This is a genomic window from Moraxella haemolytica, assembly GCF_030177935.1.
Classification (GTDB): Bacteria; Pseudomonadota; Gammaproteobacteria; order Pseudomonadales; family Moraxellaceae; genus Moraxella; species Moraxella haemolytica.
Window position 1 is genome coordinate 1,326,442 of record NZ_CP089974.1, and the last position, 115,343, is coordinate 1,441,784.

The following is a 115,343-nucleotide window of genomic DNA, read 5'->3' on the forward strand; positions in this document are numbered from 1 at the left end:
CCGCTGACAACACTCGCATGAACCCTGCAAGCAACACCAAATCAGGAGACCATTCACCTAGTAGCTCCAAAGCGTGCTTCTCAAAGGTTTTAATGCCCATTTTTTTGCCATTAGCTGTGTGTGATAACACAGCGGTACGAATGTTGGCATTTTTGGCACGAGTAATCGCATAAGCATCTGCCACATTACTAATCACACCAACAATCTCAATCGGCAAACAACCTGCTTGCATGGCATCAATCACAACTTGTAGATTAGAGCCATTACCTGATACCAAGACGGCGATTTTTAAGGTTTTCATCTGTTGTACCCTGTTTTTATACGACCCTATACAGTCTCTTTGAATATTTTTAGCAAATATAAAATAAAACCGCCAAATAATTGACGGTTTTAATTATTAGGCATACACCACCGCATCACGCTCACGAGAGACAATATCACCAATAACCCAAGCATCTTCTCCTTGAGCTTGTAGAAATTTTAATGCTTCATTCGCTTTCTTTTGTGGAACAACCAAAATAAAGCCAACACCGCAGTTAAAGGTACGATACATCTCAAGCATATCAATATTACCGCCCTTTTGTAGCCATGCAAATACTGCTGGTAACTGCCAGCTATTCGTATCTATTCTAGCCGACAAACTCTCTGGCAAAACACGGGGTAGGTTCTCTGTCAGGCCACCACCTGTGATATGTGCCATGGCGTGAATATTGGTGTTGCCTAATGACTTTTGCAAAGCATTCACTGACTTGACATAAATACGAGTCGGCTCCATCAAGGCACTTGCTAACGACACATCGCCAACCCGCTCATTTTCAACATCAACGCCCGTTACCTCAATGACTTTACGCACAAGAGAATAACCATTAGAATGTACACCACTAGATGCTAAAGCAATCAGCACATCGCCTGACTGCACATACTCACCTGTAATGACCTCAGACTCCTCAACCACACCCACACAAAAACCCGCCAAGTCATAATCTTCATCTTGATACATACCAGGCATCTCGGCAGTCTCACCGCCAATTAGGGCACAATTTGACAACTTACAGCCATCGCCAATGCCCTTAATGACCGCTTCTGCTGTATCAACATTTAGCTTGCCTGTGGCATAATAATCCAAGAAAAACAATGGCTCTGCACCGCACACCAGTAGGTCATTGACACACATCGCCACCAAATCTTGACCAATAGTATTATGACGATTTAGGTCAAGTGCTAACTTTAATTTTGTGCCTACACCGTCCGTCCCTGACACCAAAAGTGGTGATTTGTAACCCTGTGGAATACGGCACAACGCACCAAAACCACCCAAACCACCAACAACCTCAGAGCGTGAAGTCGCTTTAGCTACAGATTTGATGCGTTGTACCAACATCTCGCCTGCATCAATATCTACGCCTGCATCTTTATAGCTAAGTGAAATTTGTTCGGTCATGTCTCTTTCCTTTGAAGTTGAGAAGTTGTTAAATATACCCCATTATACCAAAAATTTCCACCAAAAACCTTGCAAAAAACACCACCCCTAAAAAATATAAACTTTTTCAAAATAATTTCAAAAACCGTATGTATTTATCTATTATTTTTGTTTATCATATATCCACTGTTAAATAAACCAAAATATTCTTATGATGCACCGTACCATCGATCCATTTTTTCGCCGCTTATTCATTACAGCTGCTCTATGCCTACTTCTTTATGCTTTATATTTGATGAGAATTGTCATTGCACCATTTTTGGCAGCATTTATCTTGGCGTATTTTTTAAACCCTTTAGTCAATATCTTCAATCGGTTTTTGCCCAGAATCCCATCCATCATGGCAGTGTACTTATCCATTATTGTCTTACTCACTGCTTTAATGATTTGGCTTGCTCCTTTGTTATGGGCACAGCTTCAGTTGATATGGGAGTCTCTACCCGCTTCATTGAAATGGTATAATGAAGTTGTTAGACCTTGGTTGGGTCAATTTACTTCCAATAAGCTCTTAAAAATAGACCTTGAGGTAATCTCTAGTGAACTAAGTAACTTTGTTCAAACAAATTATCAATTCTCTGATGCACAAGTAGTCATTAAACGAGTATTAAGCTCAGGCATGAATGTCGCCAACAATCTAGGACTCATCATCATGATTCCGATTTTGACTTTTTACTTTTTAGCCAATTGGCACGAGCGACTACAAACTTGGCAAACCGCCATTCCCCGTGATTATGAACACAAAATCACCGCCATCGTCAAAGACTGTGATGAAGCACTCATGAATTTTGCCAAAGGACAATTTAGCGTCATGATTCTACTTGGGGCAATTTATGCCATACAGCTTGAGCTGATTGGTCTAGAGCTAGGACTTATCATTGGTATTGGTGCAGGTATTGCCAGTTTTGTACCCTATTTAGGCTTTGGTGTTGGTATTATTGCTACACTGATTGCAGGATTTTTTCAGTTTGGTCTTGACTGGAAATACCTATTATTGATTGTTGGTGCTTTTGGCATTGGACAAATTTTGGAAGGTTATGTCTTACAACCACTGTTACTGGGGAATAAAATCGGATTATCGGCACTGTGGGTGATTTTCTCAGTGCTGGCAGGAGCATCTCTCTTTGGCTTTATCGGTATGCTCATTGCCCTGCCTGTATCCGCACTTATCAATGTATTATTCCGCCATGCTTATGCTGCATACCTACAAAGCAACTGGTATTTAGGATATAAGCAATCTAAACTATGGTAAAACAACAATTACCATAGTTTAAAATAAAAAGTAGTAAATCCGCTTGGCATTTTTTCTAAAAATGTGCTATATATAGACACATCAAAAAGCTGTTCGATAGCAAACAGCCACATAGGGTATAAACAATAACAACGCACATTGATGGGTATTTTTAATTGATGAATGATTTGACGCAACCTTCACTGAACCTAGATGTCAAACAGGACGCTAGCCTATCTGATTTTAGTAGTCAGGGATTCACCCCTGTGCTCAATGCCATACGAAAATTAGGACTTGGCAACCTAAGAGAAATTTTTATCATCGGTGATTATGGCTTTGGCAAAACACATCTTGCTGCCGCCATTTATCGCAACTACACTCAGACCTACAAAAAAACCGCCATCACACTTGCCTTAGGTGATATCATTGATGCCGATGAGAATGCCAGTGCGTTGGTTGGGCTTGAGATGTTTGATTTGGTCATCATTGATGATTTACACTTTATTCATCGCAGTCGTGAATGGCAAGAAGGACTCTTTCATCTCATCAATCGCATCCGTGAACAAAACAAACAGATGGTCTTTTTGGCAACCGCTCCTGCCAGAGAGCTTGAGATTGGACTATTAGATTTGGTTACTCGCCTATCTTTAGCACCAACCTTTCGACTGCCAACCAACGAGAATATTGAAGACAGGCAAGCACTATTAAGCTCGGTACTGAAACGAAAGCATTGGAAACTTCCTGAGCAAATATTTGACTATATGCTCACCAATGGTCCACGCAATGCCGGCGACATGATCCAAGTTTTAGATGAGATTTCACCCTTATTAACACATTTATCTCGCATTCAAGTGCCAAAAAAGACCATTGATGAGGCAAAGACAATCATCAACAAAGAGACCTTCTTGCTTGAAATCTCAGAACACAAACAAACCACTTCATAACCCTTTTATTTAAGATATTTCATAAAAGAGGTTAATTTTTTAAGGATGTTTTATGAAAATTTTGACCGCAGGCATCATCACTGCCTTATTAGCAAGCTCTGCTTATGCTGAGGTGCATCTATTGGTTGATGACAACATTAAAGTTACTGCCATCAATGGGCAAGAAATTCACCACAGCGTCCTACAGCCCTTAAAGCGTGAATTCACCTTACAAGCGGGTCGTCATGTCATCACTGCTCGCTATGATCGTCTATTTGACCTAACTCGTGGCGACCATGACTATCTAAAATCTGGCAATATCAGTGTCGTTGGCAACTTACAAGATAAGCAAAGCTATCAGTTAATCATGCCAAATCAGCCAAACAACTATACCGCCGCCAAAGAATTCATCAAATCCCCAACGCTTGCCATCGTACAAAATGGTCAAGTACTCTCTCAAGAAAGCATCGCAGAAGAACGCACAGGCATATTAAGCTCCATCACCCAAAGCATCGGTGGTATATTTGGTCGTGGCAACAGTGCAATAATATCCAATCAAAAAGCCATCTCTGCATTAGAGACCCCTACCACACAACACTCTAGCAACAAGGAAAATCTAGATAGCTTTATGCAACTTTGGCTAAACTCTAGTGAAGAAGAGCGTGAAAAAATCCGTCAATGGATTGGTAAGTAACTTCGTAATTTCATCGTTTTTAAGCAAGCCTATCATTAGGTTTGCTTTTTTATAGGTATTGATTACCAGTAAATACAGGCTTAATAACAAGATGGCATAGAAACAAAAACTCACAAAATAAAAAACCATCACAAAATTTGTGATGGTTTTTGGTTATGGTTGGTATTAGATTATTTTGCTAATACTGATACATAACGGCGGTTAAATTGACCTTTGGTCTCAAACTTTACAACGCCTTCAGTTAGAGCGAATAAAGTGTGATCACGACCCATACCTACACCTTCACCTGCGTGAAATTCGGTGCCACGCTGGCGAACGATGATGTTGCCTGCAACAACATCTTGACCACCAAATACTTTTACACCAAGCATTTTTGGGTTAGAATCACGACCGTTACGAGTAGAACCTGCGGCTTTTTTGTGTGCCATGAGAATATCTCCTATGTGGATGCTTTAGAATCTAAAGTCATCAATGATGGTAATTAAGCGTTGATTGCTTTGATTTTTAGCTCGGTAAACCACTGACGATGACCTTGCTCTTTGTGGTAGTGCTTACGGCGACGGTGCTTAACGATACGCACCTTTTTGCCACGACCATGCTCAACCACTTCTGCTTCAACGCTGGCACCAGCAACAACTGGCTGACCAATTTTAATGTCAGCACCATTCACAACCATTAGTACATCTTCAATCTTTAGCGTTTCGCCTTTTTCAGCTTTTAATAGCTCAACTTTCAGAGTCTCGCCAACGCTAACACGGTGTTGTTTACCACCACTTTTGATTACTGCGTACATCTACATTCTCCATAAAAACCTGTGTGTCGTGACCACCCCTTGGTGGCACTTGATAACGAACACGACTAGGACATAAAAATGAAACGGTATTTTATCAAAAATTCATTTAAAATACAATAAAATTAACACATAAATATAAAAATTTTTGAGTAAATCCATCTTAAAACATATTAACCATGCCGGTTTTATTATTTCTCCATCTTTATAATAATGATTTATTTTAAAAACACCACTTCATTATCAAGCTCATTACCACTGATATCATCGCCAGGATAATACCGGCGTAACAGTTCGCCAATTTGAGCGATCAAAGTCATTAAAGCAGTGGCGAAGTCGCCTGATTGACAAGATTGCAAGGCGGTCTGAGTAAGGTTTGTCCATACTGTTTCACCCACACAATCATCAATCCCCCTATCGGCGATGATCTCAAGATTATGTTCACAGATATTAACATAAATCATCACACCTGTGTTCTCAGCGGTATCCCATACTCGGTGTGTACCAAATAACCCCAATGCACGCTCACGACAATCCACCCGATAAGCCTGACTAATAGGTAGGTGGTTTTCAATCACCAAATAAATCTCACCACGATGCCCAGATTCGGCATGAGTAATGGCTTGGGCAAGCCTGACTTTCAGCTCATCAGTTAACCATCGATTATGCAAAATTGGAACAAAACTTAGCTGTCGCCAAAGCCGAGATAAACTTTTGATTGAATGAATATACTGCATCTAACTTACCATCTTTTTTAATCTCTACCAAATACAAATCATTTAATGCAATGATGACGCCAACAAGTAGAATTGTCAATCAGTCTTAAGTCTAGCACCAAAGGTCAAACAACATCAACCTACCAAGAGCCACCAGCACCACCGCCGCCAAAACCACCGCCTGAGCCGCCAAAACCACCTGAACCAAATCCGCCACCGCCAAAACCGCCACCAGTCGGTAAAATAATAGAACCGCCGCCTGAGCCACCACGACCAGAACCAGATCTAAATAGCAACAAACACAACCAAACAACAAAGGCAATGGGAATTGACATGAATCCTGCACCCAGCATAAAGCCAAAAAAACCGATGCCCCCTGCAGTTAAAGTTGCTCCCAAAAACCTTCCCAAAATAGAAGTTAAAAATAGCCCAAACCAAATTCCAAATATGAGCAACGCCATCAATGAGATACTTTCATCTCCATAGGAATCAGAAGCACTCCCTAACGCTTCATCAGCTCGCTTGATTGTCTCTGGATCGGCACGCAGCCTCTCACTAATACCATCAATGACGACTGACAAACCTTGAGCATACTGACCCATTTTAAAATATGGCGTAACATCATCACGAATCATGCGTTTAATGACAGCATCAGGCAATACACCCTCAAGACCATAACCTGTTAAAATATACAAATTGCGGTCATTGATGGCAACCACGATAAGCAGTCCCTCATCAGTGTCTTTTTTGCCAAGTTGCCAACGGTCAGCCACTGCCATCGCATAATCAAAAATAGGCATGCCTTGCGTACTAGGCACAATAACCAATGCCGCCTGTGCCAAATTGTCATTGTATAATGTGCGTAACTGCTTACTTAGGTGTGCTTTTTCATCAGGCGATAAAATATGAGCAACATCAACCACAGGCTCATTTAAGATAAGTTTATCATGCGTTACATTGGGTGCATTTGAGATGGTGGGCATCTCATTAGTAGCTGATTGTGCTTGGGTGATTTGGTTGTCATTTTGACCTGTTTGATTTTGACGAACAAGGTCTTTGACAGAATCACTCAAAGGCGACAACGCTGCACCTGTCGTATCTTTTAGCACGCCTGCTACTGCTTGATTGCGATTGGAAACAATGGCGGTTGCTACCAACTCATCTTCTGTACTAACAGTTGGTGTTGTCGCTACAGATGAAGCGAATACCTGTGATGACATAGCCATACTAAGCACCAAAGGCATAAGCCAAGTGTTTGTATGAATCAGAGCCATCAGCCCACCTTTTTTTGGCATAACAACCACCTTATTGACCCATGGTAGCAGTGCCTGCATCAGATTCTGCTGTCGCCACACCATTTGTTGGGGTTGACGCACCATTATTAAAGCTTGCTGTCGGTGCTGTTGAGATGGCTTTTTCGTTCTCAACGCTGAAGTTTGGCTTAGCCTGCATACCAAAAATCATCGCTGTTAGATTGGTTGGAAATTGACGCACAGTAGTGTTATAATCTTGAATATCTTGGATATAACGCTGGCGAGCCACCGTAATACGATTTTCAGTACCTTCTAGCTGAGCTTGTAGGTCTTGAAAAATCGCATCCGCTTTTAACTGCGGATAATTCTCCGAAATCGCCATCAAACGAGACAAAGCACCCGTCATCTGAGCTTGAGCTTCTTGATATTTTTGCATGGCGATAGGGTCTTTTAGCGTCTCTGGAGTAATCTGTACACTGCCTGCCGCCGCACGCGCTGCCGCCACTTCACTAAAAACGCCTTGTTCATGCTCAGCATAACGCTCCACCACTGACACAAGGTTTGGTACTAGGTCAGCACGGCGTTGATATTGGTTTACCACCTCAGACCATGAAGCGGCAACTTGTTCGTCTTGGGCTTGTAGCGAGTTATAGCCACAACCTGATAAGACAACACAGCTTGCTAATAACGCAGCGGTAGTTACTTTTTTTAAAGATTTCATCTTATTTTCCTTATAAATTAGACAACCAGACATCACGATGATAAAGATGGGTTAGCCATGCTTAATCAAGATGGTGCGTTGAGAGTTAATCATCAGGGAAATAACATCTTAGCTCACTCACTAAAATACCCCCATCATTCTCAAAATCCACCAATCTAACACTATAATGGCAATCTTTATCTCAAAAAACAAGTCAAAACACCAAATCGTACACAAGCATAACATGATTATTAAACTTTAAAAAGGCTTTGACACATTCATTCATCAATGCCAATCAAGCAATATGGGGATTTATAGAAAAATTGGATCACAGCACCACCGACCACTTTTTACCTAAAAATCAAATTTTTTTGTAAAAAAATACCCCAAAAGTGCAAATTCTGCTAGCATTTATTGCAAAAATATGGCAAATTCAAACACAAGATTTATGCTTGATGAAAAAGCGATAAAAAGTGTCTATTTGATACAGTCAGACCTATTTTTATATTTATTTGTCAAACATAAATCCCGTTTTTTTAGTGAAACATTTGAAACTATTATCAACTTTCGTTTTATCTCTATGACCAAGGAAAAGTTATGGAAAATTTTATTAACTGGTTAAATGGCATCATTTGGAGTCCTGCATTAATTTATTTATGCTTGGGTGCCGGTCTATTTTACTCCATCATGACCCGCTTTGTACAAGTGCGTATGTTTAAAGAGATGATTGCCCTCATGTTTAATGGCACCAAAAGTGCTGAAGGCATCTCATCATTTCAAGCCTTCGTGGTGGCACTTGCCAACCGTGTGGGTGTGGGTAACATCGCAGGTGTGGCCGCAGCGATTGGCTTTGGTGGTCCATCGGCAGTATTTTGGATGTGGGTGGTGGCATTCCTAGGGGCATCAACTGCCTATGTTGAATCAACCATGGCACAGATTTATAAAGAAAAAGACCCAGTTACTGGTCAGTATCGTGGTGGTCCTGCCTATTATTTTGAAAAAGGCTTGGGTCAAAAATGGTATGCCATCATCTTTGCCATCTCAATGGTGATCGCTTGTGGTCTATTCCTGCCTGGCGTACAAGCCAACGGTATCATCAGTGCTGTAACTCGTATTACAGGCGACGGCAGTCCGATGAACTTTTTTGGCATAGAAACAGGCTCACTGCGTGTGGTTGTCATGTCAATTGTGGTACTTGGATTGGCAGCGATTATCTTTGGTGGCATTAAGCGTATCGCTCGAGTAGCGGAGTTTATCGTACCATTCATGGCGTTAGGCTACATCATTTTAGCCATTCTTATCATGATTATGAACCTAGATAAAGTCCCTGCGGTCTTTAGTCTTATCATGAGCGACATTCTAAATCCAATGGCAGGCTTAGGTGCGGCAATCGGTTGGGGTGTAAAGCGTGGCGTGTATTCAAACGAAGCAGGTCAAGGTACAGGTCCTCACCATGCAGGTGCTGCTGAAGTGCAACACCCTGCACAACAAGGCTTGGTGCAAGCGTTTTCTGTTTATGTAGATACGCTAATCGTTTGCTCATCAACAGCATTCATGATTTTGACCATGGGAACATACAACATCCAAAATGAAAAAACCAAAGAATTCATTTTGGTTAACATAGATAAGTCAACAGAAATCGGCACTCCTGCTTTCACACAGATGGCACTAGAATCTACCTTTGGTACATTTGGGAACTACTTTATCGCTATTGCCGTATTCTTCTTTGCTTTTACTACCGTCATGGCATACTACTATATCGCTGAAGTTAACATCGCCTACTTAACTCGTCATAAAGACAAGGCTGTACAAAAACTTGCCATGTGGCTACCAAAAATCACGGTGGTTTTAATGGTTGCTTACGGCAGTTTAAACAGTGCAGGTTACATCTGGAACTTAGGTGATATTGGCGTGGGCATGACCGCATGGCTAAACATCGTTGGTATCTTGGCAATGTTCTTTATGGCAAAACCAACTTTGCGTGCTTTGGCAGACTACGAAACCCAGAAAAAATCTGGTGTAACCAACTACACCTTTGACCCTGTAAAACTAGGCATTAAAAATGCCACTTTCTGGGAAGAAAGACTTAAGAATAAATAACAATTAAGCCTAACAACCCCAATTAAGCCCTTGCATTTGCAGGGCTTAATTTTTTTATCTTTTAGATAAGCTCCCATTCTTATGCTTATCCATAAGTAAGTGTATTTTAACCAAATATCTTAACCTACCAAAAATAAGCCAATAAATGCAGATGATAAATCCAAGCCCCAATCAATCCCATATTTTTACCCAACCATCATGATTGATAGAATGATTTAGGCAGTTTCCAAGAAAAACCGCCACCCAACAATGGTGGCGGTTTTTTATCAACCTAAGAACACTGATTAATCAAACTGTCTTAGTGCTGACTCAAAGTCTTGACGAGAAGTCTGTCCAAGCATTACATTGGTTAGCTTACCTTCTTGATATATTAAAAGTGCAGGTGGTCCCATCAGCTGATAACGAGAAAGTAAAGCACGGCTATCATCACTCACTTCAGTGATGTCAAATTTTACCAACTGAACCTGTGCCATGCCATCGGGTCGATTCATGAATAGCTCTCGATCCATGATACGGCATTCTATGCACCAATCTGCCGTAACATCAACAACCACTTTATCTCGAGTAGATAAAATCCCATCAAGCTCATCTAAGGTTGTAATGTGGGCATCAGAGTAGTTTTCCTGCACTGATGATTCCATAGATAATTTAGCAAGCGGTCTCCAAGCATCAACCGACCCCATGCCGGCACCCACCATTAGACAGCCTGCCCACAACATCGCTAGCAACGCCAAAGCATGACCAACCCACGCTGTCAATCTCCATAGCCATACGCCGACCATCGCAAACCACACCGCCCACAGTGGCAGTACCCACACCGATATAAAGACACGCTCCACCATCGATACCGCCACCGCCAAAAGCAGCAGACCGCATAATTCCTTTACTCGAATCATCCAGCCACCTGCTTTTGGCATCAAGCGACCTTGTGCCATGCCAATTAGTGCAAGTGGTACCGACAAACCAACCCCTAATGCAAACAACGCCAAAAATCCAAATAGCACACTACCACTGACCGATACCGCTGCCAAAACCCCTGCCATTGGTGCAGACACGCAAGGCGATACCACCAAAGCAGACAGCATACCTGATAAAAAACTACCCCCAACTCGGCCTAAACGGTCATCTGCCATTTGCGAGATACCTTGTAGTTTTTCACGAATAGCGGTAGGAAGTCCCACACTAATGGCATCAAACATATACAAAGCAAGTATGACAAATAATAGTGCAAAACCAATGAGTACTGCGGGGTTTTGAAGGTAACCCATCACATTGATTGCCCTACCAAACCACGCAATAATCGCTCCAAGTATTCCATAGGAAGTTGCCACCCCCAAGCCATAGGCTGATGATAGCAATAGACCTTTTTTGGTATTTAGCGTGTTTTGTCTAGCGACAATATTCGCCACAATAGGAATCATTGGATAGACGCAGGGCGTCAAAGAAAGTAATAGCCCTGCCAAAAATAACAACCCGATGGCAAGTACAGGGTTATCATGAATACCAAATGGATCATACACCTGCTCAAGGTCATGATTGAGCTGATAGCGTTGAGCAGTCTTAGCCACTGGCGTCATTTCATCCACCAGCTGACCATCAGAAACATTTACCTCAGATTCATCGCTCACCTTGTCCATCTGTGATGACAGTGCAGGCTGTACGATGTTAGGCAAAGCAGTATCAGCACTCTGTTTTGTTGTTGTCTTGGTATTATCTATATCGGTAGGCTTTTTCGCTTGCTCTGTTGTAGATGCCAACTCTTTTTTTGATGGCTGGCTTGATGATGCCTGACTGATAGCTTGAGCTTGTTTTTGGGTGGAAGCTGACTTTGTTGAGCCATCTGCCAAGCTGTCTGATGAACCTTGCGGTAAATTTAGCTCAAATTTGCTTAGCTCTGGCGGATAACACAGACCTGCTTTTGCACAGCCCTGCCAACGCAACGATGCTGTGGTCTCGCTACTTGCACCAGTCAGCATTGCTCTTGCCACCACATCCTCTTCAAATACCGCCACACGCCCAAAGGTTGGATCATCCATCATGGTTGCCGTTTTGTCAAACTGCCATTTAGATGCCTGCACCCCATTTGGCAATCTTAAAGAAAGTTTATCACGATAGAGATAATGCTCTGGCGTTACCCTAAAGACCGCCACAATCTCCGTACCCTCAGTATGTACTTTAACCTTGAATGCTTCATGTACCGGCAAAAATCTCTGAGATTTTTGCCCAAATAGTGCCGACAAACCTTCACCCTGAGCAGTAGCTGGTGCCGATGTGCCAAGCGTAACAACCATCAAAGCACAGATGGCAGACTTGAACAATGCGGAATGAGACATAAAAAACCATAAAAATCAGTTAAAGGAACACCTATTATATCATCATCATGTACTCATTTCCACTTAAAGTGGTCAGATGGTTCATTTAACACAGCCTCACTCATCAATCGCTCATTCTAATGAATACAGAAAAGCTCACCTTTTGGGTGAGCTTTTTATTGATGCAAGATTCTAAATTAAATTAGAACTTGTATTCAATACCACCGCCGATACCGTATAAATCAACATTTTTACTGTCAGTTTTATCTTTTAGCAATGCACCATAGATGTGACCAGTGGTTGCTTTGTTGAATGCATATTTACCACCAACAGCGATACGCTGTTTTTCAGCATTTTTTGCACCTGCAACATTATCAACCAAGTCAATTTGACCATAGGTAGTCCAAGGAGTTTGAGCTACTTTGTAGTTCGCAGATACAGTAATGACATTTTCATTGTCGTTGGTAGCATGATCAGTGTTCTGATATAATGCACCTGCAGTTAGTACTGGACTTAAAGCAAAAGAACCGCTGATACGGATTGTTTTAAGAGCATCACCAGCTTGGATGTAGGTAGCACCTACTTTATAAGGTGCGTTAGTTGGTTCGTATTTTGCACCAATACCAAATACGTCACGACCTAGAGAATCATTGCCAACAGTAACAGTCGATGTAGTCTCTACATAATTTCCTGTCTCGGCACCACTCATATCCCGTACAGGTTTGCGAACTGTCTTAGTTTTAGTATTTGGATTTACATTTTCATCTAGTGCATACATAGCCATCAACTGCACGCCGTTACGCACTGGTGAGAAGTAAGCAAATGTATTGTTTACACGCTCTCCATCAAAAGATGCCAGTACATTGTCGCCACCAACAACGCCACCTTGGGCTTCGTTAGCATAGTTTACATAGTCATCAATTGCAGTTAGGCGACCAGCTACTAGTGTACCATATTGCTTATTAGCAAGACCTAGATAAGTATCACGAGATTTGAATTGAGTTGAGTCATCGTCAACCTTTACACCATACTCTAGTTGATAAACCAAGCTAGTGTTTTGAGTTAGGGCTTCACTACCCTTTAGACCGATGCGTGAGCTATTAGAGTTGAGCTGGGTGCGTGGGTTGTGATTTCTGCTTGCTTTGTCGCCATCTTGAGCATCAAGAGTAAGGAATGCTTTACCATATACAGTTGGGGCAGCTTGTGCAGCTGTAATAGATAGAGCAACGGCGGCTGATGCTAAAAGTAGTTTTTTCATGGGTTTCTCCACATTTATACATTTTTAGTTGGGTCGCTAAAGCTACGCCCAATGTAGAATAAAAAAATAACAATCTCATTCTACGAGGTTACTTCACGAAACATTTTTTTGGTATATTCACTGCCGTTAAATTAGCACAAGAACATTGCTAAATTTATGCTTCGGTTAATAGGATACCAATTTTGACATATTTTGCAATACCTTTTATTAAAAAAATTGCTAAATTTTTTGTATATTTAATAATTTATGATTTAAAATCAATAAGTTATAAATATTTTTCATCACTGACTTTTTTGTTAATAATAAGGTAAATTCTTATTATTAAAGTGGGTATATGTCATCATAGATAACGCACCGTCTCATTGTTAAGCAAAATATCAGCCTATTTTTGCCAAAAAATATGTTAAAATAATCTCTGTGCAGCAACATTGTTAATCCAGTTTAAGCTCATTTTTACATGAGTAAAACAAATGTTTACAATTATCCCAATTGGCAAATTTGGCGATTTTTAGTACGCTTTTAATGTCTTGGTTATTATGAGTAATTGCGATGGGCGATTGCCATTCTACCAGTTTTTTTAGTTCTGGGTCATTTTTAATCAATCATTACCCAGTTTTTCACCAACCGACAACAAGAAGAGAGTCATGCACCATCTAGAGTCCCAGACCAGTATTCCCCCAGAAGACGATCTAAAAAACATCACCACTCGTGCTAAAGCAACGACTGATATCGGTCATATTCATCAGTTTTTGGGTACTCGCACTTCTGAAAAATGGCTTAGCGTTGCCAAAAATAATCTGCCATTACTCATGCAAGACCACGCCAACTGCGAAAAAAAGGCAGCAGGTACAGCCATGAACCTTATTTTTCGTTACGAATTTCATCGTGAATTGCAAGAGCGTTTAGCTCAACTGGTGCGTGAAGAAATGCTACATTATGAGCAAGTCATCACACTCATGAAAGAGCGAGGTATTGCGTGGTCGCACCTACCAGCCGGTCGCTATGCCAAGGGGCTACTAAAACACAAACGCACCTATGAACCTGCAGCGATGGTAGATGTGTTAATTATTGGAGCGTTTATTGAGGCTCGTTCGTGTGAACGATTCTCAGCATTGGCTGATGTCATTGATGATGAAAAGTTGGCTCGCTATTATAAATATCTATTAAAATCAGAAAGCCGTCATTATGAGGATTATATTAGACTTGCTCAATCAATTACTGATGAAGACATCAGCACAAGAGTGGCTTTCTTTCGTCAAGTGGAGTCCGAGCTGATCGACAGTCCTGATGGCGAACTGCGTTTTCATAGTGGCGTGCCTAACTGGGTGTAAGATTATGGAAGGACTGATGACGGTTAGTTTTTATGATTAATCAGATTTTATTGGATTAGTCATCAATAAAAAAGCACTTAAATAAAAGTGCTTTTTTATTGATTGAATCACCCAAGTAACCACACAATCGCCACAGGCAACCAAACCGCTGTAACCAACCCATTGATTGCCAGTCCAAAAGCGGCATATCGCCCTGCGGTCGGACTGATTGTCCATGCCTCTACCGTACCAATGGCATGGGCAACCAAACCAAGTGCCAAGCCTTTTGCCCTATCGTCATCAATGCCAGAAAATAGCATACGGCACACACCTGCCCCTAAAATGCCCGATACAATGATAATCAAGTTCGCCATTACCAAAGGTGCATCAATAATTTGGGCGACCGACAAACCCACTGGTGTGGTAACAGAGCGACTGGCGAACGCCAAAATTGTTTCCATATTTAGACCAAACAGATAAGCAAGCGACATCGGCACAATCGCCCCCACCAAACTTGCCATGATGACGATGATGAAGAGTTTTTTAATTGGCAACCCCCTAAAATCCATACCAGCAAGCGGTACAGCAAGTAAAACAGTGCTATAACCAAGCAGACGGTCAAACACAGGTTTTGCATTGGCATAATAAGTGGCATAAGGAAGCTGAATGACAAATAAAATCAATAAGGTTAAGATGATGGCAACGATAATCATCGGCACACCACGCACATACTTATTTAAATAACGAAGGACATACTTCGCCCCCACATGAGCAATCATTGTTACCACAAAGGCGATGACAACAGTACTGCCATCAATAGCAATGTTAGACATGACTCTCTCCTTGCTTGCTAGCACTGCCTTCATCTTTTGCTAGCCACTTGGCAGATAACTTGGCAAATGCCCAAAGCGGAATCACGGTACTGATGATAATCACTGCCGACACAGCAACCAGATCCGACCCAAGTCCAAACATCAAAATCCCAGCTCCCGCTGACACTGGCAAAAATGCAAATCCACTATCCACAAGCAGTACGCTTGCCGATGACGACAACCAAGCAGGCAGACCACCTTTGATAAGCCTTAAGATAAGCAACATCACAAACAGCGATATCAATCCTACAATATTGGTCGCACTTGGCATACCCAAGGCACTGCATACCACCAATGCAAGCTCACGCACCCCAATGATGATGATAATGGTGGCAAGCATACTGCCCCAAAAAGTAGGCGATTTGGTCAAATAAGGAGATTTCATAAGCATCCTTTGTGGTGGTAGATGATTTTTATTAAATCATTAACTGACCGTGCGGTCAAGGCAAACACCACACTGATAAAAAATGTTTGTTATTTTTTATCAAAATAATGCACATGTGCCACAGATAAACCCATCATCACCAACAAAACGGATCTAACTCATCATCACCCTTACTTGCATCATCGATCTTACCATCTTCACAAGCCTGAATTTACACCCTTTCAAATGCCTCCAACTCTGGCAAAAACTCGCTCGCCTGATGTGGGGGCAGTACATCAAAAGGATTTAGGTGGTATTTACCTAACAGTTCTTTTAGCCTGTCTTTAGCTAGGCAAATCGTTACAATTTCATGCCCTGTATCATCAAACTCACTATGACTCACCACGCCAAGCTCATGCAAAGTGTTTTTCAATTGCCCTGCATGGTACGGCAAAGTCAGATTAAATTCAAAAAGACCACCCACTAACAGCTCTTGCACCGCTTGCACAAGTTTATCTACACCTAAGTTTTTATGAGCCGAAACATAAACACGGTTTGGCACGCCTTGTTCTTTATAATGAATCATGGGCAATTCATCGGTTTTATCAATCTTGTTATGCACCAAAAGCACAGGAGCTGTCGCCCCAATTTCATCAAGCACCGCATTTACCGCATCAATTTGCTCGTGCATATCAGGACTGCTACTGTCAATAATATGCAACAAGAGATCGGCTTGTAAAGTCTCCTCTAGCGTAGCGTGAAAACTTTCAACAAGCTCATGTGGCAAATGACGCACAAACCCCACTGTATCAGCAAGCACGACATTTCCCACGCCTGCCCATTTAACACGGCGTAATGTGGGGTCTAGTGTAGCAAACAGCTGGTCGGCAGCATAAATGTTATCATCGGCTAGACGGTTAAACAGTGTGGATTTTCCGGCGTTAGTATAACCAACCAAAGACACGGTCGGAATATCAGATTTGGTGCGTTTGGCTCGACCTTGGTTGCGAGTCCGCTTAACCTTATCAAGTTTGGTTTTTAGCTGATTGACACGGATTTGTAACAGTCGGCGGTCTGTTTCAAGTTGGGTTTCGCCAGGACCTCGCAGACCAATACCGCCCTTTTGACGCTCCAAATGCGTCCAACCACGCACAAGGCGAGTAGCCAGATGAGAAAGCTGTGCAAGCTCCACTTGTAATTTACCCTCATAAGTTCTGGCTCGCTGAGCAAAAATATCAAGGATAAGTCCTGTACGATCAAGCACTCGGCATTTAATCATCGCTTCTAAATTTCGCTCTTGACTAGGCGACAAATCATGATTAAAAATAACAATATCCGCCCCATGTGCATCAACCGCTTGTGCAATCTCTTCTGCCTTACCTGTGCCAACAAAGTATTTGGCATGTGGTCTATTTCTAGCACCTGTGATGATGGCAAGCTCATTTGCCCCTGCTGAATGTACAAGCAGACGAAATTCTTCTAAATCATCAGGGTCAATCATCTCACGAATGTCTAGATGTACCAAGATAGCCTTTTCACCACCTTCGTGTCTGTCAAAATATTGCAAAAACTATCCTTTTTAAAAAATCATCAAAATAAATAATTAAAACCACCTTGTTTTAAATTGTGGTATTATGCTAAATTTCAAGATTTTAGTGGCTTATTTGTTATGAAATACAAAATACACTTCCGCCAAAAATCCCTAGACTTATCCACCCCAAAAATCATGGGCGTACTCAATGTTACACCAGACTCATTTTCAGATGGTGGATGTTTTAATAATGTAGATAACGCCCTACGCCATGCTGATGAGATGATGGCTTGGGGCGTGGATATTATTGATATTGGCGGTGAATCTACTCGCCCTAATGCCCCTGCAATAGATACCGATACCGAGCTAGATAGAGTCATTCCCATCATTGATGCACTGCGTCAGCATCTTGGCAATGATATTTGGCTATCTATTGATACCAGTAACCCCATCGTCATGTATGAAGGCATCAAATCAGGTGCAGACATGATTAATGATGTGCGAGGACTAAGACAAGATGGAGCAAGCAAAATGGCAGCACAGCTTGATTGCCCTGTTGTCATCATGCACTCACGAGGTGAACCTGACACCATGAATGACCTTGCTGATTATGATGATGTGGTAAACGAGGTGATGAGCGAACTTGACCAAAGCATCAAAAACGCCCTGCACATTGGGGTCAGAAAGGAGAATATCATCATTGATGTCGGCATGGGTTTTGCTAAAAATTATAAACACCATGTTGCTTTGATGAAACAGCTGGACAAATTCATGGCACATTTTCATCTACCCATGCTCTTTGGGGTATCTCGAAAGCGGTTTTTGGGTGAGATTTTAAATCAATTTGACCAGTTACATGGTCATCACCCCACCAAAAGGGATATGATTGGAGCGGTTGCCCACCTACTCGCCATTCAACAAGGCGTATCCATCGTGCGTGTGCATGATGTCGCCAAGATGAGGCAAGCTCTGGCAATGTGGCAAGCATTGCAATAAGCATGTAGAACAATTATCTTAAATTAAAAATATAATGAAAATCAAAAAGTTATATTTTTATTTTAAAAAATTATAAAAAATGCTTGCAAATACTAAAAAAATGCGTATAATATGCCCCATCAAGACAACTTGGGGTCGTGGCGAAATTGGTAGACGCACCAGATTTAGGTTCTGGCGCCGCGAGGTGTGAGAGTTCGAGTCTCTCCGACCCCACCATATTAAAAAAAGCTGATGATAAATTCATCGGCTTTTTATTTGGCAAAAACCTAAGTGAAGTTTTTTTAATAATTATATGATAGATTATTATTGTATTTTTGCTTGGTTTGTTGTAGAATACGCCAATCCAGAAGATGTGATTTGGATTGATTAATTTGGGCCTATAGCTCAGTTGGTTAGAGCAGAGGACTCATAATCCTTTGGTCCACAGTTCGAGTCTGTGTGGGCCCACCAAATTTAATTAAAAAAACCAAGATCTTACAATATGTAGATCTTGGTTTTTTATGGCGATTTACCGGCTTTTATTTTATGAATAATTATAAGACGCATCGGCAATCATAGCAGGTGGCAACGATTTACCCAACAAAGCCAAAGTTTCTCTCTCCATCAACCTAACCATCGTATCAAGCGGTAAATCATTGGCTGAAGTACCAAACGGCTCTTCTAACTGATGACTTAACTCATCAAGTCCAAGCAAAAGATATGACAAAAACCCCACCAAAAATGGCGTCCAAATACCCATCACCGACTCTAGCCCAAAAGGCAACATCCAACAAAAACAAAACACCGCTCGATGCAACAAAACTGAATATGGAAAAGGTAGGGGCGTACTGACAATTCTGTCACAGCCCGCCTGAATACCACCCATTTCTACCACATGACGCTGAATGCTAGTGTAGATAATATCGGTTATTTGCCCTGTTTGTACCGCTGTTATAAGCTGTTTTTGCATTCTTTCAAGTACATATTGCGGTGCGTTTATGTGAGCATTGATGACATCAAGCTCCTTTTTATCCATCTGATAATAGTGATAAAACTGCTCTGACTGAGACATCTGCCCCCGCAAACGATTGCGAAGTAACCCCACAAATAGCAACATATCCATGAGCAGTTTTTCACGCTCTTGCACGCCCAAAAAATGACTATCTCTGGTTAAATGGCGAGTATTGGCAATCATCGCACCCCATAGCTTTCTCCCTTCCCACCATCTATCATAGCAGGCAGTATTACGAAAGCCTAAGAATATTGATAAGACCACACCAAACACTGTAAAGCCTACCGCAGGCACGCCTGTAACAGCATAGACTTTATAATGCGTTAAAGACCATGCCACCATTGAGATTGCCATAAGTAGCAACACCATCGGCAAAACTTTAGGCAATACCGTACCACGCCAAACAAATAGTAACTTTAAGCCATTGCTTTTATCACGGACAATCATGCGTTATTTTAGGACTGACAAAGGGTCGATGTAATTAGAATTGCGAGAAATACGAAATTCTAACAACCCAGAACCATTGGACTGATGACGCATACTGGCGATTCGTTGACCTGCTTGTACGGTCTGCCCTGATTTGACCTGTGCATCTTGTATATGAAAATAACTGCTCACAAAACCATCGGTATGTGCAATAGCAATCATTGCCCCATCAATATTACCATCAGCATGAAGTACCGTACCTGCACGACTTGCTAAGACCGCATCACCACCACGACCAGAAAACCACATCCCTTGACTGGTAACTGACTGACCACCAACATCTATTGTACCAAAACGACGAGCTACAGGGTTACTGCTACTTACAGGATAACGAAACTGCATCACGCCCACACTACCCACCGACAAAGGTGTATTATTTGTTGTTGGTAGCGGTGTATGAGCTGGCACAGGGCTAGGTGATACAACCACCGTCTGCTTAACTGGTGCTACAGGCTTGATTGTCGTAGTTACTGGGTTTGGTGCGGGCTTGGGTGTGGGTTTTTTTATTGTTGTTGTACTTGTTTTGACATTACTGCCATCTTGCCACAAGCTAATCCACTGCCCCACATAGATGGTATAAGACGAATCAAGATTATTTATGCGTCCAATGGCACGCCAGTCTAGACCATAACGCTCGGCAATCCTACTGACCGTATCACCCTGTTTGACCATATAGCGATTTGGCACACCACGACTGTTTGTTATAACAGATTGGCTGTTTTTTATGATGGGTTGCTTATTTGTACTACCCTGCACAGTTGGTTTACTAGCACAGCCTGCCAATACAAAAGCTCCTGCCACACCACACACCGCCAACATATTTACTCGTTTGGTCGCCGGTCTTTTTTCTTGAAATTTCGCCATCTTTGTCCAAACCCTCTTATTACCTCAAAAATATCAACAAGCCCATCGTGCCTAATTGCACAAACAAGCCAACAAAAATATCGCCACCCATGTATTGTAGGCAGGGCTTTTATTGTAACACAACCACAAAAAACACAAAACCCATCTTATAGACAGGCTTTGTGTTTTTTGATAATAAAAACCAAATTAAACTAATAGACAACCATACCGCAATATTACAAACAACGCTTTAGCTCAAACTAGCAAAGAATGTCAAATCAAATGCCAGTCAAGACCATTAAGCCGACCAAGTATCATCAGCTTGTGTTTTTTGCTGAGCATGTAAGTTTTTAGTATCCAAGAGCGTCTCATCAGCTTGCTTTTGGTTTTTTAACATACTAGATAATATTTTATTATTTTTATCAAATGTCCGACAATGCCTACACATGGCAAAGTGCAAGATTAGATATGCCTTTTGTTGCAACGAAAGAGATTTTTCTAGAGAAAGACTAGCTAGCTGGCTTATTTTTTGACAACTTTTCATAACACTCCTTTATTCATCAAACCAATGACGAGTCAAGCAAGTTTGCAAATTAAGTCTGGCTCGGTGCATAAGTACATAATAATTTTGTTTGCTAATTTGTACGGTTTGGCAGATTTCATCACTATCTAATGCCAAATACTCTTTCATCAAGAATACTCGTGCTTGCTCACCTACTAAATTATTCAAACAATAACTCAAAACCTGCCAAAAATGATGATTGTGTATTTGTAATTCTGGGTCGCACCACGAATCATCAAATGCTGTAGGCATATAATCTTTATGCCACCGCCCTGCCTCAGAAAACACCAAATCCGCCATTTGCGTCTGATTCTCACCATCACCCAAATCACTCAATGTGGTATAAGGCATATTTTTGCGAAGGCAATCGGTGATTTTATGCTTTAAGATTGCAAAGACCCAGCTTTTAAACGCCGAATTCCCCTTAAAATTTTTGGCATATTGCATAGCAGATAATAAACATTCTTGCACTGCGTCCTCTGCCAAGCCACTGTCATTGAGTTGATTTTGTGCAAATTTTAATAATTCTTTATACAAACCACCCAAATATTGCTCATTTAATGAATAATGTAGAATATGTGCTGTTTTATTATCTTTTAATAATAACTTAATAAATGTTTGATACTCATCATTCATTATTTATTCCTTATTTTAAGAAGCGTTTGCCCAAAAAATAATCCACGCTCACATACTTGCCTGCCCCATAAAATAATAAAGGCAGTAGCATAATCAAATAAGTTGCCGCAAACTCTATGCCATTATTTAAAATAACAAAGTTACCCATTTCAGTCAGCCAATCATAATTGCCGTGTTCTTGTAGAATCTCACGAGCCTTCTGTAGCCTTAACGCAACTTCTTCTGCATGATTAAGGCTATCATTAGCATTGCCAAAGCCTAATTTTGACCAGAATAAAGCGATACTAGTACTAGCATCACTTGATGCAATGGCAGACCAACCGTTTTTTAGATGCACCGTTAGCCCTGCCACCGCCATAGTGATAATCAAGCTAAGGCTAAAAAAGCGTGTCATCACCCCAAACAATAACGCAAATCCACCAATAAGTTCTGCAAAAATGCCCAAGACTGCCATCAAAACAGGAAAAGGCAATCCAAGACCCCAATCACTATTGCCAAACCATTCGGCGATTGATTCAAAACTGTTCAACTTAGTCAACCCTGCAACAATAAAAATGGGTGCTAGGTAAATACGGAGCAATAATAAACCAACAAAATCCAACGCTTGTAGTTTGGTAATGGCAGTTGTATATAGACGAGACATTTTCATTTTTTTACTCTTAGATAGTTATATGATGATATTTTGGGCAAGTAATTCAGCAAATAAATCATCAGCATAAGCCAATAATTCATCAATATTATGGTAATCAATATGCTTGGCAAAATCAGTCACCAACTCACCTACTGATGAATATACCCGCTCATTATTTTGTATAAAATCAATAAATAGATGTGTCAAAGCATTGGTGTGTACAAATTTAACTTCATTATCAGATGCTCTTAATACCACCAAAAATACTTCATTGGGGGCTATATCATTGCAATTATCCACACTGATGGCATGCACGGGATAGGTATAATGGCTGTTTTGTACGCTTGGATTTAGACCATAAGATTGGTTATCTGGCGTTTTTAAAATAGGCTTTGCTGTTAAGTTAGCAAGAGTATCTACATGCAACTCCAACCACTCATAATGAGCCAACTCGCTTAAATAATCAGGCACAAAATCAATATCATTGTTTGTGATGGTGATTTCATCGTGCCAGTCTGGACTGTCCGTCATCAGTTGTGATAAAAAATTCACAAACTGCATGGGAATTTCATTAAAATAAGGTGAATGAGATGGATATCTTTGGAAAAAATACAGCGACAGCACATGAAAATTATCATCACCCAATATCTCACGACAAATCGGAAAACATTGATTTAAAAAATTACGCACATTATTAAAAATCAAGGTTTGATAAATCCCACCCACACGGCTAGGTATGCCATCATCTTTAGCATGATACTGCGAACGCAAATAATCACCAAATTGATTTTGAAATTGTTGCAATGAATAAGGGGCAAGTAAAGTTACGGTCATATTCTTAAAAAATTTAGGCAATCAGTGTATAAGATTGTTCAGCTTTACGCTGAGCGGTATGGATTAAATTGACCTCTTGGCGTAATACATCCAACTCAGGAAAATTAAAATCTCTTTCTAGGCAGGTAGGAATATCCACCGCCTTTTTTCCTGTTCGCCGATAAATCTCATGGTAGGCTTCATCTAGCAATCGCCAGACAGGTTCAATCACCGCATTACCATGCGTATCTATGATAAAGCCATCTTCTTCTACATAATGCCCTGCAACATGCATATAACACACCTTATCTAGTGGCAACTCATGTAAATATTGAATAGGGTCAAAACCAAAATTTTGGCTATTGACATAAATGTTGTTGATATCCAGATGCAACAAACAGTTAGCTTCTTTGACCACAGCGGTGATAAACTCACTATCGCTCATGTCGCTGTCTGGTGGTGCATAATAATAACTGGCGTTTTCAAAGCCAATTTGCATACCCATAATATCTTGAGCTTGTTTAATGCGATTTGCTGTCCACATCACAGCATCGTTTGTACAAGGAATGGGTAACAAATCATACAAATGCCCCTTATTGTCAGATGTCCAAGCCAAATGTTCGGTGTACAACTGCATTCCATGCTCTTGCATAAACCGCTTGATATTTTTTAATAAATGAATATCCAATTCAGCACTGCTGCCAATTGACAGTGATAAGCCATGACAAATAAAGGCAAATTGCTCAGTGTAGGACTTGAGTAACTTGTGATATTGTCCGCCCATTCTCCCTGATGAGTTCAACCAATTTTCAGGAGACACTTCAAAAAAATCAATGTCTGACAGATTTTCTGCCTTCATTTGTGTGCAAAGTTCACGACGAAAACCTAGTCCTGCACCTTTAGGATAGCCATTCATATCAACCTCTCCCAATCAATGACAATCTGTATAAAACCAAAAAGCAATCAAATGGGCAATACACCCATTTGATGCGAAAATTTCAGAGCGTTATTTACTACCGCCACACTTACCTTCACCACACTTACCTTCACCGCATTTGGCTTCAGCTTTTTTGCTTTTTGTGCTTACACCGCCACACTTACCTTCACCGCATTTGGCTTCAGCTTTTTTAGTTTCGGCTTTTTTGGCTTTCTTTTCAGCACATTTTTTATCAGTTTTGTCGCATTTGACAGTTTTGTTTTGATAGCCTTGTGCCATTGCAGTCATCGCAAATGGGCTAGCACCTGCGATAACCAGTGAGCCAACTAGGGCAGTTTTTGCTAATTTTCTCATAAAATAACTCCAATTGATGCTTTATCATAACTTGTCATCACCTTAAGACCATGTACAGTTACCATAAAGCATGATGCATTTAAAAAACCAAACAAAAACTGCTTGGTAATCATTAGTCGTGAATTTTTGTTAAATCTTACATTTTTATAAAAAATTTTTAAAAAATAAAATACAGCCCAAACTAAATGACGCCATGAATTTGAAAGTAAACCATAGCATTGTTTTTGCTTTTTATGTTGTCATCAAGACAATGAAAAAAGCAGACTTTGATAGCCTACTTTTTGTTTTGGTATTTAAGACTACATTAAATTTGGCTTAGTTAGTGCTAAGGCGATAATAGCAACATAAGCAATCAATGCGATTATTATGCCCGCTCTGCTCTGGATGGCTTGATTGGTGGGGCGAAGTGCTTTTATGGTTGATGAGATTGCCACTATCAACAAGCCAAGCTTAATGATTGCCCAATACTGAACACCCGCCACCTGTAATAACTGCCAAAATAAATACAGCCCACTCATCACCAGTAGCAGATAGACCAAATGACTTAAGCCCTTAAAGGCACGAGATAGCACAAGTTGCCTACCGCTTAACACAAATACCGCCTGATAGCCAAATAACACAAGAGTGATGAGTGCTGTCAGCATATGTAGATGTTTCACAACGCCCCCTTACTTAATTAACTTACGCATAAATGACTTCTAAGATTTCAAACTCAACCAGTCCACTTGGTGTTTGAATCTTAGCTTCATCGCCTTCAGACTTACCAATCAAACCACGAGCAATCGGTGAATTAACCGATATCTTACCTGTTTTAAAGTCCGCCTCATCATCACCAACAATCTTATAACGACGCTCTTCGCCATCATCAATATTCTCAAGAACAACCGTTACCCCAAAGACTACTCGCCCATCTTGTGGTAATTTGGCAGGGTCAATCACTTGAGCACCACCCAATTTCGCCTCAATATCACGAATGCGTGCTTCACACAGCCCTTGTTGTTCTCTGGCAGCGTGATATTCCGCATTTTCTTTTAAATCGCCATGTTCACGAGCCTCAGCAATGGCGTTGGTGATGCGAGGACGATCAACGGTTTTTAGTTGTTTTAGTTCTGCTTCTAATGCCTGATGACCTTCTGGCGTCATTGGGTATCGTTGCATGATAACTCCTTTATATAATCGTTTTTTAATGATGCAAGTACAAAAAATCCTGCTAAAAGTGTATTTAGCAAGACCCTTTTATATCAAGATTTCCAAATTATTCTATCAAGTTTTGACACAAAATACAACAGCCATCAGATAAACAAGAAAATAAACCTAAGAGCTATTTATCAACCATTAAACTCTTAAGAAAAAAACTCAAGCAAAAAACAAAAACGCCACTTAAGGCGTTTTTGTTTTTTGCTTGGTAGATTAGATTAAGCATGCAAGTCTTGCAACTTATACACATCAAAAGGCAGGCTAATCTCATACGCCTTGCAAGATGCCAAAGCAGCGGACATGGTGGTTACATGATAAACTTTACCCTGCAACGCACTACGGCGAATAGAGAATGAATCCTCTTGGGCTTGCTTGCCTTCAGTGGTGTTAATAACAATATCAATCTCGCCATTTTTAATGGCATCAACAATGTGTGGACGACCCTCTGTTACCTTATTGACACGCTCGCACGCAATGCCAACCTCTTCCAAGACCTTTTGAGTGCCGGCTGTCGCCACCAATCTAAAACCATAGCTATGAAGTGATCTGGCTACTTCTGGTGCATATTTCTTATCACTATCTCGCACCGACAAGAAAGCGGTTTTTACCTCTCCTTGAGTTGGCAAGCCAGGCAAGCGTTCATTTGAACCGATGATTGATTTATAGAACGCCTCGGCAAAAGTTTTGCCCACACCCATCACCTCGCCTGTTGATTTCATCTCTGGACTTAAAATTGGATCAACACCTGGGAACTTAGCAAACGGGAATACTGCTTCTTTGACCGAATAATGTGCCGGGATAATCTCTTTGGTAAATCCTTGCTCTTGCAGAGTCTTGCCTGCCATACAACGAGCGGCAATTTTAGCAAGCGATGCACCGATACACTTCGAAACGAACGGTACGGTACGGCTAGCACGCGGATTTACCTCCAAAATATAAACAATATTATCCTTAATGGCATATTGCACATTCATCAAGCCCACCACACCCAACTCTTTTGCCATTGCAATGGTCTGCTCACGGATTTGATCTTGAATGTCATTGCTTAGTGAGTACGGTGGCAACGAACACGCTGAATCACCAGAGTGTACCCCTGCTTGCTCGATATGTTGCATGATACCACCAATCACAACATCTTGACCATCAGACACACAGTCCACATCCACTTCAATGGCATCATCTAAGAATCTATCAAGTAGTACAGGTGCTTCGTTTGATGCTTGTACAGCTGTTTTTAGATAATGGCGTAACTCATCTTCATTATAAACAATTTCCATCGCACGACCGCCCAATACATAAGACGGACGCACTACCAATGGATAACCAACTTCTTGGGCACGAATGATGCCTTCATCAGTGCTGGTTGCTAAGGCATTTGGTGGTTGATTTAGGTTTAGCTGATGCAACATTCTTTGGAAACGCTCACGGTCTTCAGCACGGTCGATGGCATCAGGACTTGTGCCAATGATGGGTACACCTGCTTCTTCTAAGGCACGAGCCAGCTTGAGCGGTGTTTGACCACCATATTGTACAATCACACCTTTTGGCTTCTCGGTACGCACGATTTCTAAGACATCTTCTAGCGTTACTGGTTCAAAATACAAACGATCAGAAGTATCGTAATCAGTGGACACGGTCTCAGGATTACAGTTCACCATAATGGTTTCATAGCCGTCTTCACGCATGGCAAGAGCGGCATGCACACAGCAATAATCAAACTCAATGCCCTGACCGATACGGTTAGGACCACCACCGATAACCATAATCTTATCTTTATCAGTTGGGTGTGCCTCACACGCTTCATCATAGCTTGAATACATATAAGCCGTTGAGGTCTCAAATTCTGCCGCACAGGTATCCACTCGCTTATACACAGGATAAACACCCAAATTCCAACGCTTCTTGCGGAATTGTTTTTGACTGATACCCATCAGATTGCCAATGCGTAAATCACTCATGCCTTTGCGTTTGAACTGACGCACATTCTCTGCGGTCAAATCACCAAACCCAAGTGTTTTAATATGATTTTCAGTGTTGACAATATCTTCAATTTGCACCAAGAACCAACGGTCAATCTTAGTATAATCAAACACTTCATCAAGACTAAATCCATGTCGGAACGCCTCTGCGATATAAAAAATGCGTTCTGGCGTTGGGATACTTAGACGGTTTTTAATCTCTGATACGATGGCATTGGCTGACTTACCTGCCAAATCCATTATCTCATCAAAACCAGTTGCACCTGTCTCTAGACTGCGAAGTGCTTTTTGCATTGACTCTTGAAAATTGCGACCAATCGCCATGACCTCACCCACCGATTTCATCTGTGTGGTTAAGGTATTTTCTGCCTGCGGGAACTTTTCAAAGTTAAATCTAGGCACTTTAGTAACCACATAGTCAATCGATGGCTCAAAAGATGCCGGTGTCTTACCACCTGTAATGTCATTTTTTAACTCATCAAGCGTGTAACCCACCGCCAACTTGGCAGCGATTTTGGCAATCGGAAAGCCTGTCGCCTTAGATGCCAATGCTGATGAACGGCTAACACGAGGATTCATCTCAATAACCACCATGCGACCGTTATCAGGATTGATGCCAAACTGCACATTTGAACCGCCGGTTTCCACACCGATCTCACGCAAAACAGCAATCGATGCATTACGCATGAGTTGATATTCTTTATCAGTCAAGGTCTGGGCTGGAGCAACCGTAATTGAATCGCCTGTATGCACACCCATTGGGTCAAAGTTTTCAATTGAGCAGACAATGATGCAGTTATCATTCTTATCACGCACCACTTCCATCTCATATTCTTTCCAACCAATCAGACTTTCATCAATCAAAAGCTGATGCGTAGGCGATAAATCAAAACCCCGCTCACAGATTTCTACAAATTCATCACGGTTATAAGCAATACCACCGCCAGAACCACCCATTGTAAAACTTGGACGGATAATCACAGGAAATCCAAAGCGAGACTGAATCTGTAATGCTTCTTCCATTGTGTTAGCAATATCAGCACGAGGGCATTCTAGACCGATTTTTTTCATTGCTTGATCAAACAATTCACGGTCTTCAGCTTTTTCAATGGCTTCTTTGGTCGCACCGATTAATTCACAGCCATATTTGGCAAGTACGCCGTGCTTATCCAAGTCTAATGCACAGTTCAAAGCTGTCTGACCACCCATGGTTGGCAAAATCGCATCTGGTCGTTCTTTTTCGATGATGCGTTCCACCGTCTGCCAAGTAATCGGCTCAATGTAGGTAGCGTCTGCCATAGATGGGTCAGTCATGATGGTGGCAGGGTTAGAATTGACCAAAATCACACGATAGCCCTCTTCACGCAAGGCTTTGCAGGCTTGAGCACCAGAGTAGTCAAATTCGCAGGCTTGTCCAATCACAATCGGACCTGCCCCAATGATTAAAATGGATTTTATGTCGTTGCGTTTTGGCATGTCAGTTCTCTCTTTGGTTTATTTAATTTAAATCAATAAGTTATGCTACTTTTGGTAGCCATAAATCATTTAACATCACTCTAAATTGCATCAATTTATTATCCAAGCCATCTTTAAATTGAGACAATAAATTTTCTTGTTCACTCATCATTTGGCGATTGTTAAAATACCGCCAAACCAAAAACTCATACAATTCATTTCGACTGTCTTTATTTAATAACAGCTCGGAATTCATTGTGTGAGCGGTAGCAACATATTTTTTCTACTCTTTCTTAAAAGTACTTTCTAGCTGAGGTGTAATTTTATCACGCAGTTTTGATAATTGCAGTCGCTCAAATAGCTGTATCACACTCATCAATAAAATTGGCGTATGTGGTGCCACGCCCAAATGAGACTTGGAGCAATTTAAGCGATCAAAACAATTCCGATAATACATTAAACTCTCAACTTGATTTTTTTCTTTAAGAAAATCCATCCATAATCGCTCTGTCATTTCATTGACAGAAATGTTGTTTTGCTCGGCATAACGAATGATTTGACCTTTTAATTGATTATCAATGTTTAAAATCAATTCCGCCATCTATACTATTGCTCCACATAAACAATCGTCCCAAGTCCATGTAATAAGTTTCTTATCATCACCTATTTTATAAAACTCGGGTGATAAAACACTCCACATTCAAGCTGGCTTTTATTGATATTTAATATACCAAAGCCCACCATAATCAACTAATGACTAGCACAAACACAAGACCAGTATTTGCATTTTAGGATAATTGGTCATTCACCCCATTTTAATCAAACACCGCATCGGTGGATAAAGGCAATATCACGCCTTTGTCTTTGCCAATTCATCAGCAAATCTATCAAAAAGCACGCTACAATCATGTGGACCTGGGCTTGCCTCTGGATGCCCCTGAAAGCTAAATGCCACACGGTCAGTGCGTTCTATGCCTTGGTTAGTGCCGTCAAATAGTGAGCGATGTGTGGCTCTTAGCGTACTTGGCAGGTTATTCTCATCCACACAAAAACCATGGTTTTGCGAAGTAATCATTACCGTGCCATCATCTAGATTTTGTACAGGATGATTAGCACCGTGATGACCAAATTTCATTTTGATGGTTTTAGCACCACTTGCCAATGCCAACAGCTGATGCCCCAAACAAATGCCAAATACAGGGATTTTGGTGGTATCGCAAATGGTTCTTATGGCATCAATCGCATAATCACACGCCGATGGGTCGCCAGGTCCATTGGATAAGAAAATCCCATCAGGATTCATCGCCAACACTTCGCTTGCAGGCGTCTGAGCAGGAACAACAGTCAAACGACAGCCTCTATCAGCCAACATTCTTAGGATATTTGTCTTAACACCATAATCATAAGCAACCACATGATATTTTGCTTCAATGTCCTTGCCAATCTCAGCAAAGCGACCGCCTGTCTCAGTGGTCTTAGCATTGCGTCCATCATGTGCCAATTGCCAAGAGCCTTTTTTCCACTCAAAGCCTGATGGATCGCAACATACCTTAGCAAGGTCAAGACCATTCATTGATGGTGCTTGTTGTGCCAGCTTCACCGCCAAAGCCTCATCAATATCACCCGCTTCATCAGCGGTTAAGATACAGCCATTTTGAGCACCTGTAGTGCGTAGTACAGTAGTTAATTTACGAGTATCAATGTCAGCAATCGCCACCACCTGATGCTTTTTTAGATAATCACTTAATGAAATGTTGGCACGAAAATTGCTATGTAGTAATGGCAAATCACGAATAATCAAACCACTCGCCCATACTTTATGAATACGCCCAGATTCAACATCTTCATCGTTACAGCCTGTATTACCAATATGTGGATAAGTCAGCGTAACCATCTGATGTGCATAGCTAGGGTCAGTTAAAATCTCCTGATAACCTGTCATGGCAGTATTAAAAACCACTTCACCAACGCTAGAACCTGATGCACCGATTGCCACCCCATGAAAAATGGTGCCATCGGCCAAAGCCAAAACTGCTTTTTTTATTGTCATGACATGCTCCAAATGATAAAAATATTTTGCTTGCTCTTATTGATTGACATAACAAATAAGTGCGATGAGCAAATTTTAGACAAATTTTTTTGGCATGACTGCCAAACCAATAAATTAACGGATAAATTTTACTCATAAAAAAACGAGCCACCTAAAAAACAAATAACCTAATTTGCAAGATTGGCAAACTTTAAGTTATCTTTTTTCATGGTCGCTCGCTTTGGCATAGATTTTAGGTATTATACATAACTTTACAAAAAATGGCTAGAAATTTTTATTTTTCTAGCCATTGGATTGCAGAATCTATCTTAAACAGAGTGCTTCTTATTATATTGTATTGAGTTATAGACAGATAAGGCAATAAATGCGACACCAATCAGACCTGTGACTATCTCTGGTACATGGAATTTGGTTGATAACAACATGATGATGGCAAGTGCACCGATGGCGTAGTGAGCTCCATGCTCTAGGTACACAAATTCATTAAGCGTGCCTTTTTCTACCAAATAAATCGTCATCGAACGAACGAACATCGCACCAATAGCCAAACCAAGCATGATAATAACCACATCGTTAGTGATGGCAAATGCACCAATCACCCCATCAAAACTAAACGACGCATCCAAAACTTCTAGGTACATAAACCCTGCCACACCGCCTTTTAGAATGGTTGGCGACACGCCTGCGGTATTAATAATTGGCTCACCTTTATTGTCATACACCACCTCACTAGAATCAGATTCGCCCTCAAGTAATGCCGATAATACGCTCACACCAAGATACACCAACACACCCCAGATGCCCGCTAGCATTACCACACCCTGCTTAGCTTCATCAACCCAAGTCAGCGATAACATCAATACTACCAATGCCACAAACACACTCATCGCATCAACCTTGCTAAACCGCACCAGACGAGATTCTAGCCAAGTAAACCAATGAATATCTTTATCGCCAAACATGAAGTTTAAAAACACAAGCAATAAGAACATACCACCAAAGGCAGAAATCTCCGCATGATGGGCGTTTAGGTGTTCTGCATAACTGGCTGGATTATTAAGTGCCAGATTCACAACTTCAAATATGCCCAAGTTTGCCGTAACCGCCACAATGACTATCGGAAAAACAAGTCGCATACCAAACACGGCAATCAACATACCTACAGTCAAGAAAATCTTTTTCCAAAACTCATTCCAGCCTTTTAAGATAGAAGCGTTTACCACCGCATTATCAAACGACAATGACACCTCCATGATTGCCAAAATTGCCGTAACACCTAGTGCCAACAACAAGCCTGACATACCGCCATGAGCATAACCCCACCAACCCGCAATGAAAAAGCAGACAGCAGTAAAAACAATGTCAAATAAAAAATGTCGCATAATAACCCTTTATACCAAAATTTTTTAGGCATATAAAGAAAACCAATAATCATATGATTATTGGTTTTTTATAATATGGTGGGGTCGGAGAGACTCGAACTCTCACACCTCGCGGCGCCAGAACCTAAATCTGGTGCGTCTACCAATTTCGCCACGACCCCAAGTTGTATCTTACATCAATCATGATGTCTTGTTGATGCGTATTATAGCGATTTTTTAATGATTGGCAAGAACTTTTTTTTATAAAAATCATAAAAACTTTATAAGATATTGATATTAAAATACTTTTTATTTAATATCCAACCCACTTTACCAATAATTTTCCACCGCAATATTGCCAACACCACGACGATTCATGGTCAAGCCTTTATCTTTTAGGGTATTTTTGGTATCCTCAACCATCTCTGGATTACCGCATAGCATGACATGAGAAGTGCTAGGGTTTAAGCTAAAGCCTGCATGACCTTCAAGCTCGCCAGTAGCAATCAAGGTGGGAATGCGAGCATTAAGACAACCTTCCACCTTCTCACGAGTGATGATAGGCACAAAGTGTAATGTAGCAGGCGAATCAATCAGTTCTTTAAATTGCTTTTGCAATGCCTGAATCTTATCCACATAAGCAAGCTCACTTTTTGTTCGTACGCTGTACACAAGCACAATGTCGGTATAATTTTGCCAAGTCTCCAGATCGCCTAGCATGGATAAAAATGGTGCCAGTCCTGTACCGGTAGCAAGTAACCATAAGTCTTTTGGGGCAGGCTCTTGATAACGAGCAAGGGTCAAAAACCCATAAGGCTCACTTTCTAAATATAAGGTATCGCCTATCGCCAAGTGTTGTAGCTGACTGGTGAACGCCCCATTAGGCACCACCACCGAGAAAAATTCCAACTGTTCATCATAAGGGCTTGATAGCACCGAATAAGCACGAAAAATACGCTCATTGGGGGCATTTTGAGTGTTTTTTAATTCACTAGGATTTACCCCAAGTCGCACAAACTGCCCAGCATCAAAACGAAATCCATCAGGACGAGTAGTGGTAAAACCAAATAAGGTAGGCGTAATGGAAGTCTTGGACAGAACTTGGATTGAATGAATTTCTGGCATGATGATTTATTGATTAAAAATTATTATTGATTTTACCACAATCACACAAAAAACAAAACGCACTTAAAGTGCGTTTTTATTGTTTTAAATCGCTAAATTGGCAAGTCTAAACAGTGTATCTGGGAAAATACCAAGAACAATAATCATCGCTGTAACAATCAATAGCATGACACCGCCTGCCTTAATACCCCACTCATGATGAGCGTCATATTCTAAATGCACTTTAGGGCGTTGGTACAGCTGTGTTAGCACTCTTAGATAGTAAGCCAAACCGATGGCACTGCCCAAAATGACAAGAAGTGCCGCCCAAAATCTTACGCCTTGCACCGATGACAAAATAATCATCACCTTAGTCATAAAACCTGCGGTCAAAGGAATACCTGCCAACGACAACAGCATGATGGTTAATACCACTGTCAAGACAGGACGACGCCAAAATAGCCCTTGATAAAATCTAAGCTCATCTGCTTCGCCTGAAATAGAAGTACGACCACGCTCTTTATATGGGCTTGACATCAGTGTAATCACCCCAAACGCCCCAATACTGGTCAAGGCATAGATAGCCATATAGACGCTAACAACGCCTATGCTATTGCCCTGTACACTCAATAACGCCACCAATGCATAGCCAATGTGAGCAACTGATGAATAAGCCAATAGACGCTTTAAGTTATGTTGGCGGATAGCGAGCAGATTCCCCATTAGAATTGAAGCTGCGATGATGAACATCAAAATGGCATCAAACACCGCCAATGATGGTATCATGCTTGTCATTAAAAAGCGAATGGCAAGTGCCATCATTGCCACCTTACTCACGCTTGCCAAGAATGCAGCAATCGGTGCAGGTGCACCTTCATAGACATCAGATACCCATGAATGTAGTGGTGCTGCTGACAGCTTAAAAGCAATGGAGACCATCATCATTACCACACCCAAAGCAAACCACACCCCCACTGTTCCTTCGGTCAATGACACGCCCAACGCCTTAAAGCTTAAGGCACCCGTATCAGCAAAGATGAACGCCATACCCATCAGTAAGGTTGCAGAAGCTGTGGCTGATAAGACCAAATATTTAAGCCCCGACTCCAAAGAACGAGCTCTTAAAAAAGTATAAGCCAGCATACCATACATTGGCACAGATAGCAGTTCAAGCGACATAAAAAACGATGTTAAGTCTGTCGCTGACACCATCAGCATTGCCCCGATGGTGCTAATTAGCATGAGTAGATATAGCTCATCTTTGTTATCTTTTAGGGTCTGAAAATAACCATAAGCCAAAGTACAACACGCCAATGATGCAATCAAAATTACCGCCATATTAAATAAGGCAAAACCATCAATAACAAATAAATGGCTAACCTGACCAATAGGCAATAGCCCCAAAGCCTGTGCCACCAAGCTAATCAATGCAAAATTCAACCCCAACACACTCAATGTGGCGGACCAAAAATGTGAACGCTTCATGGCGATGGCAATCATGACAACCAACGCCGTCAATGCCACAATCACCAAAGGCGTGAAGGTCAATAAGGACTCAATAAGATGACTGTTAAACATAAAACTACCCCTTATTTTCCTTGTGTATCAGCATATTGATGGTACATATGAGACATATCATCATAACTGTGCTTGGCGATGCCATGTGGCATCTTAGACTGCAACGATAAAGGCAGCTGCTCATGATAAACTTTAGAAATCCAGTCCATGGAACCTTGTGAAGCATTCAATGCTGGTTGCGGATATAGACCTAGCCATACCAAACCTACCATCAGTATCACAAGCAAGCTGATTTCACGCTTACCCAAATCTTTATTTACTCCGTCATTATCCTTGATGAGCTTTGGTGCGGTATTCTCGCCAAACAACGCACGATGAATCAAAATCAACGAATACAGACCACCAAGCACAAGACTGGCTGTAGCTAGCACCACAATGATCGGATATTGCCCAAATGAACCCAACAGAATCAAGATTTCACCAACGAAGTTGCCTGTACCAGGAATGCCAAGTAGAGCCGCACAAAAGAACATCAGTAATGGTGCAAAGTATCTAAATTGCCCCCACATTCCACCCATGAGCGTCAAATCACGAGTATGCAATCTTTCGTACAGCTGACCTGCCATGATGAAAAGACCTGCACTTGATAAGCCATGAGCCAGCATCTGAATCATCAAACCTTGCAATGAAATCAAATTACCCACATAGATGGCAAGTAGCACAAAGCCCATGTGTGAAATACTGGTATAGGCAAGCAGTCGCTTAATGTCCGTCTGAGCAAATGCCAAAAATGCTCCATAAAAAATCCCAATTGTGCCTAGCGTAATGGCAATCGGAGCGAACTCAGCCGAAGCTGTGGGGAATAATGGCAAGACAAAACGAAGCAATCCAAAGGCTGCAGTCTTAATCAAAATACCTGCCAAATCCACCGAACCTGCCGTTGGAGCTTGGGCGTGAGCATCTGGTAGCCATCCATGCAATGGAAATACAGGCAGTTTAACCGCAAAACCGATAAAAAAGCACAGCATGATGACATATTCCCAAGCACCTAAATCCGCACCCAACAAATCATGGTAGGCAAAACTTAGCACGCCTGTACGATTAAATTGAATGATAACAAGCATCAAAATACCAATGAGCATGATTAGACCTGATGCTTGAGTATAAATAAAGAACTTGGTGGCAGCATACTCTTTGGTTTTACCCCCTGTGGCATTATGTCCCCACAATGCAATCAAAAAGTAGATGGGTAGCAACATCAGCTCCCAAAAAAAGAAAAACAAGAACAAATCAATCGCTAAAAATACACCAATAACGCCACCTAGCGACCACAAAAGATTAAGATGAAAAAACCCCACACGGCGAGTAATCTCACCCCACGAACAGCCGACTGCCATCACGCCCAAAAATGCCGTCAAGACAATCATCAGCAAAGACAGCCCGTCCATTGCCAAACGAAAACTAATCCCCAAAGATGGAATCCATGGCAACACAAACTGTGCCGACCATGGCAGATGCCCACCACTCATTTCTTCGGTTGCAAGCATTTGATTAAAACTGCCTTGTTGCCACAGCATCATGCTGATTCCCAAGGTCGCCAACATGGCAAATAGTGCTATCCAGCGTGGTAACTTATCATTTACCTTTTCAATAAGCCAGCACAAAAACCCTGCCACAAAAGGAATGGCAATCAATGTCGGCAAGAGCCAATTTTGTTCCATCATTTCATCACCATCATTATTGCCAATACCAAAATCATCACAAGACCCAATCCAAAGCTTATCGCATGAGAGCCCAATCTCCCTGTTTGCGTCTTGACAAGTAGCTTATTACCCACACTTGCCATTGCAGGCAAGATATTCCAAAGCCTGTCTATGGGATCAGATTTTAATAATTGACCAATCCCCAAAAACGGCTTGACAAATACAATGTCATACAACGCATCAAAACCAAGTCCATGATAACACCAATGAATGCAAGCACTGCCAAATGTGCAGTTACGCCAAGCATTTAAAATTTTGCCTTGATTAATGACATATAAAAAGTAAGCCAATACCAAGCCAAGTGCTGTTATGCCCATAGCAATCATCTCTGCGGTATGCTTACCCTCTGTTAAAGTACTACCAATACTCGTTGGCAGAACATTTGCCAAAGGTGGATGAATCAACGCCCCAAGCCCTGTAGATAGTATCATGAGTACCACCAAAGGCAAGGCATAGCTTATGCCAGAAATTTTGTGAGCATGGGTTTTTTCTTCACCAAAGAACACTAGATAAATCAAACGGAAGGTATAAATAGCAGTTAAAAATGCACCAAATACACCCGCCCAAAACAGACCCATATGCCCTGTGGCATAAGCCTCCCACAAAATCGCTTCTTTTGAGTAAAAACCAACCGTCACAAATGGTAGAGCAACAAGTGCTCCACCGCCGATAACGAACGACCAAAATACCAAAGGAATGCGTTTACAAAGCCCCCCCATCTTAAAGATATTTTGTTCGTGATGTACCGAAATGATAACAGCACCAGATGCCAAAAATAACAATGCCTTAAAGAATGCATGGGTCATCAAATGGAACACCGCCACCTGCCATGCACCCACACCCAAAGCAATAAACATATAGCCAAGCTGACTCATGGTTGAATAGGCAAGCACTCGCTTAATGTCGGTTTGTGCCAACGCACAAAAACCTGATACCAGCATGGATAACGCCCCCACACCACCGACTACATACAACAGCACATCAGGCGTTAGTAAAAACACAGGGTGCATACGAGCAATTAAATATACCCCTGCTGTTACCATTGTGGCGGCATGAATCAGAGCCGATACAGGCGTAGGTCCCGCCATTGCATCAGCAAGCCAAGTATGTAGCGGAATCTGTGCCGACTTACCAAATGCACCAAAAGTTAGCATGAGTGCAGTCAAAATCATCTTAGGATTATTCACATCAAAGATTTTTGGTGCTTGATCAATGATGGCATGAATATCTAGCGTGCCAAATTGTTGGTACAACAAAAACAGTCCGATTGCCAAAAATACATCACCCACACGAGTTACAGTAAACGCCTTAATTGCTGCTCGTCCATTGGCACGATTAGAAAAATAATAACCAATCAACAAATAAGAACAAATACCCACGCCTTCCCAGCCTAAGTACATCAGCAATAAGTTGTCCGCCTGCACAAGCAGCAGCATACTAGCAACAAATAAATTTAGATAGCTAAAAAATCTAACAAACCCAGTCTCGCCTTTCATATACCAACTGGCAAATAGATGAATTAAAAAACCTACGCCTGTAATGATAGCGGTCATGGTCAGTGATAGACCATCTAAAACCAAACCAAAGTTTGGAGCAAAGCCATCTACCGACAGCCAAGTCCACAGCCTAACAAATAGCGTCTCATCACTACCGGCACTTAGATAATCCATACCCACCAAGACGGTGGTCAATGCGGATAACGCCATCATGCCCACACCAATGATGGTGGCTAGTTTTTCACAGATTCTATCTCGCCATATGGCAAGTACCAAAAAACCAATCAAGGGAAATATAAAGGTTAATGCTAACAAATTCATAACGCCCCCTACCCTTTTAGCTTACTGGCATGATTAACATCAAGGCTTTTAAAGCGATGATAAAATTGTAGCAAAATGGCAAGTCCAATCGCCGCTTCTGCTGCTGCTAGCGTCAAAATAAAGATGAACATAATCTGTCCATTAGGCGAACCCCACATATTGCCACCCACAACAAAAGCAAAAGCAGCTGCATTCATCATAATTTCAAGACTCATCAGCATAAACAATATATTACGGCGTACCATTACGCCCACCAGCCCAACCACAAATAAAATCGCCGCTACAATGAGTGCATGATGAGCAGGCACGCCAAGACTATTCATTTGCACAGCTGCTGTGGTCGTTAAAACAACACTCATGAGTCTGCTCCTGTATTTGTTTGCTCGGCTTGCTCTTGGGTGTGGCTGATATTCTCATCATCTAGGGCTTTTTTGCCAAGATGATATGCCGCCACCAGTGCCCCAAGCAATAAAAACGCCGCCACTTCCACCAATAACACATATTGGGTAAATAGGCTAATGCCCACATCTTTGATGCTAATACTGGCATCTTGGAGCATGATGTCCTTACCACTAACGATAAAACTTATCAGTACGCCAGCAATAATCACAGTTAGTAGTAACGGTGTCGCCCACGCATTGGCAGTTAGCCATGATTTTTCTTCCGTATTGTCCGTGCCAAGATTAAGCATCATAATCACAAATACAAACAAAACCAAAATCGCCCCTGCATAGACAATCATCTCAAGCACGCCTGCAAACGCAGCACCGATGATAAAGAAAATTCCTGCCACTGCAAGCAAGCTGACAATCATTGATAAAATGGCGTGCACAGGATTGACCTGCGTTACCACTCTTAGACTTGCCCAAAACGCCACAAGAGATAAGGCATAAAAGCCCACCATGTCGCCATTTGCCAAAAAACTTTGTAATGTTTGCATCATGGCAATAGACTCCGCACATCAATCGGCTGGCTTTCACGCTCGTGCGACCCTTTGGGTTTGCCGTCTGTTGCCATACCTGTTACTCTATAATAGTTATAATCCGGATATTTGCCTGTACCGGCAATCAGCAAATGCTCTTTTTCATAGACCAAATTTTGACGGTTGTACTCCCCAAGCTCAAAATCAGGTGTCAGTTGAATGGCGGTGGTTGGGCAGGCTTCTTCGCACATACCACAGAACACACAACGACTAAAATTGATGCGGAAAAATTCAGGATACCAGCGACCATCTTCTCTCTCCGCCTTTTGCAAGCTGATACAGCCCACAGGGCAGGCGACCGCACACAGGTTACATGCCACACAGCGTTCATCGCCATCTGGGTCTCGAGTTAGGACAATGCGTCCACGAAATCTAGGTGGAACTGGCACAGGCTGCTCTGGATATAAAATGGTATCTCTCTTACGAGTGGCGTGCGAATTTACCATCCACATTGAACGCACTATGGTGAAAATCCCCACCACCGCATTTTTTAAAGTTGTAAACATTTAATTCACCATCAAAATCACAAATGCTGTTGCCAATAGATTTACCAGTGTTACAGGCAAACACACCTTCCAACCAAAATTCATCACTTGGTCGTAGCGAGGACGCATGAGCGAACCACGAGCCAAAACGAACAAGGTCATAAAAAACAAAGTCTTAATCGCAAACCAAAAAAATGGCGGAATAAATGGAATGTTCAGGTTAAATGGTGCCAACCAACCACCAAAGAACAAGGTTGTCATCAAAGCGGAAATTACCACCACATTGACATACTCGCCAACAAAGAACATACCAAATTTCATGCCTGAATACTCAACATGATAACCTTCTGCAAGCTCCTGTTCAGCTTCTGGTTGGTCAAATGGATGGCGATGCGTTACCGCCACACCTGCCACCACAAAGCATAAAAAGCCAAAAAACTGCGGTATGACATTCCAAACAGTTGTTTGAGCTTCCACAATATCTCTTAGGTTAAATGACCCTGCCATTGAGACCACGCCCATCAAGGATAAGCCCAAAAAGACTTCATAACTGATGGTTTGGGCTGCACTTCGTAGCCCACCAAGTAGCGAAAATTTGTTGGCAGATGCCCAGCCACCAAACATAACCGCATATACCGCAAGACCTGCCATCGCAAAGAAAAATAACAACCCAATATCCCAATTAGCCGCCCCAAGTGTCGGTGATAGCGGAATGATGGCAAAACTTGCCAAAGCAGTAAACATGGCAATAGCTGGTGCTAGGGTAAATAGTCGTTTATCAGCAAAGGCAGGCATCCAATCTTCTTTAAAAAAGATTTTCAACATATCCGCCACAAGTTGTAGCGATCCTTGCCAGCCCACTCTATTTGGACCATGTCGGTCTTGCCATAAAGCAAGCATTCGGCGTTCATAGACAATCATCAAAGCAGCAACCATCACCAACCCCAAAAAAATCGCCAAGGTCTGTGCGGTCAGATAAATGAACGACCATAATTCAAAAGACATACCACTTAGAAATGACGGCACATCAGCAATTACTTGGATACTCATTTATACCCCCATCTCTTGAGTTGTTGTGCAAGTATCAGCAAATGGCGTGTTATTAAAACCTGCTTTTGGTGCAAAAATTGTATTCGCCTTAGTAGCATTCGCCAAGCGTCTCATACTCAACTGATATCGTGGCACATAGACAGGTGTGTCCTTATCGGTCTTTTTAACACCGGTTGGTAAGCCTACCATAAATGGCACAATCCCCTCAAGATAACCAATACACCCTTCTGCCAGATAATCCACCACCGATACAGGCAGGGTAATCGCCACTCCCTGCTGAGTTAAGGTTAATTTATCACCCGCCTTAACAATCCATCTGGCAGCATCTTCACGGCTAATAAACCAAGTAGCAGGCTTGATTTGACTTGCGACCACAGGACTGCGACTAACCAGTGGCGATACAGTAAATAGATTGGCTACAGGCACAACCACCGCACGCCCATCAAAGACGCTACTTGACACATTATCAGCAACCATCACTTTTTCAAAAACTATCTGCATCTTAGGCAATTCATCAAACAGACGAATACCGATGTCGCCACCTTTTAATCGCCCACCAACTTTATCTTGTAGCTTATTCCATGCCTGTGGCGAATTCCAACCAGCCGACCACGCAAAAGGCGTTACCGAACTTGGTATTCTATCGCCCACATAACCTTCCATTGAGAAAGTTAAAGCACTGTCTTTATCCTTAGGCTGCATTGGTTCATGAATAGAAATCGGTGCACGCATGGCTGTACGGCCTGAGTAACGGCGTGGTTCACGAGCAATTTTTAACCCTGTAATGCGATAGGCAGACTCTGGTGCAGCTTGCTTAATTTGGGCAAGCTGTGGATAATCCGCCACCAGCTCATCAATCACATCATCTAGATGATACCAATTAGGTTCACCCTGCTTGGCATGCAACATATTATCCAAAGCATGTAGCCAACGCCAGCTGTCTTTAATCTCACTAGCTGGGTCGTAATAGTGTTTATCGTAGACAGCAAAGAATCGTCCTGCTCGACCTTCTGCTGAGATTAGCGTACCATCAGACTCGGCAAATGAACCACTTGACAGAATAAAGTCCGTCTCATCATGCCACTCATAACGCTGATGGTCTAAGGCAATCATTGTTTTTTGGGTTAATTTATCAAGCTGACTTGGGGTCAAATTCGCCAAATCATGCTCAAGTACAATCACCGCATCAAAATCGCCTGCCAGTATCTCTTCTACCGACTGACCACCCAGTAGATTTAGACCCACGCTATTTGCCTCTGGCATAGTCAAATAGACACCTGTTTTATCAGTATAGGAAGTATTGACTTTTAGTAGGCGAGATTGTAGCGTCTTTTCAAACTCATTTGGGTCTCGTTCAGTCGTATGCACGCCATCAGTTTTGGCGGATTTTTCTTGATCAACAAACTGTCGCTCTACCTCATCACGGATTTTAGCATTTTCCACCTCTACAAACTCACGCTCAACATGAGCAATTTTAGCTCGTTTGTCAGTTAAATTCTGAGCAATATAGCCAGTAGCTTGTAAAATCGCCTTAGAAGTAAGGCTAGTGCCTGAAATGATAAGGGGGCGATTTGCCATGATTAAATCATAAGCGATGTGATGAGCCAAAAACTCCATCGCCATGTTCTCATCAAGCACTAAATTTGGGTCTTGTTCTTTGGCAAAAATGGCATTTTCATGCTCGGTGATTTCCTCTAAGCGATCAGCAAACGCTTTAATAACATCACCCACCATAAATCCTAGCTTAGCGATATCATTTGGCGTGGCAACAGTGGCAATCTTAGCAATGTCATCAAGTTTGGTCTCATTCACACTGGCAGTATAAATAGGACTAAAGGCTTCTTGACCAATGCGTTTGACAGGTTCTGCCAACCAATGCTCAGTACGAAGTGCCGTTGCCATCTGCTTGGCTTTATTTTTGGCAGCTTGACGCACGGATAATGCAACACGACTTGCTATCTGAGTGATATCCTCACCTAGAATAAATACACAATCTGCTGTTTCAATCTGAGCAAGTGATACCTGATGGATATTTTCTTGGCGTAAAATCTGCACACCTAAGTTTACCACCTCTTTGACCGCCGCACGCTCACCTGTGCTATAGTTGTCCGCTCCGACCAATTTTTTTAGAGCAAAATTACTCTCAAGGCTTGCTCTAGCCGAGCCGATACCAATGACATTTTTGTCTTTTAATAAATTTGCCACACCATCAACAGCAAGATTTGCACTGGTCTTGACAAATTTTGTATCTACCTTTTTAAGGGGGTGCATCGGACGATCGGCACGATTGATATAGCCATAACCAAACCGACCTTTGTCGCACAAAAAGTAACCATTAACATCGGGATTATAGCGGTTTTCAATGCGTCTTAGCTCGCCATAGCGTTCACCTGCCGAAATAGAACAGCCTGTAGAACAGCCTTGACAAATGCTAGGGGCGTATTGCATGTCCCATTTGCGATTATATCTGTCAGAGTGTGTTTTATCAGTAAACACCCCTGTTGGGCAAACTTCGGTAAGATTACCGCTAAACTCACTTTCAAACTGCCCGTCCACCTCACGCCCAAAATAAACACGGTTGTTGGACGCATAGACACCAAAATCTGTACCGCCTGCATAATCCTTATAAAAACGCACACAGCGATAACAGGCAATACAACGGTTCATCTCATGATTAATAAACGCCCCCAAATCTTGATTGTGGTGTACTCGCTTGGTGAAGCGATAGCGTCTTTGGCGATGCCCTGACATATAAGTCATGTCTTGTAAATGACAATGACCACCTTCTTCACAGGTTGGGCAATCATGGGGATGGTTAGTCATTAAATATTCAACAATGCGTTTGCGAAAGTCTTTAGATTCAGAGTCATCGACCGAAATGTACATATCATTTGTCGGTGCAACCATACAACTCATAACAAGTCGTCCACGCCCTGCCTTGTAATCTTCTTCATTGTTGTACTGCTTGACTGCACATTGGCGACACGAACCCACCGAACCAAGTGCAGGGTGATAACAAAAATATGGCAAATCAATACCAAGCGACAAACAAGCAGAAAGCAGGTTGTCAGCACCATCTACTTCATAGCTTTTGCCGTCTATATGAATAACCGCCATCACACGCTCCCTTGCTGATTGTCTGATTCGCTGACCAGATGCACTTGTTCAATTTTTTGTTCAAATTCACAGCGAAAATATTTTAAGGCACTCATTAAAGGCTCCATCGCTCCTGGTGCGTGTGCACAAAAGGTTTTGCCAAGCCACAAATCACGGGTCAACTCGGTTAATTTTTCAATATCGCCATCTTGCCCTTGACCTTTATCCATGTCATCAAGAATTTTAACACCCCAAGGCAAGCCATCACGACAAGGCGTACACCAACCACAAGATTCTCGTTGGAAAAATTTTTGTAAGTTTTTGGATAAACTCACCATATCTTGGGTTTCGTCCACCACCATCATCAGACAAGTTCCCAAGCGACTGCCAGCTTTCATAATGGGGTCAAAATCCATCACAAGATCAAGATGTTCATCACTTGCGGTCAAAAAATCGGTACTTGCTCCACCCGGTAGCCACGCCTTTAATCTAAGCCCCTCTTGCATACCACCAGCCAATTCAATCAGCTCTCGTGCGGTATAACCAAAAGGCAACTCCCAAAGCCCTGCATCTTTTACACGCCCAGACACGCCCATAATCTTAGTGCCAGGAGTATCTGATCTTCCTTTGGCTTTGGGTAAATTAAGATACCAATCCACCCCATTTAACATAATGGCAGACATATTGTTTAATGTTTCTACATTATTAACCACTGTAGGACGACCCCACGCTCCAGATACTTGCGGAAACGGAGGTTTGGTGCGTGGATTGGCACGACGACCTTCCAAGCAGTTAATCAGTGCCGTCTCCTCCCCACAGATATACCGCCCCGCTCCTGTATGAATGTGCAAATCAAACTTAAATGCCGTACCAAGAATGCCATCGCCAAGTAACGCATTAGCAATACATTCATCAATTGCTTGTTGTAGTCGCTCAGCAGCGATTAAATATTCACCACGAATAAAAATATAGCCTACGCTCGCTCCGATGGCATAGGCAGTAATCAACATCCCTTCAATCAATTGAAAAGGCAAGCGTTCCATCAACAAGCGGTCTTTAAAAGTGCCAGGTTCCATCTCATCAGCATTACAAATAAGATATCGCACACCACCATCAGGAGGTGTCATGAAAGTCCATTTCAGTCCTGCATTAAAACCCGCTCCACCACGACCACGCACATTGGCGTTTTTTATCATCTCACCCACTTCTTGTGGGGTTTTTGATAAAGCAATTTTTAAGCCATCAAAGCCTTTTAGTGATAGATAATCTGCCAGTTTTAGTACCGCATCATGATGATACAGTCGCCATGTCAAAGGGTGCGTCTTGCAAGTCGGTGCTTGACCATCTGCCAACCCTACCCCCCAAATAGGAATCTTTTGGCGGTTTAATTGACTAGGAGCAAGTCCATTTTGGCGAGCAGTAATCTGACTTTGCAAGTCGGCTTTGTTATTGATATTATTGTAGTTCATTGATATTGCTCCAATAACTCAGCAACTTCGTGTGCTTGAATAGGGCCGTAAGTGTCTTCATCAATCAAAACCGCAGGGGATTTATCACAATTACCCAAACAACAAATAGGCAGTAAAGTAAAGCGTCCGTCAGGCGTGGTCTGTCCATAGTCAATACCAAGCTGTCTTTTAAGCTCAGCTTCTACGCTTTCAAAACCGTTTAGATAACAAGCGATGCTATCGCACAGTAGAATGACATGGCGACCAACAGGTTGGCGATAGATGCGGTTAAAAAAAGTTGCCACACCCTCGACATCGCTCACGGCAATATCTAGCATGTTGGCAATGGCGGTAACTTGTGCATCATCGACCCAGCCGTTGCGTTTTTGCACCAATTTTAAGGCATCAAGCACTGCAGCTCTCGGTTGGGGGTAGTGATGAATATGATGATGAATGCCGTCAATCTCTGCTGGCGTTAAAATCGTCTCAATGGCGACTTTGGGGGTTTTATCGGTTACTATTTTCATAAAGTTACCTTAATTTGCTTGCTGTTTTGACGGCTCGCTAAGTTTGTTTTTTAATTAACCAACTCAATTTATTAACCAAAAACCACATTGGTAAGATGTATTTGGGTTAATAAATTTTGCGGTGCATATTATACACGATTTTTTAGGGAATCTCTTAGGGATTTATAAACTTAGTCGTTCATCATCATCCAATCATAGCCAATCCCTGCATTTTCAAAAACATAAATAGTATTAGCCAATATTTGGCTCTTTTTTAAAGCCTAGTTATGGTCTCATCATGAAATCTTTTTGGTTTTTTAGATGGTTGGAGCAACTTTATAAAATAACTTTGGCAATCCATCGTCCATTCACCTAGCTTATTTTTGCTTGTCAAATTAATTTGAATAACAGATTATCTTAAAGCTCCCAAAGCCAAAATTAGCAATTCCTTCTTTTTATCATACAATCTTAACGCAACAAATCACACCTCATCTGGGCATTTCCTTGATATTTCTTAGTGTGCAAAGCGTTGGGAGATAATCACGCACTCATTGTTTTGCAAAGTCCATCATGCCTAACTTGTTACACTTGGCAACAAATTTTCCAAAAAATATTTCAAATCGTCTTTTTTATAGACTCATCTTCCATAACTTAGGTTGAATATCCTATATAATGGTTTTAAATTCGTTTGGTATCCTTGATAGGTTTGATATGGCGATTAAAAGCGATCAAAAACTTCAACACACCAAACAGCATTCAAAAATATCACGCACAGTCATGACATTCACCAGACAAAACCATTAAGTACACAACTTTCATTTAGTTATTAAACAACTGATTATTATATAGCAAAAAAGTCATTTATAGCAAAAAAACTGTTTGCCTTTATTACCGACACAAAAAACAAAATTTTAAAACTTAAGAACCAAACATCTTTTGTGTATCATGCACTGCCAGATTTATTGTTGGCATGAGTAATGCATTGTACATGACAGATTGGTTCAAGTACAACATAGCCCATCGTATTCAAGGCAAGTTTTTGTTAATTCGATGTTTTAAAATGAGCAAATAAGGAATTTATGTATAAACCTTAAATAAAAAAGCACGATCATAAACAAAAAAATAATAGCTGACTATTATTTTTATTTTGGTTAATTTTCGTGAAAGTTTTTACTGACAAATAATTACAGAAAAGATAAATTAATACAAAAGGACTTTTTTATGGATTGTATTATGATGTTACGCTCAATTTGCCTATCAAGCATTCTACTATTACCAAGTTTTGCCCAATGCAAATTCTGATAATATTGATGTTTCTGTTGGATTAGAAACCTATTTTGAGAGATATAAAGAAACTTCAGACGGTATGCCTTTCATACAAGAAGATGCAAAAATGCTATCTTTAACCAGCAAGGTATCATACATCACCAATCGTCAAGACGCCATTTCAGTATTTGGCAGGTATTCGCTAGGGAAAAGTGATTATGTCGGAACCTTGCAAAATCAAGAATTCAGCTCTTTAAGAATGAACGATCAAAAGCGTTCTGGTGGTCAAATTGGCATCAATTATACACACTACCTAAATCTACCCACAACCAAAAAGTCGGTCTTACTGCCGGTGTATCATCTCGTTTTTTAAAAGATCATTTAAGCACCAGTCAAAACGCCTTGGGTTATTTACGAATCAATAGAGCAGTTTTTTACAACTTGGTACTAGTCTCTCGGACGACATTAATTCAAAGATGGCTTATAAAGCCGATTTGATGATCAACCCAATCATCCGAGCAAAACAATATTCAATCATCGGCGAACATACCATCCCCATGAAACAAAAAGGTGGGTTTGGGGTGCAAAGTAGCGTACTACTAAACTATAAACTCAACGACAAAAGACAAGTTGAATTTGGTCCTTTTGTAAGATTCTGGAAAGTGCCTGATTCAGAAGAAGTGATGTTTTATGGCATACCTTTTGACAAACCCTCCAACTCAACTTATGAAGTGGGCGTTCAATTAAATCATTATTTTTAAACACCCAAAAGCTCAAAATCCAGTCAAATTCCGTTCAATTATCGCTATTGTATTGTGATGATTTTTTATCCATCATAGTGCAATAGCGACACCATGCTTTTTAAATAAGCCGTAGCCAAACAAATAATCGCATTATCTAAGATTGGCATATACCACCTTGATGAGGTTGAAAAGATTTGTTCAGTGTTTTAAACCAACCTTACCCCAACCAGTCAACAACTCACTCTTCTGCACGAAAGTTTTTACCCAAAGTTTTGCCCACACCCTGATAATGACGAAAATTATAAATCAATGGTTGCCATTTGGCAGGGTCAATTTTATGATCATCCATTATCAGCTTCTCACAAGCATGAACCTGCAAAATTTTTAATTCAATAATGGCATAACCATCTCTTTTACTGATATGGATTACTTTTGATTCAGCTTGTAATGGGTATTCTTTGATATGAGATGGCTTTACTTTGATTGAATTTTCAGCTGTAAACCCACCCTTTTTAAATTTATCATCACAAAATTGATATTCCGACTTTTGAAAATCAGGTATAGGGTTTTTGGCGGTTGTAGGAGCGATATTTTCTATTTTTTGCCAAAGTGTTTCATCGGGCAAATTTAATACCACCTCTGCACAAACACTCAAATTTTCAAATGCCTTGCCTTGTGTCCCAAGTCCAATCACCACATTATCACCCAAGCACCAACTGGACGAAATGGGCGTGATATTAGACGCACCATGTTCATCGCAAGTGGTTAATAAAACAACAGGAAAGCCGTAATAAAACATCTTGGGTAAAATTGGTTGATGCATAGTGTTCCTTACAATCATCTTCTTTTAAGATTGTCATCATCAAAGAGTGGCACGCCCATCAAAACAGATGTTGCATCGCTGTTTGTTCTTGATGTATTCTGATGGCCAAGATAACTCCATAAATAGGCAAACCCACAACCAAGACCCACCACGCCTGACATAACAACGCAATACCAATCAGTTCAGGGATAACATTTAAAAAATAATTTGGGTGCTTAAAAGTTCTAAAAATCCAAGAGTGATTGATGGTATGATTCGGCAAGATATATACTTTCACAGTCCAAATATCGCCCAACTGCTTGATGATATAATACAAGACAAATAAAGACAAAGTAACAATCAACGCCCCTAACGCAGATACCACATCAAACTGTACTTGATAATAATACGCACTCCATAAGGCAGTAAAGTAATACAAGATATGTGCCGCAGCCAAAACCTTTGAATTTCTTTCTCCGACTTGCTTTGCACCCAATGTAACCAACTTTTTCTCATTATTGATTGATATTTTTAAAAACGCCAAACGCACAATAAAGAATGCAAGAAAAAAACAAAAAATTAATAACACACCCAACCCCTAAATAATTTAAAGTCATGAATATATTTCATAATACATGATAGCTAACTCAAATTCATCATGAGTTTTTATCATCAAAAATCCTACCGATCGCAATCCGCCATTACAATATCAATACTTGCCAAATAAATAATCGCATCCGATACAAGCGAGCCATTGATGACCGAAGGCATTTGTTGCAGATGGGCAAAGGTGGGCGTGCGAATGCGTGTGCGATAGCTCATCGTTGAATTATCCGATACCACATAATAGCTGTTTAATCCTTTGACGCCTTCTACCATACACGCCGACTCGCCTGCTGGCATTACAGGCCCCCACGATACCGACACAAAGTGGTTGATAAGTGTTTCAATGTCTTTTAAGGTTCTATCTTTAGGTGGTGGTACAGCCAGTGGATGTTCGGCTTTATATGCCCCGCTTGGCATATTATTTAGGCATTGCTTAATGATACGCAAAGACTGGCGAATTTCTTCAATCTTAACCAAACATCTGTCATAAGCATCGCCGTTATAAAACACTGGCACTTCAAAGTCAAAATTTTCATAGCCCAGATAGGGGCGTGCTTTACGCAAATCAAAGTCCACACCAGTTGCACGCAGACCTGCCCCCGTTACGCCCCACGCTAGAGCGTGCTTGGCATCGTATTGGGCGACAGCTTGGGTACGACCTTTGAGTACTGTATTGGTCATAGTCGCCTTGTAATATTCATCAATGCGTTTTGGCATCCAATCCAAAAACTCTCGCACCAATCTCTCCCACCCATTGGGCAAATCCATCGCTGTACCGCCAATTCTAAACCACGCAGGGTGCATACGATAGCCTGTTACCGCTTCAATGATGTCATAGGCTTTTTGGCGGTCGGTGAACATATAAAACACAGGCGTCATACCACCAGCATCTTGAATAAATGTTCCCCAGTAAAGCAAGTTATTCGTAATCCTAAACAGCTCACTCATCATGATACGAATGGTATTGGCTCTATCAGGCACACTAATACCGGCTAATTTTTCCACCGCCATAATATAAGGCAATTCATTCATCACCCCACCCAAGTAATCAATGCGGTCGGTATACGGAATGTATGAATGCCAAGTTTGGCGTTCTGCCATCTTTTCCGCCCCACGGTGATGATAGCCAATATCGGGAATACAGTCCACAATCTCTTCGCCATCTAGCTGTAACACCAAGCGAAACGCCCCGTGTGCTGATGGGTGGTTAGGACCGATATTCAAAAACATAAAATCTTCATCACGCCCTGAGCGTTTCATGCCCCACTCTTCTGGCACAAAACGCAAATTTTCTTGCTCGAATTGTTGTTTGGCGGTATTTAAAAAATATGGCGTAAATTCAGTCGCCCTTGCGTGGTATTCTTTACGCAGCGGATGTCCTTCCCAGTATTTGGGCAACAAAATCCGTGTCAAATGCGGATGTCCATCAAACACCACCCCAAACATATCCCACACTTCTCGTTCATACCAGTTGGCATTGGGGTAAATTTGCGTAGCACTTGGAATGCTTTCGCCCTCAGCAAGTGCAACCTTAATGCGAATGTCGGAGTTTCGCTCCAAGCTCATCAAATGATAAAACACGGTAAAATCGCTGACAGGTTGTCCATAGCGATGTTTTCGCAGGCGTTCGTCAATGGCGGATAAATCCACAAGCATTACAAAGGGCTTGGGCAATTTACGCAAATATAGCAATAAATCAAGCACTTGGGCTTTGTCCACCCACACAGTCGGAATGCCGTCCGCCGTTTCTTGGACGACAAGATTTATAAACTTAGCGTTTAACTCGTTTAGAATGTCAAAATCGTGAATGTGGTTAATGCTCATAATACCAACTTTTTGTTTATGTTTGCGATTACTAAAATTTAAGTAAAATAAAAAATTGCATCGCCAATGTCTATATTTTTAAAAACTAAAACATAATTGAGTGAGTAAAATGATTAATAATATAAATTAATAAATACTCTCATTAAACATTATCCTCAGTTTATTTTCATCAATATCAGATGTTCCTCCAACTAAGCACACCAGAACAGGGCAAGTCAGCAAATCTACTGTTACAGGCATTATGTCATTCGTGAGAATTTTAGCCTGATAAAAACTAGGTAGACTTTGAATTTTTGACAGGAATAGTTGCTCATCTAATTTATTTTCCTTTTGGTAATTAATTAAAAATACTACTTTGGCTTGACTGATAATTTTTGAATAAAATATATTGTCTTTTGTTTTTCCATAGAACTGTGTCAAATCTTTCTTTAAATAACTATGGACACTTAATTCAAGTAAGCTCTGTTGGTAACATTTTTCAAAAACAATGGGTGCAACCCCTCCGTGCAATCTTGCCCCCATTTCAATCATTACTGGATTAATATAACCATTGGTACTTGATTGTGCCAATAGCTCCATATGCACCGCCCCAAATTTGACCTCTAATGCTTTAATGCATTGTATTGCATATTGAATTATGGCTTGATATTTTTTACTCGCAATATCCAACATTTGCATATTTTCATAAACAAACTGGCTACCATTGTGATAACCTTTTTTATAAACACACAAACTACAAATAAAAATGTTGTCATCTTGCACAATCATATCTACAACAAATTCATCACCAGTTTCAAATGATTGCAAAATGTAGTTGTCATTCTTTATTCCTAACGCATTAACTGTTTCCCAATTAATGTTTTGTATATGATTAGATAGTGTTGTCTTATTTTCAAAAAACATTACACCATCGCTACCTGCCGAATTTACAGGTTTAAGAATATAGCCACTTGCACTTTCAAATAAATCTTCATTATTACAATGAATGAGTTGACTTTTAATATGCTTCAACCCATTCTCTTTCAAAGCGTTTTGCATCACAAATTTATCTCGGCGTTTTAAGCTACTTTTTACGGGATTTCCTGTTACGCCAAAGTATTCTGCTAATTGTTCACCAACAATAACGCCCGTTTCTGCACCAATTACAACAGCCAAAATCTCATCTCTATGAAATTTTTCCTTACATTCTTGAACCGAATAAATTACTTTATTAACAAAATAAGTATTATCAAAACTAAAATAGTTCATACTCATATCAGAATTAGCAAGTACCGCATAGCATTGATGTCCTAATTCATAGAACTTTTGTGCGTACAATGCACCAGTAGAAAAAGGGTCTACAATCAAAATTTTGCCTTTAACCATAATTGCACTCCTAGTTGGTAGAGATTTTGTTTGCGAAAAGTACACTAATATAAAATACAATAATAATAAATGCCACTAATGGTAAAAATATTTGGGAAATATTGATGTTCTGTACACTGGCTAATATGTATCCAAATAATAAGCTAGCACCTGCTTGAAATATGGTATAAAAAACAGCACTACTTTGACCAATAAAATTAGCTTGCTCTATATCTTTTGCCAATAAAGATAATTTTTCCCTTATCAATATCCTAATACTATTGATAAAAAATCCAATAAAAAAACATATTGCTAGTGATAATATTTTCATATTTGACATAACAAATATTAAATCGGCAAAAATTAAGCATATTGCCATTACCAAGCAATGTTTTGTATTGCTTTTTAGAAAAACTGCACAAAAAGCACCTATGCCAGCAAAAGCACTGGATAAACCAAAATCTTGGGCAGTCCACTGTTTGATTTCTTGAAATATAATCGGTGTGGTTAAATTAAAACTGGTAATATGAATGCCAATAAACCCTAGTATAAAGCATAATAAGTAAATATTTTTTTTATCCAACAAGTCAAGTTGATTTACAGATTGCTTTTCATTCATTTGAGTTTTATTCTTTATTTGAGCAAAACTACCATTTTTCGCCCAAATCATAAAGATAATAGCAAATGAAATATCTATTAAAACAATACTTGTCATAGAATAAAAAAAAGATAAATGATTTAATAGCATTCCCCCTATCATTGCTCCACCAAATGCACCAATCTGTATAACAGTTTGCATATATCTTGATGCTTTGTTTGCAGAAACGATACCATCTACAACAAGATAATTATTATAAGTCTCATAATTACTTAATATACTAACACTCAATATTCCAGATATTAACGCAAGACCAATAAAACTATAAACAGATGTATTAAGTGCTGACAAAACAAAAACAATGGAATAAAATAAAATGCGTGAAAGCATTAAATGGTGAGCCGAAAGAGACAATAAATTAATTTTGGAAAACTTTTTTAATATAAATGGGACAATTGTACTAATGCACAATATCAATCCAAGCATTAAAGGATTTTTGGTTATCTTATAAGACAACCAAATTACCATAATCAGTAATGCCATATCACTAAAATAAAAGACAATCAAAGCACCGTAGAATTTTCTCAAGTCCATAGTTTTTGCCTCATTTTATTTCTTATGATGTCTTTCAAAAGAAAGTGGGCATTGCATAGGCTCTTCATCATTGGTAACAGGCAACATATATTGAACCCACTCCAACTCTCCAAGCTGATAATGACCAAGTAAAGGACTTCTGGAAATTAAATCGTAATTATCTATATTTTTTCTTATCCGCTCTCTAATAGCATAACCTGCTTCATCATCTCCTGCAAAAACATCAAAACGCTCTCTTGGATTAATAACCAAAACCAAAGTATCACACAAATTTCTACTTAACCTTAAATGATGATTTGGGTGGCTAGCATTAATAAAAATCTGAACTCCGTGAAAGCACATTGTCCAAAACTCTTGGTTGGGATTGAGTGGAATTTCTCCCACCCAAGATTTTTCATCATTATCAATCAAGTATTGCAAGGCTTGAACAAAAATGTCTTGATAGTCTTTAGTTTGACTATGTCCTTGCACAGGTTCAAATACAACTAACAATGGGTAGGCTGTATTAAATTTCCCATCCCAAACCGACATTGCCAATTCTAGGTAATTTTTTAAACCCTGTGCAAAACACTCTAAATCATATTGAGCCTTATCTCGCACATAAGCTATCGGTAAAAATTTTACCATACCTTGTGCAAATGCCTTACGAGCAAATAGACACGGAAATAATGCTTTTTGTTTTGCATTATCACCATTAAATCTTTCTAAAATTTGTCTTCCCATATCGCCTAGCTAACCTTGCATTTTGGCTATTTCAGACTGAGAGTATAAAGTATTATTCATTAACAAATCCCCATTCTATTATGACCATAAGATTAATTTCCAAATCCAATGACACAAGAAAGTACTCACATTGCAGGATATAACATCACTCCACCCCATCAGGACTTTTTAAATTCTTAACAAGAATGCGTTCGGCATTTTTTCTATCCCGCTCTGGGGTCATAATTGGCTGATAAATGCCTTGGTCAAGATGAATACCAAGCGGTCGGCGTTCTTTGGTAATACTCTCTTGCAATAGCATAATCGCCTGAATAAGTGCTTCTGGGCGTGGCGGACAACCGGGGATATAGACATCTACGGGCAAAATTTTATCCACGCCCTGCACCACCGAATAAATGTCGTACATACCACCAGAATTGGCACACGCTCCCATTGAGATGACCCATTTGGGTTCGAGCATTTGCTCATACAGTCGCAAGATGACAGGTGCCATTTTGACAAAACAAGTGCCAGCGACAATCATCACATCAGCTTGACGAGGACTGGCACGAATCACTTCCGCCCCAAAGCGAGATAAATCATGCACTGCTGTTAAGGTTGTGGCATACTCCACATAGCAACAGCTTGTACCAAAGTTAAACGGCCATAACGAATTTTTACGCCCCCAGTTGGCAGCGGCATGCGTAAGGTCAGACAGCTTACCCAAAAAGATATTTTTTTCAACTTCTTCTTGGGTGATATCATCCACCACTTGGCGAGTGGTGTGGAGTTCTTGATTGCCTTGTTCTTCGGCACGAGTTAAGGTGTATTTCATAGTGGTCTTTTGTCAATTAAATATCTACTAAATTAAGATTAACAATTTGTTTATTTATCTTTTGGCATGCCCTTGGCTGTCGTCTTGATACCAAAAATACAACAGATAATCACCAATCTAACAAAGGCGAGATTTTGAAGTATGATTGCCATCATAAAAAACGATGGCAAATATCAAAAAAGAAGGTTAATCCGATAATTGCCAAATTTCATTCAATTAATTCCCTTAATCAAATTTTTGCGTAGTAACTCGTCCTGTGTCATTGATGTGGTCAATGTTTGCCATATCCTGCTTGTCTTTTTCAAGCACCGCCTGCAAGTCTTTTCGTCCTGAAAAAATCCGTCCAGACGACTGAGCAGGCACTTTACCTGTGGGGTCGGTGTGCAACTCATCAATGGTGGTAAAGGCTGTGATGCTCGCCAGATTAAAATCATCAGGACGGTGTAAAATGCGTGGCTTTTTGTCTCGCTTATCAGCAGGTGCCCAGTTCATCGCCCCAAGTTTCATCTCATAAAGCAGGCCAATAAACAAAATGCCAATAAAGGCAGCAGCAGCCATAAAACCTGCCCAACCCACTTCACGCACACTCACTGAATAGGCATATAAAAATAAGGCTTCTAAATCAAAAATCACAAAAAAAATCGCCACCAAATAAAATTTGGCGGATAAGCGAATGCGTGCCGAACCAGCTGGTAACACACCTGCTTCAAAAATTTCGTGTTTTTGTGAACCACTTGACTTACCCCCAAGCAAGCGAGGCACGACAAGCATAAAGATAACCAACCCCAAAGCGGCTAGCAAATAGACGATGGCTGACCATTCGGCTGACATAATCACCCCTGCGTGATTTCTGAATAAACATTCAAGGATGGTCAAGACCTTCTGACGCACCCAATTTTGTGGCGTATTATACCACATTTCAAATAAATACTCATGACCGATACCAAATATTTTAACAACTTTCCTTGTCAATCTTTAAAAATATATAAAACCAAACACCGCCACACTTAAAAACCCAGTCAAACTTTTATAAAATCAGTTTGCTCCCGATGGCGATATAAAAATACCCAAGCACTAAAATCATCTATGATTAACCGGTCATTTATGATTCGTGCTTGGGTTTCTTAATAGATGGGTCATTACAACCTTTATACGATAGCCATTGTGTTATTGATTGACAACCGATACTCCTTTTGGTGGAGTAAAGCTAAACTGATCAGCATTGATCTTTTTGTTTAGGCTGATATTAGAAAAGCGGATTTGCGTCTGCTGACCCATTGCATCAGCAATACTCATAAACACAGGTTTACCACCATTAAAACTGATATACATTTCACTAAACCCTGCGTTATTTGATTTTGGTGTTAGTTTAAAATAGTTCTTAGTGTTGTTTGGCTGAGAGATATTAAAACTGTCCGCAATCTTAGCGGTGTCGCCAGATAGTAATAATGCTGGCGTATCGCCCACTTGGTTGGCGACAGATTGTTTGATCGCCTGATTTAAATCCTTGTCATAAACCCACATGGTTAGATCATTGGCAACAATCAACTGATGTGCTGGCGACTTTGTCTCCCAGCGAAGCTGACTTGGGTGTTGTACCGCCATACTACCACTTGAAGTCATGGTTCTTTTACCCGCCTTTACCGTTTGGTTAAAATCAGCAGTCATAGACTTGGTGTTTGACAGCAGTTCGTTTAAATTTTGCACAGCTTGCATTTGACTGGCAGGTGCAGCGGTCGCAATGACAGGTAATACAGCGGTCAAACTCATGACAATAACGCTACCAGCCAGACCAAGTTTTACACCCATCGCTTTAATGTTGCTAGAAGTTAGCATATCAATACTCCAATGATTGATGACTGTTTTTGGTTGATTAAGATTGGGTAACCAATAGATTTGATTTCATCTTATCATGGTTCGATTTTTGCGATGGTTTAATCGTCTAAAATCAACCACACAACCTTTTTTAGTTAATGGATAGATTTTGCCAGTTTTTTATATTACAATCTAGTAGAGATTTGCAACCATATACAAAAATTGTTGCTGACCGGCTAAAAATTGATGTAAGACACACCATGAAAATATGACAAAATTGGTAGGATTATCCTTGTCTTGCAACACCGCCAAAGAACGCCAATAACCATTTTATAACCTGCCACTTTGGGGTGCTGTACTGTTTTTGCTGTTTTTAAAAAGATACCATAAATATGTTATGACATCTCTTTGATGATTTGGTCGGTGATGTCTTTTGCTAGCGTTTGGCACAGGTGTTCGTCTTGACATTCCACCATCACACGAATCACCGGTTCAGTACCTGACTTGCGAATCAGCAAGCGACCTTGATCCGCTAGAGTCTGTTCTGCCACATTAAACGCTTGCACCAAGTTTGGGTTGCTATAGGGATCTGCCATCTGTGTCAAGCGAACATTAATCAGCGTCTGAGGAAATGGTGTATAACCTGCTGATAGCTCGCTTAGTCGTACGCCTTGCTCCACCATACACATGAGTACCTGCAAGCCTGCCACAATGGCATCGCCTGTGCGACTCTTATCCAAGCACAAGATATGACCTGACGGTTCACCACCGATACTAAGCCTATGCGTCTCTAGGGTCTGCATGACATAGCGATCGCCCACTTTGGCACGATGAAACTCTATACCACGCTCACGCATGGCAATCTCTAAGGCTACATTACTCATCAGCGTACCGACCACGCCTTTTGGCTTTAGATGATTAGCCAAGACATATAAAATCGCATCACCATCAACGATATCTCCTTGCTCATCCACCATGATGATGCGGTCTCCATCACCATCTAGGGCAATACCAACATCAGCACCATGCTTTAGGACGGCTGTTTGTAGGGAGTTTGGGTGTGTTGAACCACAGTTATCATTGATGTTGATGCCATCAGGGGTGTTATGAATGGCGATAACCTCTGCCCCCAGCTCACGCAATACACGAGGGGCGACGCTATACCCTGCACCATTGGCACAGTCTACGACAATTTTTAAAGGATTTAGGCTTAAATGATATGGAAAACTACCCTTGCAGTATTCAATATAACGACCCTTGGCATCGTCCACACGATAACTCTTACCAATATTATCCGCCTTGATACCTGTCAATCTTGATAATCCCACACTACCATCGCCAATGAGTACATCTAGCTCTTGGTTAATCATCTCTTGAAACTCATCAGAGATTTTTTTGCCTTCGTGCGAGAAAAATTTAATGCCATTATCATGATAGGGGTTGTGTGATGCTGAAATAACCACCCCCATGTCCGCATGAAAACTCTTAACTAGGTGTGCAATGGCAGGCGTTGGTAGCGGTCCTAACAAATGCACATCAACACCAGCAGCATTAAAACCCGACTGAAGTGCCGCTTCGATCACATAGCCTGAGATACGGGTATCCTTACCAATAATGACGCTTGGACGGCGTCTACCCTCTCCTGCTTGCCTAACCAGCACACGACCTGCCCCAAAACCTAACCGAAGCACAAAATCAGGGGTAATCGGAAACATTCCAAACTCACCACGAATACCATCAGTACCAAAATAGCTCACATTCCACCTCTGCTGTATTTTTATTTAATCATTCAATCTTATAAATAATAAAATATCATCACCATTATAGCATATCTTTTTAACCAAAATAGCAACCCATCATTAATGTTGTGTTGCCAAATATTATGATAGATCATCTCATCAAATCATTTTTTGCAATTATTGAACGACTAAACAATTGTTTACTTGCTCATTTTTCATTTACAATAGATAATTTAAGTAGATGGTTTTATCGCTAGCTACCCCTAACCACTATTTTTAGATACCCCACACCTTATGAATCATCACATACAGGTCAACCTGCCTAAGAACCGCTCTTTTGCCCTGCTTTATGCAATGGGCAGTACACTACTACTCACTGTGGCGTTATTCATCTGCCAGACAGGTTTTTTGTGGGGATTTGGGCATTTTGCAGGCTTGGATGTGCTAAACGCCAGCCATCATGGTGTTTTGGTCAGCATGGCGACCATCTCCACCTGTATCACAATGAGTCTTTTATGCGTCGGACTGGCTTTTTGGCGTGATGGTCAGCGTATGTGGCAGATACTAGGTGTGCGTCCATTTTATTGGCGTTCTTTGGCGGTATGCCTTTGGTGGCTTTTGCTGTTTTTGGTACTAAGTGAGCTTATTATCCATGTACTTGGGCGAACGCCGATGGCATTCATGGATAGACTGATGAGCACCGCCCATCTACCGCTACTCGTGGTAGCAATGACAGTTGTTGCCCCCATCTATGAAGAGCTGATGTTTCGTGGCGTGTTGTTTGATGCGTGGCGACAGGTCTTTGGGGTGTACAGCGAAAAAATCTCTATCCTTTGTGCTAGCATCATAAACAGCGTACTATTTGCTAGCATTCATTTACAATACACTCTCTTTGAGATGGGAATCATCTTTGGGCTTTCGCTCATCTTTTGCTATACTCGAGTGTATTGTCGCTCTATCATCGCTCCTATATTGCTACATATTTTTAATAATGGCTTGGCGATGGTGATGTATTTGTTGTATACATAAGCAACAACTCAGCTGGCATGATATACATCTAATACCGATGGAAAATATTCTTTTCACTCTCCCATTGCTTGAATAACAATCACTTTTGGTCATTCATTATCAAGACTTCATCAGCCGCTCGCCTAATGTTATCAATACTCAGCGTGCGTTTACCACTTAGCTCTTGCCGCCATTTTCTTGCTCCTGATAGACCCTGAAACAACCCCAAATAGTGCCGTGCTAGCGTTGCCAAATTCGCCCCTTCGCCAGCTCGCCTTTCTAAATAAGGACACAGAGCATCCAAAACCTGACCACGAGTCGGTATCGCCCTGCCAAACAGAGTATTACACTCACCCATCAGCATTGGATTATGATAAAAAGCACGCCCAATCATCACGCCATCAACATGGTTTAGGTGCGTCTTGATGGCATCAATGTCGTTAATACCGCCGTTAATCTCAATAAATAACTCTGGAAAATCTGCTTTTAGCCGATATACATCATCATAGCGAAGCGGTGGAATTTCACGGTTTTCTTTGGGGGATAATCCGTTTAACCACGCAATGCGAGCATGAACGATAAAATGCCTACACCCTGCATTCATTACCTGCTCCACAAAATCACGCATGAACTCATAGCTATCAAAAGTATCAATACCGATGCGGTGTTTGACCGTTATAGGCTTACTGGTAGCATCTTTCATCGCACGCACCATATCAGCCACCAAGCTAGGCTCTGCCATAAGACAAGCACCAATTTTATTGTGCTGAACACGGTCAGACGGACAGCCAACATTCACATTAAACTCATCATAACCCATATCATCAGCAATCTGTACACAGCGTGCCATCTCAGATGGGTCTGAACCACCAAGCTGTAAGACGATGGGGTGCTCTATGTCATCATGTCGTAAAATATAATCAGCATCGCCCTTTAAGATGGCACTGGTGCTAATCATCTCAGTGTATAGATGGATATCAGGGTTAAATAGGCGTGCAAAATAACGAAAATCCGCTGTCGTCCAGTCAATCATCGGTGCAACAGATATTCTTTTATTTTCTTTAAAATCAATCATTTATATAAAATCTCTTTAATTTCAAATATTTGTATTAAAAATTTGACTTGTTTTAACTTGTTGTTACTTGTTCATACTTGCGTTTATTTGTGATTGTATTGTACCATATTTGCACCATTTTTTATGTACTTAAAATGGTGTAATTTTATCAAGTGGAAAGAATATGGGTACAATATCAGAACGCCAAACAACATCAGGCACAACTCGCTATCGTGCAGTGATACGCATCAACAAGGGTGGCATTAAGTATAGCGAAAGTCGCACATTTAGCAAGCGAAATTTGGCAGAAAGCTGGCTAAAAAAGCGAGAAGCCCAGATCGAACTCAATCCCGATGTTATCCACCAGAGCGATAAAAAAGACGACATGCGTTTTTCAGATGCCATCAGTCTCTACTTGGAGCAGGCAGGGGCGGACTTTGGGCGTTCACACAAGATGGGACTGCTATTTGTCGCCAAACTTGCCATTGGTGCCAAGTACATTACCAAGCTGACCAATGCAGACTTTGCTAATTTTGCTGAGTTTCGCTTGCAGACGGTCAAGCCGCAAACGCTCACAGGCGACATGATTGCCATTCGTGCCGTACTAAGATACGCCAAGATGGTCTGGGGTATGGATGTCAATCTATCAGGCTTTGAAGAAGTGATGCTTGGGCTGCGTTATGCCAGAAAAGTCAAAGGGTCGGACAAACGCTCAAGACTGCCCAGCAATGATGAGTTACAACTCTTGACGAACCACTTTTATGAGGTGTGGCAGCGAGGTATTCAGGTTTACCCCATGCACCTCATTATGTGGTTTGCGATATACACCTCACGGCGTGAAGGGGAAATTGTCAATCTATTGCAAGATGACCTGACCGAGACCGAAGACGGCTACTGGTGGCTAGTACGAGACATGAAAAACCCCAAAGGATCAAAAGGCAATCACATCGAAGTCAAAATCCCAGAAAAAACCTTGCCCGTCATCACCGCTTTTAAGGAAACAGCGGTCAGAAAACGCATGCAAAAATCACCCTACTACGACGACGAAAAACTTATCCCGTTAGACGGCAAGACCATCTCAAAATCTTTTACCGATGCTTGCAGAATACTTGGTATTGATGACTTAAAATTCCACGATTTGCGCCATGAAGCCGCCACTCGCCTTGCCGAGCAGGGTCTCACCATTCCCCAGCTTCAACAAGTGACAGGACACCGTAGCTGGAGTAGCTTGCAGCGTTACACCAACTTAAAGCGGCGCCCCACCGTGCTTGATTTTGAAGATGCCATCAAGCGGGCAAAACAAAACCGCGAGCATGGTCGTGGTTCGTTCTGATACTTTGGGGTTAGGCGTGCATAGCTTTATGGTCTAAGGTTGCTTCATTTTTAATGGCATCAATCCAGCCAGCCAGGCTCTCAATCGGTACAAGATATTTTGGGCGTTTGTCCGAGCCGGTATTGATACAAGCAAAATTAAGCTGTTGATTTTTTGCCTTGCGGTGCAGCTCGGTCTTGCTGATGTCGCTTAGATAGTCATTAGCGACATTCTCCAGCGGTATCAGAGCTTTAAAGCCGTATTGCATGGCAAGCATTTGCATGGTAGTCATATTCATAAATTATTCTCCACAGGCAGCCCAAACGCTACATTAATATTCACGATATTTTGTGGCACTAGCGGATAATTTGGCTTATCTTGGTTTTCAAACTTACCCAGTAATGATTGGGATTCTGGCCACATTTTCCACAACTGTTTGAATGTATTGATACCAGACAGCACCGCCTCCGCATCTGTTCTAGCTTGTTTCATTTTGCTAAATTCGTCATCATAAGCTTGTTTGGCTGCCAGATATTTTTTGATAATCTCATCATCTTCGGTCAATCCGTGAAAATTCTTTCCGATGACTGACCCGAACGCTAGACACACATGATAATCAGGCAATTCGACACGCAGCATAAAACGACTATTACGAGATTTGATATCGTCCAGCCTAAGCTCTCTTGTACGATTAAAAAGTAGCTCGGGCAATTTTTTAATATCATCAAGGTATTTGCCAAATATCTTAAGATAAATTTCATGCCCAGCCTGCTTTAGTGCTTGTTCTTTGGCTTGGATATTTTCGGCAAATTTACCGTTTTTGATAAGTTCATCGAGCATTAGCTCTCTGGTGTATTTGGTGATTCTAGTCATTAGTAGTTCTCCTCTTTATTATCCGCCAATGCACGATATTCAGCGATTTTGGCTCGCTCGCCTTCATGGGCTCTATCCCATGCGGCAAGCGACATTGAGACACAGCCTTTGAGTGCAAGCACGGACATGATGATGACCAGTGCAGATAGGCAGGTTTGTTTAATGGTTGGCATGATTGGTTACTCCATCGTTGGTTGATGGTGTAATAGTAACTTTACTTTCCTTTTTTGTCAAGAAAAAAGTAAATAAAATTTCTTTTTTTGTAAAAAATTACCAGCGGGATAAAAAACCACCCATATAGGGTGGTTTTTAGTTAGTCGGTCAAACTTTTTATTTTTTTGTGCAGACTTTTTTGGATTTGCTGATGGTGCCGTCTTTGCACATGAATTTACCGCTGGAGGTACATGAAGCAATACCGCCTTTCTTGCCACTACAAGGCTTATTGCCTTTGGCGTAAGCCATTGGGCTTGTCAAGAGTGCGCTCACAGTAAGCAATGTGATTAATTTTTTCATAACTTCATCCTTTTGAAAAATTAAGATTATCGGCATAAAGATTCACATGGCGTGCCGTCGCCATCTTTGTCCAGCTTAGACAATCCGCAAGTATTGAAATAATATTTCGCTTCTGAACAGCTTGACATCTGACCGCAGGTCTTTTTTACGGCACACCTGCCAGCGCCATTGTTCGGTTGTTTAACGACCTGATTAGACTTCGTAGCGGTCTTTTTCGGAGCAGGGCTTTGTTTTGAGGTGGCGGTGGTATTACTGGTTGTCTTGACAGAGCTACGCCACACACTCGGATAGACTGGGTTTGGGTGTGCCCACAGACCCACACCAGATGAGCGTGCAGCGCTTTCGAGGCTGGTATATTCGTAGTCGGTTAGGTACTCTTGATAAGCCCACGCCATGCCGTCACGCAACATCAGCTTATTGATATTCTGCTCATCAGACAAACGATACACTTCTGCCAAAGTTCGGTTGTATTTATCCGTGCCTGACACGCTCAGACCCACACGCTGACCATAGATATAATCAGATAGCGTCTGCTTGGCAACTTTACCATAGTCTTGACCGCTCTCTGGTGCATCTATCTGATTCATGCGCACCTTGATTTGAGTATTGGAGTCATCAAGGCAGGTGAAAGTGTCGCCATCAGATACACTCACCACCTTACACTCAATATCCCAAATATTAAAAATTGGCGCTTGTACGATTGGCGGTGGCAAAACTTCAATTATCGGTGCTGGTGACACTATGACAGGCTCTGTGACCACCGCAGGTTCTGCTGTTTCGGTTTTTGATGACTTATTAGTAATCTTAGAGATAGCACCCGTTGCCACATCTTTGGCATTTTTGACATAATCTCGCCAGTCCGCCGCCGACACTGACCCCACTGTCATTGCGCCCAATGTCGCAACCAATACCAGTTTTTTCATCTTTTTATTCCTTATTCATGTCTAAAACGCCGTCCACTTACCCACAACCTTGCCAACCAGCTCCCACTCACTTTTTGGTATCATTTTTTGTTCGTGCCAATCAGGATTGAGCGGTTTTAGGTACATGTCTTCGGCGGTCTCGCCAATGATAAGCTGCTTGAAAGTCGCCTCGTGATTATCGCCTTCACGCACCACGACCAGATCGCCATTCTTTAACTCCCAAAAGCCGTAGTTTGGATCAACATAAATAAAATCCCCTGGCTCAAACTTAGGCATCATCGACACCCCACGCACTTTAAGGGCAAAGCCATTTTCAGGGAAATTAAATGGGCGTGGCAGATAATCAAACGCATCATACGCAATCACCGCATTAGCCTCAGCCCATGAACCCGCTGCCACCCATTCAATCACAGGCACGGGATTATTGATGGACAGTGCATTACTTGGCTCAAGCCCTTCGGAGTGTGCAACTTTTCGGTTTTCGATCGCTGCAATTTTATCTTTTAGCTCTTTGATAATATCAATGTCAAGCTTTTGGCGGATAGGCTCAACGAGCTTGGTGTTTTGTCCACCAGTTGCCAGCCAGTCAAAAGACACACCAAAAAACTTTGCCAATGCTTGTACATGTTCAACCTTTGGCATATTTTCGCCATCTTCCCAGTTTTTGATGGCGGTTTTTGATACGCCAATTTTAGCCCCTAGTGCGTCTCTAGCCAGCTTTTTTTCTTTTCTAAGTTTGTATAAACGCTCTGAAAAAGTACTCATAGTTACCACCTTTTGAACTAATTTACTATCTTACCACTTGATTAGGAAAGTTTTGTATGCAATAATAGGTAATATTTTTTACTTTTTTAGCCAAAAAAGGAAACTTAAATGACCAAAAAAGAAGCTCTCAAAGTCGCCAAAGGCTCTGTCAATGAACTTGGTCGCCTACTCGGTATTAGCCATGCTGCCGTTTCGCAATGGAATGATGACAAAATTCCAGAACTTCGAGCGTACCAAATCCGCGAAATCATGGCTCGTCAGCAAGCACAGGCTCGACCATGAAACCCAAAAAAACCCACCAAATCACCGTCCACCTTTCCGAAGAGTGCCACACTGTCATCGGCAGACTGGCGGACGAATGTAATTTGTCAAAGTCAGAATGGCTTTGCCGTCTCATTGAAGACGATCTGCGGGACCGCTACCATCGTGCTTATCATGCCATGCAAGTGCTGTCATTGCTAGAGAACGATGAGATTGTTGCGAGCGGTGAGAACCGATACAACCCAGATAAGGATTATCCACTATGACAGATGTTACAGGGCAATGTGCCACTCTGCTTGCTCATCTACGACAAGCACCCATCACCCACAAAGAAGCGGTGCAGAAGTATTTCATCATGGGGTTTTTAGCACGCATCAGCGAGCTAAGACAGATGGGGCACGCCATCAAAGACCGCTATGAGACATCGCCCACAGGGGCAAGATATAAAGTGTATTATTTAGAAGGAGAATCATCAGATGCTCGCATTTAATCGCCCAACTTGCAATCTACAAGCCCAAGAACAGCTCATATCAGATGCCATCGCCAGCGGCGTGCCTATAACCATTCTGCCAGATTATACGCCAAAGCCACGCCCAGCCCACAGCGTCAAATCATGGAAAGTGATGGACCTACCCAAGCCCAAACTCATCAAAAAAACGACCGAAAAATCAAAGTGTCATCATGCGAGCAAGACCCGAAGACAAGAACTGCTTAAATATCTAAAAACAGTCCATATCATGACAGCCATCCAAGTTCGGGATAAATTTGGCTACGCCAACCCAGGCAAGGTCATCGCAAGAATCAACAGTCAGCACGACAGACCCATCATCGCTATCGAAAGATTTGGCAGAGCGGCAAACAATCACCCAGCAATACTCTACCGCTACATAGGCTAATCGTATGAACTTTTATAATTTCCACATCAACGATTTTAACGCCGCCACGCGCCACCTGTCGCACCTAGAACGGTCGTTCTATCGCGATCTGATAGACATGTACTACGACACCGAAAAGCCCATTACGGGCGATTTGGTGGCGTTGTGTCGCCGTCTTGCCATACGCACCGATGACGAGCGTCAAGCATTGCAAAATGTGCTGGACGAATTTTTCACGCTCAAAAATGGCAAATACCGCCACGCTCGCATCGACCGAGAAATCAAGCATTACCAGCACCGCCACACCGAGCGTAACGACCGTAACGAAAAAGTAACGGAGCGTAACGAAAAAAATAACGGCAATAGTAACGAAAAAAGTAACGCCACACCGTTATCAAACGCCCAGCGACAAGCCCGCCACCGCCAAAAAGCCAAAATGCTTGAAACCCTTAAGAATAAAGGCGTAAAGATGGCAAAGGGGGCGACTTTTGACGAGATTTTGACCGCCTATAATCGTGTAACGAATGCCCCTGCCGTAACGGAGCGTAACGCAAAAAGTAACGGCAAAAGTAACGCTATAACCAATAACCAAGAAATATATATATTAGCTAGCTATGAGCAGGAGAAAAATTTTGAAAAAAACAATGCAAAAAATCAAAAACCAACGCCTAAGGTCAAAACACCGACAACGCCAGATCCGACATTTGCGTTCAGTCAAGCCCAAATCGACACTTGTAGAGCAAAACAGCTAGACATCAATCAGATATTCACCAAGTTCACAGAGTTCTACACCGCTCGTGGTTTTCGCTGTACCGACACCACTTGGAGTCGCCTGTTTGACAACTGGGTCGCCCAAGAACGCCTACCAGATACCACAGGCACTACCCCAGATGCTGCCATAGGCACAGGCTCGGTTACACCAACAGGCGAAAGCTACACGGATTATCTCGCTAGAATCCAAGCAGAAAACCGAGCCTTTGCCATCGAGCATGGCATGCTCAACTAGGAGCTAATCATGCGAGTGTATCTAAACCCCGCCACAGACCAGACCGCCGTCATCAACAGCGACAAGGCAGACAAAGACGGCAAAATCTGGGTAGAAATCAACAACGCCCTGCCAACCAAAATGAGCTATGACGAATTTATCACAAAATTTACCAGTATCGGAGAGTTAAAATCATGAAATTATTAACACCACAGGAAGCATTACAAGCCATCATTGATGGTAAGAAAGTTGAAATCAGAGGCGTTATTGACTCGCAGAACAGCGGTTGGAAACCTCTCAATGAACATGAAATCCATATCAGGGTACTAACCAATGGTTTGTTTATTTTCCGCTTAGCTAAAGAAATGATTACCATCAATGGTGTAAGTTTTCCGAAGCCTGATAGTGAGCCGTTAGAAATTGGTCAAGAATACTTTGTTTGCGATATCGTATCAAAAGGGTTTTATGACATCTTTGAGTGGGAGAATCGTAAGCTAGACCAAGACTTTCTAAAATACGGAATGATTCACTTAACCAAAGAAGACGCCATTGCACACGCAAAAGCACTGATTAAACTTAGCGGAGGAACTATTGATGAGTGACAAACCAAAAGATACCCTTGAACGCTTATGCGATGAGTTTCTCGAACGGGAAAAAAGTTACGCAGATGTAGAATGGGCAAAAGGTATCAGTGTAGGTACTAACTTGTTCAACAGAAAGGATAAGTTGCATATTAGAGTTATTGTTCAACGAGAGCCATTTGATGACTTGGAGGGGCAAATAAATGATTGACATTGCCATCGCTTTATATGTGATTTCTCTTTTATCCAATGCAGCTGAAATTGCAAAAACCATATTATTCATTTCGATGTGTGCTTTGATAGGTACACCGTTTGGTTTTTCGGCGTACCACAATATGCACCACTCAACACAGGAAACCATAAAACCATTGGTAGTCAAAGCAATCAAGATTTTTGTTGTTACTTGCTTTGCTCCGTCAGTGCTTGCAGTCGCACTCATTCCCAGCGAGCGAACAATGTACATGATTGCTGGGCTGTATGCCAGCGATAAAGTTATCAGTTCTGTCGCTGATTCAGAAATCGCAAAACAAGCAGAACGCACATTATTAGCCAAGCTACAAGAGCTTGAAAAAGAATACTTAAAGCAAGGAGAACAGCCATGACCCATGACAGCTTGCAATTTTTCGTTTGGGGGCTATTTTTCTGGCTGGTAGTACTAACCTACCAGTATTATAAAGTGCTCAATGACATTACAGCCATATATATCCACATTAAACACCTGCTAAGAAACCAGCAAACAAACCGAATTCACATCATCAAGGAAAAACTATGAAAAATCATCACAACCACCGCCCACCCCAAACCCCCAAGCGTGGGCAAATCTGGTCGCCAAAAGATGCCGCCCACCACGATGTCATCATTGCAGACACCGCCCCAGATCGTGTGTATCTGCAATATGTGGACAGCCCAGAATTCACCTTCACGATGGACAAATCGACATTTTTAAAATACTACACATTTCACCGTCATCATAGGCATATTCCACTACCAAACACCATCTACAATGAACCATTTTTTGCCTAATTTGCCGATTTCCGCCATCGCAATCATTCGCAATGGCGAAATCCCCCACAAAACAGGTCGTATATGCCGCGCCAAGCCCCTTATTTCGCCATGCTTTGCACCATCCGACCCATACCACCACCGCACCCATCTTGCCCTGCAATCAAAGCGAGAGATTAAAAAACCGCAGACGACGAGGGCAACCGCACGGCTCGCTGTCGGCAACAAAAAACAAAACCGCCAGCATGGGCGGTCTTGTGGTGGAAAGACGAGGATTATTGATTGAGGGTTTGGTCGTGGGCAAGTAGAGCAGCTTTGACGGCTTTGGCGACTGAGCCGTAACGCTCCACCAGTCTATCCAATGCGGCAAGAGCTTCGGCATCTTTTGGCATAAACTGCACGGTGGTGGAACGCAGAGCCTTGGCGTTGTAATTGGCTTTGGCTCGCTTGGTGTATTCGGTGTTGGCATAGTTTGACATGACAAACTCCTTATGGTAGTATAATCAGTAATGTAAGGGGTGGGCGGTGTTTCCAGCCGCCCTGCCGTAGGTTAAACCCTTAGGCACTTGGTATTAGTACGCTGGAGTACTAATCATTACCAAGACCACAACGATCAGAAGTTTTACCAGAACTTTCATCTCGTTTCTCCTTACAGGTTGTCGCTGGTTTTGCTTAACAGGTCAGCGAATTAACCTACAAGGCAAGGCTTACTCCCTTGCCTTGTTGTTTGTATTATATCCTAGCTAGGATATAAATCAAGTATTATTTTGGAAAATCCACTCATTTTGGGCGGATTTTTTTTATTGACAAAGCACAAGTGATACGGTATAAAAATTCTTTTTTTCAAGGATTTTTATGTTGCACATCACACAAGAAAATCAATCAGAACTCATCATCCATATTCAAAATCAACAGCCAATAGAAGTGCTGGATTTTACGCAGTCTATGGCAAGCTTTGCCTTAGAATACAATCATCACGCCAAGACAGATGATTTTAAGCTCTACATCAAAGAAGTAAAATCAGGCTCAATCATCGCCACACTCGTTGCCATTGCCCCAACCTTGCTACCCTTTGCTGAACACACGAACAGCATTATAGAATTTGCCACACACCTAAAAAATGCTTTTGAGCGTTTAAAGGGCAAGCCAAACAACGCCACGCTAGATGCGACCACACTAAACAATTTGTCAAAATTGGTTGAGCCAGTCGCAAAAGACAAGGGGGCAACGCTTAATATTCATACCGTCAATATCTATGGCGATGTTAAAGACAGCTTTAATGTCAGTAGCCTAGATGCCAACGCCATTCAAAACAATGCACGGCGTGAGCTAGAAAGCCTAAAAGAACCCATCGCCACCTACCAAAATAAAGTGGTCTTGTACTTTTCACAGGCTCGAGGCGATAACAAAAAGGGTGATAAGGGCATTATTGAGCTGATCAGCAAAAAAGAAGTTAAGGTCGCTTTTGGCAGTCAAGCAATCAAAAACCGTATGATTATTGATGTAGATTATAATATTTTTGATAGAGCCTATTTGGTCGATGTTAAGATGCAGACAGTCAATGACAAGCCTGTACTCTATACCATCACAGAGTTTTACGAAACCATTGAATTAGGGGATTGACAAATGACGAATAATGGGGTATGATATGGGGTAAGGTGTCGAAACCTTAATAAACAGCGGTAAAATCGCTCCCGACAGTCTAGCGGTTTTTTATTGCCCAAAATTTCCCCATTTTTTCGTTGCTAGAATTCCAGCAACGCTCAAAATATAACCGTTGGCGGAATTCCGCCATCGAAAACCGCTCCTAGAATTTCAGGAACGAAAAAGTTATGTTGGGGGTGGTGGCGAGATAAGGCGAGCAATCGCACGAATAAGCCCAGCCGACTGTTTACGGCTTTCGAACACCCCTAACGCCATATTTGGCAAATTTCGAAAAACTTAAACAGGAGTTCCTTATGAACGCACTTACCATTGCCAACTTTTCTATCCGCACTTCGGACAATCTGTATTCACTCAACGACCTACACCGTTCATCTGGCGGTGAAAAGCGTCATAAGCCGTCTAACTTTATGGCGAACCAACAAACCCAAGAACTTATCCATGCCATTGAAGAAGAAGGCTCTATTGCCTACCACACCATTCGTGGTGGCAACACCAAACAACAAGGTACATTTGTCTGCCGTGAGCTGGTCTATGCCTATGCGATGTGGATCTCTGCCAAGTTTCATCTGATGGTCATCCGTGCGTTTGACGCTCTAAACACAGGGGCGATTCCTTGTCTAGCCAAAACCACCACCGACGACCGCACCGCCCTACGCCAAGCCATTTCTGCCCTTGTCGGTAAAAAAGGCTTGGGGTATGATGAAGCCTATCGTATGGTGCATCAGTATATGGGCGTTGGTGGTATTGATGAGATTGCCCTTGATGACTTACCAAAGGCGGTAGAGTATGTGCATCGTCTGACGCTAAGTGGTAGCCATGACGACACACACGCTAGGAATAATGCCTTTTGGCGTACTGTGGGCATGATAGAATACGAGCGTCTGTGTGAAGACCTAGATGCCATCTCATCTGTCATCACCCGAGCAGGGCAAACGCTAGCCAATCTCAATCGTTCAAAAGCTCTGATTTATGATGCCTTGGCTGAACAGCGAATGGCTCATCATGGCAAATACGACCGCCAAGTCATCACCGATGAAGCCTATGCTTTCATTGGGCGTGCATATCAACGATAAGAAAGAATGGCAGACCTAAGCCCACTCTGCCAACTCATCGAACATATCTGGTGTGCTGTCATTACTGGGTGTGGGTGGTCGTCTGCCCTGCGGTAATTTGATGGCAGGGTCTGGGGTGGCAGATGGCGACAGCTCGCCATCGCATTCGCAGTTGTATGTGCCTGTCCAGCCACAGGATAGGTTTTGGCACTGCACCCAGAGGCGGCGTAGCAAAATGTGTTCGTTGCGACTGGTGCGAATGCGGATGGTTTTTTGTTTGCAATGTGGACAGATCCAAGACATGATTTAGCTCCTTATTTTTTTGTTAATTATACCACCGATGATTAAGAACTAAGGGGAAAAATGGCTATTTTTTGGCTTTGGCGCGAGCTTGTTTTTTCTGCTCTCGTGCTTTTCGCCCCTGTTTAGATTTTGGGTTTTTGGGCTTGGATTTTGGGTTTTTGGGCTTGGTTTTTCGACCGATAGTAATCGGTGGATTGGCTTCATCATGCTCAGCCAGCAGACGCTCGCATTCAATGCTACAGGTATAACCCCCATCATCTAGATGATGCACGACATTCGTCAGCGTCCAATCCATCGCATCAATACTATCTTTAATGCCAATCACCATCGCCGGCATCTGTGGCATGAGTAAGGGTTCTCCGTGTGCCAGCTTGTAGCTGAGTCGTGCGGTGTCTCGGCGTGCTCGCTTATAAACCGCCAACGCTGCATTGGTGGCACTCTTTTTGTCTCGATGCACATAGCGTATCTCATGCACGCTGTCATCTTCTGTGCCGACCAGCACCGGTACTTTGTCTTTTTTGGCGATATCATAAAAATGAGCTCGTACGCCTGATATGCTGTCTGCATTCTCAGTATATCTGTGGCGGTCGCCTAGTGTGCGTGTGATGACCATCGTAGGCAGTGGCTCGCCTGATACGCTCTCATGCACGCCAAGTGGCATCATCAGTAAAATGTCATCTTTGACCATTGCGGTGGCATCAAACTCTGTGGCAAGCCGTGTTAAAAGACTAATGTCTGATTCGTTTTGGTCAAGATGATAAATGTCTTTTTTGGCAAGGTCTGGGTGGATTTTGGCGGTCAAGTTATGTTCATGTGCGATTTTTTGGACGATTTTATCCAGCGTGGTTTTTGCAAAACTGCGTTCTTTTTTTTGTCTGATTGTCTCTTTTAGGTCAGCTGACATGGCTCGGATGCTTAGGGTGTCTGGTGTGCCTTGATGGGTGATTTCATTGACAATAAAAGAGCCTTTATAGACCATGGCTGTTGTATGCCAGCCCAAATAAAGCTCAATCAACGCCCCTTTTGGCGGAATGGCAAGTGTGCCGTCGTGATCAGATAGGCTAATTTCTAGCGTATCTGCCAAAAGCCCCCTGTTGTCTGTCAGCGTCAAGCTGATGAGCCGTGAATGAATGCCATCTGTCATACTTTGTCCATTCACTAATACAGACCAAAGCGGTTGTGGATAACTACGCTCTAGCATATCAGACATACGATCGCTTGCTAGTGTGGCAAAGTCTGCCCCCACTTGTAGAACGGTTTTTCCCTGCTGTTTGAGTGCATCAATGCGTAAGTTCGCTATCGGATTCATGCTGTTTTCCTTATCTAGATTTGACTTTGACCAATATCAAGCCCATAATCATCTGCCATACCAATCACCTTGCTGGTATCCACGCCATAAGTGGCAGCCGTCTGCAATGCTGCACCACCGACCGCACGCAGGGTGTTGTCCTTAAAGGTTTTTGGTGTGCTGATTTGTTTTAACTCGATGGTAAACTCCACTTTTCTTGCCGTGCCATTTTTGAAGAATATGCTGTGCGTCTCACTGATGGATTCAATCACATATTGACCCCACACCCGCCCATTGCCACAAATGAGTGGGTAGGCTTTGCCCTTGTCTGCCATTTCGGATAATTGAATCAGTGATTTTTGATTGCCAAATTCAGGGACGATAGAGCCTGATAGCGTCATATTGTTTTCGCCACGCCCCAAAAACTGATACGCTGGCAATGTACCGATACGGCTGTTCGATGCGTGTCGCCATTCGGTCTTTTGGACAAGCTGTTGATAAGCAGCGGTGCTGATACAAAATACGAACATACCAATAATCATCATCATAATTTCATCTCCTAATTGCGGTTAATCGGTTAATCTGGCACGGTGCTTGGCGGCTTTGGCTTGCTCGTACCGCTCTAGCTCATCTCGCACCTGTCTGGCTAAGGCGTGAGTATCCATGCCAGATGTTGCTTGGATATTGATTGTAATGTTGCTTGTGCTGGTATGCGATACGCCCGCTGATGATGTGCCAGCCCCCATGGTAACTGCATTGGCAGATTTGATGGGTGTCACATGAGCAGGCTTTGGCATCTGAGCGTTATTGCGACTCATGAGCTTAGGCAGATGGTCTAATGCCATACCAACCAGAGGATTTGCGCTCAATTTTGGTGCAACCATACGCACCAAATCGCCAGTGGCATTGTCCGAGCCGAGCGACTTACCCACGGTTTGCACCATTTTGATGGCAGGATTGGCGGTGTTTGGACTACCAAGATAATCCATTACTGTCCCATAGGTCTTTTTGAGTGTCGCAAATCGGCGTTCAATCCCCACTGTCATGCCGTCCATGATATGACCACCGATTGTACGCATGACACGACTTGGACTGTGAATGTCCATGCTTTTTCGTGAAAAGTTTGGCATGTATGAATTGACTTTCTGCCATAAGCCTTTTAGTCGCTCAAATCCTGCCTTAATACCAGCAATCAGACCATCAATGATGTTCGACCCAATGTTACGCATTGACTCGACCAAGCCTGATAGAAAATCCATGGCGGTATGAAATGCCGACTTGAAGGCGTCTAAAATCGCATTGTTACGGAAAATATCAACCAAGCCATTCCAAGCACTCTTGGCGGTCGTCTGAATATCGCCCCAAAGCGTACTAAAAAAGGTGCTGATGCTATCCCAGTTGGCAATAATCATGCGTGGTATGCCAATGATGGGGATGATAAAATTTAAAATAGGATTTTGGGTAAAGATATCGTCAATCGTACTAACAATACTCTTAAATACATTGACCGCACCAGCGACCGCTCCTACAACCTTATCCCAATTGGCATAGATGAGATAAGCCGCCACCGCAATCGCTGCCATGATGGCGATGATGGGGTTGGTCAGCATGAGTCTGCCTAGTGTCAAAAACGCCTTGCCCACCCCAAAAATGGCGGTTTTGGCAAAGCCAAGCACCCCTGACAAAGGCTTTAAAATACTGGCAAATTTAGCAAAAATTGTCCCTAGTGTTACCGCACCCCCAGATAAATTCGCCAAAAATAGATTCAGCGAAAAAAATGGCATAAGAACCAAACTTGCCGTCCCTGCTAACAGTGCCAATGCCCCCAAAAGTGCTACCGCTACCGCTGCCGCCTTTGCTAAACCTTCAAAGATATTTGGGTGAGTGCTTGCCAATTCGCTTATCTTATCCATCACGGTTGAGACACGATCTGCAAGGTCCGCCAAGATTGGCAACAAATGCTTGCCAAAATCCTTGCCGAAGTTTTGCATCTTCACCTTAGCCTGTTCAATCCTAAAAGCCGTCGTTGAGACAGCAGAATCATATTCGGTATCAACCGAGCCACCGACTTTATTGTTATCTTTTAGGTCGGATGCATAACTTTGAAATTTGGTAGGATTGTTCATCATCTGTGCTAGCACAGGCAAGGCTTCATCGCCACTGATCATACCGGCATATGCCAAACGCTGCTCTTTAGGCAGTCTGCCAAGCATCTCAAGATATTTTTTGATGGCTTTTTCTGGATCTTTGAGCATATCTACCGCCATTTTTTCGGCAGTCGTCCCCAAAGCCAACCAAGCCTTTTTTTGAGATTTGGTTGCAGAATCTCCTTTGGCGAGTGATTTGATGATATTTTTTAGACCTGTACTGGCAGATGATGGGTCGATGCCGGACAATGACGCTCCCATTGCTGCGATCAGCTCGCCAGAGACACCAGCAGCAGCACCGACCGAACCAACTCTTTGTACCACTTCTAGGATATGGGCGGCGTTGTTGGTTGAGTTGTTGCCTAGATAGTTGATTTGGTCGGCTAGATGCTCCACATCATTCTGCGACAGCGTAAGCGTAGAACGCAGCTCCGCAAGAGATTGCCCCACATCCCCTGCTGCCATATCCCACGCCACCGAAATTTTGGAGGCAGATTCAGCAAACTGCATCAGCTCATTTTTGGCAATACCACCTTGAGCACCACCTGCAACAATGGCAGCAACATCAGAAAAACGCTTACCCAGACGATTTGACATCTGAGTCATCTGTGCTTCAAACTGATGATATTCTTGGGTAACCTTGCCATCAATCTTCAGCCCATCAACCACTTTGGCGACATCTGCCATAGATTGTTCAACATCAATGGCAAGTTTGGTGGGTATCGCCAATGCAATACCTGTTTTAGCAGCCCAACCAAAGGTGGTTGCCGATGCGTTTTTTAGTCCATTAGAAAGATTTTTGGCTTTGTCATACCGCTGTTCGGCTTTTTCTAGCCTTTTTTGTTTAGATATTTGGTTTTCAAGTGCTAAAGATACCTGATTAACATTGCGTTTCATGATTTTTTGCACATCAGCAAAACTTTTTCCTTGATACCCTGCTTGATTTAACTCTTGACGATAGGCTAAAAGTTTACTTTTACCTTGACTGACAGCATTTTCTAATTTTTTGGTTTCTGATTCGGCTTTTTTTAGCTCTTGTGCCAACTGCTTGCCACCGCCTTTGGACAGCTGTTGTTGCAAGGCGGCTACTTTTTTGCGGTGGTTGTCTAAGGCTTGGCTGTTTTGTTCAAAATCCGCCTTAAGCTTGATGAATGTGTCATTCTTAAGCTGAAACTTACTAAGCTGTGTCAGCTTCTTTTGAGTATCGTTGAGTTGACTTGTCAGCTTTTTGGCAGATGTATTGATTTTCTTCACAGCAGATGAAAGCTGGTCATTGCCTTTAAAATTGATATTTAAAAATAATACACTCATTACAATCCTTGACTTTCACTCAAACAATGGTAAGATAAAATAAACTTAGGGGGCTTACGATGACCGATAGACTTGACAAACTTCTCAAAAAACAACTACACCCAGAAGAAATCGCCCGCCAAAAACAAATGGAAGACACGCTAAAGCTGATTGCCAAAGCGGATAAATGCTTACAAGATGGGTGGAAAAAACGCCAATTGTGGGCTGAACAAAGTGCTAAGCGTGCCAAAAAACGCTCAACATTTAGCCTGCTTAAAGTTTTGGGTATTTCTGCCATTGTTTACACCCTGTTTTTTTAACCCCTTACCACAAAACCCCGCCGATTGGCGGGGTTTTTTAAGATACCTGATGACGCTCTACCGCCAGAATATTCCAGCTCATCAGCTCATCAAGCGTAAAGTCTGCACAATCTGACAGCGTCCAGCCAAAGACCACCGCCAGATTGGCAATCACCTCTTCTACTCGCTTGGGGTAGCCGTGTTCTCGTCCGCCAAAAAACCCAAAACCTCACCGACCAACTCCATAAAATCGCTGATTTCCATGCGTTCAAGGGCAGGCTGTGGAATGCTTGGCGTGGTAACACGGGGGATAAGTTTTAATAGCTCTTCAGCCTCAAAATTAAACAGCTTGGTAAGGCTGATGCCTTTTAGATGGCTGACGAATGGCTTGGTAATGGTGATATCAGTGATGGTGTTGTCACCAAGTTTAACGCCATGGGCTAGGGTGATTTGTTTGGTATTCATGATTAATCCTTATTTTTTGGTGAAAAGTGAATTCAATTTAAGCACCGATATTTTTGCGGTGCGCTGCTAGCATATCTTTACCATTGACTTTCTCGATCATATTTGGGATATCAATCTCAATAACGACCTTGCCATCAATGGTGAGCTTGTAGTAGCTCCAGATAGTCTTAATGGCAACCTCGGTGTCTTCGCCTGATTGGGCTGAGCCTAGGTTAATCTCCTCATGGCGACCACGCACCACAATCTCCACAGCGGTGGTTTCGCCTGTGTCGTCTTGCTGATAAGACCCTGCAAAACGCAATGGCACGCCAGATACAGTCGGCGAGCCGAATTGTTCCAATACAATCTTATCAATACCGCCTAGCTTCCATTCAAATTCTGTCATGTCATCGGATAGACCCAAATCCACCTTGACCGAGCCGTTCATACCACCGCCACGCCAGTCTTCAAGTTTTCTCCCAAGTTTTGGCAAGGTTACTTCGCCCGTCTGACCAAGATAGCTGTTGCCATCATTAAAAAGATTCATCAGTTTTAATTTTTTGGGTAATGCCATTTTTTATCTCCTTTTTTACGCATTCACACGAGCGGCAAACTCAGCCAGATAGCTGTCAGTGATACGCTGACGCAAAGTCAAATTCTCCAGCGGTGGCACTGGCGTATAGTCATAATCAATACGCAGATGACCGTCTTTGAGCGTATCTTTGCCGTTTAGTTCTGGGTCATACCAGCATGAGCCGTCAATGATGTAGCCTTGTGCTTTTAAGTCACGGAATTTGGCGTTAATGCCTTCGATAATATCTCGGATAAGACTTGGGTGTAGTGGCTTATCCACTGCCCACATATGAGCTTCGGTAATGGTGTCGGCAAGCACTTGGGCCGTGCGAGTGTAATTTTCAAAGGCAAATAGCGGATCGCCCGAACAAGTGCGAGAACCCCAAAATCTAAAACCGTCTCGCTGAATCAGTGTGGTTACCTCGTTTTCGTTGAGATATCCTGCATCTGTCGCTGATGATTGCAACTGAAAATAGACATCTTTTGAAATGCCAGTTACGCCATTGACAGGCACATTAGATAGGGTCTTATGCCAACCAACCTCTTGATCAAGTTTGGCTCTTAGTCCCAACGCATAAGCCACCGCAGGAGCAGGCACATTGGTATTCTTGGTGGTGTCCCACGCCAGAAAGCTTGGCCAAATCACCATCATCTCACGACTACCGTGCGTGTCTCGGTAGGCTTTGGCCTCTTCTTTGGTGTTGGCACCATGTGCCGATACATAAGCAAATGCTCTAAGCTGCTGGGCAATCGCACCTAGTGCCGTTGCTACCGCTGGCGTATCTAAATCAGGAACACCTAAAATGCGTGGCTTGATGCCCAATTTTGCTTCAGCGGTCAACAACGCTTTCATGCCTGTGTAAACGCCGTTTTCGGTCGTGCCGACAATCGCAGATGTCTGAGCGGACTCGTCTTCATGATAGGGCACACGCACCACGACTGTCATCGCATTGGTTTGGTCGGCGATGGCTTGTAGAGACTTAGCAAGCGTCCCTTCTTTTCCAGCCTTGCCAATGGCGGACTGGATATTGGTAATCAACACCGGAGTATTTTCTGGGAAAAATTGGGCGTCTGCATCTGATGCTGTGCCAATCAGTCCGATAACCGCAGTAGATACGGTTCTGATTGGGCGTGTGCCTTCGTTAATCTCAAGCACTTTGACGCCATGGTGGTAATCGGTCATATAGACTCCTTGGTGGTCAAAATCAAAACATCTCTAGCATACCCACAAGCACAGCAAAAATCGCTCTGCTTGTGTTGTAAAACCGCAATCTACAACACCAAAAATGCCAATCTCTTCATGACGATTGGTAATATAAAACCAACTTTAATGGGGAATTCAATCCATGCACGATATCATAAGACGACTTGAGAATCTGATCCGACTTGGCACTGTCGCCAGTGTGGACCACACCGATGCACGCTGTACTGTCGATTGTGCAGGCATCATTACCGCCCCACTACCATGGATCACCGCCCGAGCTGGCACAGATAGAACTTGGGATGCTCCCACAGTGGGTGAGCAGGTGCTTATCTTCGCCCCTAGTGGTGAGATGATGCAAGCGGTTGTACTGACAGGCATTTATCATGATAAGCACCCTGCCCCAAGCAACCAACCAAACATTAAAACACGGCATTTTGAAGACGGTTGTACCATCACTTATGACACCAAAACGCACGCACTAGATGTGATTTTGCCCAATGGTGGCACAGCCGTCATTACCGCCAATGGTGGCGTAACCATCAACGCCAATGGTGGTGCAACCATCAACGCTTCTGGCGGTGCAACCATCAATGGCAACACAAAAATCAATGGCAACCTGACCATCTCTGGTAGTCTGGCTGGTGGCACAGCAGGCGGTGGCGGTGCAACCATCAACGGTGCAGTAACAGCGACAGGCGATGTCATTGCTGGCAATATCAGCCTACAAAACCACAAACACCGTGAACAAGGAGATGGTGCGATGACATCAGGAGCGATGCCATGATCAGCAAAGATAACGGTAAAGTCATCAGCTACATCAATCAAATTCGCCAATCCATCGGCGATATATTGACCACGCCCATTGGTAGCCGTGTCATGCGTCGTGAATATGGCTCACTGTTGCCAGAACTCATTGATCGTCCGATTGATGATGTGTTGATTTTGCAGTGCTATTCGGCGATTTATAGTGCGATTTTAAGGTGGGAAAACCGTGTCATCATTGAGTCCATCAGTATCGGTCAAATCGACCAAGGCGTACTAGAAGTACAACTATACGCACACTTCAACGAGCTTGGTGGCGATGGTGTGCTAGATGTCAGCCTAAGATTCTAAGGAAAATAAGATATGAGTGTGGATTTTAGTACGCTTGCCAAACCAGACATGATTGAAGTGCTTAACTATGAAACGATTCTGGAGAGTCGCAAACAGGCTCTCATCGCTCGTTTTTATGGGCAAGAGCAGGATAATATCCGTGCGATTTTATCTCGTGAGTCCGAACCATTAACCAAGTTTGTGGAAGAAAATGCGTATCGTGAGCTTATCTTGCGCAATCGCATCAATACTGTCGCTCGCTCCTGTCTTTTGGCTTATGCAACAGGGTCGGATCTTGACCACATCGCTGCTAATTTCAATGTTATTCGCCTGCTGATCTCACCAGCGACTGAAGACAGTCCCGCCGTCTATGAATCAGATGAAGTGTTCCGCTCTCGTGTTCAGCGTGCCTTTGATCGTCTGTCTGTCGCAGGTCCAGAAGCTGCGTATCAATACCATGCACTATCCGCCGATGGTCGTGTTGCTGATGTGGCAGTAACCAGCCCAAGCCCTGCTGTGGTTAATATTGCCATTTTACAGACCGACAGCGAAACAGGTGAAGCTTCTGATGAGCTTGTCAATATCGTTGCCAATGCAGTCAATGCCGAAAATGTACGCCCCATTGCTGACCGTGTGAGCGTACAATCAGCACAAATACACAGATACCGTATCGAGGCGAAACTATACATCGGCAAAGACCCAGAAGCTACCACCGTGCTTGCTACCGCTACCGCAAAAACCCAAGCATACACGCACGCCAAAAACCGCATCGGCCGCTCAGTACGACTCACCGCCATTCATCACTGCCTACACATTGATGGCGTGGCACGCATTGAGCTGATTGAACCAAAAGCTGATATTAGCATCAACGCATTGCAAGCGGCGTATTGTGAATCCATCAACATTACCATCGGAGGTATTGAATGATACGCCCAAATCATCTGTTGCCACCAAACGCCACGCAATTTGAGCATAAGATTACTGACACACTTGCAGACAATACCCTTCTTGATGTCAATATCGATACGCTAAACCGCATTGATGAAGTTGATGATGAATTTTTGGGACTGCTCGCATGGCAATACTCGGTGGATAGCTGGGATAGTGATTGGCAATCGTCTCTAAAACGAGAGCTGATTAAAAAATCTTTTTACAACCATCAGCTCAAAGGCACACGAGCCGCTGTGCGGCGGATTTTGGCGGATTTTGGTTATGAAGCAAAGTTTGTTGAGTGGTGGCAAACAGAACCACCACTACCAGCTGGCTCATTCACACTAGAACTATCCACTTATGGACGAGAGCTGTCTGAAGCGGTCTATGTTGAGATTAACAGACTTGTCAATGATGCCAAGCCAGTCAGTCGCCATCTTGCCAATCTTGCCATCACACTCACCCCACGCATCGATGTGTATCTGGCAGTCGTGATGCAGGCAGCCGATGAAATTATTGTTTATCCAAAGGAGAGCACATGAGTAACCATCACACAATCATGACAAACAATGGCAAAGCACTCTTTGCCATCGCTGCCGCTTCAAACGAAAGTATCAATATCACACATTTGGCAGTTGGCGATAGCAACAATGTAAACATCACACCCACCGCCACGCAGACTAAGCTGGTGCATGAACGCCATCGCATCGCCGTCAATAGTGTCGAACGCCACCCAACCAATGCCAACTGGATTGAGATCAATGCCATTATTCCATCAGACTCAGGTGGCTATACGGTGCGAGAAATTGGGCTGTATGCAGACAGCACGCTCATCGCTGTCGGCTCATTTCCGGCAACCTACAAACCTGCTCAAGATGATGGCGTGACTCGTGAAATGTCAATTCGCATCATCATCGCAGCAGAGAATGCTTCTGTTGTCACCGTTACACTAGATGATTCATTGGTGTATGCAACCAAAAAATGGACTCAGGATAATTTTATCAATCACAACGAAGTCATCAATACGCTAACAAGCACCGATACGGTCAAACCGCTATCAGCCGCACAAGGTAAAGTGCTAAACGATACCAAGCTGGGTAAAACAGAAAACGCCGCTACCGCAACCAAACTAAGAACCGCACGCACCATTAACGGCGTGGCGTTTGATGGTACAGCCAATATTACCATTTTTGATGACACCAAAGCAGCTGCTGACCACCGCCACAATTGGAGAGAGATTGATAGCAAACCAACAACGCTTGTAGGCTATGGCATCACAGATTTTCGGGTGCAGACAGCAACAGGAGACCTTGACACTTATACAGATGACGGTATTTATAGCTTTAATTCATCAGGCAGTATGTCTAATGCACCAGTCCCGTCCGCAAGCGGTCATCTGATTGTCATTGCAGGGGGCAATAGCAACGCTAACTGGTGCAGACAGATTTTTAAGAAGCATTACAGTAATGAGACCTATGAACGCTATCGCACCAGTAGAAACAATACCTGGTCCGACTGGATGCGTACCGATGGCACAATCAACAACACCTTATCATCGACTGCGACAGATCAATCACTATCAGCCGCACAAGGTAAAGTGCTAAACGATACCAAGCTGGGTAAAACAGAAAACGCCGCTACCGCAACCAAACTAAGAACCGCACGCACCATTAACGGCGTGGCGTTTGATGGTACAGCCAATATTACCATTTTTGATGACACCAAAGCAGCTGCTGACCACCGCCACAATTGGAGAGAGATTGATAGCAAACCAACAACGCTTGTAGGCTATGGCATCACAGATTTTCGGGTGCAGACAGCAACAGGAGACCTTGACACTTATACAGATGACGGTATTTATAGCTTTAATTCATCAGGCAGTATGTCTAATGCACCAGTCCCGTCCGCAAGCGGTCATCTGATTGTCATTGCAGGGGGCAATAGCAACGCTAACTGGTGCAGACAGATTTTTAAGAAGCATTACAGTAATGAGACCTATGAACGCTATCGCACCAGTAGAAACAATACCTGGTCCGACTGGATGCGTACCGATGGCACAATCAACAACACCTTATCATCGACTGCGACAGATCAATCACTATCAGCCGCACAAGGTAAAGTGCTAAACGATACCAAGCTGGGTAAAACAGAAAACGCCGCTACCGCAACCAAACTAAGAACCGCACGCACCATTAACGGCGTGGCGTTTGATGGTACAGCCAATATTACCATTTTTGATGACACCAAAGCAGCTGCTGACCACCGCCACAATTGGAGAGAGATTGATAGCAAACCAACAACGCTTGTAGGCTATGGCATCACAGATTTTCGGGTGCAGACAGCAACAGGAGACCTTGACACTTATACAGATGACGGTATTTATAGCTTTAATTCATCAGGCAGTATGTCTAATGCACCAGTCCCGTCCGCAAGCGGTCATCTGATTGTCATTGCAGGGGGCAATAGCAACGCTAACTGGTGCAGACAGATTTTTAAGAAGCATTACAGTAATGAGACCTATGAACGCTATCGCACCAGTAGAAACAATACCTGGTCCGACTGGATGCGTACCGATGGCACAATCAACAACACCTTATCATCGACTGCGACAGATCAATCACTATCAGCCGCACAAGGTAAAGTGCTAAACGATACCAAGCTGGGTAAAACAGAAAACGCCGCTACCGCAACCAAACTAAGAACCGCACGCACCATCTCTTTGACTGGCGCGGTAACAGGCTCGGTCAATTTTGATGGCTCTGGCAATGTCAGCGTCAATACAACTGTGCAATCAGTGAGTAATAAAGTGGTTGTCATGACAGGCGTTATAGACAACGGCGGTACCATACCGTTGCCAGCAGGGTTCAGTGAGCGTCAGTGCAATTGGCTGGTGTCAATACATAAGGACAATCCTGCCGATACAAAATGGGATATATATGAATTTGGTCTCACAAAAAGCTACGGGTTTGAGTGCTACACATTGGGTCGTGTTGTTACCGCACGAACATACTTAGGCGGGCATGGCAATCTACCAGGATGGATACCTGCAAAAGCAAACTACATCATCATTGGAGTGAAGTAATGTATTACATTTTTAATCAAGATGGCAAAAACATCGGACAATGCGACTTTGAGCCCGATGCTGATGACCTAGCGAGTCGTGGTGAGTCTGCATATCATAGCGACACAAAACTGAGCAATCCGACCCTGAGTAATGGGCGTCTGCACGATATCGCAACTCAACCATCCAAATATCATACACTCAAAGACGGTCAATGGGTAATCACGCAAGCCAATCAGGCAAGGCTTGATGGCGAGACCCTAGCCGCTGCAAAAACTCAAAAAATACAGCAGATTAATATCACTGCTCAAAACCACATTGACACTGTTGCCAAGCTAGAGCAGGTGCCGAGTTTTGAGGTGCAAACCTGGACAATACAAGCAATAGAAGCTAAGCAATGGTACGCTGATCATACCAAACCAACGCCAACGCTTGATACCATTGCTGCCGCTCGTGGCATACCCCCAGAGATATTGCGTCAAAAGGCTTTAGAAAAATCGTTGGCATTTGAACGCTTATCTGCCTATGTTGCAGGTGTTCGCCAGCGATTGACAGATTTGGCACAAAACGCTGTCAGCATTGATGAACTTGACAAGATTGTCATTACATTTGACTTGCCAAACTCAGTACAAGGAGGTGTGTGATGGTCAGTGTGGCATTCTATAAGGGCAAAAAAACCATCAAACGCCCACAGGATTTGGGTTTATGGGTGATTGATGGCATGATTCGCATGATTACTCACAGTCCTTATAGTCATTGTGAGATTGTCATTGATATGCAAGATGGTTGTTTTGATTGTTATTCGTCCAGCTATAGAGATGGCGGTGTGCGTAAAAAGACGATGGCACTGCCAAGCGATCAGTGGGATATTTTACCCACCAATGTCCCTTTAGAGCGTATTTTGTCGTATTACGCACAGACGCAGGGTCTAGGCTACGATCTACTGGGTGTGCTTAGCTTCGTATTTAGACTCAAACACAATCCTAAAAAATATTTTTGTTCAGAATGGTGTTTTAACGCTCTCACCAACCAAACCAATGGCGAACGCTACAGCCCAGACGATTTATATCATCTAATTACAGGAGATATTCAGTGAATGAGTTTTTTACCTATCTATCGGAGGCTTGGCTACACGCCAAGATCGCCGCCATGAGCTTTGTCATGGCAACACTAATGGCGGTCTTTCGCACCAAAGCACAGCGTGGCCGTGTTGATCTGCTTGAATCCATCATGTGCGGACTGTTTGCCATCGGTATTTGGTCATTTTTAGATTGGTTCAGCATTCCACAAACCGCCAGCGTCGGCATTGCCTCCGCCATCGGCTATTTTGGCACGCATTGGCTGGCTGATGTCATCAAAAATTATCTCAACAAAGGAGCAAAAAAATGACTTTCATTAAAGATAATGTCTTTCAATATCTATCGGTCAAGCTACCAGCCTTAGGGGCGTTCATCATGCTAGTACTCATCCCAGCACTACAAGTGGCGGTTGATTATCAGATCATCCCTACGCAATATCATGCGTTCATTACAGGAGCTGTCATGATGTCGCTATCTTGGGTTGGTCGCAAGATTCATCAGCCCAACCTAAAAACCAATAAAGCCCAATTCTTCAAGCAGACTGCAATAAGCAGTACGAAGAATGTATTTTTTGGCATCGCCAAAGAGTTGCTGCACGATGTGGCTTCTCGTGAACTAAAAAAGCTCATCAAAAAATCCAACAACCCATAGCGGACAGATAGGTTAGTCAAGCGTTTTGGCGTACTCAACCAAAGCGGTTTTGATTGCCATTGCCTTTGAGCATCCCTTGCGTGCTACAATGCTCTCAAGGGCTGCTAGGACTTCTGGCTCGGTATGACTGATGACAAGTCCGATGCGTGCCAATGCGTGTGAGCTCAGGCTATCGCTCACCCACGCTCAACCGTGCCATCGTTGGCAGCACCACATCGGCACACTGTTACGGGCTTGCGATTGACTTTACCGCCCCAGCCTTTGGCGACACTCGCAAAGTCGCCCGCTATCTGGTGGCAGAATTAAAGGAGCGTGGCATTAAATTTGACCAGCTGATCCTAGAATTTCCAGACAGCTCAAATTCATGGATTCACTTAGGCTACAAGCACCCCAATGGGCAGCAGCGTGGGCAGGTCCTGACCGCTGTCAAGCGTGGTGGTCGTACAGTTTATCTGAGTAGGCTTAGGTAGATCACTAAGACCTTCTGGCAGCGCTATGCTTTAGACCAATGAGGTATTCAACCAATTCATGCACATTTGTTGAAGGATTCTTTTGATCAGTTTCATCTGCATCTTTAATAGCAAATTTTGCATTTGAGATAGCATCAGCTTGTTTACTCCGAAGCTTGGAATAAGCTTCGGAATTATTTTTTTGATAAGGCTCATGAAAAGTATTTTGCCAAAGACTATTGGCATTCCTTTCACATACGGCCGAACTCATAGAACCTCGATTTCTCTCAAAATGGCAAATGTACCAATATTCAAAGCTTGGATATGACACCACTCCATAGTATAGAGCAGAATTGGCTTGCTTATTAGCTGTAGAGATTTTTTGAATGGCTTGATTAAACGTACTATGCTCATCACGATCTATAACACAATAAACACGATCGTAGTGAGCCTCAGGGTTGGCGTCCTTATTTGCTTCCATTGTCAATTCGATAGCGCGATCAATAACATGAATTGGTGCAGAACGACTGCCTACATGATCTACCTGCACATTAACACTAGAAAGCTTTTCGGCTTTTATCAATCCCTGAAAATAGAAAGGCTCTGTTTTTTCTCCTTCGCAAACAATTAGCACCTTGTCGTATGCCTCGCGTATCTGAGGTCTACGAATTAGATTTCTATCTTTTTTTCTGCTTTGTCTCGCCATTATGACCCCTTTTTTTCTATAAATTATAAAATTCTTCGATAATTGGAGTGGCGCCATATCTTCCATGTAGGTAAGCTTCTTCAACATCTTCCCGTCCTTTTCTCGGACTAAAGTCAGTCAAAGGATATAGCGCTGTGTCGCGATCACTGTTTTTTTCACAAAACCAAATTTGGTCTCTACGTAGCAGATCTTGGCGCAGTACAGAAGTTTCATGCGAAGTAAAAATTAACTGCCCGTTACCAGAATTATTCTTCGAATTGAATAGACGTACCAAATGTTGCACAAGTTTTGGATGCAAGCTGTTATTCAGCTCATCAATGATGATTGTATTTCCCTTTTCCATCACATCCATTAACAGCATAGCAAACTCAAACAATTTCTGCGTACCATCAGACTCTTGCTCCAATTCAAACTCTATCGGCCTTCCTAGGCTATCCTTGTATATAAAGAACACCGCTGCATCTTCTAAGAAACGCTCCACAACCATTTGTCGAAGCTCATCAGGGAAATCTTCTGGGATATTCAACTCATCCGCATGACGCTGTCGAAAATCAATATCAAACACATCAATGCCGGCTTGACGAAGAAATTCAACCAACAACTTTCTCTTGTTGTCGTCATTTCTACAGACATCCTTGGTGAAGTCACTACCAATTCGATTGCTAATAATGATAGGCATCTTAGCAGTCATTGCTTGATAAATTGGTAGTAACTGGGTGCTATTTAAGTGAGTTGCCACAGATAAAAAAAGCTGATTTTCTCTAGTACTCTCCTGCCAATAGCTTTTATTACCCTTAAAGAAGCTGGACGTGTTCCATTTGTAGCTACCAGACTCATCATCATACATGCGATGAAACCAAGCTTGTTCGCGTGATTTTGGATAAACAGATAGCCATTCTTCATAAACCATCTTGCGATCGCAGCTAAAACCATAAATAACTTTAACAGGTTTCTTTTCACCTTCTTTATTTGGTAATTCAACAACCAAAATCAACTCAAAGTTCGTTGGCTCTTTTGCCATTTTTACATCAAAGGCAAATGGATTTAAAGGCAATAAGGCGCCCGGCTTGCTGTCATTGGAATTTGCAACAATGTTCTGCATGCATCGCAATGCCTTGAGCACATTAGACTTCCCTGAAGCATTCGCACCGTAAATTACAGCGGTTTTAAGTAATTCCGGAGCGCTTGGAGCATCAGATGAGAAATAATTGTCAGGCATTTCGGTGGCGCTATTTTTTACAAGCGACAAGGTTTGCTCATCTTTTATAGATCGGAAATTTTCAACAGAGAATTGAATAATCAAAGCATTACATCCTATTTTTAGGCGGAAATATGGCAAATTATGCCAAAAATTACAATAATAATATCATAATACCCAAATTTAGCAATCCCTACACTTAAGTATTTTATTATAAAATTTTATCATCAGCTACAGCAACCAATAACGAGAGTTTGCATTTTTACCACCTTATCTATTAATTCTGCCAACATCAAGGCAAGCCATCATCATAAGATGCCATCAAGGTATTCGAGCACCATCTCATCCATCATCTGCTTATCATCATCAGAGATACCCAGTAGCTCACGCACAGGATAGACGGCGGTGGTGCCACGCTTATCGCCGATGCGTGCGGTGAGTCCGTACTGATGCACTTGGGCGATTTGTGCCATGCGTCCGACATAGCCGATGGCAAAGCCTTCTTTGCTGTGTTTTATCTTCATGTGCTTGGCGTTCTTGATGGTGTTCATCATCTTTTTACGCACTCGTTGCCCCTTGCGTTTACGCTGGGGCTTTTTGGGTGTGTAGGTAGAGCCATCGACATTCTGCTGGGCGGTGATACGCTTTTTTTGGTTGTTGCGGAGTTTCTGGGCGAGCGTCTTTTTGAGCTTTAACATTTGCCCATCAGACAGCCCATCAATGATACGCCCCAGATGTTCGGGTAGATAAGACAGTTCAGCCACGAATATCCACCAAAGGCATTTCAAGCATCCATTTTTCTTCCGGCATGCCTGTGGGAAATTCACACAAAACCACATCATTCTTAGCATCGATGAGCTGCACCTTTTGACTGACCGTTGGGCGTGTGTAAGTCGGCTCTGGTGGATAATCAATGACCACCCTGCCGTCCACTTCTTTGACGATGACTCGTTCGGTGAGTGGTAGCGTGATGGATAGGTCAACCTTGCGATTATCCAAAATATCTGCCACGAATGTGATGCCGTCTTTTGCCTTATCTGTATTCGCCATCAGCTCGCTTTGGTGATCTCGTAGCCATGCGTAGAGTGCCACCGCCACCACCGCCATGTCTTCACTAAAATCTGTGATGATGATGTTGAGCGTATAGCGATACTCAAACGATAGCCCATTTGCCAGCGTATTCACCATCCGCCCTTCATCTACATAGATGAGCAGACGGTCAGGGTTTTTGGCAAGTGCGGATATGCTCGATAACAGATGCCTTCTTAATAAATCAGGCTTTTTCACTGATTAACTCCAATCGGCGTAGCTCACGCAAGAACTTGTAGTCATAGCCATGCTTCTTATAAGCCCTGCCATTATACAGCGTAAATACTTTGTCCCAGTCGCCTGTTTGCAGGGCATCAAGCAAGCCTTTTTTGGTCTTACAAAATCGAACAAAAGCATCAAGATGATGCGACTCGCCTTGTCGCATCAAAGATACAAATTCATCAACAGACGCATACCCCAATACTTGCCAATTCTCACCCATGACCTGAAACATGCCCCAACTTGCTGAACTGTACGCCAAATCTTTATCAATGGTTTTTGCAAAATTAAGTCGCACATATTCTGACGCACCGCCCTTATATCCACCCGTTTTGGTGCTGATGATATTTGGGTGGCGTTGGGCAAGTGTATCCGCTGTATTTTTGCCATATTTGGACTTGAGCAAACGATAAAAAACATGACGCTCAAACAAAATTGCAGGCTGATCAACACCGAAAAATCCTGCACCACGACTTTCTACTTTTGCAAAAGCCTGCACCACATTGACAGGCACACCAAGCTCATTGGCGGCTGTCTCATAGTCTGCCATAGACAACAGATGTATGGACGGTTCGCCATACAATGCCTGCCATGTCTTGATGCCGACCACACCATCTACCGCCAAGCCAGCCGACCGCTGAAATGCCATCACCGCCTTTTCGGTAGCACGCCCAAAATCACCATCAACGGCAAGTTTGGCACCATTTTCGTTCAGTTTGACTTGTAGCCGTTCGACTTGTTCGCCCTTGTTTCCGTATTTAAGTAGCTTCATGTTTTAGCTCCATAGTTGAATGGTTTGTTTGACAGGGTTGGTTGTGATAAGACTAGGCAAGATGACTTTTGTGCCAATGGGCAAGATGACATCTTCTTTGGCAAGGTGCGGATTGACCGCCAATATCTGCTCAACGACCGATTTGCCATAGTAGCGATGGCTGATGGCATCGATACTGTCGTTTTGTATGCTATAAATAATGCGGTTCATATCAGCTCCACCACTGTCTGATTACGCCCCTGCATTTGGGCGATTGCCCACATTTTATTACGGCGATATTCATCAATGGTTGCTGACAGCTCGTAGGCTTTGTCATAGCCCTTGTTTGTCGTGTCGTAGTTGCGATATTTTTCGCACACTTTCGCCCCCACGCCGTTGGCAATGGCACTAAAGTACCAAATCTCATGCGATGGGCGACCATCGAGCCGTACTGTGGATAAGTCGGTCAATCGTTGTGCCTGACCTACCAATGGCATCAACAATCTTTGTACATCCAGCACCTCTTCTAAGATGAGCTGCTGCAAGCGAAAATCAGTCACCGAGCCATCGATACGCACAAAATCACGCACATCCGCCACGCTGATCGACGGAAAAAACTCCCCGCCACTAATATCTGACAAGGCTGTGGATAAGTCACCACCAGCAATCAAACTCATACACTCTCCCAAAAATACAAATAAAATCCGATGGGGTGTGATATTCCCTCATTCGGCGGCGAGCTGCACATAGATAGGTAATTTGCCATCATTTTTTCATAAAACACGGGAACGGCTGACCGACTTTAAGCAAGATAAATCAGCTTACGGCGTATCAGCAGACCCGTGTTAGTGCGAGGCACCCTGTTAAGCAGCGGCTAATTTTTTGGCTTGTGCCAAGTCTGACTTGCCGCCACATTTATCATGTAAAGACAGTGCCGCAGACAACGCATTGACTGCCAAATCTGCCCCTTTGCCTATTTCTTTGGCTTGCATCAAATAATGACGACCGATGGCAAGATATAGCTTGGCACGAACTTCATCTGGCATATCACGCGCTGTCTTTGATAGACTGTCGTCATTGAGCAATTCGTGCAATGACTCTAGGGTGTCAATCGCTGCTGATTCATCTTGCTTGAGTCTTTTAATCTCAATCTCAGCAATCTCTTCAACAACAACACAAGCCACGCAACGCTTAAAATTATCAGGCATGATGAGTTCATGTTGTAGTGCGTATCTAGCAATCTTAAGAGCGAAATCATAACGACGCAAATCGATACACCACACCATGATTGTCATCAGCACTTCGTCTTGTACGCCCCCACCTGACGACAACACCCCTTCACAATAAGGGATGTAGTCATCAATAAGTCTGGTCTTCAAATCATTTTTAAGCTCCAAACTCTGAAGCTGTTTTAGTCTGTGCTTATCATTGGCAAGATTGGCAAGCTTTAGCTCATAAGTCGTTGCATGTTGCATTTCGCCATAGACCGCCATTTTTTCGGCGGTTTGTTTGGCATTTTGGCGTTCAAAATGTGCCCTAGCAAGGTTCATAACATCTCCTTACTCTTTGACAATTTCAATGTTTTCTGCCATAGCAGCCAACCCCAAATCTTCAATAAAGTAGCCTTCATTTGAGCTTTCGTAGTTTTCAATCTGATCTCGTTTGGCGTTATCTACGATGGTTCGACGGCGTGCCCCTTCTTGCACATAGATTGACAGGTTGTCAAAAGTCGTTACCAAAACTGTGCCTTCTGGAAAAAACGGCACGGCATACACAGGCAGATTGCCCATGCGTTTTTGTGCGATGATGGTGTCGGCGGCTAGGCTTTCGCTGTTTGGCTGCTCTTTATTGACCAGTGGGAAATATTTATCCGCCACCATCTTGCGACTGGTAATCACCACCAAATCAGGGTTATTTTGATGCCATGGGTCAATCATCTCATCAACCAAATTCATCACCAGTGCGTCTAGGTTGTGATAGTCGCATTCTTCGGTTTTGCCGATTTTGATTTTTTGGCTGTCTTTGCCAGCTTTGAGCGTGCGAGACTCGTTCTCGGTACGCTGGTGCTGTAACCAGCCGATATTGACATCTTGCAAAAGTTGATTGGTGCTAAAATCAGTCTCTTTGGCGACTTTAACGCCATTAAAGCCGATCATGATGCGATCTAGGGCTTGTCGCTTGACGATGACATCACGGAATTTGGCATAAAAATCAGGGAATTTCGCCCATTGATCGAGCTTGGCATAAGCAATCGCCGTATCAAAATTGGTCTTGGTGCATTCGTACTGGCGAGAATCCAGCATGGTCGGATCAATCGGCTGGCGGTCTTTTGCCTGCGTGTCAGTACGGCTGGCAATCGGACGAGTAACGCCAAGTCCGATGCCCTGACCTTTCATTTCACGCACCAGATAGGTATTAATTTTGCCCAAAAAGTCGCTGGATTCTTGAATTTTGGTTTCTAAGGTCTGTTGTACAGATGGCTCAACTGTGAATTTTTCGTGAACCGAATTGACCTTATTGATGGCAGCTAGGCTCGCCATCGCTTGACTGAATAATACTCGTGTTTCGTTACGCATGATTTGCTCCTTAGCAGTCGATATGGGCGTTGGTGGTGCCTACCGCTGGCGGGCGGCTTGGGGTGATGACAATACTGTCAATCTGGGTGCTTAGCGTCTGCACTTGTTGTTTTAGCTCGCGGATCTCGTCAGACTTGGCGTCCAGCTGTTCTTTGAATTGCTGACACAATTCGTCAAGGCACTTGGTCAGATCAACGATTTCAACTTCATCTACCATCTCTTCTTGACCTTCCAAGTCGCCTTGCTCGTCTGGGTTGTCTTGGCTGTCTTTGTCGGTGAAAAACTGAGCGATACGCTCTACGATACTATCAGCCAATGACTTAGGCTCACTAAAATCAAAGTCCGTCAATACCGTCGCCGTGAACAGATTACCCTCTGACTGTTTGCGGTCAGCAAGGGGATTTTGCTTAGCATTAGCACAAAAGGTCAGCATTTCAGTGCCTAGGCTTGCTGGGCTGTCTGTGATCGCCAAGCCCACCAGATACGCCTTGCCAGTTTTGGCAAAGTTGGTGTCAATCTCCACCGATGTGTAGATTTTTTGGTTTTTGGCGTTTAAGACTTTGAGTTTGTCATTTGGCTTGATTTGGGCAAATAGCGCAAGCTTATCTTCGCCATTGACCGTGATAGTCTCGGCTTTGAGCGCCAGCACATCGCCATAAGCGCCAAAGTCGCCATCTGGCATAAAGCCACGCATATGCTCAACATTGATGCGTGCGCCATAGACGCTAGGATCGTAGCTTGCCGCCATTTGTTCGATCCATTCTCGCTGGATTTCTCGTCCGTCGGTCGTTTGCCCAGATACGGCAATGCGAAACCATTTCATGTGTCAATCTCCAAAAAAATCATAGACAGCAAAAGACTAACCCACCACCGCCAATAAAACAAACCGCCAATGTTGTAAAACCCATATCTACAACAAGCCACCCACCACGCACACGCTAATGACAGCTAAGATAAGGCAAATTTTGATTTTATTGTTGTATGAGTAATTTGACCGACATTGCCAATCTTGAACTTGTTTTTGACAACCGCCTAAAAGCCAAATTTTTATGTTGGCTTGGTTGGCGTAATGCCGACATCGCAGAAGCTCTGGGCGAAAACGAAAACACCATTGCCAGCTGGAAGGCTCGTGATAAGTGGGATAAAGTGATGGGCGATAACAGGGTTGAGCAAGCCCTACAAGTACGGCTAATGACCCTTGTCATGAAAGAAAAGAAAAACTCTGGCGACTATAAAGAGCTGTCCGAATTGTTCAAAAATTACAAAGATTTTGTGCGACTAGAACGCTACCGAGACGGTGGCAACGAAGCCGATTTAAACCCCAAAGTATCAGAACGGGGCAAAGCCAAAAAACGCAAAGCCAATACTTTTGATGATGAAGCGGCGGAAAAATTGGTGCTTGCCTTTGAAGAGTCGCTGTTTGACTATCAACGCACTTGGTATCAAGCAGGCGATGAGCGAACTCGTGTGATTCTAAAATCTCGACAAATCGGTGCGACTTGGTACTTTGCTCGTGAAGCTCTGGTGGACGCTGTTACCACAGGGCGAAACCAGATTTTCCTATCCGCCAGTAAAGCACAAGCCCATATTTTTAAAGAATACATCAAGCAGTTCGCCCACTCTGCCTGTGGCGTGGAGCTGTCAGGCGACCCGATCGTGCTGTCAAATGGGGCAAGTCTCAACTTCCTTGGCACGAACGCCCGCACTGCACAGGGTCATCATGGCAATTTTTATTTTGATGAATTTTTTTGGGTTTATGGCTTTGACGAGCTAAACAAAGTCGCCTCAGGTATGGCCATGCACAAAAAATGGCGAAAAACCTACTTTTCCACGCCGTCCACCATGGCACACGAAGCCTACACCTTTTGGACTGGCTCACGATTTAACAAAGGCAAACCCAAAGACAAGCACCTGCACATCGATGTCAGCCACGACGCATTAAAGGACGGCAAACGCTGTGATGACAAACTCTGGCGGCAAGTGGTAACGATTATGGACGCACAGGCTGGCGGCTGTGATTTGTTTGATATTGACGAGCTTAGATTTGAATATTCAGCAACAGACTTTGCCAACCTTTTGATGTGCGAATTTGTCGATGACGGCGAGAGTATTTTTCCGCTCAATCTATTACAGCCGTGTATGGTGGACTCTTGGGAAGTGTGGCGTGAAGATTTTCGCCCCTTGCACGCTCGCCCTTTTGGCAATAAACCTGTGTGGGTGGGCTATGACCCTGCAGAGACTGGCGACAGTGCAGGGCTTGTGGTGGTCGCACCGCCTGCCGTGGCAAATGGCAAATTTCGTGTGCTAGAACGCCAGCAGTTTAAGGGTATGGACTTTGCCGCTCAAGCAAACATCATCAAAGGCATTACCCAGCGTTACACCGTGCAGTACATTGGCATCGATCAGACAGGCATGGGAACGGGCGTGGCTCAATTGGTGCGGTCGTTTTTCCCAGCGGTTACGACTTTTAGCTACAGCCCAGAGGTCAAAACCCAACTTGTGTTAAAGACTTGGGATGTGATTAAAAACGGACGGCTAGAATTTGACGCAGGACATACCGACATCGCCCATAGCCTAATGAGCATCAAAAAGACGCTCACCGCAAGCCAACGGCAAATGACCTTTGTCGCCAGTCGCAATGATGACATCGGTCATGCTGATCTAGCTTGGGCGTTAATGCACGCTTTATATAACGAGCCTTTAGAGGGTAAAACCGAACAAACAACGAGTTTTATGGAGTTTTCTTAATGAATATCGACTTACATCAAGGCGACTGCTTGGATATTTTAAAACAAATTCCAGATGGCTCGGTGGATATGGTGCTGACCGATCCACCGTATGGCATCAATTATCAGTCGTCGCACAGATACAAGGTCAAGAAATTTGACAAAATCTTAAATGATGAAACGCCATTTACTCAATTTATCGCACATTTACCACGATTATTAAGCAAAGACGGTTGTGGCATGATTTTCACAAGATGGGATAAACAACAAATATTTATTGACGAGTTAAAATCCCTCGGCATCAATCCCAAAAACATCATCATTTGGGATAAGGTCGCACATGGCATGGGAGACCTAAAAAGAGCCTTTGGCTCAAGATATGAAAGCATTATTTTTTATTGCAATCATGGATTTAGGTTTAATGGCAAACGCCCAACCGATATTGTGCGTTTTAATCGCATAGGGGGGAGTTTAATACACCCAAATCAAAAACCGATTGAATTATTGCAATACTTAATAGAAAAATACACCAGACCAAACGCAACCATTCTAGACTGCTTTATGGGTAGTGGATCAACAGGCGTGGCTTGCGTTGGTACGGGGCGAAACTTTATTGGCATTGAACTGGACGATCATTATTTTTCGGTCGCCAAAAATCGCATTAACAATCAACTTAACGAACAGGAAATATCATGACAAACCAACCCATCGCCTTTACCTTTGGCGAGCCTGTCGCCATGCACGACCGAGAAATTTTTGACTATGTAGAATGCTGGCACAACGGTCGCTGGTACGAACCGCCTGTGAATTTACACGGCTTATCCAAAGCCTACAAATCCACGCCGTATTTATCCAGCGGTATTATTTTTAAACGCAATTTTTTGGCAAATTTATTCATACCACACGCCAAATTAAGTCGCAAAGCCTTTGAACAAATCGCCCTAGACTTTATCTGGTGTGGTAATGCCTACCTTGAAGAGCTGACTGGTGTGCGTGGGCAGGTGGTAGGTTATCGCCCCACTCTTGCCAAATACACCAGAGCTGGCAAAGATGGGCGATTCTTTATGCTACATAGTGATGATTTGGGTTATCAAGAGCATGAATTTACTAGCCGAATCTGTCATATCAAAGAATGCGACATCAACCAAGAAATCTATGGTCAGCCTGAGTATTACGCTGCCCTACAGTCAGCATGGCTCAACGAATCAGCGACACTATTTCGCCGCAAATACTACAATAACGGCTCGCACGCAGGCTTTATCTTGTATGTCAATGACCCTGCCAACGACCCCAATGACATTGACGCACTCCGCCAAGCATTAAAAGACAGCAAAGGACCGGGCAATTTCCGCAATTTGTTTTTTTATAGTCCGAATGGCAAAAAGGACGGCATTCAAATTATCCCAGTGTCAGAAATCGCCGCCAAAGATGACTTCGGCACAATCAAGAACATCAGCCGTGACGATGTGCTGTCAGCGTTACGCATCCCACCGCAACTACTGGGTATCGTACCAACCAACGCCGGCGGTTTTGGATCAATCCGCGATGCATCTGAGATGTTTTGGCGAAATGAAATTCTGCCACTACAAGCTCGACTAGAAATCATCAATGAATGGGCTGGGGATGAGATTGTGAGGTTTAGGGATTATAAGGTGTCTGGCAACGAAGAATAAACCAAAAACCCAAGTCAAAACTTGGGTTTTATTGTATAATTTAACACCAAATTTACACCATTTGATATTTATTTTATCAAAAAATATTTAATTTCAATAACTTATATTAAATAGTGGAAATATCAATCATCGGTGCAACAGATATTCTTTTATTCATATTGATAAAATTGGTCATTAATGAGTTCTTTGCTGATATGGTAAATGGTTTAAGGGTTTTTTGTGGTCGCTAATGAATACTTTACATGATTTATTGATATTGATTGAGCAAATTGTCAAAATTAGCACTAGTAATCAGACCTATCTCTTCGCTACTTTTGCCATAAACTTTTGCCAATGCTTGTGCTACATAAGGCACATAGCTTGGCTCGTTGTCTCGTCCACGCTTGGGTGTGGGGGCAAGATAGGGGCTGTCTGTCTCTATCAAAATACGATCAAGTGGTAATTTGGCTGCCACTTCTCTTAAGTCTTGGGATTTATTAAAACTCACAATACCAGAAAAGGAAATATACATGCCTAAATCAAGGACGGTTTTAGCAAAATGATAATCTTCAGTAAAACAATGAATAATACCATACTCGCACTTCTCCGCCTTTAATACATCTAAGGTATCGTGATAGGCGGCTCGAGTATGGACAATGATGGGTTTTTTGAGAGATTGACTGGCATGAATGTGCGTAGCAAAGCTGTGCTTTTGCTCCACTTTTTTATCGCTATCCCAATGATAATCAAGCCCTGTTTCACCAAACGCCCAAACCTTATCATGATTCAAGCTGATAAAATCATCAATCCGAACCGACCTTAGCATCTCTTTATCTTGGCAAGGGTGAACACCAATACTCATGCCAATATCAATTTTTTCATCAGACAATCCCACCCAGCGTTCAATGTCGTGTATTTCATCAAAATTGCAACAAATCGCCATAACACGGCTGACTTGCATGGCTTTTAGATTATCTAGTAAAGCAGATGGGTTGTGTTGATAAGGTTCTAAATAAGTCAAATGGGCGTGGCTGTCAGTATACATAGCTACTCAAATCAAGTAAAAACAGTCATTATAACGCATTTTTATCCCTTTTTGGCAAATCCGCCATCTCTTAAGCGGTATTCAAAAACCAATATTATCTCTTGCTTTTATCAGCATGGCTTAGATATTAACTCCGCCATTAAAACACAAATACACAAGGATAAATACTTCAGTTTTAAATAACCAAAAAACAAAAAATAAAACCACTATAATTAAGTGGCTTTATTTTTTGGCTTATCTGATGATGATTAACGAGTAGTACAGCTGGTGTTCTTGGCAGCACCACCATGCACACCTACATACTCAAAGTAAGCTTGGCTACCTTTTTGATGCCATTGACCACCATAGCCCCATAGGCCTGTATGAGCAGTATATAGCTCACCAGATGCCGATCTTGCTTGGCTTAAGATGGCTTTTTTATTGTCGTTAGTAGTAAGCTCGATTTGATCATTACCCAAGTGCTTTACTGCAACGCTCAAACCATTTTCACAGCTAAAATGCTGAATGGCTGGTTGTGCCTTAGCGGTCATATTATTGCTTGCGGTGTTAGAGTTGGTTGCACAACCTACTAAGATTACAGCACTTGCAGCAACTAAAGAAGCGATTTTTTTCATATGTTAAACTCCCATTTGAGATTAAAGATGTTTAAGTGTTAAAGGCATCTAAACGATGAATCATCATCAAAACACACCTTCAAACAAGAAATACATCATCTATATTCTTATCCACACTATAAATCAAAACGACTTTATTGTCAAATCCTGACGATTTTAGTAAAATATACAACACCAAGAGATGTTGCACCCTTAATCTTAATCGCACTAAGGTCAGGCTTGGTTTAATTATTTTGTTAATAATTAAAAAACAACGACATCTGCACATTTCTTTAACCATTTATTTAAGGAGTGGACAGATGTCTGCATTTACTGACTACAAAGTTGCTGATATTACTTTAGCTGAGTTTGGTCGCAAAGAAATCCGCCTTGCTGAGACCGAAATGCCTGCCCTAATGGGCATTCGCAAACGCTACGCTGACGAAAAACCGCTACAAGGTGCAAAAATCGTCGGATGTATCCACATGACCATTCAAACAGCTGTTTTGATTGAGACTTTGGTGGCACTTGGAGCAGAAGTTCGCTGGACTTCATGTAATATTTTTAGCACCCAAGATCATGCCGCCGCTGCCATTGCTGCAGCTGGTATTCCTGTTTTTGCATGGAAAGGCGAAACCGAAGAAGAATACCTATGGTGCTTGGAACAACAGATTCACAAGGATGGCAAACTTTGGAATGCCAATCTTATCTTAGATGATGGTGGCGATTTGACCGCACTCATTCACGAAAAATATCCACAAATGCTAGAGCATATTCATGGCATCAGCGAAGAAACCACAACGGGCGTACACCGCTTAATTGAGATGCTAGGTAATGGCAAGCTAAAAGTCCCTGCCATCAATGTCAATGATGCCATCACCAAATCCAAGAACGACAATAAATACGGCTGCCGTCATTCACTCAATGACGCCATCAAGCGTGCCACCGATATGCTACTATCAGGTCGCCGTGCTTTGGTTGTTGGCTATGGCGATGTAGGCAAAGGCTCTGCTCAGTCTTTGCGTCAAGAAGGCATGATTGTGCGTATCTCTGAAGTTGACCCAATTTGTGCGATGCAAGCATGTATGGACGGCTATGAAGTGGTATCGCCTTTCATCAATGGCGACCAATCTTGTGGTGTCAACACCGCCCTGTTGTCAGATACCGACCTTGTTGTTACCACCACAGGTAACTACAATGTCTGCAACAGTGAAATGTTAAAGGCATTAAAATCCACTGCAGTGGTATGCAATATTGGGCATTTTGACACAGAGATTGATACCGACTTTATGCGTAAAAACTGGCGTTGGGAAGAGATTAAGCCTCAAGTTCATCAAGTCTATCGCTCAGATGATGACAGCGATTATTTAATCTTGCTAAGCGAAGGGCGTCTTGTCAATCTAGGCAATGCCACAGGGCACCCCTCACGCATTATGGACGGCTCATTTGCCAATCAGGTACTGGCTCAAATTCATCTATACAAAGAAAAATTTGCCAATCTACCCACTGAAGAAAAATCCAGCAAAGTCTATGTCAAGGTTCTGCCCAAAAAATTAGACGAAGAAGTCGCTGCTGCTATGGTTGCTGGCTTTAATGGTGTCATTACCAAGCTGACCCAAGAGCAGGCAGATTATTTGGGCGTAAGCGTTGAAGGTCCATTTAAATCTGACGAGTATAAGTACTAATCCACCAAAATAGATAGCCACATCAATGGGTTGACATGAGTCAATCCATTGATTGCGTGTATCTTATGCCAATTTTATACACCATTAAATACTCAGCATTGCCCTTATTGATTTGACATTCAATATTCTTATGAAGAGTTTCTAATATAACCCAACACTTATGAATGATTTAAACAACCCAAAGGTTTTATTAAATCCTTAAAACAATATCAATCACACTCAAAAACAGCCATGCTAAACAACAATCAAAAAATACCCACCCCTTTTTAAAGCCATTTCACCACAAAACCAAAACAAACACCCAAAACCAAATAAATCATTTCGGCCATATTGATGTATTATTAGGCAATGGCACACAAGTTCAATAAACCCACCTTAAAGCCCAAAGGGAAACAACAAAGGGTGTTGTTACCATTAACGAAAGAGTATTGGGTTTGCATTTTGGTGGCATGGGCACCATCAAATATAACAAGGTATTGGTTTGGCACTCATTTTCTGGTCAATCCAACCAAAAGACCTGTATCTTGTGATTGTTATTTGATTTTTTGTTTTGATTATCATCACTTTATTATTGGATCACTCATGAATCGTTTTTTTGTAGCAGAGCCACTAAATATAAATCAGCACCTCATCTTACCCAATCAAGTACATCATCACTGGTGTAAGGTACTGCGTGCAAAAGTTGGAGATACCGCCATTTTATTTAATGGACAAGGTGGCGAATATACCGCCACACTCATTGACATGAATCAAAAATCAGCAACTGTCCGCCTAGACACACACAACCCAACCAACCGCACACCGCCTTATGCCGTAACACTAGGTCAAGTGATGAGTCGTGGCGAACGCATGGATTACGCTATTCAAAAGGCAACCGAAATGGGTGTCAGACACATTCAGCTACTCACTAGCGATTACTGCCAAGAACACCTAAAATACGAAAGAGACAAAAAGAAACTCATACACTGGCAAAATATCGCCATCGCTGCCTGTGAGCAATGCGGACTAAACATTGTTCCTAGCATACTACCACCGATTGACCTAGCATCATGGCTTAGCACCCATCAGTCTGCACTAAAACTGATGATGGCTGTCAGCGATGGCAAATTCACCCCAACACGGTTGCCTGACGACATTACTTTGTTGGTCGGTCCTGAAGGGGGATTGTCTTCTAAAGAGATTGAGCTTGCCATCTTTCACGGCTTTCACGCATGGACGATAGGCGAGCGAGTACTACGCACCGAGACCGCCCCCGTGGTGGCATTATCTGCCTTACAGACATTGCACGACATCACTCAATAGTCACAAAAGACAATCAAGAGACAGTTCATCGCATGCGAAAAATCATTCATTTGGACATGGACTCTTTTTTTGCCAGCGTGGAGCAAAGAGACAATCCAAGCTATCAGGGCAAGCCACTCATCGTTGGTGGCGACCCCAATGGGCGTGGCGTGGTTGCTGCTGCCAGTTATGAAGTGCGTCAATTTGGCGTGCATTCGGCGATGAGCTGTTATGAAGCCAAGAGACGCTGCCCTCAAGCCATCTTTGTCCGCCCTCGCTTTGATGTATATCGTAGTATCAGCAACCAAATCAAGTCCATCATGCTAAAGCTCACCAGTCTAGTTGAGCCATTATCGTTGGACGAAGCCTATCTAGATGTTACTGGCAAGCACTACTGCAATGGCTCAGCCACACTCATGGCGAACTGGCTTCGTGGCGAGATTTATCGACAAACTGGACTAACTTCATCAGCCGGCGTGTCTTTTAATAAAATGCTTGCCAAAATCGCCTCCGATATCAACAAACCCAACGGCATCGCTGTCATCACCCCTGATATGGCAGACGCTTTCATTAGCACACTTAGCATTGAACGATTTTATGGCATTGGCAAGGCAAGTACCAAACGCCTAAACGAAATAGGCGTCTTTACAGGGCAAGATTTAAGAAACCTACCATTGATACAGTTAGTAGAAATGTTTGGCAATAAGCGTGGGCAGTTTTATCACAACATTGCCCATGCAATAGACGATAGAGAAGTCAAGGCGGTGCGTGTGCGAAAATCCATCGGCACCGAGATTACCTTTAGTGAAAATACCACCGATGATCAACTCATTCTCCAAAAAATCAACGAACAAAATCTAGAAGCATGGCAAGATTTGGTACAGCGAAAAATGCGTGCCTATACCGTAACACTAAAATTAAAATACAGCGATTTTAGCCAGATTACTCGTAGCCATTCTGTCAAATCGCCTTTTAAAGATGCAAATCATGTAATGCCATGGTTAATCAAGCTGTATCACGCCAGCCCAAAGCACCTGCCCGTGCGTCTGGTGGGCGTTACCTTTTCAACTCTTGAAAGCATTGATGACAGCACCGAGCAGTTGGATTTATTTGATTAGTTACATGAATCAACAATGGCGACATTTAAGTCGCCATACTCAGTATTTTTTATGATGCTTAGTAAATCTTTATAAGGACCAATCCTCAATTCGCCAGCCCCTAGCCTTTGCTTCAGCTGTTAAAATCTCATCAGGATTGATACATATTGCCTCATCAGCAAAACTCAGTAATGGCAAATCATTCTTAGAATCCGAATATGCAATCAATTTGTCAAAAATAACACCTTTATTCTTATACGAGCTGATCAACTTATTAAGATGGTACAGCTTACCCTCTTTGAAGTTTGGTCGTCCACCCACTCGCCCTGTGTATTTATCATCATAAATTTCAAGCACGGTTGCCAGTGTGTGTGCATCATCAACACCGAACAAATTAGCGATGGGCTTGACCACAAAATCATTGGTTGCACTGATAACCACCACCAAATCGTCCGCTTCTTTATGAGCCTGAATCTGAGCAATCGCCTTTGGTCGCATGTTTGGCACAATCCAAGTATCTAGATACTCTTGGCGGTAAGCATGTAGCTCTACCATACTCTTGGTGGTCAAAAATGCTGCCACAAATTCATTATACTCCACCGCATCAAGCGTGCCATTGATATAATCTTGGTAGAATTTATCATTGGCATCTTTATAAACCGCCTTATCCACCAGACCTTTATTGACAATAAACTGCCCCCAACTGTGGTCGCTATCCACATTCAGCATGGTCATATCCAAGTCAAACAACGCTAAATTTGCCATTTTCATCCCCATCATCAAAAAATATCATCATAACAAAAAAACCGACAAAGCTAAATAGTTTCTTTCTTAAACAACCATCTTACATCAAAACACACCGCTACAAAACCACCTGCCAAAAGCAACATCACACCATCAAAATCAAAAAATAAAACCACCAGAGAACTGATGGTTTTATTTAATAAATACTCAGCCGATCAAAATCTGCCTTTTAACTGGGCTAAAATTTGATCGATTTCATCATTTGCTTCTTTTTCGTTATTCAGACCGCCCTGCGGTGTTAAGTCATTAACCACTTGTGGTAGCAACTCAGCGATACCTTGACAGACCTCATGTTCACTTGCTCCTGTCTGAGAGCAGACCTTTTTAATGTCTTGGCTATCAAACAATCTTGCTATGTCGCCAGCATCAATGCCATCATTATCCCTATCAATACTGACCCAAGATTGAGCATGATTACCCAGTCCACCCCCTTGAAATTTCGCCAGAACACCTGACAGACCGCCATTTTTTTGAATATAATTTAGCACGACAGGCAATAAAGCAAGAAGCAATGTGGATTTATTAAAGCCACCACTTTGGCGACCTTGAGCTTGTGTTTGACCACCTAACAGACTCCCAAGAATGCCGCCTAAGTCAGTTGGGCTTGCTTGACGATTTTGGGTTTGCCCGCCCAGTAGACCGCCCAACAAACCGCCCAAACCATCTTGATTGGCATTCGCACCCATCTGACTACCAAGCACCTGACCTAATATACCGCCAAGCCCTGTATTATTATTCTGCTGACCCACTAGGCTACCAAGCATACCACCCAAACCACCTTGTTGCTGTGTGTGTTGGGTATTACCTTGGGTGTTGTTATTGTCATTTAGGGCATTTTGCACAACTTGGGTTACGATAGACTGCAATAAACTCATGATAAAATCCTTAATAAGCACATCATAAAACTTGATTGTCAATTATTGATAAGCTTTGGCCAATCACAAGACTGGTGCCAGACAATCTCATTACAAACTCAAATTACCACCATCTTATCAAAATCTATATAATAAAATGTGTGCATTATGTAAATTTCGGTGGTTATTTTGGTGATACTGGCGGTATTACGGCAAAGTTTTGTTAATCATGGATACAGTCAATAAGTATTTAATGCTCAATCAATAAAATCATCGGTGAAATCAAATAACAAAACATAAGGTTTAAGCCACCCAAGTTTACCTTAGCCATAAAAACCTTGAGAGGTCTTACCGATGCTATGACACAGACCAAGTAGCCGACGAAAGTTCGTCTCATCAATGTCTTTTTCATAAATGACAACATTGATGAATCGTTTATTCGGCATAATGACATAAAAACGCAAAAATACACCCTTTTGACCGCCAAATACCTCTTTAATCTCTGACAGATAGCCATGCCAGATGGTCATCTGACCATTGTTTTTTACACCGATATCCCAAAGCTCATCAATATAAGTACAATCTAAGGATAACACCCGATAACTCAACAATCGCCTAGCAACCACTAACAACGACATGATGAATAATATCGCATACTGCCACCATAGTAGATGGTGCCATGACAGCCCAAGCATCGCCAACACAAATACGCTCTCTGCCATGCTAAATACACGCCTGCCAAGCGTCAAACTGACTGGTAAAGGATTTTTGGAAATTTTAGGCTTAAGATTGGCAGATTTATTCATCGGCATATTTTAATTGCTTTATTCGATCAATCAGCCGTGCCACACTCTCATCATTAGGACGCTCTTGCCCCAAAAAGAACAATAATAAATCAGGGTCTTCATACTCAAGCAGACGAGTAAAAGCAGTCTGCTCATCATCAGGGGCAGATAAATAGTGTAGTTTAACATAAGGGTCAATATAATAATCAAGCTCTTTTAGCCCACGCCGTGCCTGATAGATCACTCGTCTTTGTTCTAATGTTGGTTCAATATGGGTAGTCATTTCATACTCCTAGTGAATGATATCTGATGACCAAACGCCATCTAATCAATGGATTTTTATGGGCTAAGTATAACAAATTTATCACAACTTGAGAGTAGTACTTGCATTTTCTTTAGGAAAATTTTCTAGATTAGGCAAGTGGTGCGTAACACAAGCCATTCAACAAGCAATAAAAAAAGCCCCATTGGGGCTATTTTTATTGACATCATTTGTTTACTAGCTCATAGTGCATTACTTAATATCACAAATATAATCGCACTCATGGCAGCGGCAGCTGGCAAGGTAATCACCCACGCCAAACCAATAGGTCTCATCAGCTTCCAGTTGGTGTTTTTATTGACAATACCAATACCCAAAACCGCACCAACCAAAATATGAGTACTAGAAACAGGAATACCCAAGCTAGATGCACCCATCACAACTGCTGCAGCAGCAAGCTCAGCAGCAAAACCTGATGCTGGGTGCATTTCTGTAAGATTTGTGCCAACGGTCTGGATAACCTCCTTACCGATGAACCACAAGCCCACCACCAAAGACACACCAAAAGTTAACATCACAGGTGCAGGCACAGTAGCCTTAGCAGCAATGGCGTTTTCTTTAATCACATCTAAAATCGCCACAAAAGGACCGACCGCATTGGCAATATCATTTGAGCCATGCGAGAATGCAAAAGCACACGCTGTAAATACCTGCATCCAGCTAAACATGATAAAAGTCGCCTTACCCAAGTCTTCTTTGTGCTTACCACGGATTGTTTTGGTATAGATGAACGCTGTCAGCCAAACCATAGCACCAATCATGCCCATCACTAGGCTTGCGTGTAGTGTTGTTAAACTAAGACCAGTGTTCTTTAGACCTTTAAAAACAACCATCGCAGTCATAATGATTGCACCTAAGGCTGCAATAAGTGGCACCCATGTTTTTAGAGCTTTTAGGGTGTCTAGATTGCCACGCTCATTCTCAATGTCATACAATGAACGGTAATATTCAGTTTCTAGCTCTTCACGGACACAATCACCCCCATTAAAAGTCTCTTGATCACGAAGTAGTGCTGTGGTGTAAGGTAGCTTTTCACTCTCACCAAGTCTTTCAAAATATTCTTTTTGTTCACGCTTGATGATCTTTTTTTTGGTCTTTAGCGTCTTGACATGGATTTCCACTTTATCATTATAAGCCAAGATATTACGCTTAATCAGACCATACAAAATATAAGACAATAGACCGCCAAGCAAGGGAGAGATTACCCAAGAAACAGCGATTTCGCTGATTTTTGACCATTTTACAGTAGAAAATGCAAGCTCACTACCGCCAACACTGATGCCAAGCACGATGGATGAACCAATAATACCGCCAATGATGGCGTGTGTGGTAGATACCGGCAGGCCTTTTTTGGTCGCAAACAACAGCCAAAACGCTGCTGCTGCCAACGCTGATAACATCAAATAGATAAACTGGTTGGGCGAAACACCAAGTTGGGCAATATCAACAATGCCACTACGAATGGTGTCGGTAACCGCTGCACCTGCCAAAACCGCACCTGACACCTCAAAAATCGCCGCCACCGCAAGTGCCTGAGAAACAGATAGTGTACCCGCTCCCACAGAAGTGCCAAATGAGTTGGCAACATCATTACCGCCAATGTTAAATGCCATAAATATGCCAAAGAAACTGGCAAGCATGAATAGCAAGACCTGCTGATGAGCTGTATAAGACAGCCCCCACATGGTAAAATAGATACACATGCCCACAAGCAACAACGCAAAAAAGATGTTCGCTGCCATCGGTGTAGTTTGTTTTGCTGAATTAACCATAAATCCGCCAAAATACTGATCTTTTTATATGCCTATTCGGCGACACACGCCAAAAAAGACCCATCAACCAAGTAAGATAAATAAACCTAAAAAATAACCATCATGATGACAACTTGACAAGTATAGTTGTTTTATGACAGCTTTATGATAATTTTAACACATTGACAGTGTTTTATTCACTAAATTTATCACTAAATTTATCACTCACAGACATTTCAATACAACACGCTTAAATTTTGATGCCGATATACCAAGCAGGCAACCTAAAAGATAGAACCAATGAAAATAATGACATGAATTACCCAGTAAGATTGAAATTTTTAATCACAATCGCCACATAATCCATCATCATATCCACTTTTTACCTTTACCTTTGCACCACTTGCACAGAGATTTGTTTATGTCGCAGATTCAATTATTGGTTGATACTCTAACTCACTACCAAACCCTACCCCACCATAGCAACAGCGAACTTAATGAAGTATTTTTTGGGGTACAGCAGTGGCAAAAACAGCGTATCCACAACACCAGTCAAAGCCTATTTAACAACCCAAAAACCGCACCGCTTGCACATTATCTAATCGGTCAAATCTACGGCAATAAAGAGTTTGATGCGATTGCCAAACAGCTACTCACCGCAGGAAACAACGCCTTAAATGGCTCAGGTCGCCTAGAAAAACTCATCCCCCAAAAGACACTTGCTACAGGTATCTTGGGTGTCAAGGCTGCCGTACTTGCCATACAACTTGACCTAAAAATTGCCCAGTTTATCCACCAAAATGACGCACTTTGCCACTCTTTTTTGACCCAAGGCATACACGATGAGTTGATGGTAAAAGCCTATCACGGTGTTGATAATCAACAAGAGCGAATCATTCAAATCAAAAACATCAAAGAAGTGTGCGAACAATCTTATTTACAATTTAATTCCTTTTTACTTAAAAAGGCTTTTACTCTTGCCAAATCCACCGCTTATCATCATGGCTATCAGCCTTTGTACGACTTTATTCATGATGGATTGCACGCCATTAACACCATTAACAAGATTGAAGATTTTACCAAACCATTTGAACATACTGAGCTTGCCACCATTGAACGCATTTATCATCAAGGGCGTGTTTATGAATGATTATGAGTAATATACGGATTTTTGTATCAAAATAAACAGAATTATAGTATCATTAAGCATGATTAAAAATGTAAATTTAGCATCACAGATATTCAATCACACACAAAAATCAACATTTGGATAAAAGTCATGAGCCAAGACAATAACACCTTTACCAACCCAAACATTCTCCCCACAGGCACACCGCAAGGTCAATCTGCCATGCAGACTGCCAATACAGACCAATCTTCTGCCACCTATTCAGAACACATCGGTGAGACGACACATTTTGGTTATCAGACAGTTAACGCCAAAGACAAACAACGCAAGGTTGCCGAAGTTTTTACTTCTGTTGCCAGTAAATACGACATCATGAATGACCTGATGAGTTTTGGCATTCATCGTCTATGGAAACGCTATGCCATCAGCCTAACAGGCGTGCGTTCAGGTCAAAGCGTGCTAGATATCGCAGGTGGTACAGGAGATTTGGCAAAGGTATTTAGTCGTGAAGTGGGTCGCTCGGGTCGTGTGGTACTCTCTGACATCAACGAAGCGATGCTTGAAGTGGGTCGCACTCGCCTAATTAACGCCGGCTGTAATAATGTTGATTTTGTGTTGGCTAATGCCGAGACGCTTGAGCCATTTGAAGATAATTCTTTTGATTTGGTTACCATCAGTTTTGGTTTGCGTAATGTTACCGACAAACAAAAAGCCTTAGAAGCCATGTATCGTGTCCTAAAACCAGGCGGACGGCTACTGGTGCTTGAATTTAGTAAGCCTGTCTTTGAGCCTTTATCAAAAGCTTATGATTTATACTCTTTTACCGCCCTGCCCCTCATGGGAAAGATTGTTGCAGGTGATAGCGACAGTTATCAATATTTGGCAGAGTCAATTCGTATGCACCCAGACCAAAATACGCTAAAAGCAATGATGGAACAAGCAGGCTTTGTAAATTGTGATTATCACAATCTCACAGGTGGTATCGTGGCGGTGCATCGTGGCTTTAAGGCTAGATAAGGCGTCCTGATGATGATTGCAACGCTTGCATTAGGATTGGCAGAAAAACTCATCAATACAGCAATTCACACCGACCCCCTTGCCATCAAGCATCTACAAATGCTATCAGGCAAGACTCTGCGTATTGTCATAGACAAGCCAGAGCTTAGCGTTGATGTGTTGTTTTGTGATGATCATTTGCGTTTTGAACCTGTTAGTCAAAGTATCTTTGAGCCACAAGGCATGATTATCCACCCTGATTGCACCTTGCGAGTAACTGATGTGGGTAAGCTACCAACCCTAATGCAAAACCCATCAGGTAATTTACCCATTAAGGGTGACCATCAGGTACTACTGCAAATCAAAGAGCTGATATCATCTTTTAGTCCTGATGTGCTAGATAAGCTTGAGCATCTCATTGGTAAAAACGCCACCAGCTACGCTCACCTAGCTATCCAAGAATGCTCGCCGATTGTTATGCCAATTTTATCATCCATCAAATCTTTAATAATTGATGGACTAACCCCCAATAAAGCAAATACAGACAACCTTGATGCACTTATCCATCAAAAAAAGCAAGAATTGCTTCGCCTACAAAGCGACATTGAGCGTGAACAAGCACGCTTAAATGACCTACAAAACCAACCATCAAACTAAAGCCATGCTCATTCCCCATAAGAATCGCCTGTTAGCCCTATACCGAATCGCTGCCAAATACCGCCTAGACACACACTTTGACGAAGTGCCAGAACTTGCTCCGCTTGCACGACTCATTCGGATACATCCAGCCAGTATCGGTAAATCGCACAACCCCCTAGGGGTAAAGCTGGCTCTTGAAGAAATGGGGACCCTATTTTTAAAGCTAGGTCAGCTTTTATCCACTCGCTCAGACCTACTGCCACCAAACATCATCTCCCAACTGTCTTTATTACAAGACAAAGTTACCCCTTTTGACATCAGCACCTTAAAAGACAGCATTGAAGACCCCAAAGTCGGCTTGGGCAAACCCATCCATGAGCTATTTGCTCGCTTTGATGATAAGCCATTAGCTGCTGCCAGTATCGCTCAAGTACACACCGCTGCCCTGCCGGATGGTCGTGAGGTGGTTGTCAAAGTCGTACGACCTAATATCAAGGCGGTCATCATCAAAGACTTTGAGCTTTTAAGAGAGCTTGCTGCTTGGCTATCCGCTCGATTAGAGTCAGCTCGAGCCGTCCATATCGTTAGCATTGTCGAGGATTATCGGCAAATCATGCTCAATGAATTAGACCTAACCCTAGAAGCTACCAACGCCACTAAGATGCGTAATAATTTTTTGGGGTCAAAACTTATCTATGTGCCAGAAGTATATACCGCCAATAAATCAGTCATGGTCTGTGAGCGTATCTTTGGCGTACCCATTTCACAAACCCAAACCTTTGATTCTTTGGACTATGACAGAGCCGAGCTTGCCAAAAATGGTCTGACGATATTTTTTACTCAAGTATTTCGTGATAATTTCTTTCATGCTGACATGCACCCTGGCAATATCTTTGTAGAGACATTGCCTGATGGCGGTGCAGTCGCCCACCCTCGCTATTTGGGACTAGACTGTGCCATCATGGGACAGCTTGCCCCTGATGACCAGCTGGTTGTGGCACGCCTCCTGCTGTCAGTCATGAATGGCAACTACACCATGCTTGTGGACATCATCGCACAAGCAGGATGGATACCGCCGTCTGCTGATAAACACGCTTTAATTAAAGACATGGCACGCACAGTCAGCCCCATGGTCTCAAAACCAATGAGCGAACTTGACTTTGCAGGCATTTTATTTGAGATTTTAAATATTGCTCGCCGTCATCAGATGAGCATACCACCACAGCTAATGCTACTGCTCAAGACTCTTGTTCATGTTGAAGGATTGGGGCGTGAGTTGTATCCAGAGCTTGATATTTGGTCGCTCGCCAAGCCGATACTTACCGCATGGGTCAAAGATCAGCTTGACCCTGTCAAAAATCTCAACGAACTAAAAGCTAAAGCACCAGAACTACTACTATCCACCACCGAGCTACCCAAGCTACTTGGTCAAGGCATTCAATCTCTGGCAACATTAGGAGCAAGGCAGGATAAAGAGCTTAGAGAAATTCAAGCCCTAAGAGCAGATTTTCTTAATCAAAAACGCTATGATTGGATTGCCCTCGGTGGATTTTTTGGCTTAATTGCCATTGGGCTGACCGTGCCAATTTGGTGGGTGGGTATTCTATTTTATCTACTGGCGATTGTTTTTGTGATTTGGCGGGTGTTGGTATAACAGACATATCGCAAACAATAAATAGGTTGGTTAATAATCACAAGTATCCAATAACAAAGCTAAAGGGCGAGAATATCGCCCTTTTTGATGCCTTTTACCACCTTTAATTCTTAAACACAACAGGTCGTTCGGCATTAGGATAATGATGCTCATGCTCAACATCGCATTCTTCGCCGATGGTATTGCCTTTATCGTCCTTTGGTTTTTCAATATAACCTGTGCGTTCTTCGGTTGGTAGATATTCATGCTCCCAAACCATGACCGCCTGCATACAAGTCTGTCGCTGTTCATCGGTTAATCGCACGCCATTTTCCCATTTGCCAATCTCAATGGCAGTGCGAAATTTAGCGACAATCTCAGGGTTTAGGCTATTTAAGATATCTTGTTTATTCATGATGGTCCTACGATTTAAGTTTTTAGTGAAAATTCTTCGCTATATAGATTCCAATTAAGCTTGGTGCGACACGCTTCATAAAAGTTGTAGCTTGGTGGATGTAGCAACAACAATGTCTTATCATGCTTGGTAATGAGTAGTGTTTGATCATTATCAAGTGGTGCTGATGCCTTGCCATCTGCTCCAACCATTGGTTGTGTGCGATTATCCTTATGGATATTAATGGCAATCTGACTGCTACCTGCCACCACAAGCGGTCTGCTTGATAGTGTGTGCGGATGCATAGGAACAAGACAAATCGCATCAATGGTCGGATGAATAATGGGTCCACCTGCCGAAAGCGAATAGGCTGTCGAGCCTGTAGGAGTGGATACAATCAGCCCATCTGCGTGCTGGCGATAGACATCATAGTCGTTAATTTTTAATTGAAAATCAATGGTATGCACTGATTTGCCTGCGTGTAGCACCACATCATTCAACGCCACATCTTCATGAATAACAACATCGGTTGGCTTGCCATGTTCGTCATTTTGAACGATTTTAAAGGCCAATAAAAACCGCTCAACCAACCAGTACTCCCCATCTAAAACCTGTGTTACTCGCTCGGTCAGCTCATCAGGATTCACATCCGCCAAAAAACCCAACCGACCACGATTGATGCCAAGCACAGGAACATCGGTCCCTGCCATCACGCTTGCTACTTGAAGCATTGAACCATCACCACCCACTACGATGGCAAAATCGCAATGCTCGCCAATCTTCTGACGAGGCACAATCTTTAACTGATGACCATCCACTTTATCAAAATCTATCTGTAAGCCTTCAATGGCAGCAGTTTCTGTGTCAATCACAATTGATAAATCACGCTCATCAAGCAAATTGATGAGTTCATTTAAGGTTTCAACCACACTGCTTTTGCCAGCACGACCCAATAGGGCAATGTGGCGAAATGGCGGACGCTTTGGGTGATTGTTGACAAAATTGGACATACAATTCTAAGGTTAAATAAAGCATATGATACCAAAAAAGCTAGAAGTAGTACAATCAAAGTTTCAGACAAATCGTATAAAACACCACAGATAATCTCTTGATTTTTATAAAATCTGCTTTATAATCACAAGACATTCTTTTTATCTATATTTTTGTATTTTAAGGAAAAAATATGGCAAATCCTATCGTAAGTCGCACCGAGCTTGCTGTTGGCGGTGTCGCCATGACAATTGGCGGTGTGGTCAAAAAAAGTGCGTTTTTGCTAGCATTGGCGGCTGTAGCAGGTTTTTCTGTGTTCTTTTATGCCTTAATGGGTGGTATTTCTATGAATATGCTATACCCATTGGCACTGGTCGGTCTATTCGCCGGCATGGGATTGGGATTGGTTAGTGCTTTTAAGCCACATCTTGCCAAAAGTCTGGCTGTACCGTATGCCTTGTGTGAAGGCGTGCTACTTGGTGCATTTAGCACCATCATGTACACAAGATATCCAAGCGTGCCACTATCAGCCCTATCAGCAACATTTATTACCGCCGCTGTCATGCTAACCTTATACACCACAGGCATCGTAAAAGTTACTGAAAAATTCCGCTCAATTTTGACATCAGCCATCATCGCCATCGGTATTTTATATCTGGTACAACTTGGTTTTAGATTATTTGGTTCAAGCCTGCCACTCCTATTTGATGGTGGTTTGGTGGCAATCGGTTTTAGCGTTTTTGTTACTTTGATTGCATCATTTAGCCTACTGCTAGATTTTGATAATATTGAACAAGGCGTACAACATGGCGCATCTCGTGAATTTGAGTGGGTGTATAGCATTGGCATTTTATCAACGCTGGTTTGGATGTACATTGAGTTTTTGCGTTTGATTGGCTACCTACAAGACGACTAATCGCTTAGCTCATCAGATAAGCTAGACGCCTAACACAAAGCAATAAAAATCGCACCCCAAGAGTGCGATTTTTATTGTGCCATTTATCGCTTTAATCGCATGGCATTTGCCACCACAAACAAACTAGATATCGACATACCAATCGCCGCTAGCCAAGGCGGTATATAGCCCAATGCCGCAGGAATCAGTACAATGGCGTTATAAGCCAATGCCCAACGCAAATTTTGGCGGATAATCTTTTGTGTCTTTGCAGAAAGACTAAGTGCCTGAGTAATCGCCATCATTTTGCCACCCATTAGCACACTGTCTGATGACACCTGTGCCAAATCCGTCGCACCTGCCATCGCCGTTGAGACATTTGCTGCCGCCAGAAC

General features: G+C 42.5%; 129 protein-coding genes, 3 tRNA genes and 1 pseudogene (2 of these 133 only partly in view). 47 read left to right on the forward strand and 86 right to left on the reverse strand.

Translation table 11 applies throughout. The features are described 5' to 3' along the window. Positions 1–301 carry the 5' portion of a phosphoribosylglycinamide formyltransferase gene (gene purN, locus LU276_RS06240; RefSeq protein WP_284673011.1) on the reverse strand. It extends 347 nt beyond the left edge of the window, so 301 of the gene's 648 nt are visible here — the first part of the coding sequence; its start codon is at positions 299–301; the stop codon falls past the left edge of the window. Between the two features lie 96 nt (positions 302–397). Continuing rightward, a complete protein-coding gene (gene purM / locus LU276_RS06245; RefSeq protein WP_284673012.1) occupies positions 398–1,441 on the reverse strand; it encodes a phosphoribosylformylglycinamidine cyclo-ligase in 1,044 nt (347 codons plus the stop codon). A gap of 190 nt (positions 1,442–1,631) precedes the next feature. Here purM and LU276_RS06250 point away from each other — a divergent pair, with 190 nt between their 5' ends. The 3 genes from LU276_RS06250 (at position 1,632) to LU276_RS06260 (ending at position 4,325) form a co-directional block, all read left to right on the forward strand. After that, complete coding sequence (locus tag LU276_RS06250; RefSeq protein ID WP_284673013.1) at positions 1,632–2,729, forward strand: AI-2E family transporter; 1,098 nt, start codon at positions 1,632–1,634, stop codon at positions 2,727–2,729. Positions 2,730–2,887: 158 nt separating this feature from the next. Then, positions 2,888–3,652 (forward strand): DnaA ATPase domain-containing protein, encoded by a 765-nt coding sequence (locus tag LU276_RS06255; protein WP_284673014.1) that lies wholly within the window; start codon positions 2,888–2,890, stop codon positions 3,650–3,652. A 52-nt stretch (positions 3,653–3,704) separates the two neighbouring features. Further along, the gene (locus LU276_RS06260) at positions 3,705–4,325 is read left to right on the forward strand and encodes a DUF2057 family protein (RefSeq protein ID WP_284673015.1); all 621 of its coding nucleotides are present in this window, start codon (positions 3,705–3,707) and stop codon (positions 4,323–4,325) included. A 170-nt stretch (positions 4,326–4,495) separates the two neighbouring features. Here the strand turns inward: LU276_RS06260 and rpmA are convergent, their stop codons facing one another. The 5 genes from rpmA to LU276_RS06285 form a co-directional block, all read right to left on the reverse strand. Further along, positions 4,496–4,753 carry a 50S ribosomal protein L27 gene (rpmA, locus tag LU276_RS06265; protein WP_003659274.1) on the reverse strand — a complete coding sequence of 86 codons (258 nt, stop codon included), beginning with the start codon at positions 4,751–4,753 and terminating at the stop codon, positions 4,496–4,498. A gap of 53 nt (positions 4,754–4,806) precedes the next feature. After that, the gene (rplU, locus tag LU276_RS06270) at positions 4,807–5,118 is read right to left on the reverse strand and encodes a 50S ribosomal protein L21 (protein WP_036366243.1); all 312 of its coding nucleotides are present in this window, start codon (positions 5,116–5,118) and stop codon (positions 4,807–4,809) included. Between the two features lie 215 nt (positions 5,119–5,333). Then, a complete protein-coding gene (locus LU276_RS06275) occupies positions 5,334–5,852 on the reverse strand; it encodes a TPM domain-containing protein (RefSeq protein ID WP_284673016.1) in 519 nt (172 codons plus the stop codon). Positions 5,853–5,971: 119 nt separating this feature from the next. Further along, positions 5,972–7,105 carry a TPM domain-containing protein gene (locus LU276_RS06280; protein WP_284674603.1) on the reverse strand — a complete coding sequence of 378 codons (1,134 nt, stop codon included), beginning with the start codon at positions 7,103–7,105 and terminating at the stop codon, positions 5,972–5,974. A 31-nt stretch (positions 7,106–7,136) separates the two neighbouring features. After that, positions 7,137–7,805, reverse strand: coding sequence for a LemA family protein (locus LU276_RS06285; protein WP_284673017.1), 669 nt, complete (start codon positions 7,803–7,805; stop codon positions 7,137–7,139). 576 nt (positions 7,806–8,381) lie between these two features. Here LU276_RS06285 and LU276_RS06290 point away from each other — a divergent pair. Beyond that, complete coding sequence (locus tag LU276_RS06290) at positions 8,382–9,884, forward strand: alanine/glycine:cation symporter family protein (protein ID WP_284673018.1); 1,503 nt, start codon at positions 8,382–8,384, stop codon at positions 9,882–9,884. A 284-nt stretch (positions 9,885–10,168) separates the two neighbouring features. On the opposite strand, the gene LU276_RS06295 is transcribed toward LU276_RS06290, so the two are convergent. Together LU276_RS06295 and LU276_RS06300 are read right to left on the reverse strand one after the other, a co-directional pair. Beyond that, positions 10,169–12,217 (reverse strand): cytochrome c biogenesis protein CcdA, encoded by a 2,049-nt coding sequence (locus LU276_RS06295; RefSeq protein WP_284673019.1) that lies wholly within the window; start codon positions 12,215–12,217, stop codon positions 10,169–10,171. A gap of 181 nt (positions 12,218–12,398) precedes the next feature. Further along, the gene (locus LU276_RS06300) at positions 12,399–13,454 is read right to left on the reverse strand and encodes a porin (RefSeq protein ID WP_284673020.1); all 1,056 of its coding nucleotides are present in this window, start codon (positions 13,452–13,454) and stop codon (positions 12,399–12,401) included. Positions 13,455–14,098: 644 nt separating this feature from the next. Between LU276_RS06300 and LU276_RS06305 the strand changes: the two genes are divergently transcribed. Beyond that, the gene (locus LU276_RS06305) at positions 14,099–14,785 is read left to right on the forward strand and encodes a MiaE family protein (protein ID WP_284673021.1); all 687 of its coding nucleotides are present in this window, start codon (positions 14,099–14,101) and stop codon (positions 14,783–14,785) included. A gap of 107 nt (positions 14,786–14,892) precedes the next feature. On the opposite strand, the gene LU276_RS06310 is transcribed toward LU276_RS06305, so the two are convergent. The 3 genes from LU276_RS06310 to hflX all read right to left on the reverse strand — a co-directional run bounded on the left by LU276_RS06310 (position 14,893) and on the right by hflX (position 17,567). After that, positions 14,893–15,597 carry an LrgB family protein gene (locus tag LU276_RS06310; RefSeq protein WP_284673022.1) on the reverse strand — a complete coding sequence of 235 codons (705 nt, stop codon included), beginning with the start codon at positions 15,595–15,597 and terminating at the stop codon, positions 14,893–14,895. After that, positions 15,590–16,021 carry a CidA/LrgA family protein gene (locus LU276_RS06315; RefSeq protein WP_284673023.1) on the reverse strand — a complete coding sequence of 144 codons (432 nt, stop codon included), beginning with the start codon at positions 16,019–16,021 and terminating at the stop codon, positions 15,590–15,592. Before LU276_RS06315 ends, LU276_RS06310 begins: the two co-directional genes overlap by 8 nt. A 211-nt stretch (positions 16,022–16,232) precedes the next feature. Next, the gene (gene hflX / locus LU276_RS06320) at positions 16,233–17,567 is read right to left on the reverse strand and encodes a ribosome rescue GTPase HflX (protein WP_284673024.1); all 1,335 of its coding nucleotides are present in this window, start codon (positions 17,565–17,567) and stop codon (positions 16,233–16,235) included. A gap of 102 nt (positions 17,568–17,669) precedes the next feature. Between hflX and folP the strand changes: the two genes are divergently transcribed. The 3 genes from folP (at position 17,670) to LU276_RS06335 (ending at position 18,977) form a co-directional block, all read left to right on the forward strand. Further along, positions 17,670–18,527, forward strand: coding sequence for a dihydropteroate synthase (folP, locus tag LU276_RS06325; protein WP_284673025.1), 858 nt, complete (start codon positions 17,670–17,672; stop codon positions 18,525–18,527). A gap of 131 nt (positions 18,528–18,658) precedes the next feature. Beyond that, a tRNA-Leu gene (locus LU276_RS06330) sits at positions 18,659–18,743 on the forward strand. A gap of 157 nt (positions 18,744–18,900) precedes the next feature. Continuing rightward, positions 18,901–18,977, forward strand: a tRNA-Ile gene (locus tag LU276_RS06335). A 73-nt stretch (positions 18,978–19,050) separates the two neighbouring features. On the opposite strand, the gene LU276_RS06340 is transcribed toward LU276_RS06335, so the two are convergent. The 27 genes from LU276_RS06340 to nuoE all read right to left on the reverse strand — a co-directional run bounded on the left by LU276_RS06340 (position 19,051) and on the right by nuoE (position 46,612). Continuing rightward, complete coding sequence (locus tag LU276_RS06340) at positions 19,051–19,965, reverse strand: bestrophin family protein (protein ID WP_284673026.1); 915 nt, start codon at positions 19,963–19,965, stop codon at positions 19,051–19,053. A 3-nt stretch (positions 19,966–19,968) separates the two neighbouring features. Next, positions 19,969–20,868: a M23 family metallopeptidase gene (locus LU276_RS06345; RefSeq protein WP_284673027.1), complete on the reverse strand. Its 900-nt coding sequence runs from the start codon at positions 20,866–20,868 to the stop codon at positions 19,969–19,971. 277 nt (positions 20,869–21,145) lie between these two features. After that, positions 21,146–21,391, reverse strand: a complete 246-nt coding sequence (locus tag LU276_RS06350) for an anti-sigma factor family protein (protein ID WP_284673028.1) — start codon at positions 21,389–21,391, stop codon at positions 21,146–21,148. Between the two features lie 9 nt (positions 21,392–21,400). Continuing rightward, positions 21,401–22,045, reverse strand: coding sequence for a sigma-70 family RNA polymerase sigma factor (locus LU276_RS06355; RefSeq protein ID WP_284673029.1), 645 nt, complete (start codon positions 22,043–22,045; stop codon positions 21,401–21,403). A 10-nt stretch (positions 22,046–22,055) separates the two neighbouring features. Then, positions 22,056–22,694, reverse strand: a complete 639-nt coding sequence (locus tag LU276_RS06360) for an HvfX family Cu-binding RiPP maturation protein (RefSeq protein WP_418001262.1) — start codon at positions 22,692–22,694, stop codon at positions 22,056–22,058. Between the two features lie 18 nt (positions 22,695–22,712). Then, positions 22,713–23,510, reverse strand: a complete 798-nt coding sequence (locus LU276_RS06365; RefSeq protein WP_284673030.1) for an HvfC family RiPP maturation protein — start codon at positions 23,508–23,510, stop codon at positions 22,713–22,715. Positions 23,511–23,523: 13 nt separating this feature from the next. Beyond that, positions 23,524–24,405, reverse strand: a complete 882-nt coding sequence (locus LU276_RS06370) for an HvfB family MNIO-type RiPP peptide maturase (RefSeq protein WP_284673031.1) — start codon at positions 24,403–24,405, stop codon at positions 23,524–23,526. Positions 24,406–24,495: 90 nt separating this feature from the next. Then, positions 24,496–24,780, reverse strand: a complete 285-nt coding sequence (locus LU276_RS06375; protein WP_284673032.1) for an HvfA family oxazolone/thioamide-modified RiPP metallophore — start codon at positions 24,778–24,780, stop codon at positions 24,496–24,498. Positions 24,781–25,079: 299 nt separating this feature from the next. Further along, on the reverse strand, positions 25,080–25,439 hold the full coding sequence (locus tag LU276_RS06380) for a SirB2 family protein (RefSeq protein ID WP_284673033.1): 360 nt from the start codon (positions 25,437–25,439) through the stop codon (positions 25,080–25,082). Positions 25,440–25,461: 22 nt separating this feature from the next. After that, positions 25,462–25,938, reverse strand: a complete 477-nt coding sequence (gene greA / locus LU276_RS06385) for a transcription elongation factor GreA (protein WP_284673034.1) — start codon at positions 25,936–25,938, stop codon at positions 25,462–25,464. Positions 25,939–26,195: 257 nt separating this feature from the next. Then, the gene (carB, locus tag LU276_RS06390; protein ID WP_284673035.1) at positions 26,196–29,432 is read right to left on the reverse strand and encodes a carbamoyl-phosphate synthase large subunit; all 3,237 of its coding nucleotides are present in this window, start codon (positions 29,430–29,432) and stop codon (positions 26,196–26,198) included. 40 nt (positions 29,433–29,472) lie between these two features. Beyond that, the gene (locus LU276_RS06395) at positions 29,473–29,667 is read right to left on the reverse strand and encodes a hypothetical protein (RefSeq protein ID WP_284673036.1); all 195 of its coding nucleotides are present in this window, start codon (positions 29,665–29,667) and stop codon (positions 29,473–29,475) included. Positions 29,668–29,694: 27 nt separating this feature from the next. Further along, positions 29,695–30,012 carry a hypothetical protein gene (locus LU276_RS06400; RefSeq protein WP_284673037.1) on the reverse strand — a complete coding sequence of 106 codons (318 nt, stop codon included), beginning with the start codon at positions 30,010–30,012 and terminating at the stop codon, positions 29,695–29,697. A gap of 249 nt (positions 30,013–30,261) precedes the next feature. Next, a complete protein-coding gene (gene carA / locus LU276_RS06405; protein WP_284673038.1) occupies positions 30,262–31,461 on the reverse strand; it encodes a glutamine-hydrolyzing carbamoyl-phosphate synthase small subunit in 1,200 nt (399 codons plus the stop codon). A gap of 308 nt (positions 31,462–31,769) precedes the next feature. Beyond that, positions 31,770–32,843: a DUF475 domain-containing protein gene (locus LU276_RS06410; RefSeq protein ID WP_284673039.1), complete on the reverse strand. Its 1,074-nt coding sequence runs from the start codon at positions 32,841–32,843 to the stop codon at positions 31,770–31,772. Positions 32,844–32,919: 76 nt separating this feature from the next. Beyond that, a tRNA-Leu gene (locus LU276_RS06415) sits at positions 32,920–33,004 on the reverse strand. A gap of 148 nt (positions 33,005–33,152) precedes the next feature. Next, positions 33,153–33,947, reverse strand: a complete 795-nt coding sequence (locus tag LU276_RS06420) for a ferredoxin--NADP reductase (RefSeq protein ID WP_284673040.1) — start codon at positions 33,945–33,947, stop codon at positions 33,153–33,155. Between the two features lie 84 nt (positions 33,948–34,031). Then, complete coding sequence (locus LU276_RS06425) at positions 34,032–35,504, reverse strand: NADH-quinone oxidoreductase subunit N (protein ID WP_284673041.1); 1,473 nt, start codon at positions 35,502–35,504, stop codon at positions 34,032–34,034. A gap of 11 nt (positions 35,505–35,515) precedes the next feature. Further along, complete coding sequence (gene nuoM, locus LU276_RS06430; RefSeq protein ID WP_418001291.1) at positions 35,516–37,165, reverse strand: NADH-quinone oxidoreductase subunit M; 1,650 nt, start codon at positions 37,163–37,165, stop codon at positions 35,516–35,518. After that, positions 37,165–39,024: an NADH-quinone oxidoreductase subunit L gene (gene nuoL, locus LU276_RS06435; RefSeq protein ID WP_284673043.1), complete on the reverse strand. Its 1,860-nt coding sequence runs from the start codon at positions 39,022–39,024 to the stop codon at positions 37,165–37,167. The genes nuoM and nuoL overlap by 1 nt, the downstream gene beginning before the upstream one ends. A gap of 8 nt (positions 39,025–39,032) precedes the next feature. Then, on the reverse strand, positions 39,033–39,347 hold the full coding sequence (gene nuoK / locus LU276_RS06440; protein ID WP_284674605.1) for an NADH-quinone oxidoreductase subunit NuoK: 315 nt from the start codon (positions 39,345–39,347) through the stop codon (positions 39,033–39,035). 32 nt (positions 39,348–39,379) lie between these two features. Beyond that, positions 39,380–39,967, reverse strand: coding sequence for an NADH-quinone oxidoreductase subunit J (gene nuoJ / locus LU276_RS06445; RefSeq protein WP_284673044.1), 588 nt, complete (start codon positions 39,965–39,967; stop codon positions 39,380–39,382). Continuing rightward, on the reverse strand, positions 39,964–40,512 hold the full coding sequence (gene nuoI, locus LU276_RS06450) for an NADH-quinone oxidoreductase subunit NuoI (RefSeq protein ID WP_284673045.1): 549 nt from the start codon (positions 40,510–40,512) through the stop codon (positions 39,964–39,966). The genes nuoJ and nuoI overlap by 4 nt, the downstream gene beginning before the upstream one ends. After that, positions 40,513–41,496 carry an NADH-quinone oxidoreductase subunit NuoH gene (gene nuoH, locus LU276_RS06455; RefSeq protein ID WP_284674606.1) on the reverse strand — a complete coding sequence of 328 codons (984 nt, stop codon included), beginning with the start codon at positions 41,494–41,496 and terminating at the stop codon, positions 40,513–40,515. 45 nt (positions 41,497–41,541) lie between these two features. Beyond that, on the reverse strand, positions 41,542–44,658 hold the full coding sequence (nuoG, locus tag LU276_RS06460; RefSeq protein ID WP_284673046.1) for an NADH-quinone oxidoreductase subunit NuoG: 3,117 nt from the start codon (positions 44,656–44,658) through the stop codon (positions 41,542–41,544). After that, positions 44,658–46,106 (reverse strand): complex I 51 kDa subunit family protein, encoded by a 1,449-nt coding sequence (locus LU276_RS06465; protein WP_284673047.1) that lies wholly within the window; start codon positions 46,104–46,106, stop codon positions 44,658–44,660. Before LU276_RS06465 ends, nuoG begins: the two co-directional genes overlap by 1 nt. Then, positions 46,103–46,612, reverse strand: a complete 510-nt coding sequence (gene nuoE, locus LU276_RS06470) for an NADH-quinone oxidoreductase subunit NuoE (RefSeq protein ID WP_284673048.1) — start codon at positions 46,610–46,612, stop codon at positions 46,103–46,105. The genes LU276_RS06465 and nuoE overlap by 4 nt, the downstream gene beginning before the upstream one ends. 1,372 nt (positions 46,613–47,984) lie before the next feature. On the opposite strand from nuoE, the gene LU276_RS06475 reads away from it, so the two are divergent. After that, a complete protein-coding gene (locus LU276_RS06475) occupies positions 47,985–48,230 on the forward strand; it encodes a hypothetical protein (RefSeq protein WP_284673049.1) in 246 nt (81 codons plus the stop codon). A 124-nt stretch (positions 48,231–48,354) separates the two neighbouring features. Next, positions 48,355–48,618: a hypothetical protein gene (locus LU276_RS06480; RefSeq protein WP_284673050.1), complete on the forward strand. Its 264-nt coding sequence runs from the start codon at positions 48,355–48,357 to the stop codon at positions 48,616–48,618. A gap of 220 nt (positions 48,619–48,838) precedes the next feature. On the opposite strand, the gene LU276_RS06485 is transcribed toward LU276_RS06480, so the two are convergent. The 10 genes from LU276_RS06485 to glmM form a co-directional block, all read right to left on the reverse strand. Beyond that, positions 48,839–49,423 (reverse strand): flavin reductase family protein, encoded by a 585-nt coding sequence (locus tag LU276_RS06485; protein ID WP_284673051.1) that lies wholly within the window; start codon positions 49,421–49,423, stop codon positions 48,839–48,841. Positions 49,424–49,481: 58 nt separating this feature from the next. Continuing rightward, positions 49,482–49,991: an isoprenylcysteine carboxyl methyltransferase family protein gene (locus LU276_RS06490; protein WP_284673052.1), complete on the reverse strand. Its 510-nt coding sequence runs from the start codon at positions 49,989–49,991 to the stop codon at positions 49,482–49,484. Positions 49,992–50,083: 92 nt separating this feature from the next. After that, complete coding sequence (gene nuoC / locus LU276_RS06495) at positions 50,084–51,835, reverse strand: NADH-quinone oxidoreductase subunit C/D (protein WP_284674607.1); 1,752 nt, start codon at positions 51,833–51,835, stop codon at positions 50,084–50,086. Positions 51,836–51,958: 123 nt separating this feature from the next. Beyond that, complete coding sequence (locus tag LU276_RS06500; protein WP_284673053.1) at positions 51,959–53,197, reverse strand: ATP-grasp domain-containing protein; 1,239 nt, start codon at positions 53,195–53,197, stop codon at positions 51,959–51,961. Between the two features lie 10 nt (positions 53,198–53,207). After that, positions 53,208–54,368 (reverse strand): MFS transporter, encoded by a 1,161-nt coding sequence (locus LU276_RS06505; RefSeq protein ID WP_284673054.1) that lies wholly within the window; start codon positions 54,366–54,368, stop codon positions 53,208–53,210. A 15-nt stretch (positions 54,369–54,383) separates the two neighbouring features. Then, complete coding sequence (locus tag LU276_RS06510; protein ID WP_284673055.1) at positions 54,384–55,091, reverse strand: YqcI/YcgG family protein; 708 nt, start codon at positions 55,089–55,091, stop codon at positions 54,384–54,386. 145 nt (positions 55,092–55,236) lie between these two features. Then, on the reverse strand, positions 55,237–55,905 hold the full coding sequence (locus tag LU276_RS06515) for an NADH-quinone oxidoreductase subunit B (RefSeq protein ID WP_284673056.1): 669 nt from the start codon (positions 55,903–55,905) through the stop codon (positions 55,237–55,239). Between the two features lie 225 nt (positions 55,906–56,130). Then, the gene (ndhC, locus tag LU276_RS06520; protein ID WP_284673057.1) at positions 56,131–56,736 is read right to left on the reverse strand and encodes an NADH-quinone oxidoreductase subunit A; all 606 of its coding nucleotides are present in this window, start codon (positions 56,734–56,736) and stop codon (positions 56,131–56,133) included. Between the two features lie 336 nt (positions 56,737–57,072). Then, a complete protein-coding gene (gene lolA / locus LU276_RS06525; protein ID WP_284673058.1) occupies positions 57,073–57,741 on the reverse strand; it encodes an outer membrane lipoprotein periplasmic chaperone LolA in 669 nt (222 codons plus the stop codon). A 374-nt stretch (positions 57,742–58,115) separates the two neighbouring features. After that, positions 58,116–59,477 (reverse strand): phosphoglucosamine mutase, encoded by a 1,362-nt coding sequence (gene glmM / locus LU276_RS06530; protein WP_284673059.1) that lies wholly within the window; start codon positions 59,475–59,477, stop codon positions 58,116–58,118. Positions 59,478–59,753: 276 nt separating this feature from the next. Here glmM and LU276_RS06535 point away from each other — a divergent pair, with 276 nt between their 5' ends. Continuing rightward, positions 59,754–60,488, forward strand: a complete 735-nt coding sequence (locus LU276_RS06535) for a CPBP family intramembrane glutamic endopeptidase (protein ID WP_284673060.1) — start codon at positions 59,754–59,756, stop codon at positions 60,486–60,488. Between the two features lie 79 nt (positions 60,489–60,567). Here the strand turns inward: LU276_RS06535 and dusA are convergent, their stop codons facing one another. Then, positions 60,568–61,542, reverse strand: a complete 975-nt coding sequence (gene dusA, locus LU276_RS06540) for a tRNA dihydrouridine(20/20a) synthase DusA (RefSeq protein ID WP_284673061.1) — start codon at positions 61,540–61,542, stop codon at positions 60,568–60,570. A gap of 163 nt (positions 61,543–61,705) precedes the next feature. Between dusA and LU276_RS06545 the strand changes: the two genes are divergently transcribed. After that, a complete protein-coding gene (locus LU276_RS06545; protein WP_284673062.1) occupies positions 61,706–62,854 on the forward strand; it encodes a site-specific integrase in 1,149 nt (382 codons plus the stop codon). Between the two features lie 10 nt (positions 62,855–62,864). Here LU276_RS06545 and LU276_RS06550 read toward each other — a convergent pair whose 3' ends face one another. From LU276_RS06550 to LU276_RS06575, 6 genes are all read right to left on the reverse strand, one after another. After that, the gene (locus LU276_RS06550; RefSeq protein WP_277807890.1) at positions 62,865–63,131 is read right to left on the reverse strand and encodes a pyocin activator PrtN family protein; all 267 of its coding nucleotides are present in this window, start codon (positions 63,129–63,131) and stop codon (positions 62,865–62,867) included. After that, positions 63,128–63,706, reverse strand: a complete 579-nt coding sequence (locus tag LU276_RS06555; RefSeq protein WP_284673063.1) for an Nmad5 family putative nucleotide modification protein — start codon at positions 63,704–63,706, stop codon at positions 63,128–63,130. Before LU276_RS06555 ends, LU276_RS06550 begins: the two co-directional genes overlap by 4 nt. Further along, the gene (locus LU276_RS06560; protein ID WP_284673064.1) at positions 63,706–63,879 is read right to left on the reverse strand and encodes a hypothetical protein; all 174 of its coding nucleotides are present in this window, start codon (positions 63,877–63,879) and stop codon (positions 63,706–63,708) included. Before LU276_RS06560 ends, LU276_RS06555 begins: the two co-directional genes overlap by 1 nt. A gap of 157 nt (positions 63,880–64,036) precedes the next feature. Next, positions 64,037–64,219, reverse strand: coding sequence for a YdcA family protein (locus tag LU276_RS06565; RefSeq protein ID WP_284673065.1), 183 nt, complete (start codon positions 64,217–64,219; stop codon positions 64,037–64,039). A 26-nt stretch (positions 64,220–64,245) separates the two neighbouring features. Further along, positions 64,246–65,142, reverse strand: coding sequence for a thermonuclease family protein (locus LU276_RS06570; RefSeq protein WP_284673066.1), 897 nt, complete (start codon positions 65,140–65,142; stop codon positions 64,246–64,248). A gap of 21 nt (positions 65,143–65,163) precedes the next feature. Beyond that, on the reverse strand, positions 65,164–65,907 hold the full coding sequence (locus tag LU276_RS06575; protein ID WP_284673067.1) for a helix-turn-helix domain-containing protein: 744 nt from the start codon (positions 65,905–65,907) through the stop codon (positions 65,164–65,166). Between the two features lie 108 nt (positions 65,908–66,015). Here LU276_RS06575 and LU276_RS06580 point away from each other — a divergent pair, with 108 nt between their 5' ends. From LU276_RS06580 to LU276_RS06630, 11 genes are all read left to right on the forward strand, one after another. Further along, on the forward strand, positions 66,016–66,189 hold the full coding sequence (locus LU276_RS06580) for a Cro/CI family transcriptional regulator (RefSeq protein ID WP_284673068.1): 174 nt from the start codon (positions 66,016–66,018) through the stop codon (positions 66,187–66,189). After that, a complete protein-coding gene (locus LU276_RS06585) occupies positions 66,186–66,434 on the forward strand; it encodes a hypothetical protein (RefSeq protein WP_284673069.1) in 249 nt (82 codons plus the stop codon). Before LU276_RS06580 ends, LU276_RS06585 begins: the two co-directional genes overlap by 4 nt. Continuing rightward, on the forward strand, positions 66,431–66,658 hold the full coding sequence (locus LU276_RS06590; protein ID WP_284673070.1) for a helix-turn-helix domain-containing protein: 228 nt from the start codon (positions 66,431–66,433) through the stop codon (positions 66,656–66,658). The genes LU276_RS06585 and LU276_RS06590 overlap by 4 nt, the downstream gene beginning before the upstream one ends. Further along, the gene (locus LU276_RS06595) at positions 66,645–67,064 is read left to right on the forward strand and encodes a hypothetical protein (protein ID WP_284673071.1); all 420 of its coding nucleotides are present in this window, start codon (positions 66,645–66,647) and stop codon (positions 67,062–67,064) included. The genes LU276_RS06590 and LU276_RS06595 overlap by 14 nt, the downstream gene beginning before the upstream one ends. A 4-nt stretch (positions 67,065–67,068) precedes the next feature. Then, the gene (locus LU276_RS06600) at positions 67,069–68,049 is read left to right on the forward strand and encodes a YdaU family protein (protein WP_284673072.1); all 981 of its coding nucleotides are present in this window, start codon (positions 67,069–67,071) and stop codon (positions 68,047–68,049) included. A 9-nt stretch (positions 68,050–68,058) separates the two neighbouring features. Beyond that, the gene (locus LU276_RS06605) at positions 68,059–68,226 is read left to right on the forward strand and encodes a hypothetical protein (protein ID WP_284673073.1); all 168 of its coding nucleotides are present in this window, start codon (positions 68,059–68,061) and stop codon (positions 68,224–68,226) included. Beyond that, complete coding sequence (locus LU276_RS06610) at positions 68,223–68,630, forward strand: hypothetical protein (protein ID WP_284673074.1); 408 nt, start codon at positions 68,223–68,225, stop codon at positions 68,628–68,630. The genes LU276_RS06605 and LU276_RS06610 overlap by 4 nt, the downstream gene beginning before the upstream one ends. Beyond that, positions 68,623–68,820: a hypothetical protein gene (locus LU276_RS06615; RefSeq protein ID WP_284673075.1), complete on the forward strand. Its 198-nt coding sequence runs from the start codon at positions 68,623–68,625 to the stop codon at positions 68,818–68,820. Before LU276_RS06610 ends, LU276_RS06615 begins: the two co-directional genes overlap by 8 nt. Then, the gene (locus LU276_RS06620; protein ID WP_284673076.1) at positions 68,813–69,211 is read left to right on the forward strand and encodes a hypothetical protein; all 399 of its coding nucleotides are present in this window, start codon (positions 68,813–68,815) and stop codon (positions 69,209–69,211) included. The genes LU276_RS06615 and LU276_RS06620 overlap by 8 nt, the downstream gene beginning before the upstream one ends. Before the next feature lie 166 nt (positions 69,212–69,377). Further along, positions 69,378–69,632, forward strand: coding sequence for a hypothetical protein (locus LU276_RS06625; protein ID WP_284673077.1), 255 nt, complete (start codon positions 69,378–69,380; stop codon positions 69,630–69,632). 32 nt (positions 69,633–69,664) lie between these two features. After that, on the forward strand, positions 69,665–69,919 hold the full coding sequence (locus LU276_RS06630; RefSeq protein WP_284673078.1) for a hypothetical protein: 255 nt from the start codon (positions 69,665–69,667) through the stop codon (positions 69,917–69,919). Here LU276_RS06630 and LU276_RS06635 read toward each other — a convergent pair. Then, on the reverse strand, positions 69,887–70,090 hold the full coding sequence (locus tag LU276_RS06635; RefSeq protein WP_277807907.1) for a hypothetical protein: 204 nt from the start codon (positions 70,088–70,090) through the stop codon (positions 69,887–69,889). The genes LU276_RS06630 and LU276_RS06635 overlap by 33 nt on opposite strands. Positions 70,091–70,466: 376 nt before the next feature. Between LU276_RS06635 and LU276_RS06640 the strand changes: the two genes are divergently transcribed. Both LU276_RS06640 and LU276_RS06645 read left to right on the forward strand, forming a co-directional pair. Next, positions 70,467–71,234 (forward strand): hypothetical protein, encoded by a 768-nt coding sequence (locus LU276_RS06640; RefSeq protein WP_284673079.1) that lies wholly within the window; start codon positions 70,467–70,469, stop codon positions 71,232–71,234. Between the two features lie 335 nt (positions 71,235–71,569). Continuing rightward, entirely contained in the window at positions 71,570–72,349 is a 780-nt protein-coding gene (locus LU276_RS06645) for a KilA-N domain-containing protein (RefSeq protein ID WP_284673080.1), read from the forward strand. A gap of 15 nt (positions 72,350–72,364) precedes the next feature. On the opposite strand, the gene LU276_RS06650 is transcribed toward LU276_RS06645, so the two are convergent. The 4 genes from LU276_RS06650 to LU276_RS06665 all read right to left on the reverse strand — a co-directional run bounded on the left by LU276_RS06650 (position 72,365) and on the right by LU276_RS06665 (position 77,377). Continuing rightward, positions 72,365–72,631, reverse strand: a complete 267-nt coding sequence (locus LU276_RS06650) for an ogr/Delta-like zinc finger family protein (RefSeq protein WP_284673081.1) — start codon at positions 72,629–72,631, stop codon at positions 72,365–72,367. Between the two features lie 64 nt (positions 72,632–72,695). Continuing rightward, positions 72,696–73,940, reverse strand: coding sequence for a contractile injection system protein, VgrG/Pvc8 family (locus LU276_RS06655; protein ID WP_284673082.1), 1,245 nt, complete (start codon positions 73,938–73,940; stop codon positions 72,696–72,698). 14 nt (positions 73,941–73,954) lie between these two features. Continuing rightward, positions 73,955–74,467 carry a phage tail protein gene (locus tag LU276_RS06660; protein WP_284673083.1) on the reverse strand — a complete coding sequence of 171 codons (513 nt, stop codon included), beginning with the start codon at positions 74,465–74,467 and terminating at the stop codon, positions 73,955–73,957. Positions 74,468–74,488: 21 nt separating this feature from the next. Then, positions 74,489–77,377 carry a phage tail tape measure protein gene (locus tag LU276_RS06665; protein ID WP_284673084.1) on the reverse strand — a complete coding sequence of 963 codons (2,889 nt, stop codon included), beginning with the start codon at positions 77,375–77,377 and terminating at the stop codon, positions 74,489–74,491. A gap of 59 nt (positions 77,378–77,436) precedes the next feature. On the opposite strand from LU276_RS06665, the gene LU276_RS06670 reads away from it, so the two are divergent. Continuing rightward, positions 77,437–77,676: a hypothetical protein gene (locus LU276_RS06670; RefSeq protein WP_284673085.1), complete on the forward strand. Its 240-nt coding sequence runs from the start codon at positions 77,437–77,439 to the stop codon at positions 77,674–77,676. A gap of 37 nt (positions 77,677–77,713) precedes the next feature. Here the strand turns inward: LU276_RS06670 and LU276_RS06675 are convergent, their stop codons facing one another. The 4 genes from LU276_RS06675 to LU276_RS06690 are packed head-to-tail and all read right to left on the reverse strand — an operon-like array spanning position 77,714 to position 79,855. Further along, positions 77,714–77,830 (reverse strand): GpE family phage tail protein, encoded by a 117-nt coding sequence (locus LU276_RS06675; RefSeq protein ID WP_284673086.1) that lies wholly within the window; start codon positions 77,828–77,830, stop codon positions 77,714–77,716. 5 nt (positions 77,831–77,835) lie between these two features. Continuing rightward, positions 77,836–78,120 (reverse strand): phage tail assembly protein, encoded by a 285-nt coding sequence (locus LU276_RS06680; protein ID WP_284673087.1) that lies wholly within the window; start codon positions 78,118–78,120, stop codon positions 77,836–77,838. 37 nt (positions 78,121–78,157) lie between these two features. Then, the gene (locus LU276_RS06685; RefSeq protein WP_284673088.1) at positions 78,158–78,673 is read right to left on the reverse strand and encodes a phage major tail tube protein; all 516 of its coding nucleotides are present in this window, start codon (positions 78,671–78,673) and stop codon (positions 78,158–78,160) included. 15 nt (positions 78,674–78,688) lie between these two features. Then, on the reverse strand, positions 78,689–79,855 hold the full coding sequence (locus LU276_RS06690) for a phage tail sheath protein (RefSeq protein WP_284673089.1): 1,167 nt from the start codon (positions 79,853–79,855) through the stop codon (positions 78,689–78,691). Positions 79,856–80,018: 163 nt separating this feature from the next. On the opposite strand from LU276_RS06690, the gene LU276_RS06695 reads away from it, so the two are divergent. The 9 genes and pseudogenes from LU276_RS06695 to LU276_RS06735 all read left to right on the forward strand — a co-directional run. After that, entirely contained in the window at positions 80,019–80,660 is a 642-nt protein-coding gene (locus LU276_RS06695; protein ID WP_284673090.1) for a phage baseplate assembly protein V, read from the forward strand. Further along, positions 80,657–80,989: a GPW/gp25 family protein gene (locus LU276_RS06700; RefSeq protein WP_284673091.1), complete on the forward strand. Its 333-nt coding sequence runs from the start codon at positions 80,657–80,659 to the stop codon at positions 80,987–80,989. The genes LU276_RS06695 and LU276_RS06700 overlap by 4 nt, the downstream gene beginning before the upstream one ends. 12 nt (positions 80,990–81,001) lie before the next feature. Continuing rightward, positions 81,002–81,895, forward strand: coding sequence for a baseplate assembly protein (locus LU276_RS06705; protein WP_284673092.1), 894 nt, complete (start codon positions 81,002–81,004; stop codon positions 81,893–81,895). Continuing rightward, positions 81,892–82,440: a phage tail protein I gene (locus LU276_RS06710; RefSeq protein WP_284673093.1), complete on the forward strand. Its 549-nt coding sequence runs from the start codon at positions 81,892–81,894 to the stop codon at positions 82,438–82,440. Before LU276_RS06705 ends, LU276_RS06710 begins: the two co-directional genes overlap by 4 nt. Further along, positions 82,437–84,980 carry a phage tail-collar fiber domain-containing protein gene (locus LU276_RS06715; RefSeq protein ID WP_284673094.1) on the forward strand — a complete coding sequence of 848 codons (2,544 nt, stop codon included), beginning with the start codon at positions 82,437–82,439 and terminating at the stop codon, positions 84,978–84,980. Before LU276_RS06710 ends, LU276_RS06715 begins: the two co-directional genes overlap by 4 nt. Beyond that, positions 84,980–85,603: a hypothetical protein gene (locus tag LU276_RS06720; protein WP_284673095.1), complete on the forward strand. Its 624-nt coding sequence runs from the start codon at positions 84,980–84,982 to the stop codon at positions 85,601–85,603. The genes LU276_RS06715 and LU276_RS06720 overlap by 1 nt, the downstream gene beginning before the upstream one ends. Continuing rightward, complete coding sequence (locus LU276_RS06725; protein ID WP_284673096.1) at positions 85,600–86,055, forward strand: enoyl-CoA hydratase; 456 nt, start codon at positions 85,600–85,602, stop codon at positions 86,053–86,055. Before LU276_RS06720 ends, LU276_RS06725 begins: the two co-directional genes overlap by 4 nt. Then, positions 86,052–86,348 (forward strand): phage holin family protein, encoded by a 297-nt coding sequence (locus tag LU276_RS06730; protein ID WP_284673097.1) that lies wholly within the window; start codon positions 86,052–86,054, stop codon positions 86,346–86,348. Before LU276_RS06725 ends, LU276_RS06730 begins: the two co-directional genes overlap by 4 nt. Next, a pseudogene (locus tag LU276_RS06735) lies at positions 86,345–86,548 on the forward strand (TIGR02594 family protein); the annotation flags it as partial. The gene LU276_RS06730 and the pseudogene LU276_RS06735, both read left to right, overlap by 4 nt. Before the next feature lie 153 nt (positions 86,549–86,701). Here the strand turns inward: LU276_RS06735 and LU276_RS06740 are convergent. After that, positions 86,702–86,869 carry a hypothetical protein gene (locus LU276_RS06740; protein WP_284673098.1) on the reverse strand — a complete coding sequence of 56 codons (168 nt, stop codon included), beginning with the start codon at positions 86,867–86,869 and terminating at the stop codon, positions 86,702–86,704. On the opposite strand from LU276_RS06740, the gene LU276_RS06745 reads away from it, so the two are divergent. Further along, positions 86,842–87,159: a D-Ala-D-Ala carboxypeptidase family metallohydrolase gene (locus LU276_RS06745; RefSeq protein ID WP_284673099.1), complete on the forward strand. Its 318-nt coding sequence runs from the start codon at positions 86,842–86,844 to the stop codon at positions 87,157–87,159. The two genes, LU276_RS06740 and LU276_RS06745, sit on opposite strands and share 28 nt — an antisense overlap. 4 nt (positions 87,160–87,163) lie before the next feature. Here the strand turns inward: LU276_RS06745 and LU276_RS06750 are convergent, their stop codons facing one another. From LU276_RS06750 to LU276_RS06795, 10 genes are all read right to left on the reverse strand, one after another. Further along, a complete protein-coding gene (locus LU276_RS06750; RefSeq protein WP_284673100.1) occupies positions 87,164–87,844 on the reverse strand; it encodes an RloB family protein in 681 nt (226 codons plus the stop codon). Between the two features lie 16 nt (positions 87,845–87,860). Further along, the gene (locus LU276_RS06755) at positions 87,861–89,147 is read right to left on the reverse strand and encodes an AAA family ATPase (protein ID WP_284673101.1); all 1,287 of its coding nucleotides are present in this window, start codon (positions 89,145–89,147) and stop codon (positions 87,861–87,863) included. A 203-nt stretch (positions 89,148–89,350) separates the two neighbouring features. Beyond that, positions 89,351–89,806 carry a phage virion morphogenesis protein gene (locus tag LU276_RS06760; protein ID WP_284673102.1) on the reverse strand — a complete coding sequence of 152 codons (456 nt, stop codon included), beginning with the start codon at positions 89,804–89,806 and terminating at the stop codon, positions 89,351–89,353. Further along, positions 89,799–90,329, reverse strand: a complete 531-nt coding sequence (locus tag LU276_RS06765; RefSeq protein ID WP_284673103.1) for a phage tail protein — start codon at positions 90,327–90,329, stop codon at positions 89,799–89,801. The genes LU276_RS06760 and LU276_RS06765 overlap by 8 nt, the downstream gene beginning before the upstream one ends. Continuing rightward, the gene (locus LU276_RS06770) at positions 90,316–91,122 is read right to left on the reverse strand and encodes an N-acetylmuramidase domain-containing protein (protein ID WP_284673104.1); all 807 of its coding nucleotides are present in this window, start codon (positions 91,120–91,122) and stop codon (positions 90,316–90,318) included. The genes LU276_RS06765 and LU276_RS06770 overlap by 14 nt, the downstream gene beginning before the upstream one ends. A 3-nt stretch (positions 91,123–91,125) precedes the next feature. After that, positions 91,126–91,332 carry a tail protein X gene (locus LU276_RS06775; RefSeq protein WP_284673105.1) on the reverse strand — a complete coding sequence of 69 codons (207 nt, stop codon included), beginning with the start codon at positions 91,330–91,332 and terminating at the stop codon, positions 91,126–91,128. Beyond that, positions 91,329–91,778, reverse strand: a complete 450-nt coding sequence (locus LU276_RS06780) for a head completion/stabilization protein (protein ID WP_284673106.1) — start codon at positions 91,776–91,778, stop codon at positions 91,329–91,331. Before LU276_RS06780 ends, LU276_RS06775 begins: the two co-directional genes overlap by 4 nt. Positions 91,779–91,964: 186 nt before the next feature. Next, positions 91,965–92,651: a phage terminase small subunit gene (gene gpM, locus LU276_RS06785; RefSeq protein WP_284673107.1), complete on the reverse strand. Its 687-nt coding sequence runs from the start codon at positions 92,649–92,651 to the stop codon at positions 91,965–91,967. Positions 92,652–92,660: 9 nt separating this feature from the next. Next, a complete protein-coding gene (locus tag LU276_RS06790; protein ID WP_284673108.1) occupies positions 92,661–93,677 on the reverse strand; it encodes a phage major capsid protein, P2 family in 1,017 nt (338 codons plus the stop codon). A 10-nt stretch (positions 93,678–93,687) separates the two neighbouring features. Then, the gene (locus LU276_RS06795) at positions 93,688–94,500 is read right to left on the reverse strand and encodes a GPO family capsid scaffolding protein (protein ID WP_284673109.1); all 813 of its coding nucleotides are present in this window, start codon (positions 94,498–94,500) and stop codon (positions 93,688–93,690) included. Between the two features lie 158 nt (positions 94,501–94,658). On the opposite strand from LU276_RS06795, the gene LU276_RS06800 reads away from it, so the two are divergent. Genes LU276_RS06800 through LU276_RS06810 form a run of 3 tightly spaced genes read left to right on the forward strand, consistent with a single transcriptional unit; the run spans position 94,659 to position 98,076 of the window. After that, entirely contained in the window at positions 94,659–96,425 is a 1,767-nt protein-coding gene (locus LU276_RS06800; protein ID WP_284673110.1) for a terminase large subunit domain-containing protein, read from the forward strand. After that, positions 96,425–97,099 (forward strand): DNA-methyltransferase, encoded by a 675-nt coding sequence (locus LU276_RS06805; RefSeq protein ID WP_284673111.1) that lies wholly within the window; start codon positions 96,425–96,427, stop codon positions 97,097–97,099. The genes LU276_RS06800 and LU276_RS06805 overlap by 1 nt, the downstream gene beginning before the upstream one ends. Further along, positions 97,096–98,076, forward strand: coding sequence for a phage portal protein (locus LU276_RS06810; protein WP_284673112.1), 981 nt, complete (start codon positions 97,096–97,098; stop codon positions 98,074–98,076). The genes LU276_RS06805 and LU276_RS06810 overlap by 4 nt, the downstream gene beginning before the upstream one ends. Before the next feature lie 247 nt (positions 98,077–98,323). Here LU276_RS06810 and LU276_RS06815 read toward each other — a convergent pair whose 3' ends face one another. Together LU276_RS06815 and LU276_RS06820 are read right to left on the reverse strand one after the other, a co-directional pair. Further along, positions 98,324–99,100: a TatD family hydrolase gene (locus LU276_RS06815; protein WP_284673113.1), complete on the reverse strand. Its 777-nt coding sequence runs from the start codon at positions 99,098–99,100 to the stop codon at positions 98,324–98,326. A gap of 248 nt (positions 99,101–99,348) precedes the next feature. Then, positions 99,349–99,714, reverse strand: a complete 366-nt coding sequence (locus tag LU276_RS06820) for an MliC family protein (protein WP_284673114.1) — start codon at positions 99,712–99,714, stop codon at positions 99,349–99,351. 299 nt (positions 99,715–100,013) lie between these two features. Between LU276_RS06820 and ahcY the strand changes: the two genes are divergently transcribed. The 3 genes from ahcY to dinB all read left to right on the forward strand — a co-directional run bounded on the left by ahcY (position 100,014) and on the right by dinB (position 103,777). After that, on the forward strand, positions 100,014–101,378 hold the full coding sequence (ahcY, locus tag LU276_RS06825; protein ID WP_284673115.1) for an adenosylhomocysteinase: 1,365 nt from the start codon (positions 100,014–100,016) through the stop codon (positions 101,376–101,378). A 582-nt stretch (positions 101,379–101,960) separates the two neighbouring features. After that, entirely contained in the window at positions 101,961–102,680 is a 720-nt protein-coding gene (locus tag LU276_RS06830) for a 16S rRNA (uracil(1498)-N(3))-methyltransferase (protein ID WP_284673116.1), read from the forward strand. Further along, positions 102,590–103,777, forward strand: coding sequence for a DNA polymerase IV (gene dinB / locus LU276_RS06835; protein ID WP_335342678.1), 1,188 nt, complete (start codon positions 102,590–102,592; stop codon positions 103,775–103,777). Before LU276_RS06830 ends, dinB begins: the two co-directional genes overlap by 91 nt. A gap of 69 nt (positions 103,778–103,846) precedes the next feature. Here the strand turns inward: dinB and LU276_RS06840 are convergent, their stop codons facing one another. The 5 genes from LU276_RS06840 to LU276_RS06860 form a co-directional block, all read right to left on the reverse strand. Beyond that, positions 103,847–104,521, reverse strand: coding sequence for an HAD family hydrolase (locus LU276_RS06840; protein ID WP_284673117.1), 675 nt, complete (start codon positions 104,519–104,521; stop codon positions 103,847–103,849). A 194-nt stretch (positions 104,522–104,715) separates the two neighbouring features. Continuing rightward, entirely contained in the window at positions 104,716–105,435 is a 720-nt protein-coding gene (locus LU276_RS06845) for a YidB family protein (RefSeq protein WP_284673118.1), read from the reverse strand. 302 nt (positions 105,436–105,737) lie between these two features. After that, positions 105,738–106,226, reverse strand: coding sequence for a hypothetical protein (locus tag LU276_RS06850; RefSeq protein ID WP_284673119.1), 489 nt, complete (start codon positions 106,224–106,226; stop codon positions 105,738–105,740). Beyond that, positions 106,213–106,482, reverse strand: a complete 270-nt coding sequence (locus LU276_RS06855) for an FAD assembly factor SdhE (RefSeq protein ID WP_284673120.1) — start codon at positions 106,480–106,482, stop codon at positions 106,213–106,215. Before LU276_RS06855 ends, LU276_RS06850 begins: the two co-directional genes overlap by 14 nt. Before the next feature lie 221 nt (positions 106,483–106,703). Then, the gene (locus LU276_RS06860) at positions 106,704–108,293 is read right to left on the reverse strand and encodes an inorganic phosphate transporter (protein ID WP_284673121.1); all 1,590 of its coding nucleotides are present in this window, start codon (positions 108,291–108,293) and stop codon (positions 106,704–106,706) included. 400 nt (positions 108,294–108,693) lie between these two features. Here LU276_RS06860 and LU276_RS06865 point away from each other — a divergent pair, with 400 nt between their 5' ends. From LU276_RS06865 to LU276_RS06880, 4 genes are all read left to right on the forward strand, one after another. Then, on the forward strand, positions 108,694–109,422 hold the full coding sequence (locus tag LU276_RS06865) for an FFLEELY motif protein (protein ID WP_284673122.1): 729 nt from the start codon (positions 108,694–108,696) through the stop codon (positions 109,420–109,422). 129 nt (positions 109,423–109,551) lie between these two features. Next, complete coding sequence (gene ubiE, locus LU276_RS06870; RefSeq protein WP_284673123.1) at positions 109,552–110,418, forward strand: bifunctional demethylmenaquinone methyltransferase/2-methoxy-6-polyprenyl-1,4-benzoquinol methylase UbiE; 867 nt, start codon at positions 109,552–109,554, stop codon at positions 110,416–110,418. Between the two features lie 9 nt (positions 110,419–110,427). After that, positions 110,428–111,054: an SCP2 sterol-binding domain-containing protein gene (locus LU276_RS06875; protein WP_284673124.1), complete on the forward strand. Its 627-nt coding sequence runs from the start codon at positions 110,428–110,430 to the stop codon at positions 111,052–111,054. A gap of 4 nt (positions 111,055–111,058) precedes the next feature. Continuing rightward, the gene (locus LU276_RS06880) at positions 111,059–112,690 is read left to right on the forward strand and encodes an ABC1 kinase family protein (RefSeq protein WP_284674609.1); all 1,632 of its coding nucleotides are present in this window, start codon (positions 111,059–111,061) and stop codon (positions 112,688–112,690) included. A gap of 103 nt (positions 112,691–112,793) precedes the next feature. Here LU276_RS06880 and LU276_RS06885 read toward each other — a convergent pair whose 3' ends face one another. Together LU276_RS06885 and LU276_RS06890 are read right to left on the reverse strand one after the other, a co-directional pair. Beyond that, a complete protein-coding gene (locus LU276_RS06885; protein ID WP_284673125.1) occupies positions 112,794–113,084 on the reverse strand; it encodes a YeaC family protein in 291 nt (96 codons plus the stop codon). A 14-nt stretch (positions 113,085–113,098) separates the two neighbouring features. Beyond that, the gene (locus tag LU276_RS06890) at positions 113,099–114,073 is read right to left on the reverse strand and encodes an NAD(+) kinase (protein ID WP_284673126.1); all 975 of its coding nucleotides are present in this window, start codon (positions 114,071–114,073) and stop codon (positions 113,099–113,101) included. Positions 114,074–114,246: 173 nt separating this feature from the next. Here LU276_RS06890 and LU276_RS06895 point away from each other — a divergent pair, with 173 nt between their 5' ends. Further along, on the forward strand, positions 114,247–114,969 hold the full coding sequence (locus LU276_RS06895; protein ID WP_284673127.1) for a Bax inhibitor-1/YccA family protein: 723 nt from the start codon (positions 114,247–114,249) through the stop codon (positions 114,967–114,969). An 83-nt stretch (positions 114,970–115,052) separates the two neighbouring features. On the opposite strand, the gene LU276_RS06900 is transcribed toward LU276_RS06895, so the two are convergent. Further along, positions 115,053–115,343, reverse strand: partial view of a heavy metal translocating P-type ATPase gene (locus LU276_RS06900; protein WP_284673128.1) — the 3' end only. 2,289 nt of this gene lie beyond the right edge of the window; the window shows 291 of its 2,580 coding nt (coding positions 2,290–2,580); its start codon lies beyond the right edge, outside the window; it ends in the stop codon at positions 115,053–115,055.

Coding starts and splice junctions, on each gene's coding strand:
- purM (WP_284673012.1), bottom strand. CDS start 1,441: ATGACCGAACAAATTTCACTTAGCTATAAAGATGCAGGCGTAGATATT.
- LU276_RS06250 (WP_284673013.1), top strand. CDS start 1,632: ATGATGCACCGTACCATCGATCCATTTTTTCGCCGCTTATTCATTACA.
- LU276_RS06255 (WP_284673014.1), top strand. CDS start 2,888: ATGAATGATTTGACGCAACCTTCACTGAACCTAGATGTCAAACAGGAC.
- LU276_RS06260 (WP_284673015.1), top strand. CDS start 3,705: ATGAAAATTTTGACCGCAGGCATCATCACTGCCTTATTAGCAAGCTCT.
- rpmA (WP_003659274.1), bottom strand. CDS start 4,753: ATGGCACACAAAAAAGCCGCAGGTTCTACTCGTAACGGTCGTGATTCT.
- rplU (WP_036366243.1), bottom strand. CDS start 5,118: ATGTACGCAGTAATCAAAAGTGGTGGTAAACAACACCGTGTTAGCGTT.
- LU276_RS06275 (WP_284673016.1), bottom strand. CDS start 5,852: ATGCAGTATATTCATTCAATCAAAAGTTTATCTCGGCTTTGGCGACAG.
- LU276_RS06280 (WP_284674603.1), bottom strand. CDS start 7,105: ATGGCTCTGATTCATACAAACACTTGGCTTATGCCTTTGGTGCTTAGT.
- LU276_RS06285 (WP_284673017.1), bottom strand. CDS start 7,805: ATGAAATCTTTAAAAAAAGTAACTACCGCTGCGTTATTAGCAAGCTGT.
- LU276_RS06290 (WP_284673018.1), top strand. CDS start 8,382: ATGGAAAATTTTATTAACTGGTTAAATGGCATCATTTGGAGTCCTGCA.
- LU276_RS06295 (WP_284673019.1), bottom strand. CDS start 12,217: ATGTCTCATTCCGCATTGTTCAAGTCTGCCATCTGTGCTTTGATGGTT.
- LU276_RS06300 (WP_284673020.1), bottom strand. CDS start 13,454: ATGAAAAAACTACTTTTAGCATCAGCCGCCGTTGCTCTATCTATTACA.
- LU276_RS06305 (WP_284673021.1), top strand. CDS start 14,099: ATGCACCATCTAGAGTCCCAGACCAGTATTCCCCCAGAAGACGATCTA.
- LU276_RS06310 (WP_284673022.1), bottom strand. CDS start 15,597: ATGTCTAACATTGCTATTGATGGCAGTACTGTTGTCATCGCCTTTGTG.
- LU276_RS06315 (WP_284673023.1), bottom strand. CDS start 16,021: ATGAAATCTCCTTATTTGACCAAATCGCCTACTTTTTGGGGCAGTATG.
- folP (WP_284673025.1), top strand. CDS start 17,670: ATGAAATACAAAATACACTTCCGCCAAAAATCCCTAGACTTATCCACC.
- LU276_RS06340 (WP_284673026.1), bottom strand. CDS start 19,965: ATGATTGTCCGTGATAAAAGCAATGGCTTAAAGTTACTATTTGTTTGG.
- LU276_RS06345 (WP_284673027.1), bottom strand. CDS start 20,868: ATGGCGAAATTTCAAGAAAAAAGACCGGCGACCAAACGAGTAAATATG.
- LU276_RS06350 (WP_284673028.1), bottom strand. CDS start 21,391: ATGAAAAGTTGTCAAAAAATAAGCCAGCTAGCTAGTCTTTCTCTAGAA.
- LU276_RS06355 (WP_284673029.1), bottom strand. CDS start 22,045: ATGAATGATGAGTATCAAACATTTATTAAGTTATTATTAAAAGATAAT.
- LU276_RS06360 (WP_418001262.1), bottom strand. CDS start 22,694: ATGAAAATGTCTCGTCTATATACAACTGCCATTACCAAACTACAAGCG.
- LU276_RS06365 (WP_284673030.1), bottom strand. CDS start 23,510: ATGACCGTAACTTTACTTGCCCCTTATTCATTGCAACAATTTCAAAAT.
- LU276_RS06370 (WP_284673031.1), bottom strand. CDS start 24,405: ATGAATGGCTATCCTAAAGGTGCAGGACTAGGTTTTCGTCGTGAACTT.
- LU276_RS06375 (WP_284673032.1), bottom strand. CDS start 24,780: ATGAGAAAATTAGCAAAAACTGCCCTAGTTGGCTCACTGGTTATCGCA.
- greA (WP_284673034.1), bottom strand. CDS start 25,938: ATGCAACGATACCCAATGACGCCAGAAGGTCATCAGGCATTAGAAGCA.
- carB (WP_284673035.1), bottom strand. CDS start 29,432: ATGCCAAAACGCAACGACATAAAATCCATTTTAATCATTGGGGCAGGT.
- LU276_RS06395 (WP_284673036.1), bottom strand. CDS start 29,667: ATGAATTCCGAGCTGTTATTAAATAAAGACAGTCGAAATGAATTGTAT.
- LU276_RS06400 (WP_284673037.1), bottom strand. CDS start 30,012: ATGGCGGAATTGATTTTAAACATTGATAATCAATTAAAAGGTCAAATC.
- carA (WP_284673038.1), bottom strand. CDS start 31,461: ATGACAATAAAAAAAGCAGTTTTGGCTTTGGCCGATGGCACCATTTTT.
- LU276_RS06410 (WP_284673039.1), bottom strand. CDS start 32,843: ATGCGACATTTTTTATTTGACATTGTTTTTACTGCTGTCTGCTTTTTC.
- LU276_RS06420 (WP_284673040.1), bottom strand. CDS start 33,947: ATGCCAGAAATTCATTCAATCCAAGTTCTGTCCAAGACTTCCATTACG.
- LU276_RS06425 (WP_284673041.1), bottom strand. CDS start 35,504: ATGTTTAACAGTCATCTTATTGAGTCCTTATTGACCTTCACGCCTTTG.
- nuoM (WP_418001291.1), bottom strand. CDS start 37,165: ATGGAACAAAATTGGCTCTTGCCGACATTGATTGCCATTCCTTTTGTG.
- nuoL (WP_284673043.1), bottom strand. CDS start 39,024: ATGAATTTGTTAGCATTAACCTTTATATTTCCCTTGATTGGTTTTTTG.
- nuoK (WP_284674605.1), bottom strand. CDS start 39,347: ATGAATAGTCTTGGCGTGCCTGCTCATCATGCACTCATTGTAGCGGCG.
- nuoJ (WP_284673044.1), bottom strand. CDS start 39,967: ATGATGCAAACATTACAAAGTTTTTTGGCAAATGGCGACATGGTGGGC.
- nuoI (WP_284673045.1), bottom strand. CDS start 40,512: ATGTTTACAACTTTAAAAAATGCGGTGGTGGGGATTTTCACCATAGTG.
- nuoH (WP_284674606.1), bottom strand. CDS start 41,496: ATGTCTTTTGAATTATGGTCGTTCATTTATCTGACCGCACAGACCTTG.
- nuoG (WP_284673046.1), bottom strand. CDS start 44,658: ATGGCGGTTATTCATATAGACGGCAAAAGCTATGAAGTAGATGGTGCT.
- LU276_RS06465 (WP_284673047.1), bottom strand. CDS start 46,106: ATGAACTACAATAATATCAATAACAAAGCCGACTTGCAAAGTCAGATT.
- nuoE (WP_284673048.1), bottom strand. CDS start 46,612: ATGAAAATAGTAACCGATAAAACCCCCAAAGTCGCCATTGAGACGATT.
- LU276_RS06475 (WP_284673049.1), top strand. CDS start 47,985: ATGCTATCTTTAACCAGCAAGGTATCATACATCACCAATCGTCAAGAC.
- LU276_RS06480 (WP_284673050.1), top strand. CDS start 48,355: ATGATCAACCCAATCATCCGAGCAAAACAATATTCAATCATCGGCGAA.
- LU276_RS06485 (WP_284673051.1), bottom strand. CDS start 49,423: ATGCATCAACCAATTTTACCCAAGATGTTTTATTACGGCTTTCCTGTT.
- LU276_RS06500 (WP_284673053.1), bottom strand. CDS start 53,197: ATGGTTAAAGGCAAAATTTTGATTGTAGACCCTTTTTCTACTGGTGCA.
- LU276_RS06505 (WP_284673054.1), bottom strand. CDS start 54,368: ATGGACTTGAGAAAATTCTACGGTGCTTTGATTGTCTTTTATTTTAGT.
- LU276_RS06510 (WP_284673055.1), bottom strand. CDS start 55,091: ATGGGAAGACAAATTTTAGAAAGATTTAATGGTGATAATGCAAAACAA.
- LU276_RS06515 (WP_284673056.1), bottom strand. CDS start 55,905: ATGAAATACACCTTAACTCGTGCCGAAGAACAAGGCAATCAAGAACTC.
- ndhC (WP_284673057.1), bottom strand. CDS start 56,736: ATGTCAGCCGAATGGTCAGCCATCGTCTATTTGCTAGCCGCTTTGGGG.
- lolA (WP_284673058.1), bottom strand. CDS start 57,741: ATGCTAACTTCTAGCAACATTAAAGCGATGGGTGTAAAACTTGGTCTG.
- LU276_RS06535 (WP_284673060.1), top strand. CDS start 59,754: ATGAATCATCACATACAGGTCAACCTGCCTAAGAACCGCTCTTTTGCC.
- dusA (WP_284673061.1), bottom strand. CDS start 61,542: ATGATTGATTTTAAAGAAAATAAAAGAATATCTGTTGCACCGATGATT.
- LU276_RS06545 (WP_284673062.1), top strand. CDS start 61,706: ATGGGTACAATATCAGAACGCCAAACAACATCAGGCACAACTCGCTAT.
- LU276_RS06550 (WP_277807890.1), bottom strand. CDS start 63,131: ATGAATATGACTACCATGCAAATGCTTGCCATGCAATACGGCTTTAAA.
- LU276_RS06555 (WP_284673063.1), bottom strand. CDS start 63,706: ATGACTAGAATCACCAAATACACCAGAGAGCTAATGCTCGATGAACTT.
- LU276_RS06560 (WP_284673064.1), bottom strand. CDS start 63,879: ATGCCAACCATTAAACAAACCTGCCTATCTGCACTGGTCATCATCATG.
- LU276_RS06565 (WP_284673065.1), bottom strand. CDS start 64,219: ATGAAAAAATTAATCACATTGCTTACTGTGAGCGCACTCTTGACAAGC.
- LU276_RS06570 (WP_284673066.1), bottom strand. CDS start 65,142: ATGAAAAAACTGGTATTGGTTGCGACATTGGGCGCAATGACAGTGGGG.
- LU276_RS06575 (WP_284673067.1), bottom strand. CDS start 65,907: ATGAGTACTTTTTCAGAGCGTTTATACAAACTTAGAAAAGAAAAAAAG.
- LU276_RS06580 (WP_284673068.1), top strand. CDS start 66,016: ATGACCAAAAAAGAAGCTCTCAAAGTCGCCAAAGGCTCTGTCAATGAA.
- LU276_RS06585 (WP_284673069.1), top strand. CDS start 66,186: ATGAAACCCAAAAAAACCCACCAAATCACCGTCCACCTTTCCGAAGAG.
- LU276_RS06590 (WP_284673070.1), top strand. CDS start 66,431: ATGACAGATGTTACAGGGCAATGTGCCACTCTGCTTGCTCATCTACGA.
- LU276_RS06595 (WP_284673071.1), top strand. CDS start 66,645: ATGCTCGCATTTAATCGCCCAACTTGCAATCTACAAGCCCAAGAACAG.
- LU276_RS06600 (WP_284673072.1), top strand. CDS start 67,069: ATGAACTTTTATAATTTCCACATCAACGATTTTAACGCCGCCACGCGC.
- LU276_RS06605 (WP_284673073.1), top strand. CDS start 68,059: ATGCGAGTGTATCTAAACCCCGCCACAGACCAGACCGCCGTCATCAAC.
- LU276_RS06610 (WP_284673074.1), top strand. CDS start 68,223: ATGAAATTATTAACACCACAGGAAGCATTACAAGCCATCATTGATGGT.
- LU276_RS06615 (WP_284673075.1), top strand. CDS start 68,623: ATGAGTGACAAACCAAAAGATACCCTTGAACGCTTATGCGATGAGTTT.
- LU276_RS06620 (WP_284673076.1), top strand. CDS start 68,813: ATGATTGACATTGCCATCGCTTTATATGTGATTTCTCTTTTATCCAAT.
- LU276_RS06625 (WP_284673077.1), top strand. CDS start 69,378: ATGAAAAATCATCACAACCACCGCCCACCCCAAACCCCCAAGCGTGGG.
- LU276_RS06630 (WP_284673078.1), top strand. CDS start 69,665: ATGGCGAAATCCCCCACAAAACAGGTCGTATATGCCGCGCCAAGCCCC.
- LU276_RS06635 (WP_277807907.1), bottom strand. CDS start 70,090: ATGTCAAACTATGCCAACACCGAATACACCAAGCGAGCCAAAGCCAAT.
- LU276_RS06640 (WP_284673079.1), top strand. CDS start 70,467: ATGTTGCACATCACACAAGAAAATCAATCAGAACTCATCATCCATATT.
- LU276_RS06645 (WP_284673080.1), top strand. CDS start 71,570: ATGAACGCACTTACCATTGCCAACTTTTCTATCCGCACTTCGGACAAT.
- LU276_RS06650 (WP_284673081.1), bottom strand. CDS start 72,631: ATGTCTTGGATCTGTCCACATTGCAAACAAAAAACCATCCGCATTCGC.
- LU276_RS06655 (WP_284673082.1), bottom strand. CDS start 73,940: ATGAATCCGATAGCGAACTTACGCATTGATGCACTCAAACAGCAGGGA.
- LU276_RS06660 (WP_284673083.1), bottom strand. CDS start 74,467: ATGATGATGATTATTGGTATGTTCGTATTTTGTATCAGCACCGCTGCT.
- LU276_RS06665 (WP_284673084.1), bottom strand. CDS start 77,377: ATGAGTGTATTATTTTTAAATATCAATTTTAAAGGCAATGACCAGCTT.
- LU276_RS06670 (WP_284673085.1), top strand. CDS start 77,437: ATGACCGATAGACTTGACAAACTTCTCAAAAAACAACTACACCCAGAA.
- LU276_RS06680 (WP_284673087.1), bottom strand. CDS start 78,120: ATGAATACCAAACAAATCACCCTAGCCCATGGCGTTAAACTTGGTGAC.
- LU276_RS06685 (WP_284673088.1), bottom strand. CDS start 78,673: ATGGCATTACCCAAAAAATTAAAACTGATGAATCTTTTTAATGATGGC.
- LU276_RS06690 (WP_284673089.1), bottom strand. CDS start 79,855: ATGACCGATTACCACCATGGCGTCAAAGTGCTTGAGATTAACGAAGGC.
- LU276_RS06695 (WP_284673090.1), top strand. CDS start 80,019: ATGCACGATATCATAAGACGACTTGAGAATCTGATCCGACTTGGCACT.
- LU276_RS06700 (WP_284673091.1), top strand. CDS start 80,657: ATGATCAGCAAAGATAACGGTAAAGTCATCAGCTACATCAATCAAATT.
- LU276_RS06705 (WP_284673092.1), top strand. CDS start 81,002: ATGAGTGTGGATTTTAGTACGCTTGCCAAACCAGACATGATTGAAGTG.
- LU276_RS06710 (WP_284673093.1), top strand. CDS start 81,892: ATGATACGCCCAAATCATCTGTTGCCACCAAACGCCACGCAATTTGAG.
- LU276_RS06715 (WP_284673094.1), top strand. CDS start 82,437: ATGAGTAACCATCACACAATCATGACAAACAATGGCAAAGCACTCTTT.
- LU276_RS06720 (WP_284673095.1), top strand. CDS start 84,980: ATGTATTACATTTTTAATCAAGATGGCAAAAACATCGGACAATGCGAC.
- LU276_RS06745 (WP_284673099.1), top strand. CDS start 86,842: ATGCGTGTGAGCTCAGGCTATCGCTCACCCACGCTCAACCGTGCCATC.
- LU276_RS06750 (WP_284673100.1), bottom strand. CDS start 87,844: ATGGCGAGACAAAGCAGAAAAAAAGATAGAAATCTAATTCGTAGACCT.
- LU276_RS06770 (WP_284673104.1), bottom strand. CDS start 91,122: ATGAAGCTACTTAAATACGGAAACAAGGGCGAACAAGTCGAACGGCTA.
- LU276_RS06775 (WP_284673105.1), bottom strand. CDS start 91,332: ATGAACCGCATTATTTATAGCATACAAAACGACAGTATCGATGCCATC.
- LU276_RS06780 (WP_284673106.1), bottom strand. CDS start 91,778: ATGAGTTTGATTGCTGGTGGTGACTTATCCACAGCCTTGTCAGATATT.
- gpM (WP_284673107.1), bottom strand. CDS start 92,651: ATGAACCTTGCTAGGGCACATTTTGAACGCCAAAATGCCAAACAAACC.
- LU276_RS06790 (WP_284673108.1), bottom strand. CDS start 93,677: ATGCGTAACGAAACACGAGTATTATTCAGTCAAGCGATGGCGAGCCTA.
- LU276_RS06795 (WP_284673109.1), bottom strand. CDS start 94,500: ATGAAATGGTTTCGCATTGCCGTATCTGGGCAAACGACCGACGGACGA.
- LU276_RS06800 (WP_284673110.1), top strand. CDS start 94,659: ATGAGTAATTTGACCGACATTGCCAATCTTGAACTTGTTTTTGACAAC.
- LU276_RS06805 (WP_284673111.1), top strand. CDS start 96,425: ATGAATATCGACTTACATCAAGGCGACTGCTTGGATATTTTAAAACAA.
- LU276_RS06810 (WP_284673112.1), top strand. CDS start 97,096: ATGACAAACCAACCCATCGCCTTTACCTTTGGCGAGCCTGTCGCCATG.
- LU276_RS06815 (WP_284673113.1), bottom strand. CDS start 99,100: ATGTATACTGACAGCCACGCCCATTTGACTTATTTAGAACCTTATCAA.
- LU276_RS06820 (WP_284673114.1), bottom strand. CDS start 99,714: ATGAAAAAAATCGCTTCTTTAGTTGCTGCAAGTGCTGTAATCTTAGTA.
- ahcY (WP_284673115.1), top strand. CDS start 100,014: ATGTCTGCATTTACTGACTACAAAGTTGCTGATATTACTTTAGCTGAG.
- LU276_RS06830 (WP_284673116.1), top strand. CDS start 101,961: ATGAATCGTTTTTTTGTAGCAGAGCCACTAAATATAAATCAGCACCTC.
- dinB (WP_335342678.1), top strand. CDS start 102,590: ATGGACGATAGGCGAGCGAGTACTACGCACCGAGACCGCCCCCGTGGT.
- LU276_RS06840 (WP_284673117.1), bottom strand. CDS start 104,521: ATGGCAAATTTAGCGTTGTTTGACTTGGATATGACCATGCTGAATGTG.
- LU276_RS06845 (WP_284673118.1), bottom strand. CDS start 105,435: ATGAGTTTATTGCAGTCTATCGTAACCCAAGTTGTGCAAAATGCCCTA.
- LU276_RS06850 (WP_284673119.1), bottom strand. CDS start 106,226: ATGCCGATGAATAAATCTGCCAATCTTAAGCCTAAAATTTCCAAAAAT.
- LU276_RS06855 (WP_284673120.1), bottom strand. CDS start 106,482: ATGACTACCCATATTGAACCAACATTAGAACAAAGACGAGTGATCTAT.
- LU276_RS06860 (WP_284673121.1), bottom strand. CDS start 108,293: ATGGTTAATTCAGCAAAACAAACTACACCGATGGCAGCGAACATCTTT.
- LU276_RS06865 (WP_284673122.1), top strand. CDS start 108,694: ATGTCGCAGATTCAATTATTGGTTGATACTCTAACTCACTACCAAACC.
- ubiE (WP_284673123.1), top strand. CDS start 109,552: ATGAGCCAAGACAATAACACCTTTACCAACCCAAACATTCTCCCCACA.
- LU276_RS06875 (WP_284673124.1), top strand. CDS start 110,428: ATGATGATTGCAACGCTTGCATTAGGATTGGCAGAAAAACTCATCAAT.
- LU276_RS06880 (WP_284674609.1), top strand. CDS start 111,059: ATGCTCATTCCCCATAAGAATCGCCTGTTAGCCCTATACCGAATCGCT.
- LU276_RS06885 (WP_284673125.1), bottom strand. CDS start 113,084: ATGAATAAACAAGATATCTTAAATAGCCTAAACCCTGAGATTGTCGCT.
- LU276_RS06890 (WP_284673126.1), bottom strand. CDS start 114,073: ATGTCCAATTTTGTCAACAATCACCCAAAGCGTCCGCCATTTCGCCAC.
- LU276_RS06895 (WP_284673127.1), top strand. CDS start 114,247: ATGGCAAATCCTATCGTAAGTCGCACCGAGCTTGCTGTTGGCGGTGTC.